This window comes from Streptomyces sp. NPDC037083, from assembly GCF_055606485.1.
Genome location: NZ_JBVJSQ010000017.1, coordinates 1 through 111,311, shown reverse-complemented (window position 1 = coordinate 111,311; position 111,311 = coordinate 1). Strand labels below are relative to the sequence as shown.

Here is a 111,311-nt window from a genome sequence, read left to right as displayed (position 1 = left end):
CGGCCGACCCGCTAGCCGGGATGCCCCCGCTCGCCGACAGCGCCAGGCGCACGCTGGCGCGGATCATCGACATGATCCTGGTCTTCATCGTGGTGACTCTGCTGGCGTGGGCCTTCGGGGTCGCGCAGTACACGGTGGACGCGGACCGGATCGAGTTCGGCAAGACCTTCGGCCGGGAGGTCGTCACCGCGATCCTGTACGTCGCGTACGACACGATCCTGATCGCCAAGTCGGGCCAGACGCTGGGCAAGAAGTGGCTCGGCATGCGGGTGGCCAACCTCGACGACGGGGCCACGCCCTCGGCGCAGACGTCGCTGGTCCGCGCCCTGGTGCTGTGGGTGCCGTTCGCGTTCTGCTGCGCCTGTGTGTGGACGGCGATCTGTGGCGGCTGGAGCTACTTCGACAAGCCCTACAAGCAGGGCCTGCACGACAAGGCGGCCAAGACGGTGGTGGTCAGCACCGCCTGACGGACCGTCAGGCGCACGCACGACGAGGGGCCCGCACGTGAGGTGCGGGCCCCTCGTCGTGGCGGTGCGGGTCAGGGGGCCGTGGGCTCCCTGACGGGCTCGGACGCCGAGGCGACCGAAGCCGCCGCGTGCGCCTTCACGGGCGCGTGCGCGGCGACGGTGACGGGAACCGTGACGGGCTGGGGCCGGCTCGCGGACTCGCTCGCGGCGGAACGGGCCACGGGAGTCCTGGAGGGCTTCGGCGTGGGCACCGTCATGGCGACGAGCACGCCGAGCGCGACCGCGGCGACGACGATGACGGCGATCCCGGGGCCCGAACTCGTCTGTGACAGCAGCAGCATGGCGAGCGTCGAGAAGATGACGGTGCAGGAACCGTATGTGAGCTGTGCGACAGTCGGACGAGGCATGGCAATCGTGTCCTCGGAAGCGGGGGCGGTCTCGACTCTATTCGCCTGCATGCCCGAGTGGAACGAACGGTAAGCGTGACCTAACCCACGGTGCCGGTGCACAGGGGGCGCACGGAGTCATGGCGTCCACCAAGTGGACTGTCCTGCGCGCCCGTCACGTTGCCGTCATATGTCCGCAATGCGAACACCGGCTCCCGATAATGCAATTGACTTGTCCAAGTCAAGGTCTGTCTTTTCTCGCAAACCAGTAGTCAAATGGCGTCACTTGACTACACGCGTATAACAGCGCGCGGACCTTCCTTGACAGGGGACCCCCCTTTCCGCGCGCACGGGCGCGTGCGTGGGAGGACATCAAGTGAGCAGTAGATCCTGGACGTATCGGACAGCCGCGACGGTCGTCGCACTCGCGGCGGCCTCGGCGACGTTCACGACGTTCGCCGTGGCGCAGGCCGCCGAGAACGGCTCGGCGAAGGCCCCGGCGGCGGACCGGCACGACCCGCAGCCGGCGAAGGCCAAGGAGCACGACTTCGACGGCCCGCTCAGCAAGACACAGGACGCCCAGCGCGAGGAGGCACTCAAGCAGGTCATATCCGGCAAGGCGTCGGTCAAGGACCGCTCGGGCTCCAAGGTCGTCCAGCTCAAGAGCCGCAAGGGCGACAGCAAGTACGTCGAACTCGGCCGGGAGAAGACCGACAAGATCTTCACGATCCTCGTCGAGTTCGGCGACCAGGTCGACTCGCGCTACGGCGGCACGGCCGGCCCGCTGCACAACCAGATAGCCGCGCCGGACCGCACCAAGGACAACTCCACGGCCTGGCAGGCGGACTACAACCAGAAGCACTTCCAGGACCTGTACTTCGGCACCGGCAACAAGACCGAGTCGCTGAAGAAGTACTACGAGAAGCAGTCCTCGGGCCGCTACTCGGTCGAGGGCAAGGTCACCGACTGGGTCAAGGTCCCCTACAACGAGGCCCGTTACGGCTCCAACAAGGCCTCCACCGGCGCCTGGTACGCGGTCCAGGACGGCGTCAACGCCTGGGTCGCTCAGCGCAAGGCGGCCGGCGCCACCCCCGCCCAGATCAAGGCGGAGCTGGCCCAGTTCGACCAGTGGGACCGCTACGACTTCGACGGCGACGGCAACTTCAACGAGCCCGACGGCTACATCGACCACTTCCAGATCGTGCACGCCGGCGAGGACGAGTCCGCGGGCGGCGGCGCGCAGGGCGAGGACGCCATCTGGGCCCACCGCTGGTACGCCTTCGGCACCGACGCCGGAGCCACCGGCCCGGACGCCAACAAGCTCGGCGGCACCCAGGTCGGCGACACCGGCATCTGGGTCGGCGACTACACCATCCAGCCGGAGAACGGCGGACTCGGCGTCTACGCGCACGAGTACGGCCACGACCTCGGCCTGCCGGACGAGTACGACACCTCCGGCGGCGGTGAGAACTCCACCGGCTTCTGGACGCTGATGTCCTCCGGTTCCTGGCTCGGCACCGGCAAGGAGGCCATCGGCGACCTGCCCGGCGACATGAACGCCTGGGACAAGCTGCAGTTGGGCTGGCTGGACTACGACGTGGCCAAGGCGGGCGTGAAGTCCACCCACACGCTCGGGGTCGCGGAGTACAACACCAAGAACGCCCAGGCCCTGGTGGTCCAGCTGCCGGACAAGAAGGTCACCACCGAGGTGGTCGCCCCGGCCGAGGGCGCCACGCAGTGGTGGAGCGGCAGCGGCGACGACCTGCGCAACACCCTCACCCGTGACGTCGACCTGACCGGCAGGACCTCCGCCGCCCTTTCCCTGGACGGCTGGTGGGACATCGAGAAGGACTACGACTACCTGTACACCGAGGTCTCCACCGACGGCGGCGCCAGCTACACGCCCGTCGACGGCACGCTGGCCGACGGCACCGCGATCCCGCGCGACGGCAGCGGCAAGCCCGCGCTCACCGGCACGGTCGCGGCCTACCAGAAGCTGACGTTCCCGCTGGACGCCTACGCCGGCAAGAAGATCAGCCTGCGCTTCCGCTACGCCACCGACGGCGGCGTGGCCCAGAAGGGCTTCGCGGCCGACGAGATCAAGGTGACGGCGGACGGCGCCACGCTCTTCTCGGACAACGCCGAGACGGCCGACGCGGCCTGGAAGGCGACCGGCTTCTCGCGCATCGGCGCGTCCATCACGGACGACTACGCGCAGTACTACATCGCCGAGAACCGCCAGTACGTCTCGTACGACAAGACCCTCAAGGTCGGCCCGTACAACTTCGGCTTCTCGACCACCCGTCCCAGCTGGGTGGAGCACTACCCGTACCAGAACGGCCTGCTGATCTGGAAGTGGGACACCTCCCAGGCGGACGACAACACCAGCGTCCACCCGGGCCAGGGCCTGATCCTTCCGATCGACTCGCACCCGACCCCGCTGAAGTGGGCCGACGGCACCGCGATGAACGCCCGTCTGCAGAGCTTCGACTCGCCGTTCAGCCGGTACCGCACGGACGCGATCACCCTCCACAAGGCGGATGTCGCGGTCAAGATCAAGTCCCGCCCGGGCGTGCCGGTCTTCGACGACGGCAAGTCGACGTACTACGACGCGTCGACCCCGCTCGCGGGCGTCAAGGTCACTGACACCAACACCTCGATCAAGATCGTCAGCGAGCCCGTCAGCGGCTCCACGATCAAGGTGAAGGTCGGTCCGTCGGCGAAGTAGCCGACGTTTTCGCAGGTCAGACAAGTATCGGCGGCAACCCCCTGGCGGGTTGCCGCCGATCGTGTTTAGGTGCCTCCTGTGCTTCCCTTATTGACACATGGACCGACGCCGGCGCGGACGCCGGCCTCGACACCGACGCGCACGGGGGTGTGACCGCATGGCCGCAGGAGGCTTCTGCAAGCTGCCCAACGGCATGGTGGTGGTGGCGCTGAACCTGCCCAGCCCCGCCGCCCGAGAGGGCCTGCCAGGCCCCGCCACGGACGTCCGCGTGCTCGTCCACGCCCACAACCGGGCGCGCGCCCTGACCAGGCTGCGCAACCTGGGCCTGCGCGCCGTCTACCTGCGCGGCAACGCGGCCCCGCCCACTCCGGACGAGATCACGGCGGTCCTGCACCACCCGGACGGCCTGATATGGCGGACCACACCTGACAACGGTGTCGCGGCGGGCGTCGTGGTGGTCCCGGAGCTGTGGCGGCCCATCAGGGCACTGCTGCGGGGGGCGGTGGCGTAGCGGGGGCCCGGCCGCGGGCGCGGCGTGGCCCCGGCCGGGCTCAGTACGCCTCGACCACCTTCACGTCCTCCTCCGTGACCACGCCGTCCACGATGCGGAACGAGCGGAACTGGAACTCGCCCAGGCCGTCGGTGTCCGCCGTGGAGACCAGGACGTAGTGCGCGCCGGGCTCGTTGGCGTAGGAGATGTCCGTGCGGGAGGGATAGGCCTCCGTCGCCGTGTGGGAGTGGTAGACGACCACCGGCTCCTCGTCCCGGTCGTCCATCTCGCGGTACAGCTTGAGCAGGTCGCCCGAGTCGAACTCGTAGAACGTGGGCGACATGGCCGCGTTCAGCATCGGGATGAAGCGCTCGGGGCGGTCCGTGCCCTCCGGGCCCGCGACCACGCCGCAGGCCTCGTCGGGGTGGTCCTGGCGCGCGTGGGCGACGATCCGGTCGTGCAGGTCCTGGGTGATGGTCAGCATGGTCGCCAGGATAAGCAAAGGGGCCGTCCCGTACCGAGGAGTGGTACGGGACGGCCCACATCGCGGACGTCCTGAGCGGCGGCCGAAGGGGGCGCCACGAGAGCTCCCTGCGACCGGACGTCCCGGGGGTGGTCGACCGGTCGGTCAGCCGACCTTCTCGAGCTCCGGCTCGCGCCGTGCCGTGATGTTCGGGTTGCGGCTCTTCAGCACCATCCAGCCGACGCCGAGGGCGGCGGCCCAGCCCGCCATCACGTACAGGCAGACGCGCGAGTCGGCGTCGTACGCGATCAGGCCGGTGACGAAGAGCAGGAACACGATGGCCACCCAGCTGAACGCCGAGCCGCCCGGGGCCGGGAAGCTGGACGCGGGCAGGCGGCCCGCGACGACCGCGCGGCGGTAGAGGACGTGGCTGATCAGGATCATCAGCCAGGTCCAGATGCCGGCCGCGGTGGCCACCGAGGTGACGTAGCCGAAGGCCTTCTCCGGGACGACGTAGTTCAGGACCACGCCGATGCCCATGAACAGGACCGACACCGTGATGCCCAGGGCGGGCGTCTTGGTCGACGACAGCTTCCTGAAGGCCGCCGGGGCCTCGCCGCTGTCGGCCAGGTTGCGCAGCATGCGGCCGGTGGAGTACATGCCCGAGTTGCAGGAGGACAGGGCCGCGGTCAGCACGACGAAGTTGACGATGCCCGCGCCGGCCGGGATGCCGATCACCGCGAAGGCCTTGACGAAGGGGCTGACGCCCTCCGCGAACTCGGTCCACTTGACCACGCAGAGGATGACGGTGAGCGCGCCGACGTAGAACAGCGCGATCCGCCACGGCAGCGTGTTGATGGCCTTCGGGAGGGTCTTCTCCGGGTTCTCCGACTCGCCGGCCGTGACGCCGACCAGCTCGACGGCCAGGTAGGCGAACATGACGCCCTGCAGGGTCATCAGGGACGAGCCGACGCCCTTGGGGAAGAAGCCGTCGAAGGCCCACAGGTTGGAGACCGCGGCCGTGTCGCCGGCGCTGCTGAAGCCGAAGGTGAGCACGCCCAGACCGATGACGATCATGCCGATGAGCGCGGTGACCTTCACCATGGAGAACCAGAACTCCAGCTCGCCGAAGAGCTTCACGGAGATCAGGTTGACCCCGAAGAGGATCACCAGGAAGACCAGTGCCGTCACCCACTGGGGGACGGCCGGGAACCAGTAGTTGACGTAGATCGCGGCGGCCGTCAGCTCGGCCATGCCGGTGACGACCCACATCAGCCAGTACGTCCAGCCGGTGAAGTAGCCGAAGAACGGGCCGAGGAACTCGCGGGAGTACTCCGCGAAGGAGCCCGAGACCGGACGGTAGAGCAGCAGTTCGCCGAGCGCTCGCATGATGAAGAAGACGATCGCGCCCGCGAGGGCGTACATCAGGATGAGACTGGGGCCGGCCTTGGCGATGTTCGCCCCGGCGCCCAGGAAGAGGCCGACGCCGATGGCGCCGCCGATCGCGATCATCTGGACCTGGCGGCTGCCGAGTCCGCGCTCGTACCCCTCTTCGGGAGTGTCAGTGACAGCGGTGTCAGTGACCTTCTCGGAGGTCATGTGTGGTGCGCCTTTCTCCATGCCGAACCGGGCCTCTCGTCGGCCGCGGATCGGGTTTCGATCCCCCCGGATTGATGGAGCGATGCCTGGCCGGCGATCAACCGGCTCGGTGGCGCACCCGGCGGAACATACGGGTGGTGTTTCGCCGGGCGGTCGTGAAGATTTATCACGCCCGCAATATTGATCACCCGGCCGCCGTGTGGCGCACGACACAAGAAGAAGCGGATGAACGCGACACAAAGAGGACACTCCCGGCCGTCGCGGTAACGCGATCGTTATCCGGATTTGAGCGTCCTCTGAGCGAACGAAAAAAGGCTGACGAACTACGGCATAAGGGTGGTGACAAGGGTTTCCTGGAGCCCGCCCAGCCACAGATACGCCATCACCATCGGCTTGCGCGGGTCGTCGTCCGGCAGCCGGTACAGGAGGTCGGTGTCGTCCTCGTCGGTGATCTCCAGCCGGGAGCCGATCGCGAGGCGCAGGTCGTTGAGCGCGCGCAGCCACTGCTGCGACTCCGGCGGCGTCAGCTTCAGCACCGCCCCGCCCTCGCCGGCCGCCTCCGAGGCGAGCGCGTCCAGCGAGCGGACCACCGTGAGGGCGTTCTCGCGCTTGCCGGCCCGCAGGTCGTTCTCCGTGTAGCGGCGGAACTCCGCGGAGTGCGCCTTCTGCTCGTCCGCGCCCTTGGGGCCCGGGGCGCCCTCCGGATCGGTGTAGGCGTCCGGGAAGAGCCTTCTGAGGACCGGGTCGGCGGGCGGCTCGCTGGGCCCGTCGGCGAAGAGCTCGGCGAGCGGGTCGTCGGGGGCGTCCTCGGCGGGGCCGGGGCCGATCAGCTCCAGGAGCTGCACGGCCAGCGACCGGATGATGGAGATCTCGACGTCGTCGAGTGCGACGGCCGCGCCGCCGCCGGGGAGCGGTTCGAAGTGTCCAGGCATTGGGGGAAGGCTACTTCCGGTCCTGCTGGAGGGTGGCCCACAGGCCGTACCCGTGCATGGCCTGCACGTCGCGTTCCATCTCCTCGCGGGAGCCGCTGGAGACGACCGCCCGCCCCTTGTGATGGACGTCGAGCATGAGCTTGGTGGCCTTGTCCTTGGAGTAGCCGAAGTACGTCTGGAAGACGTACGTCACGTAGCTCATGAGGTTGACCGGGTCGTTGTGGACGATCGTCACCCAGGGGACGTCCGGCTCGGGGACGGCGAAGGTCTCCTCCGCCGACTCGGTGCGTTCGATCTCAAGGGGAGCGGGTGACGTCACAAGGCCCATGCTGCCACGCCGCACTGAAATCGTCACACCGACGAAAAGGGGGTAGCATCTGTCGTCATGAACACAGCGGACCTTGGGCTGCCGATAGACGAAGAGCGCGAAGCGCTTCCTCGGAAGGATGGTGGTGCGCGTCGGGTGGGCGTTCCCTCCACGGCGCTCTTCACGGACCAGTACGAGCTGACGATGCTGCAGGCCGCGTTGAAGGCGGGCACCGCCGAACGGCGCAGCGTGTTCGAGGTCTTCACCCGCCGGCTGCCGGACGGCCGGCGCTACGGCGTCGTCGCGGGCACCGGGCGCGTCCTGGACGCGGTGGAGAACTTCCGCTTCGACGCGGACGTCCTCGGCTTCCTGCGCGAGCGGAACATCGTCGACGAGCAGACCCTGGACTGGCTCGCCCGATACCGCTTCTCGGGTGACGTCCGGGGCTACCCGGAGGGCGAGGTCTACTTCCCGGGCTCCCCGATCCTGCGGGTCGAGGGCTCCTTCGCCGAGTGCGTCCTGCTGGAGACCGTGATCCTCTCCATCCTCAACCACGACTCCGCCATCGCCGCCGCCGCCTCCCGCATGTCCTCCGCCGCGGGAGAGCGCCCCCTGATCGAGATGGGCGCCCGCCGCACCCACGAACTCGCCGCGGTCGCCGCCTCCCGCGCCGCCTACGTCGGCGGCTTCACCACCACCTCCGACCTGGCCGCCGGCTTCCGCTACGGCATCCCCACCGTGGGCACCAGCGCCCACGCCTTCACCCTGCTCCACGACAGCGAACGGGACGCCTTCCGGGCCCAGGTCGACTCCCTCGGCCGGGGCACCACCCTCCTCGTGGACACCTACGACGTCACCGAGGCCGTCCGCCTGGCCGTCGAGGTGGCCGGCCCCGAGCTCGGCGCCGTCCGCATCGACTCCGGCGACCTGCTCCTCGTCGCCCACCGGGTACGCCAGCAGCTCGACGAGCTCGGCGCGACGGACACCCGCATCATCGTCACCTCCGACCTCGACGAGTACGCCATCGCCTCCCTGGCCGCGGCCCCCGTGGACGCCTACGGCGTCGGCACCCAGCTGGTCACCGGCTCCGGGCACCCGACGGCCTCCATGGTCTACAAACTCGTCGCCCGCGCCGAGTCCGACGACCCGCAGGCGCCGCTGGTGTCGGTCGCGAAGAAGTCGTCCGGCGGCAAGACCTCCATCGGCGGCCGCAAGTGGGCGGCACGCCGGCCGGACGCGCACGGCGTCGCGGAGGCCGAGGTCGTCGGCACCGGCGCCGTCCCCGCCGAACTGGCCGACCGCCTCCTGCTCGTCGATCTGGTCAAGGGCGGCGAGGTCGTCGCCCGCGAACCCCTGGACGTCGTCCGCGACCGCCACATCGCCGCCCGCGCCGGCCTGCCCCTGTCCGCGACCCAGCTCTCGCGCGGCGAACCCGTCATTCCCACGGAGTATGTACACACCGGGTCGGGTAACTAGGGCGTGTGCCCGGCGACCGCCGGGCGCCGCCCCCTCCCGCACGACCGGCAAAGTCTCTAGGCTCAATTACTTCACCCTCCCCCGGGCTCGGCGGAGCCGGGGGACCCCCATCGAAGGACACCGACCATGCGCCGCGCCTTGATCGTCGTAGACGTGCAGAACGACTTCTGCGAAGGGGGCAGTCTCGCCGTGACCGGCGGCGCCGACGTGGCCGCCGCGATCACCGAGCTGATCGGTCAGGCCCCCGCCGGATACCGGCACGTCGTCGCCACGCGCGACCACCACATCGCGCCCGGCGGCCACTTCGCCGACAACCCCGACTACGTCCACTCCTGGCCCGCGCACTGCGTCGCCGGCACGGAGGGCGTCGGCTTCCACCCCAACTTCGCCCCGGCCGTCGCCTCCGGCGCCGTCGACGCCGTCTTCAGCAAGGGCGACTACGCCGCCGCCTACAGCGGCTTCGAGGGCGCCGACGAGAACGGCGTCAGCCTGGGCGACTGGCTGCGGGGCCGGCAGATCGACGAGGTCGACGTCGTGGGCATCGCCACCGACCACTGCGTCAGGGCCACCGCCCTGGACGCCGTCCGGGAAGGCTTCCGCACCCAGGTCCTGCTGGACCTGACCGCGGGCGTCGCCGAGGAGACCACCGGCCGGGCCCTGGAGGAAATGCGCGCGGCAGGCGTGGAGCTGACGGGAAAACCCGTCGTCTGAGCCACCCCCGCGCCGGTTACCGTTTCCGCAAGGTGCACGCACAACTCGCCCCCACGGAGATGGTGTTGACGCAACGCTCGCACGTACGGCGCCCCACGCTCGACGACGTCGCCCGGCAGTCGGGAGTCTCGAAGTCGACCGTCTCACGGGTGATCAACGGGGAGGACAAGGTGCGGGCGGAGGTCGCCGACCGGGTCCGCCGCGTCGTCTCCGACCTGGGATACGTCCCCAACCAGGCCGCCCGCGGACTGGTCACCCACCGCACCGACGCCGTCGCCGTGGTCGCCGCCCAGCCCGAGGACCGGCTCTTCCTCGACCCCTTCTTCGACCTCCTCCTGCGCGGCATCCGCCGCGAACTCGGCCGCCACGGAGCGCAGGCCGTCCTGCTGTTCCTGGACGAGCCCGACGACTACGCCCGCGTCGCCGACTACCTCGGCGGCGGCCACGTCGACGGCGCGATCCTGTTCTCCCTGCGCCCCGGCGACCGGCTGCACGAGATGATCGGCCGCCTCGGCCTGCCCGCCGTCTTCGGCGGCCGACCGCTGCTGCCGGCCGGCGACACCGTCCCGCGCCACGCCTACGTCGACGGCGACAACCGCGGCGGAGCCCGGCAGGCCGTGCGGCACCTGGTCTCGCTCGGACGCAGCCGGATCGCGACCGTCACCGGACCCTTCGACCAGGAGAACTCCGCCGCCGACCGCCTCGCCGGCTACCGGGACGTACTGCCCGACGCCCCCGCGGCCCTCGTCGAACGGGCCGACTACACCCGGCAGGGCGGCGCCGACGCCATGGCCGCACTGCTCGACCGCCGCCCCGACCTGGACGCCGTCTTCGTCGCCTCCGACCTCATGGCCTCCGGCGCGCTGCAGGTCCTGCGCGAGCGCGGCCGACGGGTGCCGCAGGACGTCGCCGTCGTCGGCTTCGACGACCTCGTCTCCATCGCCGGGTCGACCGACCCGCCCCTGACCACCGTCCACCAGGACGTCACCGGGATGGGCCGGCTGATGGCCCGCCTGCTCATGGAGGGCGCCGCCGCGGAACCGCCCACGGCGATCGTCCCGACCCGCCTGGTGCACCGCGCGTCGGCCTAGGCGCTCTCGTTCCGATCAGGCCGGGGTCGCGGGCCCTGGCACCTGATCCGGCCTGATCCGAACGAAAGACCCCTGGGGCCCGTCGTCCCGCAGGACCGGAAGGCGACATCCCGGTGACATCTCACTCCCCGGCCGGATCACGTCCATCATGTGGGATCACATCCCGGAGGCCGGACCGGGAATCGATACGATGAGCCCATGGTTCTGAACGACGTGAGCATGAAGACGCCGGGCGCACTGCTCGTGGCGCGGCTGCACGTCGACCTGTGCAGGCTCGCCAGCGCCATCTGTTGACGCCCGCATAGCTCCGCCGCCCCACGGCTGCGAGCCCGGCGCGCCCCGCGGGCGGAGCCGAGCGCGGGGGAGCCCCACACGACGTATCCGCGCTGCCCACACCTTCCGACAGGAGCCCACAGCCATGGCCATCGAGGTCCGCATCCCGACCATCCTCCGCCAGTACACCGACGGTCAGAAGGCGGTGGAGGGCAGCGGTGACACCCTCGCCGACCTGTTCACCGACCTCGAGACCCGGCACGCGGGCATCCACGCCCGCATCGTGGACGACGGCAAGCTGCGCCGCTTCGTCAACGTGTACCTGAACGACGAGGACGTCCGTTTCGTCGACGGCATCGACACCAAGCTGACCGACGGCGACACCGTGACGATCCTGCCGGCCGTGGCCGGCGGCATGGCCTGATCGGCCACCGGTCCCCATGCGCTACGACTCCCCGCTGGCCGCGGTGGGCAACACCCCCCTGGTGCGCCTGCCGCGGCTCTCGCCGTCCCCCGACGTCCGCATCTGGGCGAAGCTGGAGGACCGCAACCCCACCGGCTCGGTCAAGGACCGGCCCGCCCTGCACATGGTCGAGCAGGCGGAGAAGGACGGCCGCCTCACCCCCGGCTGCACCATCCTGGAGCCGACGAGCGGCAACACCGGCATCTCCCTCGCCATGGCGGCCAAGCTCAAGGGCTACCGCATCGTCTGCGTGATGCCGGAGAACACCTCGCAGGAACGCCGGGACCTGCTCGCCATGTGGGGCGCCGAGATCATCTCCTCCCCGGCCGCGGGCGGCTCCAACACCGCCGTGCGCGTCGCCAAGGAACTCGCCGCCGAGCACCCCGACTGGGTGATGCTCTACCAGTACGGCAACCCCGACAACGCGGGCGCCCACTACGCCACCACCGGCCCCGAGATCCTCGCCGACCTGCCCTCGGTCACCCACTTCGTCGCAGGCCTCGGCACCACGGGAACGCTGATGGGCGTCGGCCGCTACCTCCGCGAGAACAAGCCGGACGTGAAGATCGTCGCCGCCGAGCCGCGCTACGACGACCTGGTCTACGGCCTGCGCAACCTCGACGAGGGATTCGTGCCCGAGCTGTACGACGCCTCCGTCCTGACCACCCGCTTCTCGGTCGGCTCGGCGGACGCCGTGACCCGCACCAGGGAACTCCTCCAGCAGGAGGGCATCTTCGCGGGCGTCTCCACGGGCGCGGCCCTGCACGCCGCGATCGGCGTCGGCAGGAAGGCCCTGAAGGCGGGGGAGAGCGCCGACATCGTCTTCGTCGTGGCCGACGGCGGCTGGAAGTACCTGTCGACGGGCGTCTACACCGCAGCCACGACCGAGGAAGCGATCGAGACCCTGCAGGGCCAGCTCTGGGCCTGAGGCCACGGCCTCCGGATCACCTGGAAAGGTGCCGGACCTGGTCCCACAGGGCCGGGTCCACCACACCCACCCGGCGCCGGAAGTCCCGCACCGGGACCTGGCGCAGCTCGTCCGTCTCCAGGAAGCTCGGCCGTCCCCGCGCGTCCCCGACGGACCCCGGCGGCAGCGGGATCACCCCGGGCCGCTCGTCGCGGTACCTGCTGGTGATCTTCGCGACGGTCACCCGGTTGCCGCGCACCGTCAGCACCAGACACGGCCGGTCCTTGGCCCCCGGTCCGTCCTCGAACGGCACGTCCGCCCACCAGATCTCCGCGGGCCGGGGCCGCCCCGGCCGGGCGTCGCCCCGGGCCGGCCGGCCCGTCGAGCGTCCCGTTGGCCGCCCCGGCGGCCGGGCCCCGCGCTTCGGCGGCCGAGGACCCCGCCCCCAGCCGTCCACGAGCGTGGCCACCAGCGCCAGCAGTACGAGCGCCGCGAGCGCGAGCCACCAGGACGTGTCCATGCGACGACGTTACCGGCGCACGATCCCCCACGCGCGCCCTTCTCGCACCTCACACGCCTCTGGTCCAGCCGAACCGGTGACACCACAGGTGAGTTCGCCCACAACAGCCCCTGGTGGAGGAGCGACCCAAGGTTTTGCGCCTTACGCTCGACGGACCGCACGACCCCTGTCGCCCCATTTGACGATCATTCGTTCCACGGTCCGCCCCACGGATCCCTTCCGGTAATTCTCGGTTACCCGCCAGCGGAGGTTTCTGCTTTATGAAGCTCACCGTCGTCGGCTGCTCGGGGTCGTTCCCGTCCGCGGAATCGGCCTGCTCGAGCTACCTCGTCGAGGCCGACGGCTTCCGGCTGCTTCTCGACATGGGCAACGGCGCCCTGGGCGAGCTGCAGCGCCACTGCGGTCTCTACGACCTCGACGCGATCTTCCTGAGCCATCTGCACGCCGACCACTGCATCGACATGTGCGCGTACTTCGTCGCACGCTACTACCGGCACGACGGCGGGCGCTGCGACCCGCTCCCGGTCTACGGCCCGGAGGGCACGGAGCACCGCCTCACCACCGCCTACGCCGACACCCCGTCGGCCTCCTCGATGAGCGAGGTCTTCGACTTCCACACGGTCAAGCCGTCCACCTTCGAGGTCGGCCCCTTCACCGTGCACACCGAACGCGTCGCCCACCCGGTCGAGGCCTACGGCATCCGCGTCGAACACGGCGGCCGGTCGCTGGCCTACTCCGGGGACACCGGCGTGAGCCCCGCGCTGGAGGAACTCGCCCGCGACAGCGACCTGTTCCTGTGCGAGGCCGCCTTCACCCACGGCAAGGAGAACATCCCCGACCTGCACCTCAACGGCCGCGAAGCCGGCGAGGCGGCGAGCCGGGCGGGTGCGCGCAAGCTCGTGCTGACCCACATCCCGCCGTGGACGGACCCCCAGACCAACCTGGCCGACGCTCGCGAGGTGTTCGACGGCCCGGTGGAACTGGCCGTGCCGCGCGCGACGTACGAGATCTAGATCCAGGTCCTGCCATGCGCAAGGCCCCCGGAGCGGTTCAGGGCTCCGGGGGCCTTGCGCATGCACGCGACGCCTACGCCTTGGTGAGGTCCTCCAGCTCCTCCTCGGGCTCACGGCCCGGGGTGGGGAGGTTCCACTTGGTGATCGCGAAGCGGAAGACCGCGTAGTAGATCGCCGCGAAGACCAGTCCGATCGGGATGATCATCCACGGCTTGGTGGCGAGGTTCCAGTTGAGGAAGTAGTCGATCGCACCGGCCGAGAAACTGAACCCGTGGTGGACGCCCAGGGCCCAGGTGACCGCCATGGACAGAGCCGTCAGGACCGCGTGGATGACGTACAGCACCGGCGCGATGAACATGAACGCGAACTCGATCGGCTCGGTGATGCCGGTGACGAACGAGGTCAGCGCGAGCGACAGCATCATCCCGCCGACGGCCTTGCGGCGCTCGGGACGGGCGGTGTGCGTGATGGCGAGGGCGGCGGCCGGAAGGGCGAACATCATGATCGGGAAGAAGCCCGTCATGAACTGACCGGCGGTCGGGTCACCGTGGAAGAAGCGCGGCAGGTCACCGTGCCACACGGCGCCGGACGGGTCCTTGAAGGAGCCGATCTCCTGCCAGGCCACCGTGTTGACGAACTGGTGCATGCCCACCGGGAGCAGCGCGCGGTTGACGGCTCCGAAGATGCCCGCGCCGACCGAGCCGAGCCCGGTCATCCACTCGCCGAAGTTGGTGATGACGTCACCGATGGGCTCCCACACCAGGCCGAAGAAGACGCCGACACCCGTGCCGATGAAGGCCATCAGGATCGGGACCAGCCGACGGCCGTTGAAGAAGCCCAGCCAGTCCGGCAGCTTGGTGCGGTGGAAGCGCTGCCAGGTGACGGCGGCTATCAGACCCATGATGATGCCGCCGAAGACCTTGGGGTCGTTGTACGTGGCGGCCACGTCCGCGCCCTTGGTGATCTGCGCGTCGGTGATCGGGAACGCGGTCAGCACGTTCTTGTACACGAGGAAGCCCACGAGCGCGGCGAGGGCGGTCGAGCCGTCGGCCTTCTTGGCGAAGCCGATGGCGATGCCGACGCAGAACAGCAGCGGCAGGTTGGCGAAGACGGCGTCCCCGGCGGTCGCGAAGACCTTGGCGACCTTGTCCCAGCCGAGACCGTCCTTGCCGAACACGTCGTCCTGGCCGAGACGGAGCAGGATGCCCGCCGCCGGCAGCACGGCGATAGGCAGCTGCAGGCTGCGGCCGACCTTCTGCAGGCCCTGGAACAGGCCGGATCCCCACTTCTTCGAGGGGGCCGCCGTGGGCGCGGTGGCGGTGCTCATAGACTTCCTCCATCGGTGATGGTCTACACCACTCAGTGGTGTAGACCATGTTGTAGCACGGTGAAGGCGATATAAGGAACCCGTCAAACCTGCAACCGGAGCGCTACGCGCCGTACCGGATCACGAACGTCCGCCGGCCCCGCGCGGGCCATGCGAAAGGGCCCCCGGAACCGAGTTCCGAGAGCCCCACGCGCCATACGGCGACAGGCCGCCGCAGGCGCCCGCTCACGCCTTGGTGACGTCCTCCCGCTCCTCCTCCGGCTCCCGCCCCGGCGTCTTCAGATCGAACCGCGTGATCGCGAAACGGAAGATCACGTAGTAGACGACCGCGAAACACAGACCGATCGGGATCATCGCCCACGGCCGCGTCGCCAGATTCCAGTTGATGACGTAGTCGATCAACCCGGCCGAGAAACTGAAGCCGTCATGCACCCCCAGCCCCCACGTCACCGCCATCGACGCACCCGTCAACACCGCGTGCACCGCGTACAGCAACGGCGCCACGAACAGGAACGAGTACTCGATCGGCTCCGTGATCCCCGTGACGAACGACGTCAGCGCCACCGACAGCATCAGACCGCCGACCTCCTTGCGCCGCCCCGGCCGCGCACAGTGCGTGATCGCCAGCGCCGCCGCCGGAAGCGCGAACATCATGATCGGGAAGAACCCCGACGTGAACTGACCCGCGTCCGGATCACCCGCCAGGAACATGTTGATGTCACCATGCACCTGTGTCCCGTCCGGCTTCGTGTAACTGCCGAACTGGAACCAGATGGGCACGTTCAGGAACTGGTGCAACCCGATCACCAGCAGCGCACGGTTCGCGAGACCGAAGATGCCCGCCCCCCACGAACCCAGCCCGCTCAACCAGTCGCTGAAGCTCTCCAGACCGTCCCCGATGGGCGGCCACACCCACAGACACAACGAGGCGAACGCAATCGCCACGAACGCCATGATGATCGGCACCAGACGACGACCGTTGAAGAACCCGAGCCAGTCCACCAGCTTCGTCCGGTGATACCGCTGCCACAGATAAGCCGTCAGCAGGCCCATCACGATCCCGCCGAACACCCCCGGATTCTGATACGTGAAGGCCCCCACCGTGTTGTCCGTCGCCTGACACCCGATGTTCGGGACCACCTTCGAACCCGGCGCACAGTCCTCCGGGAACTGCCGCAGCACGTTGTAGTAGACGAGGAACCCGGCCACCGCCGCCAGCGCCGTCGAACCGTCCGCCTTCCGCGCCATCCCGATCGCCACACCGACACAGAACAGCATCGGCAACCCCAGCGAACCGTCGAGCAGCGCCCCACCCGCACCCGCCATCACCCGGGACACGTCCGTCCAGCCCAGCCCGTCGTCCCCGAACACATCAGGCTGACCAAGCCGGTTGAGAATGCCGGCAGCCGGCAGAACGGCGATCGGGAGCTGCAGACTGCGCCCCATCCTCTGCAAACCCTGGAACGCTCCCTGCCACCGCCGCCGCGCAGGGCTCACCTCGCTCTCGGCACTCATCGTTTGGCGACCGCCTGTCAGGTGGTGTAGACCAGCTACGGACGATTGGGCTGCTGTGACGACATCCTCGGCCACAGACCAAACAATCGCTCGCGAAGTTGGGCCAACTGTGGGTTACTGCGACAAAGCGGTTCACCAGCGAATTGCGGCGCGCATCAGGGAATTCAGGGAGACGGAACATGGCCACCAAGGCTGAGAAGATCGTCGCCGGACTCGGCGGCCTCGACAACATCGAAGAGATCGAAGGCTGCATCACCCGGCTCCGCACCGAGGTCAACGACCCCTCACTCGTCGACGAAGCCGCCCTGAAAGCCGCCGGCGCCCACGGCGTCGTCAAGATGGGCACCGCCATCCAGGTCGTCATCGGCACCGACGCCGACCCCATCGCAGCGGAGATCGAAGACATGATGTGAGCAAGCCCCCACGCTCACACCCAGGGGCTCCTCCCACCACGGGAGGAGCCCCTTCCGCACCTACGGCTAGGCTCAGCGCCATGTCTCGAATCGACGGCCGCACCCCCGAACAGCTCCGCCCCGTCACCATCGAACGCGGCTGGAGCAAGCACGCCGAAGGCTCCGTCCTCGTCTCCTTCGGCGACACCAAGGTCTTCTGCACCGCCTCCGTCACCGAAGGCGTCCCCCGCTGGCGCAAAGGCAGCGGCGAAGGCTGGGTCACCGCCGAATACTCCATGCTCCCCCGCGCCACCAACACCCGCGGCGACCGCGAGTCCGTCCGGGGCAAGATCGGCGGCCGCACCCACGAGATCTCCCGCCTCATCGGCCGCTCCCTGCGCGCCGTCATCGACTACAAGGCACTCGGCGAGAACACCATCGTCCTCGACTGCGACGTCCTCCAGGCCGACGGCGGCACCAGGACGGCCGCCATCACCGGCGCCTACGTCGCACTGGCCGACGCCATCACCTGGGCCCAGGGCAGGAAACTCATCAAGGCCGGCCGCCAGCCGCTCACCGGCACCGTCAGCGCCGTCTCCGTCGGCATCGTCGGCGGCGTCCCCCTCCTCGACCTCCGCTACGAGGAAGACGTGCGCGCCGAGACCGACATGAACGTCGTCTGCACCGGCGACGGCCGCTTCGTCGAGGTCCAAGGCACCGCCGAAGCCGAACCCTTCGCCCGCGAAGAGCTCAACTCCCTCCTCGACCTGGCCGTCACCGGCTGCGCGGAACTCACCGTCCTGCAGCGCACGGCACTCGATACGGTCCTGGAAAAGTAAAGGGAACACCAAGAACGGCGGCGGGACCGGGCAACCGGCCCGCCCGCCGACGCGTCTAGGCCAGTAACCGACGGGGGCCTTCCTGGGCCTGACAAGGGGAGGAACACAACTATGTCCACGGCCAGCCGACGCCCAACCCGGCGCCGCCGCACCGCCATCGCCGCCACCACGGCGGCCGTCGCCCTCACCATCGGGCTCACGGCCACCGGCTGCGACGCAGTCAACAAGGCCCTGGACTGCGTCCAGACCGCCGACTCCATCGCCGACAGCGTCACCGACCTCCAGCAGGCCGTGCAGAACGCCGCCAACGACCCCACCCAGACCGAGGAGTCGCTGACCTCCATCGAGAACAACCTCGACAAGATAGGCGACAAGACCGACAACGCCGACGTCAACAAGGCCGTCGACGACCTCCAGACAGCCGTCGCCAACGTCCGCACGGCCGTCGAGAACGGCGACAACACCCCCGACCTCAGCCCCGTCACCGACGCGGCCGGCGAACTGACCAAGGTCTGCACGCCGTAGCGGACGGACGCACACGCCTCGCGAAACCGGGAACGCGCAACTGGGGATACTGGGCCCATGACCCGCCTGATCCTCGCCACCCGCAACGCCGGAAAGATCACCGAACTCAGGTCGATCCTCGCCGACGCAGGACTGCCCCACGACCTCGTCGGCGCGGACGCCTACCCCGACATCCCCGACGTCAAGGAAACCGGCGTCACCTTCGCCGAGAACGCCCTGCTCAAGGCCCACGCCCTCGCCCGGGCCACCGGCCACCCGGCCGTCGCCGACGACTCCGGCCTCTGCGTCGACGTCCTCAACGGCGCCCCCGGCATCTTCTCGGCCCGCTGGTCCGGCAAGCACGGCGACGACCGGGCCAACCTGGACCTCCTCCTGGCCCAGCTGTCCGACATCGCGGAGGAACACCGCGGCGCCCACTTCGCCTGCGCGGCGGCCCTCGCCCTCCCGGACGGCACCGAACGCGTCGTCGAGGGCCGACTGAGGGGCATGCTGCGCTTCGCGCCCGAGGGCACGAACGGCTTCGGCTACGACCCGATCCTCCAGCCGGACGGCGAGACGCGCACCTGCGCGGAACTGACGGCCTCGGAAAAGAACGCGATCAGCCACCGCGGGCAGGCCTTCCGGGCGCTGGTCCCGGCGGTGCGGGAACTGCTGGGCTGAAGGCAGTTCGTGGACAAACATGGAAGGGCGCGGCGCCTTGGGCACCGCGCCCTGAATGTGGGGCCGACGAGACTCGAACTCGCACTGTCCACTACCTAAAAGTGGTGCCTCCTGCCAAATTGGGCTACGGCCCCACCTACACCTTACTGGTCGTCGGCGAGTGGTTGTGGCGGGATGGTGAGTCGGCGCGATCGATTGGAGAACGTGCTTGTCTGGCTGTGGCAGGACGGGCACAGATAGCGCAGGTTCCCCCGACGGTTGTCCAGACGATCCCCGTTGACGTGGTCTATCTCCAGAACGAGTTTCCTGCCCTGCCAGCTGTCTCCGATGCCGCATTCATCGCAGACATGCGGTACGCCGAGGTCGTCAAGGGCTCTCCGGAGCAACAGCGTTTTGGTACGAGGGCTTCCCTGCGCGAGTAGCACCAAGATCTCGTCCGCTGGTTTGCGATGCGGGGAACTGGCACCGCGAAAGTGGCCCTGTCCTGTGAAGTGGGCCGTCGACAACCCGTGGAACTCGATACCGCGCTTCACGAACGCCCGGGATGCCGCTGTGTTCTTCCGGCGCAGGGCGGCCACGACTCCGGCCAGGCTTGTCGCGGCCTTGACCGCAGGTGCCAGTTCGTCACGGGGAGGGACCCCGGGGCCATACCTGCGTCCTCCTGTGAAGTGCGAGGTATCGATCCCGAACTTGTCCAGCTGCTTTCGGATGTGACCGTACGGGCTGTCGCGCGGAGGGAAGCCCATGTACTCCAGCATCTCCTTGATGCTGTGTGAACGGGCGGCAGCTTCCCGCAGCAGGGTTTCCGGGTAGCTGCGGCGCTCACGTTCCGGCAGTGGTTCCTCGCGGAAATGGGAGATGTCGATGCCGTAGTGCTGGAGCCGTTGGTTCAGATAGCGGCGAGGGCCGCTGCCCATCGGCGTACCCAGCTCACGCATGAGCTCGACCATGCTCGTGGCCTTGGCGGCGGACCGTGCCAGCACGTCCCGCGTGAACTCCGGCCGGCTCATGCGACCGTCCTCCGCTTGCGCCCCCGGTACGTGTCTGTCACCGCATGGCAATTGGGGCAGAGCAGCTGCAGGTTCTCCGGTCGGTTGTCCCACCAATCGCCGTTGACGTGATCGACTTCCAGCTGAAGAGGCTTGCCGTTCCATTCGGGACCTGTGCCGCACATCGTGCAGACTTCCTCGACTCCGCTTCGCAGGAGTTGGCGCCGTAGGCGGCTGCCGGGGGTCCTCCCGGAGTCTGGTGATCCCAGGGTCAGCGGATTGCCGCGTGAACCCTTCGGTCCACCTCGTCGCACGGTGAAGTGGGACGTGTCGATGCCCAGCGTCGCGATGCGGCGGCTGATGTGGGTGTGGTTGCCGCCCACTGGGCTGATGCCCAGGCGGCGCACCACTTCCTTGACGCTGCTCGATGCGGCCACCACCTCTCGAAGCAGCGCTTCGCTGTGGCGTGCCCATCGGGTCGGAAAATGAGAGACGTCCACACACGCGTCCGCCATTTTCTGCCGCAGATAGCGTCTGCGGCCGGGAGTGGGCGTGCCTCCGCACCACCGTACGGCGTCGTCCCAGTTCGTCGTCGCCCGAGCCGCCTCTTCGAGTAGCTCGCGGGTGTATCTGACGCCCATTGTCCCTCCGTCCCCGACCACCCGTTCGTGGTCTCGTACGGAGTAACGAACCGTTTATCGGACAGTCACGCCCGGGATGTGAAGCGGCCTGCGCCGGGGGTGTCCGGTGCAGGCCGCGGAGACGGGAGGCTCAGATGTCCAGGTCCTTGATGATCTTCGCTACGTGGCCCGTGGCGCGGACGTTGTAGAGGGCTCGTTCGACCTTGCCCTCCTCGTCGACCACGATCGTGGAGCGGATGACGCCCATGTACGTCTTGCCGTAGTTCTTCTTCTCCCCGTACGCGGCGTACGCCTCGGTGACGGTCTTCTCCGGGTCGGCCAGGAGGGTGACCTTGAGGGACTCCTTCTCGCGGAACTTGCCCAGCTTCTCGGGGCTGTCCGGGGAGATGCCGATGACGTCGTAGCCGGCGCCGGCCAGCAGGTCGAGGTTGTCGGTGAAGTCGCAGGCCTGCTTCGTGCAGCCGGGGGTAAGGGCGGCCGGGTAGAAGTAGACGATGACCTTGCGGCCCTTGTGGTCCGACAGGGACACCTGGTTGCCGTCGGCGTCGGGGAGGGTGAAGGCGGGGGCCACGTCCCCGGGCTGGAGTCGCTCGCTCATCGGTCCAGCGTAACCGGGGGTCCTGACAGTGCGGCCGCGGGCGGAGCTGACAGACTGTCCAGAACAAGAATCGGCTGACTTCGGAGGCCTTACCGTGGCGGAGACGTCGGACACCAGAACCCCGGCGCAGATCGAGGCGGACATCAGGGCCCGCCGCGAGGTGCTGGCGGAGACGCTGGACGAGATCGGGGTGCGGGTGCACCCGAAGACCATCGTCGGGGACGCCAGGGCCAAGGTCGTCGCCAACGTCGATCACACCCTGGGGAGGGCCTATGTGCAGGTCAACCGGGTGGTGAGTGAGGTGCGGGCGCAGTTCGTGGACGAGGAGGGCGCGCCGCGGCTGGAGCGGGTGGTGCCGGTGGCGCTGGTCGTCGTCGGCGTCGTGGGGCTGCTGGCCCTGAGCACCCGTCGTCGCAGGGGCTGACGCGGCTCGGACCCGCCCGCTCACGGATTCGCTCCGGGCAGGTAGGTTCAGTGGTGTGAGCGCCAAGAGAGACGACCTCGATCCCCAGCACGACAAGCTGCCCATCCGGATGCTGCACGACCGTGTGCTCGTGCGGCAGGAGACCGGCGAGGGCGAGCGGCGTTCCGGTGGCGGCATCCTGATTCCCGCCACCGCGGCCGTCGGTCGCCGGCTGGCGTGGGCGGAGGTGGTCGCGGTGGGGCAGAACGTGCGGACCGTGGAGCCGGGTGATCGGGTGCTGTACGACCCGGAGGACCGGGCGGAGGTGGAGGTGCGCGGTGTGGCGTATGTGCTGATGCGTGAGCGCGATCTGCACGCCGTGGCCGCGGACCGGTTCGAGGGGTCGGAGGACTCGACGGGCCTGTACCTCTGATACGACGGTGGGGAAGGGCTGGTGACCATGGTCACCAGCCCTTTTTGCTGTGTTTTTGCTACCTTCGGAGGTGCCCGACGAGACGCGCCGTACCGGGAAGCCGCCGTATGACCGGCGGGAGCAGGCAAGGACGACGCATCGCTGTTGTTGTGTTCGCGTCTCGGAGGTGCCTGTCATGGCCTGGGTTCTGCTCGTCGTCGCCGGCCTGCTGGAGGTCGGCTGGTCGGTGGGGATGAAGTACACGGACGGGTTCACGCGGCTGGTGCCGAGTGTGTTCACCGGGGCCGGCATCGTCGCGAGCATGGTGTTGCTGTCGTATGCGGCCCGTTCTCTGCCCATCGGCACGGCGTACGGCGTGTGGGTGGGGATCGGGGCGGCCGGGGCGGCGGTGGTGGGGATGGCGGTGCTGGGGGAGCCGGTGACCGCCGCCCGGATCTTCTTCGTGTGTCTGCTGCTGGTCGCCGTGGTGGGGCTGAAGGCGACCGGTGGTCATTGAGCGGCGGTCATTGAGCGGCGGTCGTCGAGCGGGGGCGTCGGAGGGTCTCAGTCGCGGCGGGTGGCCGTGAGCTGGGGGCCGACGGTCGTGCCCTCCGAGTTGCCGGGGTCTCCGGTGGTGCCGTCGGTGGTTCCGCCGGATGTGGTGCCGTCGGTGCTGCCTGAGCTGGTGCCCGAGGTGTTTCCGCCGGTCGTCGTGGTGCCGTCGGTGGTGCCGGTGGAGGTGCCGCCGGTGGTCGTGCCGCCGTCGGTGGTGGTGCCGGAGGTGGTGTTGCCGGTGGCGCCGCCGGTGTTCGTGCCGCCGCCGGTCTGTCCCTGGGTCTGGCCCTGCGTCTGGCCCTTGGTGCCGTCGCCGGGCGGGGTGCTGCTGCCGCTCTCGTCGTCGCTGGGCTCGTCCTCGGAGGGCTCGGTCGACGGGTAGGCGGATTCGTCGCCGCCGTCCTGGATCTCCAGGTTGAACTCGGTGGCGGGGGTGCCCTTGAGGGCGTTCCTGGTGAACTGGGCCCAGATCTGGGTGGGTGCGCCGCCGCCGTTGATCCGGGGCAGGCCCATGGCGCCCTTGAGGGACTTGTGGTGGGCGGTCTCGGGGTCCTGGCCCATGACGGCGACGACGGTGGCGAGGTCGGGGGTGTAGCCGGCGAACCAGGCGGCCTGGTCCTCCTCGGCGGTGCCGGTCTTGCCGGCGGCGGGGCGGCCGGCGGCCAGGGCCTCGGTGGCGGTGCCGTTCTGGACGACGCTGCGCAGGATCGAGGTGGTGGTGTCGGCGGCTTCGCGGCTGACGACGCGGGAGGCCTTGGGCTTGGGCAGCTCCATCACGTCGGCGCCGTCCTTGGTGACCTTGTCGATCAGGGTGTAGACGCCGTGCTTGCCGTGGTTGGCGAGGGTGGCGTAGGCCTCGGCCATGTTCAGGACGCTGGCGTTGGCGGTGCCGAGGGCGATGGAGGGGTAGGGCTGGAGTTCGGGGGTCGCGGTGGGCAGGCCGAGGTCGATCGCGGTCTGCTTGACCTTGGCGGGGCCGACGTCGACGGCCATCTGCGCGTACACCGAGTTGACCGACTTGTCGGTGGCGGTGCGCACGTTGATGTTGCCGTAGTTGACGTAGTCCTCGTTCTCGGGGGCGTAGACGGGGCCGGACCAGCCCTGGACGGCGCGCTTGTTGGTGCCGTCGTAGACGGTGTTCGGGGTGATCTGGCGGCCGTCCTGGGTGGTGGAGTCGTTCTGGACGGCCGAGGTGAAGACGAACGGCTTGAAGGTGGAGCCGACCTGGAAGTCCTGGCGGGTGGCGTTGTTGGTGTACTGCTTGACGTAGTCGATGCCGCCGTACATGGCGACGATCCGGCCGGTCTTGGGGTCGACGGCGGCGCCGCCGGCGCGGACGTAGGAGTCGACCTTGCGCTTCTTCGGGTCGAGCTTGGACAGGAGCTTGTCGTTGACGGCGTCGACGAAGGCGTTCTGCTTGCGCTTGTCGAGGGTGGTGGTGATGCGGTAGCCGCCGCCGTCGAGCTCGTCCGAGGTGACGATCTTGTTGTTCTTGAGGTAGTCCTTGATCGCGTTGACGAGGTAGCCGCGCTGTCCGGACATGCCGTTGTCGGCGCCGGAGGTCTCCTTGGGGTTGGGGAACTTCATGCCGGTGCGCCGGGCCTCGGTGAGCCAGCCCTTGGTGACCATGCCGTCGAGGACGTAGTTCCAGCGGGCCTCGGCGGCGGCCTTGTTCTCGGGGTGGGCGATGACGTCGTACTCGCTGGGCGCGTTGACCAGTGCGGCGAGGTAGGCGCCCTGGGCGGCGGTGAGGTGGGCGGCGTCGATGCCGTAGTAGGCCTTGGCGGCGGCCTGCATGCCGTAGGCGTTGCGGCCGAAGTAGCTGGTGTTGAGGTAGCCCTCGAGGATGTGGTCCTTGGACTTCTCGCGGTCGAGCTTGATCGAGATGAAGAATTCCTTGACCTTGCGGGTGACGGTCTGTTCCTGCGCGAGGTAGTAGTTCTTCACGTACTGCTGGGTGATGGTGGAGCCGGACTGCTTGCCCTTGCCGGTGGCGGTGTTCCAGCCGGCGCGGAGCATCGCCTTGGGGTCGATGGCGGACTCGGTGTAGAAGTCGCGGTCCTCGGCGGCCAGGACGGCGTGCTGGGCGTCCTTGGAGATCTGGGCGAGGCTGACGTTCTCGCGGTTGACGGTGCCGTCGCGGGCGATCTCGGTGCCGTCGGCGTAGAGGTAGACGTTGGACTGCTTGGTGGCGAGGGCGTTGGCCGGCGGGATCTTGACCATCGAGTAGCCGAGGAAGAAGAGGCCGACGACGAGCAGGACGCCGATGACGAGGGTGCCGAGCACCATCCGCCAGGTGGGCAGGAGGCGTCGCCATCCGGTGCGCTTGGGTCGCTTCACCTTCTGTTCGCTCCCTCCGTCACCCGCCTCGGGCTTTCCCGGTGCCAAGCCTTCGTTCGGCTGCTGCGGCTGCGGCTCGTCACTCATGTGTTGCAGGACTCCTGTTTCGCGTCGCACGTTCCCGTACGCCTCGTAAGCCTCGTACGCCTTTTGCGCCCCCTGTTGAAGACTCTCGCACCAAGCGTTCCGTTCCCGACAATCGGCGCGTGTTGTGCCGGAAAACGCGTGGCACGCGACGGGACCGGCGCACTAGGCTCCTGCGCTTCGGTGCCGACGGGGGCACCAGGGGTGACTCGTGGGCGAGGAGGACGGTTGCCTTGGGATCGGCGCGGTTGTACGCGGCCGTCGCGGTGGGGAGTTTCCGAAGGTACGCGACCTATCGGGTGGCCACGGCCGCGGGGGTGTTCACCAACACGGTTTTCGGCCTGATCCTCGTCTACACATACCTGGCGTTGTGGGACGAGCGGCCGCACCTGGGGGGTTACGACCAGGCGCAGGCGGTCACGTACGTGTGGCTGGGGCAGGCGTTGTTCGCGACGCTGGCGATCCAGGGCGGCGGTTTCGAGACGGATCTCATGGAGCGTGTCCGCACGGGGGAGGTGGCGGTCGACCTGTACCGGCCGGCCGATCTTCAGTTGTGGTGGCTGGCGGTGGACGTGGGGCGGGCGTCGTTCCAGTTGCTGGGGCGTGGGGTGATCCCGTTCGTGTTCGGTGCGCTGTTCTTCCCGACGGCGCTGCCGGACGGTCCGGTGGTCTGGGCGGCGTTCCTGGTCACGGTCGTGCTGGCGATGGTGGTGAGTTTCGGGATCCGGTTCCTGGTGGCGTTGAGCGGGTTCTGGCTGCTGGACGGCACGGGTGCGTTGCAGGCGCTGATGGTGACGGGGATGTTCTGTTCGGGGATGGCGTTGCCGTTGAACGCGTTTCCGCAGCCGCTGGGTGACGTCGTGGCGTTGTTGCCGTGGGCGGCGCTGTTGCAGATGCCGGCCGATGTGCTGATGGGCGAGGCCGATCCGTGGTCGGCGTTCGCGTTCCAGGCGGTGTGGGCGGTGGTGCTGCTGACGGTGGGGCGGCTGGTGCAGCGGGCGGCGACGCGTCGGGTGGTGGTGCAGGGTGGGTGAGGGCGGCCGGGTGGCGGACGGGCTGCGGGCGTATCGGCTGATCGCCGGGATGTGGATCCGTTCCACGCTGGCGTACCGGGTGTCGTTCGTGATGACGGTGCTGGGCGGTCTGCTGGTGACGGGGCTGGACTTTGTCGCGATCTTGCTGATGTTCTCGCAGGTCGACGCGCTCGGCGGATACACGTTGCCGGAGATCGCGTTTCTGTACGGGGCGTCGGCGATGTCGTTCGGGTTCGCGGATCTGGCGATCGGCTCGGCGGGCCGGCTGGGCACGCGGGTGCGTGACGGGACGCTGGACACGCTGTTGGTGCGGCCCGCGCCGGTGCTGGCCCAGGTCGCCGCGGATCGTTTCGCGCTGCGTCGTGTGAGCCGGATCGTCCAGGGGACGGCGGTGCTGGGTTACGGGCTGGCGGCGACGGACGTGGTGTGGACGGTGCCGAAGATGCTGCTGGTGCCGGTGATGCTGGTGAGCGGCGGGGTGATCTTCTCGTCGGTGTTCGTGGCGGGGGCGGCGTTCCAGTTCGCGGCGCAGGACGCGGCGGAGGTGCAGGCGGCTTTCACGTACGGCGGTCAGACGTTGTTGCAGTATCCGCCGACGGTGTTCGGCAGGGAGCTGGTGCGCGGGGTGACGTTCGTGTTCCCGCTGGCGTTCGTCAACTGGGTGCCCGCGTCGTATGTGCTGGGGCGGCCCTACCCGCTGGGTCTGCCGGAGTGGGCGGCGTTCGCTCCGCCGCTGGTGGCGGCGGTGTGCTGTGCGGCGGCGGGGCTGGCGTGGCGGGTCGGGCTGAGGTCGTATCGGAGCACGGGGAGTTGAGCGTGACGGTGTCGGAGAGTGCGTTCATCGAGGTGGACCGGGTGGAGAAGGTCTTCGACGTGCGCAGGAGGACCGGTTTTCTGAAACGGGAGCTGCGGCGGGTGCGGGCGGTCGACGCGATCTCCTTCCGGGTGGCGCGCGGTGAGATGGTCGGCTACATCGGGCCGAACGGGGCCGGGAAGTCGACGACGATCAAGATGCTGACGGGGATCCTGACGCCGAGCGGGGGCCGGCTGCGGGTCGCCGGGATCGATCCGTCGCGGGAGCGGACGCGGCTGGCGCACCGGATAGGGGTGGTGTTCGGGCAGCGTACGACGCTGTGGTGGGACCTTCCGCTGATCGACTCCTACCGGCTGATGCACCGCATGTACCGCATCCCGGACGGGCGGTATCGCGAGAACCTTGACCGTCTGGTCGAACTGCTGGATCTGTCGGCTCTGTTGGACGTGCCGGTGCGGCAGCTCTCGCTCGGTCAGCGGATGCGCGGCGACATCGCGGCGGCGCTGCTGCACGAGCCCGAGGTGCTGTATCTGGACGAGCCGACGATCGGCTTGGACGTGGTCTCCAAGGCGCGGGTGCGGGAGTTCCTGCGGGAGCTGAACGCGGAGCGGGGCACGACGGTGCTGCTCACCACGCACGATCTGCAGGACATCGAGCAGTTGTGTTCCCGGGTGATGGTCATCGATCACGGGCGGCTGGTCTACGACGGTGCGCTGGCCGGGCTGCACGAGGTGGGCGAGAGCGAGCGGACGCTGGTGGTGGACCTGGAGCGGGAGCTGCCGCCGATCGCGGTGGGGGCGGCGGCGCGGGTGGTGCGGGTGGAGGGGCCGCGCCAGTGGCTGGCGTTCCCGGCGGCGGCGTCGGCGGCTCCGCTGGTGGCGCGGATCGCGGCGGAGTATCCGCTGGTGGACCTGTCGGTGCGGGAGCCGGACATCGAGGCGGTGATCGCGAAGATGCTGTACTCGACGCGGGGCGCCCCCGAGAGCCCGCCGGGGTCGGAGCCGGAGCCGGGGCCGGGGCAGGAGCCGCAGACCATAGTGCCGGGGGCCGGGAACTCGTAGTCTGCTGGCATGACCGACGACGCAGTGCCGGACCTGCCGGACCTCCGCGCCTCCGACGCCGATCGTGAGCGGGTCGCCGAGGTGCTGCGGGACGCCCTCGCCGAGGGCCGTCTCGACATGGAGGAGTTCGAGGAGCGGCTCGATCACACGTACAAGGCGCGCACGTACGGGGAGTTGGCGCCGATCACCCGGGATCTGCCGGTCGCCGGAGTCACCCCGCCGCCCGCTGTCTCGCTGAGCAAGGAGCCGTCGGCGGACGGGAGTTGGTCCGGGCGGATCGTGGGCGGTGAGGGCTCGTCGACCTGGGCCGTGGCGGTGATGTCCGGCTTCCAGCGCAAGGGCCGCTGGACGGTGCCCCGGCGCTTCAACTGCTTCGCCTTCTGGGGCGGCGGTGAGATCGACCTGCGCGAGGCCGACTTCTCGGCCCAGGAGGTCGAGATCAACTGCGTCGCGATCATGGGCGGGGTGCAGATCGTCGTGCCGCCGGGCGTCGAGGTCGTCGTCCGCGGCATCGGCGTGATGGGCGGCTTCGACCAGCGCGGGAGCGGGGAGCCGGGGGAGCCGGGCGCGCCGCGGGTGGTCGTCACCGGGTTCGCCTTCTGGGGCGGCGTCGGCGTAGAGCGGAAGAAGACGCGGGCCGCCCGGCGGCAGGAGAAGCTGGACCGCAAGGCGGCGGTGCACGAGCTGCGCTCCTCCGTCCGGGACGACGTCCACGGGGCCCACCGGCGTGTGCTGGAGGGCCACAAGGACCTCCTGCACGACCACGGCGGACGGCGCGAGCGTCAGGAGCGGGCGGAAGGCCGGGAACGGCACTACGACGACTGACGACTGGCGGCCTGACGACCCGACGCCCCCGCCGGATTGTGGTTTCGGTGGGGGCGCTCGGAGCCGGTGGGGGCGTTACAGGCGGGCGGGTGCCGTGCTGATCAGTTCGTCCAGGTCGAGGGTCTGGGCCATCTTCCGGTAGCCGCGGTCGCTGGGGTGCAGATGGTCCCCGGAGTCGTACTCGGCGCGCAGGCTGCGCGGGTCGTACGGGTCGCGCAGCGCCTTGTCGAAGTCGACGACCTCGTCGAACAGCCCGTCCGTGCGGATCGCCCGGTTGACCTGCTGCCGTACGTCCTCGCGGGCCTCGCTGTAGCCGCGGTGGCCGCGGAACGGGGTGAGGGTGGCGCCGACGACCTTGACGCCGTGGGCGTGGGCGCGGTCGGCGAGGGTGCGCAGGCCGGTCACGATGGCCTGCGGGTCGGCGAGCGTCCTGCTGCGCAGGATGTCGTTGATGCCGAGGTCGATGACGACGGCCTTCACGTTCGGGCGGTCGAGGACGTCCCGTTCGAAGCGCTTCAGGCCGGCGGCGCCGCGGCGCGGGTCGTCGGCGAGGAGCCGGTTGCCGCTGATGCCGGCGTTGACGACGGCGTAGCGGGGCGTGGAGCCGTCGGCGGCCCGCAGCCGCTCGGCGAGGACGTCGGGCCAGCGGCGGTTCGCGCAGGGTGTGGAGGTGACGCCGTCGGTGATGGAGTCGCCGAGCGCGACGACGGTGCCGTCGGCCTCGTTGCCCAGCACGTCCAGGGCGGTCAGGTAACGCCAGTACGGGCTGGTCTCGGTGAACGCGGCGCCGGTGGTGTCCGCGGTGGACTCGCCCTCGGCGACGTAGCTGGTCTGGCGGGCGCGGGGGTGGTAGGTGACGGGCCCGGCGGAGGTGGGGGAGTAGGTGCTGACCAGGACGTCGGCGTCGGCCGGGACGGGCACGGCGACGGCGTCGCTGACGGCCTGCCCGCCGGCCGGGACGACGACGGTGGTGGCGCCGCCGAAGGTGAGGCGGCGCAGGGTGCCGGGGTCGGCGGCCGCGCTGTCGTCGCGGGCGGCGACGGCGAGCGTGGCGTGGGTGACGGTGAGGGGGCCGCTGCCGTAGAGGTTGGACAGCGTGACGCGGGCGCTGCTCCCGCCGACGCTGGTGTGCACGACGTTGCGGACCGTGCGGCCCGCCATGCCGTCGGCCTCGGTGTCCCGTTCGGCGCCGGCCGGGGCCGCGGCCCAGGTGCCGACCCACACGCCGGTGGACACGGGGGCGGCGTTGTGCGGACCGGGGGCCGCGGCGACGGTGTCCCCGAAGGGGCGGCTGCCGGGGCCGTGGTCGGCGGCGGTCGTGACGTATATGGCTGCGGACAGGCCGACGATCAGGGCGGTGATCGCGGACAGCAGTGCGCCGTGCCGTGTGGGGAGCGACCCCACACGCTCGGTGTGACGCCTGGTCATGCGGGCGCGTGTCTCCTCGTGCGCGGGGAGCTCGAGGCTCCGGAACAGTGCAGGAGTTTCACCCTTGATCCCCCGGTCATACAGACGCCGGGAACTCTTGTTCCGTTCCAGGAGTCGGTCGGGAAGGGACAATGTGTGCGGGATCACCGAACGGGTGGAGCAAATGGAACGTACCGAAGCGACAGCACCGGACGCGGCCTCGTCCTATCGGGCCATGACCTCCTTCACTCCTGCGGACGAGGAGAAGCAGCGCGGGGTGCGCCAGATGAAGCTCACCGCGGCCGGGCTGCTGCTGTTCGTGGCGGTGGTGTACGTCCTCGCCGAGTGGGCCTCGCACCGGGGCGCGGGAGCCTGGGCGGGCTATGTGGCGGCGGCCGCGGAGGCGGGCATGGTCGGCGCGCTCGCCGACTGGTTCGCGGTCACGGCGCTCTTCCGTCACCCGCTCGGCCTGCCCATCCCGCACACGGCGATCATCCCGAACAAGAAGGATCAGCTGGGCGTCTCGCTGGGCGAGTTCGTGGGCGAGAACTTCCTCTCCGAGGACGTGGTGCGCCAGCGGCTGCGTTCGGTGGGCATCGGCACCCGGCTGGGGGCCTGGCTGGCGGAGCCGGAGCACGCCGACCGGGTGACGGCGGAGCTGGCGACGGCGTTGCGCGGCGCGCTGACGGTGCTGCGCGACTCGGACGTCCAGGCGGTGGTCGGGGAGGCGATCACGCGGCGGGCGGAAGCCCAGGAGATCGCACCGGGCATGGGGAAGCTGCTGGAGCGGGTCGTCGTCGACGGCGGCCACCGGCGGGCCGTCGACCTGGTGGTGTCACGGGCGCACGACTGGCTGGTGCTGCACGCCGACTCGGTGATGGACGCCGTGCAGGGCGGGGCGCCCGGCTGGACCCCGCGGTTCGTCGACAGGAAGGTCGGCGAGCGCGTCTACAAGGAGCTGTTGCGCTTCTGCGCGGAGATGCGGGACATGCCGTCCCATCCGGCCCGGGGCGCCCTGGACCGGTTCCTCACGGACTTCGCCGCCGACCTGCAGTCCGACACGGACACCCGGGCGCGGGTGGAGCGGCTCAAGGGCGAGGTGCTGGGCCGGGGCGAGGTCCAGGATCTGATCGCGTCCGCCTGGACCGCCGTCCGCTCCATGATCGTCGCGGCTGCGGAGGACGAGCGCAGCGAGCTGCGGCTGCGCGTGCGGGCCTCGCTGCTGTCCCTGGGCACCCGGATGGCCACCGAGCCGAAGGTCCAGGAGAAGGTCGACAGCTGGGTCGAGGGCGCGGCGGTGCACGTGGTGACGACGTATCGCAAGGAGATCACCTCGTTGATCACCGACACGGTGGCGAGCTGGGACGCCGAGCACACGACTCGCAAGATCGAGGCGAACATCGGCCGTGACCTGCAGTTCATCCGCATCAACGGCACGGTGGTGGGCTCGCTGGCCGGTTTGCTGATCTACACCGTGGCGCGGGCACTCGGGGCTTGAATCCACTGGTCGCGGGAACACGACCGGCGTTCCGCTCGATGAGGAGCGCGCCGAGGAGGGAGCCCATGACCAGCGCCGAAGCTGCCGTGCCGGCCGAGAGAGACCGCACGATCACCACTGACATCCCCGCCCGCCTCGACCGGCTGCCCTGGTCGCGCTGGCACTGGACCATCGTCTTCGGACTCGGCACGGTGTGGATTCTGGACGGCCTGGAGGTCACGGTCGTCGGGAACATCGCGAGCCGGTTGTCCGAGCCGGGCAGCGGCCTGCCGATCACCTCCGGTCAGGTCACCGGCATCGCGGCCGCGCTGTACGTGGCCGGCGCCTGCGTCGGCGCCCTGTTCTGGGGCCGGCTGACCGACAAGTGGGGCCGCAAGAAGCTGTTCATGATCACCCTCGCGGTGTACCTGGCGGCCACGGCCCTGACCGCCGTCTCCTTCGACACCTGGTGGTTCCTGCTCTTCCGCTTCCTCACCGGCTTCGGCATCGGCGGCGAGTACGCGGCCATCAACTCCGCGATCGACGAGCTGATCCCGGCGCAGTACCGGGGGCGCGTCGACCTGATCATCAACGGCAGCTTCTGGCTGGGCGCGGTCGGCGGTTCGCTCCTGTCGATCGTCGCGCTGAACACCGACGTCTTCGCGGCCGACGTGGGCTGGCGGCTGACGTTCGCGCTGGGCGCCGTCCTGGCCCTGGTGATCCTGCTCGTGCGCAGGCACGTCCCGGAGAGCCCGCGCTGGCTGCTGATCCACGGCCGGGACGGGGAGGCCGAGGAGATCGTCACCTCGATCGAACGGCAGATCGAGGAGGAGAGGGGGGAGCGGCTGCCGCGGGCCGAGGGCGAGCTCACCATCCACCAGCGCCGCAGCGTCTCCTTCGTCGAGATCGCCCGCACGGTGTTCTCCGACTACCGCCGCCGCTCGATCCTCGGCTTCTCCCTCTTCATCGGCCAGGCCTTCCTCTACAACGCGATCACCTTCGGCTTCGGCGCGATCCTGACGAAGTTCTTCGACGTGCCGAGCGGCAACACCGGCTACTACTTCGCCGTCATCGCGATCGGCAACTTCTGCGGCCCGCTGCTGCTGGGCAAGCTGTTCGACACGGTGGGCCGCCGGGTGATGATCTCCTCGACGTATCTGCTCTCCGGTGCGCTGCTGTTCGGCACGGCCTGGCTGTTCGACCAGGGCTCGCTGAACGCGACCACGATGACGGCCTGCTGGTGCGCGGTGCTGTTCTTCGCTTCGGCGGGCGCGTCGAGCGCCTACCTGACGGTGTCCGAGGTCTTCCCGATGGAGACCCGTGCGATGTCCATCGCCTTCTTCTACGCCCTCGGCACCGCAGCCGGCGGCATCAGCGGCCCCCTGCTGTTCGCCGACCTCACCGAGACGGGCAAGGTCGGCGACACGGTCCTCGCCTTCTGCATCGGCGCGACCCTGATGTGCGCGGCGGGACTGGTGGCGGCGTTCCTCGCGGTCAAGGCCGAGCGACGCTCCCTGGAGGACATCGCCAAGCCCCTGACGGCGGCGGCGTCGAAGGCGAAGAGCATGACCAGGTCCACCCCCCAACCACCGACGTCCACCCCGACGTCCCCCCGCCCCCCGATCAAGCCGGCGTAGCGCCCGTTGAGCTGCGGGCTGTCGGGCGGCGGGGCGGCCGGCGGCCGGGGCCGCTCAGCCCACTGAGCCGACCAGGTCCGGGCAGTCGTGCCGCTGGGGCGGCGGCACAGGCGGGAGCAGCGGCCCCCCTCGGCGGGCGGCTGCTCCCGCCCGCCCCGGCCGGCGTCGGCGAGGGGCGCCCTGTGCGGTGGGCGGAGCAGCGGCACCGCCTCGGCGGTCGGCCGATCTGCCCACCCCCGTCGGCGAGCCGCGCGTCACTCCGCCTCCGGCCTCCCCCGCCCCCGGCGCCGCAGCAGAAGCAGGCCGCCGGCCAGGGCGGTGACCCCGGTCGCGGCGGTCCAGGCGGCGAGTTCACCGGATCCGGTGGCCGCGAGATCACGATTCCCACCGGAGGCCGCCGCCGCCCCCGCGGACGACGCCCCGGCGGACGAGCCCCCACCGGCGGCCGCACCGCCCGCCCCGGCGGAGCGCGGATCGGCCCCGCCCGCGGCTCCGGACGCCCCCGACGACGAACCCGCCGCCCCCGACGACGAACCCTCAGCAGCAGCCGAGGGCACCGCAGAAGCACCGCCCGCCGAGACCTTGTCCCGCGTGAACGCCAGCGTCCCGAAGCCGAGTTGGTCGTAGCCGCCGCTGTTGGGTCCGTAGTCACCGCCGCCGCCCTCGGGCGAGGCCTTCGCGGCGGCGCGGGTGAGGTAGGGCGCGGACAGCCCCCGCCGCTTGGTGTAGTGGTTGGAGATCATCGCCCAGATCGGCCGGGTCATCGCCGGGTCGACGCCCGCCGCGCCCGAGGCGGTCTCCGTCCCCGACCAGCCCCCGATCGCCCCCTTCCTGCGGGTGTTGGCGGTGTAGGACACCTCGCCGCCGAGGCTCCACTTGGCCACGTACTGGGCGCCCTTGAGGAAACGGCTGTCGTCGTAGCCGTACAGGTCGATGCCCTGGTTCCAGGCCATTTCGCAGAAGGTGCCCATCAGGCCGACGCCGAGCAGCGCGTGCCCCTGGTCGCGGCCGGCCTCCAGCCACTCGGCGAGGCCGTCGTCGTGCACGACGGGGATGGCGTTCCTGACCGCGCCGAGCCCGGCGCCGTGTTTGAAGTACTCGACGGCCTGCTCCACCTTCGCGCCGTCGTCGCAGAAGACGCCGGTGGCGAGGACGCAGGCCATGGCGGCGAGGTCCCAGTTGGGCCAGTAGTTGGTGACGACGGCGTTGTTGTGGTGCGTGAGGAAGCCCTCGCTGAGCGGGAGGAAGACGGTCGTCAGCATCGCCCGGAAGCGTTCGAGCTCGAAACCGGGGTGGTCACGGACGAGTTCGGCGGCGTTGGCGGCCTGGTAGCCGTACAGCCCGGCCGCGAGGAACCGGTCGGCGGAGCCTGCGAGCGAAGTGAGCTTCGCGGACCAGGCGTTGAGGATCGCGACGGCGGTGTCGGCGTACGCGCTCTCCCCGCTGACGTGGAAACGCAGACCGTTCTGGTAGGCGGCGTGGATGTCGTTGTAGAGGACCGAGTAGTTCTGGGGCGATCCCGAGCCCCGGTACACGGTCGCCTGCGGGTTGGCCGTCCAGCCGCTCTGCGCGTGCCGGTTGGCGGTGAGTCTGGCGTACCCGGCCGTGTGAGGCGCGGCGCCGGCCTTCACCTTGGCGGCCATGCGGGCCAGATCGGCGCCCGTGTGCAGCAGGCCGGGGTGGGCGAAGCCGGCCGCGGTCGCCGACGGGGCAGCGGTGACGCCGACGGCGGTGGCCCCGGCGGCCACCCCCGCGGCCTTCAGCACGCTCCGGCGGCTGACGCTGATCTGTCGAGGTCGGTTCAGGTGCATGCACGGGAGACGGGCGCCGGCGCGGCCGATAACGAAAACCCGACCGCCTGCTCCGCGGCCCGGGCTCGGGCGCCCCATGCCCGGATGGCTTCCGCCCGAGTCGCTTACGCCCGGGTCGCCTACGCGCCGGTCGTCGACCCCGGCCTGACGATCATCAGGATCGTCACGGTCGCCCACAGCAGGTTGAACACCCCGGTGAACATGGCGAGTCGGACGGTCGTCTCGGGCGCGCCCCGTCCCTCGACGAGCACCTCCTGCCGCGGTAGCACGAGGACCAGAAGGACGCCCGCGGCCATCACGGTCAGCACGATCGACGCGATCAGCCAGGGGTCGCCCATGACTCCCATCGCCCCCGCGGTGGCGAACCCGAAGACTGGGACGGCGATGCCGACGACCGCGTACACCTGGCAGATGCGGTGCAGCAGCCGCACGGTCTCGGCCGCGCGCGCGTCGTCGGGCGCGGCCAGGGCCCGGCGCGCGGCGGGCGGGAACATGCTGGCGGCGACGGTCACGGGCCCGACGGCGACGATCGCGGCGAGGACGTGGACGGCGAGGAGGAACTTGGTCACGGCCCGACGCTAGAAGGCCCGTGGATCTTGCGGAAGCGGCGCGAATGCCACAGGCCAACGGATTTCCGCCAGGCCGCCGAACCTGTCACCGTGGCCCAGCAGCCACCGTCCCCCGGGCTCTGACCAGCCCGCCGGCCGCCTCACTCGGGTTGGCGGAAACCCGTCGTATGCCTAGGCTCTCGCCATGCACACCGTCGCCGTACTGGTACTGGACGGGGTCGTCCCGTTCGATCTGTCCGCCCCGATCGACGCCTTCGGCTGGGCGCGGCTGCCCGACGGCCGTCAGGCGTACCGGGTGCGGGTCTGCTCGCCGTCCGCCTCCGGGGAGGTGAGCGCGGGGGCGTTCACCGTGCGCGCGCCGTACGGGCTGGAGGCCCTGGCCGATGCGGACACGATCATCCTGCCGGGCGTCGGTAACCCGCCGCGGGAGCTGCCGCCCGGAGTCGCCGAGGCGTTGCGCGACGCGGCGGCGAACGGCACCCGCATCGCCTCCGTGTGCGTCGGCGCGTTCCTGTTCGCCGCCACGGGCCTGCTGGACGGACTGCGCGCCACCACGCACTGGTTCGCGGCACGGGAGCTGGCCGAGCGCTATCCGAAGGTGGAGGTGGACCCGAACGTCCTCTACGTCGACCACGGCCAGTTCCTCACCTCGGCGGGCGCGGCGGCGGCCCTGGACATGTGCCTGCACATGATCCGCAAGGACTACGGCTCGGCGATCGCCGCGCAGGCGGCCCGGATGTCGGTGATGCCGCTCGAACGGGAGGGCGGTCAGGCCCAGTTCATCGTCCACGACCTGTCGCCCGCCCCGGCCGGCGCCACCCTCGAACCCCTGCTGGTCTGGCTGGAGGACAACTGCGGCAGCGACCTGACGCTGGACCGGATCGCCGAACGCGCCGGCATGAGCACCCGCACCCTCAACCGCCGCTTCCGCGAGCAGACCGGCACGACGCCGCTGCGCTGGCTGCACCGGGCGCGGGTGCGACGCGCGCAGTACCTGCTGGAGGCGACGGCACATCCGGTGGAACGGATCGCCGCCCAGGCGGGTTTCGGCTCCCCGACGGCCTTCAGGGAGTGCTTCCGCAAGGTCGTCGGCACGAGCCCGCAGGGCTATCGGCGTGCGTTCCGCTCGAAGACGGGCGCCGGCCTCCCGGGCGACGGGAGCACGCCGGTCGGCGCCGAAGTCCGCGAGATGAAGGTCGTATAAGGTGATCGGCCGGACGTGACGAGGTGACGACGCGACGTCATCGTCAACAACGACGGCAGGGCAGGGATCCGAACCGTATGTTCCGCACTCTTCGCGAGTTCGCAGAGATCGGCGCCAGGGCCGCCGACCCGCGCCCGGACCAGATCCAGGACCGCGTCATCGACCGGCTCCAGTCCGGCCGTACGGTCGTCGGACTGGCGGCTACGGGATGGATGCTGGCGTCCTACCCGCTCGCCGAGGGACGCGCGGAGTTCGCCCTGGGCAAGCTGGTGGACCTGGTGGTCGGCTTCGTGGTCCTCTGCGTGGCCGGCCTGATCGCCGTGACGGTGTTCATCGCCGCCGCCCGCCCCCACCTGCGCCGTGTCTACCTCCGACGCCTCAAGGCGCCGGGGGAGACCCTGCTCGCCCTGCTGTTCGGCTCGACCATGGCGGGCGGCGGCGGCACCCTGCTGGCAGGACTGCTGCAGGGGGAGATCATCCCGTGGAGCGACATCCACTCCGCCGGCATCCTCGCCACGCTGGTCGTGGGCATCCCGTTCGTCCTCCTGGTCCTCCCCATGCTGGCCGTCCTGGTGCTCATGGGGGCCTTCTCGGTTCTCAGCTCCGTCTGGTACTCGTTCAACTCCTGCTTCCGCCTCGGAGACGTCCACGAGTCGCTGCCCGCGCTGGTCTCCCCGGTACTGGTGTGGTCCCTGTTCGTCCTGAGCTGCCTCGACGGCCCCGACGTGGCCGCCCCGCCGCTCGTCCTCTACCCGTTCCTGCTGGGCGGCCCCCTGTCGGTGACGGCCCTGTCGGTATGGGAGATACGACGACTGGACCGCCGGCACGGCGTGACGTTCAGGTCCGCCCTGGGCAGGGAGCCGGAGCCGGGGCTGGAACCGGAGCCGGGGCCGGAACCCGAGTGGGAGCCGGTGCCGGTGCCTGGGGCCGGGCATGGACACGGGCCTGCGCATGGGCATGGGCATGTGCCTGGGCCGCAATGGGGCCCGGAGCCGGCGTGGGCCCCGACGCCCTCGGTATCGGGCCGGTCGCCCCTGCCCGTGCCCGGCTACGGCACACAGCCCCCGCCGTACGCCGAGCCCGCACCGACCGGGACGCCCCCCTCGCCCTACCCCGCGCCCCCGTACCCGCCGCACTCCTCGTGAGGCGAACGGCCGCCACCCGCGGGCCTGCCCGAGCCGGCTGCCCGTCCGCCTGCCGGTCCTCCTGTCCGCCCGCCGCCTGTGGACAGCCGCTGTGGACCCCGGTCGGCGGGGGCCGGCGCGGCGCCTCAGGAACGCCGGTCGGCGACCGCCCATGAGGCCAGCGCGACGGCCCCCGCCACACCGAAGACCGACGGCCAGGCGCCCACCTTCTTGGCCAGCGGATGCGACCCCGCGAACGCGGCGACGTATGCGGCGCTCAGCGCCCCCGCGGCTTTCCCGCCGGCCTGCCGTCGCCACTGCTGCGCGGCCGCGGCCCCCGCGACGGCGAGGACGACCCCGCCCAGCGGCCGCTGCCTCGTCCACCGGGCCACGCCGTACCCGCCGACCAGCCCGCCCGCGGCGATCACCGCACTGGGAACCTTCGCCATGTCTGCCTCCTCCTGGATCTCGTCAGCCGCTACGAGGCTAACGCGCCCGATTTGCGGGCGGCGGCCCCGGGGAAGAGGAGAGCCTGGGCGGCACGACGGCCCACCCGACACCAGGACGGACGACCCGAGTTGCCCACACTCACCACCTCAGACGGCACCACCCTCGCCTACCGCGACGAGAACCCGCCCCACCCCTCGGCGGCGCCCCCCGTCCTGCTTCTGCACGGCCTCGCGGGCCACCTCGGCGAGTGGGACGACCTGACCCCTCGTCTCCTCGCCGACGGCCACCGCGTGGTGCGGTACGACGCCCGAGGCCACGGCGGGAGCGCCCGCACCCCGCCGGACATGACCAGAGCGGCGGCCGTCCGGGACGCCGTCGCGCTGATGGACGCGCTCTCCCTGCCCCCGGCGATCCTCCTGGGCCAGTCCCTGGGCGGCCTGACGGCCCTGCTGACGGCGGCCGCCCACCCCTCCCGCGTCACCGCCCTGATCCTGGTGGAGGCGGGGCCGGCGGGCCGCAGCCCGCAACTCCCCGGGCAGACAGGGACGTGGCTGGACAGCCGGCCCACCCCGTTCACCAGCTTCGACGAGGCCGCCGCCTTCCTCGGCCACGAGGCATGGGCGCGAGGCCTGGACTGGCGGGAGGACGGCAGCGGCCACGCCCGGGTGGACCGCGACACGATGGTCGCGGCGGTGGCCGAACTCGCCACGGAGGACTACTGGGAGCAGTGGTCCCGGGTGACCTGCCCCACCCTGGTGATCCGGGGCGAGCGCGGGACGATGCCGGCGGAGGAGGCGACGGAGATGGCGGCCCGGGTCCACCGCGCGGCCGGCACCCGGTTCACGGTCGTCGCGGACGCGGCCCACGACGTCCACCTGGACCGCCCGCAGGCCCTGCACGAAGCGGTGAAGGCCTTCCTGCGCGACACCGGTGCCGGAGCCGGTGCCGATGCCGAACCCCCGGAACACCGGCGATTCACGGAGCACTTGCGCGCCCTGGCGTCGGCCCCACCGGCCGAGGAGACGGCGCTGATCCGCCGCGTCCTCGCCGACGAGGACCGCCAAATGGCCCGCTCGGCGGTGATCAGGCACCTGGACCGAAGGGCGCCGGCACTGCACCGCGCCGCAGACGAAGAAGCCTGGCGGACCTGGGCGGAAGCGATGGAAGAGGCCGTGCAGGAGGACCCCTTCCTGACCACCCGCCTCAAGGAATGGACCTTGCTCCACACCCTCACCACCCCGCCCCGCCCAGGCACCCCGGCGACTCCCGCCGATGCGGCCGCCCTAACCGCCGCCTCGGACTGGCTGCAACGCAAACTCGCCGAGACCCCGGACACCCCCGCACCCGTACTCGCCTTCCTGGCCGACCACGCCCGAACGAAGAGGGTCCGCGCGGCCGCGGCAAAACACACAACCTGACTCCATCCTGGCGAGCACATTGGCCAACTCCGCCCGACGCGGCGGAGCTCGCCGGGCTCCTGGCCACGCTCGTCCACGACAGCGGGCTCTGGCACGGCAATGGTGTCGTGGACCGCCCTGGCCTTGGCCCGCGCGGTGTCCTGGTGAAGACGTAAGGAGTGATCGGACACCTTTGAGACAGTATGGGAGCGCCGTCCCGCAGGACGAATAGGGGATCCACCGACAGAAAGGCCACGGTGTCGCTGTGCGTGGCCGAGGCGAAGTGCATCAGACACGGTCATCGGCGCCCCTTGATCTGGCAGGGATGGCCCTGCATCAGGGCGACATAGCCATTGCTCGCTGCGCTACCAAAGTGGCGGGCGGGTGATCGTCCATTGAGGCGGTTCGTTGAAGCACGGAACAGCCCGTTCACCAGGTGGGGTTCACAAGCGAGAGGTTTGCGGTCAAAGCCCTGCAGGAACGGCCCAGTTGCGACAAACAGCGCGGAATTTCGATCATGGCGCGCGGAAAGCTCGTGCAGGAGCCCTCTTGGTTCGAAGCCAACACTGGCCAGCAATATGCTCTGGCCTATCTCATTGGCGAACTTGTTGCCGATTTTGTTGACGAAGAAGAGGATACGGTCGGAACGGCACGTAACTCCCTCGTATGGGAAGCCGGAAGTAACGCTGCTCTGTTGGAGTGGGGCAAACGGCAGGTCAATAGGGTGTCCCGCGACTGGTCACAGAAGCGACGCTACGACAACCTTCGTCAGCTCGAGGACGCCCCGATCTATCAAGAATTTGTTAAAGCAACCGAAGGATCCGAGCACAAGAGGGCGCGTCGTGTCGTCGACAGGCTCATCCAAGCGGCAGTCGGAAATAATTTGGTCGGACGGGACGAAGAGGCGCAAAATATCCTGAAATCGTGTATTGATTTTTTGGAGTTCGATGCCTTCTGGGAGATAGCCGAGGAAGTCGGTGAGGCCGAGTTGAAGGACCCGGCGCAGCTGATCGCGCTGTTTCGGGAATGGGAGATCGTGGAAGCAAAGGAGATGGCAAAAGTTACGAGAGGGCGGATTGCCACGATCGAGAAACTAGAAAAGATGATTGCGAACAATGCTCTCGAAGTGCCAGACCTCCATAACTTCTTCAAGGAGTTTCCCTGGGCTCTTGATCCGAGGTGGCATCTGGTCGCGGACGAGATTCGATACAGCCAGCTACTGCGCGAGCATTTTCCGGAGGCCGAGGCGCCGGAGACGGACAGGAGGATCGATTTCCTCTGTGTCGCAGAGGGAGACACGCTGGTGGTCGTCGAAATAAAGCGACCTCATTCTGTCGCGAGACGCAAAGAGTTGGAACAGATCCGGGAGTACATCGTTTACCTCCGTGGGCTCGTGCGGCGATCCACTGATGATGCGTATCGACCGAGCCATGTCATTGGCTATCTCTTCTGTGGGTCGATCAGCGATGACCCGATGGTGGCTGAAGAAATGGAGATGCTCCGTGCGACCCAAGTCTATGTCCGCCAGTATTCGGACCTTCTCGGCATGGTCAAAAAGAGCCATGGAGAGTTTCTGGAGCGATACGAAGACCTGAAGCGGGTACCACGAGCATAGCCGGCAGCCACCCGGAATCCGGAGCTGGAGGGCATTCCCTTCCGGCTCCGATGAACCCCAGCCGGTTCCTGACTCGAGTAAATCCGGCGAAATGTTCGAATCGGATCAGTCCCGCAAATAGGCGTGAATTGCCGCCGCAATGGCCTTTCCCAGGGAAATCGGTACGGCATTTCCGATCTGGGTGGCGATCTCTGTCTTCGTGCCACACCATCGAAAGTCCACGGGGAAGCCTTGGATGCGAGCCGCCTCGAAGTGTGTGATGGGGCGATCCTCTGACGGGTGAAGGTAGCGACCCTTCTCGGGCTTGAAGAATTCCGTGCGGATGGTAACCGATGGTTCGCCGAGGCGGAGCCTGCCCATGACGTCGCCGGTTCCGGAGTTGTGCTTGTCCCAACTGTCGGTCGAGAGGTATTCGACAGCAGTCCTCACGCCGGGCGGATTCTTTGTATTGAAATACTTGAATTCGCCAAATTCATCCTGGGTGTACCACCGGTTACTGAGGTGCTTGCGGTTTCCGCCGGCAGGGATGGCGCCATATCGGGCAAGGGAGAGGGGCTCCGGATTCCGGCCGAAGTGAAGATTTTCGGTGCTGAAGATACCGGGAAGCTCGGTGTTCAACTCGGGCACGAATTTCTTTATGCCTGGAAGGTCTCCCAGGGTGCGCTTGGAGGACTCGCGGAAGATGTCATCCACGGTCTCCCAGTATGAAATCCCGGCGTCGACACCGTCGATCGGCCGACTTGCTGGAGCGGATCCATTTTTCGGCCGACGGAAGTGCGACTTTGCTGGATACATCATCGTGCGGCCGTTTTCGACATCGCGCCGAACCCCGATGACGATGGCTCTGCGGCGTGCCTGTGCGGCCCCATAGTCGGCAGCGTTGAGGAGATAGCGCTTGTTCTTCTCCTCCTCCGAGTCGGTCGGCTCATGCCCGGGGGGATCGACAAGTCGGTACTCGGCGAGCTTGCCGCCCTCCTTCACCTCGTTGAGGAGGTTCCGAAATTCGTCCGATTTGAGGAAGCGGTCCACATTTTCGATGACGAAGACCTTTGGGCGGATTTCCGCCACGATGCGAACGTACTCTTCCCACAAGCGGTTGCGTTCGGTGCCCTTTTTTGCGCGGTTCAGGGCCGAGAAGCCCTGGCATGGAGGCCCGCCGACGACGACGTCCGCGTGGAGCGCATCCGGAGTCGGCTCCCAGGCCTCGATGTCTCCGACATGCACACGAGCCGCCGGCACCCTCCTGTCCTTGCGAAGCTCCCCGAAGTTCACCGCGTACGTGGCCGCCGCGGCACGGTTGTGTTCGACGGCTGCGATGCTGTGGAAGAGGGGCCCTGCACCCTGCTTCCCGGCGGGGCGGTACTCGTGGAACCCCTGGGTGAAACCCCCGCAGCCGCTGAAGAGATCGACGACGGTGATGGGTTCGGGGGTGACGGAATGGGGCGTGAGCATAGGGGGATCTTAGCTTCGGAGTGCGGTTGCGAGGGCCTGGCCGACGGCGGTTGCCAGCGGAGGCGGCATCGCGTGGCCCACTTGACGATACCTGGAGGTCTTGCCGCCGAAGAGCTTCCAATGATCGGGGAAGGCCTGGATCGTCGCCGCCTGTTCGACGGTCAGCTTGGGGGATTCATTCACGGGGAAGTCGACCCCCGGCGGCTCGTCCCCGATGCTGTTGCCGTTGACTCCGAGCGCGGCCCACGCCTTCTTGCTGCCCGTCGGGCCGAGGTCGGCTCCACCTCTGCGGTCGGAGCCACCGACGAGGGCAGGGGCGACCCGGTCGGCGTTCTTGATCCAACGTGCGGCACCGGGCCAACCCCCAGCAGACATGGAAGTGCCGAGGGCCTCTCCCACTGAGGGCGGTGGTTCGTCATTCGGTAGAGGCCACGAGAACCGCCCGAAATACGGCTCTCGTAGAGCGACCAGAAAACCGCTCTTCCGGTTTTGAGGGACACCGAAGTCCGCGGCGTTGAGGATCTTCCAACTGGTGCGGTAGCCGGTCTGGTACAGCTCGTGGTCGATCCATGCTCGATCGGCGGAAAACTCCGGGCCGTCGACGAGATCCGGGACGTTTTCCAAGAGAACGGCCTTCGGTGCCATGACGCATGCCAGGCTGATGGCGGCGCGCAGGACCCGGCGTTCTTCCGTGTCTTCCGCCCGCCCGACCGTCGCCGACGACTTTACGCGTGGCAGTCCACCACTGATGAGATCGAGGTCAGTGGCGTCGGGGCGCATGTGCGGGCTGAATTGGGCTACGTCCATGCACACGACGTCCCAAGCCGGTCGGTTGAGGTCGATCGAGAAACAGGCGTCCGCCTTGCTGTCGATGAGCAGTACCGGGTCGAATCCGGCGCGTTCGAGGCCGAGGGCCTGTCCTCCCGCTCCCGCACAGATCTCCATGGACCTGAATCGTCGAATTTCGGGGGAAGTCGGAGTTTTTCTCCGGGAGAGCGGCGATCCCTCGTTCCGGGAGACAGGTATGGGAGTGGGCTCGACTGAGTCTGCGGAAGCCGCCGGCTCTGGACCGACTCGGATTGCATCCGAGGCGGATGCGGAGCGCTGGGCGTACACCGACTCCTGGGCGACGGCACGCAACTCGCCGTCGAGAGCGTGTCCCTCGATTCCGTCGAACAGCACGAACGGCGCGAGGCGGAGCAGTCGTTTGAGGAAGTCGCGGAGGGTTTCGCGCTCGTTCAGACCGGTCAGGTCGAGTTTTTTCCAGACGCGCAGGATCGCCCTCACCAAGTGAGGACTTCCGCCCAGTGCGGCGCGGCGCGCGTAAATCTGGTCGAACGCAGCCTCACCGAGGATCTCGAGGGCGCGGTACGGCTCCGTCTCCTCGGGCGCTCGTACGAGCTGTGCCCGCCACCAGAGACGACCGAACACGTGCCGGGTGAGGTCGGTGCCGAGGACTCGGTCCTTGGGGGGTTGCGGGTAGCGCCAGAAGGCGACATCAGGAAGAACGACGAGAGCCAGGAAGGCCCAGACGTCCCGGGAAGCGGCTTCGGCGGGCACCATGCCCATCTCTGCGTGCAGCAGCGCGGCCAGTCGAAGGTCGAACTCGGCATTGCGCGCGCGGTCGGACTCGTCGGGGAAACCGGCACGCTTCGCAAGCTCCAGCACGCCTTCGCGCAGTTCACGGAGCTGACCGGAAGGGACTCGGTCTCCGCCCGTGGCCACGTACACCGCAGAGTCGTGCGTGAGGGCGACGCGTCGGGACAGTTCGGCCGGCGTGAGGTGCCGGTACTCCTCGAAGAGGGGTCGCGCCTGTTCGCCGAGAAGTCGAGGGTAGAGAAAACTCATCATGACACCTCGAAGATCTTGACGGCGGCCTGCAGATCCGACGAGAACAGGGCCGGTGACTGCCGGTGGCGGAGGCGTATGTCGGTGATCGATTGTCCTGGGAAGAGCTGGTCGAACAAACTCAGCAGGGTGGCGCCCAGCGAACCGTCGGGGAAGTCCGCGTCCTCGACGAATTCTTCATGTGCCAGCGCGTGCTCGACCATGACCCGGGCGGCATCCGCGTACACCGCCGACAGAACGATCCGATCCACGGGGCGAGGCTTGCCCGCGTTCTGAAATGCCGTGGCGGTCACCGTGTTCTGCTCGTTGACGAGGAGCAGGAGGGCACCCATGGTGGCGGTCTCCAGGCCTCCACTGATTTGCAGATGCCAGGCGGCATCCTCCGGGAACGACGTTCGGGCGAAGTCGATCACGGCCATGGGGAACTGTGGAGCGTCGCCCTGCAGACGAAGGGCCTCACGATCGCTCCACAGCACGGATCCCGCTCGCCTTGGGGAGGAAGGCCGGGCGTCGCTGATGCGCTCGGCGAGCACGAGTGCGGTGTCCAGGAGCAACAGGCCGCCGAGGTCGGCACCACGCAACCGGACATCGACTTCGACTGCCCTCGTACCGGCCTCGGACAGGCGCACATGTTTGGCGGGGCCGCTGAGGTTGGAGCCGGTGGCAGTCCAGACCACCGAGAGCATGAGTGCGGCGTGCGCCGGCAATCCCGTTTGTTGCCGGACCCGGTCCAGATCGACACGGAGAGATCTACGTACGTGCACGTCCATTTGGTAGTCCCAGTCGGGCAGGGCCTCGGGCAGGGCCACCTCGCCGTCCTCGACCACCAGGCGCCAGGGGCCCGGTGCCACGACGTCCTCGGTCGGGGCGCGGTAGGGAAGAACGCGTCGCGTCACGAAGCCCTCACCGCCTCGACCTTGATGCCGATCTCGGTCATGGTGTCCGGGGCAGGCCGTACCACGGCACGCCAGACGGACTCGCCGCCTTCGACCACCTGTGGATCTGAGGTGTGCAGCCGTCCGGTGGCGTCCTTCCAACCGATCAGTACGGGCATGCTCGCCCCGATCGGAGGATCGGTCTCTCGCCCGCCGGTGCCGGGCAGCGTGACCGCAAGGTCGATGCGAACGCGCTGAGGCCCGGGCACAGGCAGTCGGAACTCCTGGACCAGCACGGAGGTGTCTCCGCTGTCGTCGTAATAGGGGTCGCCGACGTACTGCACTCGGGGACGACGACGTGGAGCGTCGAGGCCACTGTCCGATGTTCCTGCGGCCGGCCGGTAGTCGTGGCCGAAGCTCTCGGTGGGGTGTGTGCCGCCGAGGTCCGTCCGGTCCGCGAGCCCTGCGAGGGGACGTCGAGCGCCGGCAGCCTCGTGCGTTGCGGTGTCCTCGGCATCGGACGACCTGGACGCACTCGTAAGGGTGCTGCCCGGTTTGGAGTAGGCGGTGGCTCCGCCGATGCCCCAGGCTCCCCCGACCAATCCCGAAAAAAGCGAACTGGCCGCTCCCAGCGTGACATTGCTGGCGCCGGGGCGAGCGGTGCCGCTCAGGGAGAGCAACTGCTCCAAGCTTTCGCTGATGCGCCGGAACGTCGTCTGTACGTAGGTGCTTTCGGGTCTGTCGAGGGAGTGCGGGTTCCAGGCGTCATGAGTCGGTGGCTCGGCCTTGGCGTACACCTCGTCCATGGCTTCGTCGGCCCTGAACACCCCGGCATAGCCTTGGTTTGCGCTCGGCGGCCTGGGTCCGGCGTGATACGTGACGACCAATTCCGCAGGGCGCATCAGGCAGACGTGATGGATCAGGTCCTCGATGTCCAGCATGCGGGAGGCCCGCGTGGGCTCCAGCGAGGGCATGATGCGCTTCACGAGGCCGAGACGTCCGAGGTGTTTCTTGGGCTTATGACACTCCAGGTCGCTGCCGGTCGGACCGGCCATGGCCTCGTATGCCGCGACGAACATGTTGAGAGGCCGCAGGGTGCGCGGATCGGGTACGGGTTGCTGGACTCCGTCGTAGGCGACGGAGAACCGCATGGCAGGTGGGTTGTCCTCGGTGGAGATCATTTTGGGCCACAGGTGCCAGGCGATGGTGTCGCCCAGATAGTCGGCCGCCTCCGCAGGTTCGAGGTCGTCCAGGTTCGGATCCACGACGACGACCGTCGTTCCGGTCTCGTCCGGCCCGAACGCCTTGAGGCCGAGGCGTTGTGCCACGGCCTCTGCCTCCGCGTCCACCAGTGGCTCGACCACTTTTCCCGACGTGTCGCCCCACCAGTGTCTACCGGTGTAGCGACGGCCGCCGTCGGATTCCGCCGCAACGTGGCTCTTCCAGAGGGTGCAGCCGATGAGACGTGTCTCGTGTCCGCCCGCAGCGGTTCGGCAGCGGGAATGGACGATGACGGTCCCGGGCCTGGACAACAGGTAGAAAATGCCTTTGCCGAAGCCGTAGGTGCCGCCGCCCAGCGCCGTATCGCGTGGTTCGCCGATGTTGCGTATGAAGGAGACGAAGTCACGGTCGGGGCCCACAGCATTGTCCGCTCGTGTCGGGCCGCCCAGCCCCCGGGTGCCACGATCGGATACGGACAGAACTCGGACCGGGCCCCGCTTGAGCGTATCGCGAAGGGGAAAGTGCTCGGTGTTGTTCGGGGCCCCCGCCAGCAGGAGCTCTCGCCATGCACCGGCGTGGGCCGGTCCGACGGTCCACATGTCGATGCGGTAGTCCACCGGCGCCGAGGACCGCTCGAGCCGGGCATCCCAACTGTTCTGGGCCGACTCCCGAACCAGGATGGTGAGCAGATCCAGCTCGGGCCGGCCGAGCTGATTGCGAATGCCCTCGGCGGCGCTCGCACCTTCCGGAGGGTAGGGCTGGGAGTACCAGCGGGGTTCCGTCACGCGGACTCCTGGATCATGCGGTCGATGGTCCGGGACACCGCGTCGGGCGTCATGGGGACCGGCGCCCCACCGGACAGGTCGATGGTGTACTCGACGTCGAGAACGGAAATCGGTACGCCTGCCGCGACGAGTGCCCGGCCGGTCAACGACGGGAAGTCCGCGGTGACCTCGTACCATCGCTCCTCATCGACGGCGAAGCGCACAGCGCGATACCGCTCGGCATCGACGGATCGGTAACCGGCTTGGGCGAGAAGTTCGAGGAGGGTGCTTTCGTCATCACAGGATCGAAGCGTCCGTTCGAGCAAATCCAGGAAGCCGATCCCCGAACTGCCGCCGATGGTGCGGTGCAGGCGGAACCAGGCCAGGCAGAGAGTCCCGCCCTCCGGGGCATCGAGTTGGTCGAGCCCGTGAACGCGCGGCCTTCGACCTTCTCCTTTCGCGCTCGTCTTGACCTCGACAGCGAGTTTGCCGGTGGTGAAGTCGTGGTGGTGACCTTCCGGGCCGTGCCAGAGACGATGCGCACTGGAGTCGGACTGCAGGAGTCGGTCGAGTACCAGCAGTTCCCCGAAAAGGCCCGCGAGCTGTTCGGGACCCAGCGCGGCTCCCTGCGGTTGGAACAGGGCCTTCCAGCGGTCGAGGACCCGATAGAGCGCCTTGACAGAGTTGTTCGGCAGCTCCTCTGTCGCATCCAATATGTCCGCACACAACTCTGTGAACAGGTCGTTCAGGTCCGTGCGCAAGCAGGCGAGATCGGCGTACATCTGGTACGTCTCTTCGTCTTCCAGGGGGCGCTTACGCAAGTGGAGGACGGGACCGTCGAGGCCGGAACGAATCTTCACATGAGAGTGCACAGGCACGAGCACGTGGCGGAATCCGTCGTGATCCACCGCTGCCACCAAGGCACCTTGCTCAGTCACCACCGGAAGCTGTGAGACGCGGAGACGACGCTCGCCACTGGTCGGCGCGGCTTCGAGTGCGGCCCAGTGCTCCTCGACAACGTCACGGAAGTCGTCGTCGCTCATGCGTCGTCACCCTCGAGGAGGCTGAGGTCCTCGTCCTCCAATCGCACACCCGACAGGTCCGCCGAGATGTACTTCTCCACCGTACTGTCCCCTTGTTGCGGTTCCGGAAAGACGAGTCCGACGCCGATCACGTCTTCCTCCGCGTTCAGAGGGGCACGCAGCTTCTTCCCCGGGCCGGGCTCGGACGTCTTGTCGATCGGATACAGAACCAGCAGGCCTGTGTCCGGAAACTGGACACGACGTTCGTCGATGATGCCCTTCTCGGTGAGCCTCGCCGTGTCTCCCGCCAGGTCCACGGCGGCATCACGGCGGCTCATGAGAGTCTTGATGTCGGCGAAGTCCGGATCGGGGTTGGTCGTGGCAACGCGGCTACGGAGGTTGCGCCCGACGGATATACCGGGCGCAAACTCGAACGGCTCTCCCGCGGAGCTTCCGACGATCGCGATGTTCCAACGCCGGAGCGAGCCGGCTGCGACGCGCTTCCGGACATAGCCGCTGATCAGGTCCGCATCGTTCTCGGGTGACTTCTCGTGGAACTTGTAGGAGGCCAGGAAGTCGGTCACGACGTCGTACGGCACGTCACGGAAGATGTACCGGCTCTCTGACGAGCGGTTCTCGACTCTGACGGCGTTCGAGAGTGCCGCAGTGACCAACTCACGTGCAGCGGCGGCGTTTCCACGAAGCCAGTCGGCGTTCGTGTGGAAGTAGTGGGTCTGAACCCGCTTGCCTCCGTAGGAGGAGGCAGCCGTGACGGCTCCGCGCATTTTGGCGGCTGCGGTCACACGCAGAGCAGGATGCGTGCGCAGGCGGACGGCGAAGGTGAGGGGCGTCTCGGACTCGGTTATGTAGATGTCGATGTCGCGACGCATCTCGGTCTCGACCGTGGCCAGGTGCCGGAACCACTCGGCCAGTTCGTCGGTCATCCAGATGCGGGGCAGGTCGGCGTAGCCGTTCCGGAAGCCGAACCAACGACCCATCTGCAGCAGAGTGTCGTATGCGGAGACGGCACGCACGAAATAGCTGACCGACAGGCCTTCGAGGGTGAGCCCGCGCGAGAGCGTGTTGCCTCCCACGGCGATCGCCACGACTGGACCGTTCTCGTAGTCGAGACGAGCCTCGCTACTGGAGTTGTCCATGACGATGCGGCAGCTCCGGAGAACCCCGGGCAGTTCGCCGACCAGATCGTCGAACGGCACCTTCGTCTCACCGAAATCCTCGGCTGCGACACGTGCGGTCTCCTGATCCCAGAGCTCACGCAACCGCACGAGGAAGGAAGCGTCGGCGAGCGACCGTCCGGCCCGGCTCAGCAGATGTCTCAGCGGCGCCTCGAAGCTGTTGTGCACGGAGGTGTTGACGCTTGTGTGGATCAGCATCGTGTTGTGCGGATTGCCGGTACGACGCACACGGCGAGCGGCTGTCACGAGCCAGAAGTACTCGACGGCTCTGCGGAGTGTGTCGGTGATGACGGGCTCGAAGCCTTCGACATCCGCCTTTGTCTCGGGGCGCACGCACGGTACGTCGTCCTCGGGCACGGATCGGATCATGTCGTGGCCGTCGTCGACCTGGCCGGGATCCTCGCCGTCGAGCGCATAACGCCCGAACAGCACCTCGGTACCGAAGTGTCCTTCCGGCTTGGGAAGGTTGACGACGAAGTCCCGCGGATAGAGGTCCTCGGCGCTCGGATCGATCAACAGGTTGGCGAACGGCGACGCCGTGTATCCCACGTACGCGGAACGCGGCAGGCTCTTCATCATGCTCAGGATCAGCGGATTGATGGACTTCGTCGCAACAGTGGCCTGGTCCGCCTCGTCATCAATGATCAGCGCCGGGCAGTCCTTCAGGTAGTCCGCCGCCTTGTCCAACCACACGGCCAGCTTGCGCAGTACGGTCGCGTTCTTCTTCACCACGCACAGAACATGCGTCTTGTTGCTCTTCCCGAAGTACGAGGCCGGATTCGCCGTCGGGGTGAAGTCCTTTTCAAGGTCGGTGAGTTGGGACCACAAGGAGGGGTTGGGTTCCACGAGCTGCTGAACCAGACGCGCCTGTGTCTGGCGGCGAAGGCCGTTGTGGATGCCCGCGAGGACAATGAACAGCTTGTAGCCGCGGTCTGCGGCCTTGGCCATGACCGACGTGAAGTTGGTCGTCTTGCCCGACTGGACGTAGCCGACCACGAGACCCCGGGTGGAGAACGCTCTTTCCTTCGGGTGGTTCAGCAGCGAGACGACTCGGGTGGAGGATTCGTCGAGGTTCCGGATGGCGGTGTCCTTGGGCCACCCATCCTTGAGCAGTAGGTCCTCGATCGCGGGCCAGCACTTGTCCTTGGGCTGTGGGCCTGTGTACCAGGTGTCGCGGTTGCCCAGAACGACGGCGTGCGGCTCTTCGAGCTCCTTGATGCGTATCGTCTGCTGTTCGTGACGATCACGGATCTGCTGGATGGCCTCGAAGGGGACGCCCATCTGCTCCAGCCGCTTCACGGCCTCTGATGGCGTGAAGGCGTCCAAGAGCGCCTTGAACGTCTCATACATGACATCGGATTCGCCGGTCACAGGACTGGACCGCCCCCGCTCTCGTTCGTCACGCCGACCGACCGTGGAGCCCTGCCGGCACGGCAGGCCACCTTGAGGCGCAGGTCGGCAACCCATTTGCGCAACCCCTACACATTATTGGTCGAGGGGGTTGTTGATAAGCGGAACAGAGTCACGACTGGTTGTCGGGCCCGCCACTCCCGATGAGTCGGCCTTGGGACCGGCCTCCGTGCGGGGTGGCCGCTTGGCCGCCAGCGTGGCGACGATGCGGTCGGCAACGTCTGCAGGCGACTCGTGTTCCCAGAAGCGCAGCACGGTCCACCCCTGGGCGGTCAGGTGCTCAGTCGTTTCAATATCGCGCGCCATGTTCTTGTCCAGCTTGGCTCGCCACCACTCCGCGTTCGCCTTGGGGTGCGTTGCGTGTTCGGGGCAGCCGTGCCAGAAGCAACCGTCCAGAAAGATCGCGATCCTGGCTTTGCCGAAGACGATGTCCATGGTTCGGCGGGGCATACCGGGCACGGGCACGTTGACCCGGTAGCGAAGACCCGAGCCGTGAAGCAGACGTCGCACAGCGACCTCTGGGGCCGTATCGCGGGAGCCTTGGCGGCTCATTCGGGCGGAGACGGAGGCGGAGGACGGAATTGCACCGGACACGGAAGTATTCTGCCGGCGCGCTTGAGGCACTGCGCGGGTCCTGACCCCAGGAGCCGCCTCGCCCGTCCCGACTCGCGGCTGGACGAACGCGACAAACCCGTCTCATCCATCGAAGCTGGGTTGTCCCGCACGTCGGGCGCTCGATGAGGATCAGCTCTCCTCCCTTCCCGGCAAGGTCGTAGTAACCGGCCCGGCCCCAGGCCAAGGTGCCGCCGAAGCCAGGTCCTCACCCAGTCCAAGTGATCACCACCGACACCCGCGCGGAAGGCGACCGTCGGCGTCCCGACGTCGCCGGCGAGGCGAGTGGGCCCGGCTTGCCGCTGAGCTTCGGGAGACGTACGGGCACATCCACCGCTTGGCCAACAACGCGTGCGTCATCCTCGGGCTCGGCTCGGGAGGTGCGTCCGGAGGATTTCGGGAGGGGCACGCGGTGGGCGACCGGTCCTCCTTCATCGCAGGAGCCGAGATCCCGGTCGCCGGAGTCATCAGCGCGCACGGCGGCCGCACAGGGTGTTAAAGAAGCGGGGCTATGTCGGATCGCGGTGAAGGGCCGACCTGCTACGCCCCCACCCCGTGGCACCCTTCATAAACCCGCCCCGACCCGCACCAGCACCCCGCCCCCCGCTCCGGTGGCCACCCCACCGCTCGTCCCCGGGCTGCCAGGGTCGTCGCGTACTGCGGGAGCAGGTCCGCGTCGGCCGGGGAGGCGCCCTCCGAGGCTGCGAAGGCCTCGTAGGAGGGGACCGTGCCGGTCACGATGCCGAGGTTGGCGGTCCCGGACGCCGCCAGTTCCCTCAGCGACGCCTCTATCGTCGCGAGGTGCTCCTCGTGCGAGGGGTACTCCGCCTCGAGCGTCGGGTACGCGGCGAGCAGCTCTGCCAGTTCGCCCGTCGGCCAGTGCAGGACCGCCACCGGGAACGGGCGGGACAGGGCCTCGCGGTAGGCGCCCAGTTCCGCGCGGAGGCGGGAGATCTCCGCCTCCAGTTCCGCCGGGTTGTCCGAGCCCAGGGACCAGACCCGCTTGGGGTCGTGGAGTTCGTCCAGGGAGACGGGGGAGGAGTGGAGGGTGTCCGCCAGGACGTCCCAGTCGTCGTGGGCCGCTCCGAGCATCCTGCGGACGCGGTGGCGGCCGAACAGGAGCGAGTGGGAGGCGTGCGGGGGCTCCGGGGCGTCCGCCAGGAGCAGGGTCACGCCCTCCGTGAACGTCTTCTGCGCCGCTTCGAGCTCGTCGTGGGACTCCAGTGACTCCGCGACGATCACCCAGGGGGCCGGGTCGCGCGGGGCCGCGGCGCGGATGCCGTCGATGATGGCTCGCGCCTCGGCCTCGTGACCGTACTCCCACAGGTTGGAGGCCTTGAGGGCACGGATCAGGTGGGGGTTCTCCAGGCTGTCCGAAGACGACAGGAGGCGGTCGTACAGGGTCGTCGCGGCGGGGCGGTCGCCGGCCAGTTCCAGGTGGGCCGCGGCCTGCAGCAGCAGGGCCTCCGCGTCCTCGGGATACAGGCCGGCGGTCCGCTCCAGGCGTGCCGCTTCTGCAGTGTGGTCGACGTTCTCGGCAGGCGTGTCGGGGCGCATGCACGACACCGTACTGCCCGGCGATGACAAAAAGGAGATAGCTGCAGGCCAGGGGCCGGCCTCTGGCTCGCGCTCCTCAGATCGTCACCCCGTCCACCTGGAGTGTCTGCACCGCGCCCGCCGCGAACGGCACGCTGATCGTCCTGCCGCTCAGGTAGGTGTCCGAGCGGGGTGTGTAGAGGTCGCCGGAGCCGTTCGTCACGGTGTTCCAGCGGGGGACCAGACCGGACGTCCCACCCGTCACCGTGGTGAAGCGGGACAGGTCGAAGGTCAGGGTCTGGGCCGAGGAGGAGGTGTTGGCGGCCACGATCACCAGGCGTCCGGCCGTCCTGTCGATCGCCGCCGCGGCGTAGCTCACACCCGTGTCGAGGATCGTCATGCCGGGGCGGATGTGACGGCTGAACTGGGCCATCACGTAGTACTTCGTGGTGACCGCGCCCGCCGCCAGCGTGTTCGGGTCGTAGGCGATCATCGCCCAGCCCGACGACGGGTCCATGACCTGCCAGTAGACCCACGCCGTCGGGTGCAGCCAGCGGAAGTCGTAGAGCAGGTTGCTCGCCATGGTCAGACCGGTGCCGTCCTTGTCGCCGGTCTCGGAGTTCCACAGCGCCTTGCGGGCGGTCGTCACCACGTCCGTGTACAGCAGGTCCCTGCGGCCGCCCGAGCCCTGGTAGCCGTGGACGTTGACCCGGTTCACATACCCCTTCGTCGTCGACGTGAAGGAGTTCCAGGTGGTCCGGGCGAGGTCGTAGTTCGTCTCGTCCGACGCCGAGATCTTCGTCGCCGTCAGCCCGCGCTTGTCCAACTCGCTGCGCATGTGGGGGAGTACGGCCGACTGGACGGCAGCGTCCATGTGACAGCCCTCCTGTGTGCCGGTCGCCGTCCACCAGGACGACGACGGCTCGTTGAAGGGGTCGACCGTCGCGAAGTTCACGCCCCAGTTCGACTTCGCGTAGAGCGCGACCGCCGCAAGGTGGGAGGCGTGCTGGCGGTAGTTCCAGGACTGGAGGTTGTTGCCGCCGTCCGAGGCACCGGAGGGGTTGTGGTTCAGGCACATCCACCACATGGGGGAGTTGGCGAACAGCTCCGTCGTCGCGCCCCGCGAGACCGCCTTCTGCAGCATCGCCCGCTGGTTGGCGTCCGCGGTCCAGTCCCAGGCGGATGACGTGGGGTCCTCGTTGTTCCAGTCCTGCCAGTAGCCCTCGATCTGCTTGAAGCCGGGGATGTTGGGGGAGACCGCCATCGAGGCGCCGCCCACCGTGTTCCAGCTGCATGCGCCCAGGTTGTAGCGGGCGATGTTGAGGCCGAGGCCGGGAAGCGTCCTGCCGTTGTAGGAAACCGACTTGGTCGTGAAGAAGATGTCGGCGAAGTCCTCCCGGGCGCCGAAGACGTTCGCCCACCAGGCCAGGGAGGTGCCCCAGCCCTCCCATGTGCCGTACGTCGTGGAGGGGTTGACGGCGATCGTCGCGTCGGCCCGCGCGGTGCCCGTCGTGAGGGCGCCGGTGAGGAGCGCGCCGCCGGTGGCCGCGAGCAGTGTCCTGCGTCGGATCATGGCTTCTCCACTTCATGTTCATGACAGCGAACGGCGGCCGGTCGTCCCGAGCGGCGTCGTCGGATGCGTCAGCACATCGAGCTCTGGGGCGGTGCGGAGCGGGGCGGGCCGCGGCGCGGGTCAACTGGGCATTGGGACATCGGTTCTTCGGCGGTGCGGTGATGCGGCGGTGCGGTCGGGCAGTGGTGCGGTGGTGCGGTTCGGGCGGCAGTGCCTCAGTGCCTGAATGCAGCAGTGCCCCAGTGCCCCCAGTGCAGCCCTGCCCCAGTGGCCGAGTGCCACGGTGCGGCAGTGCGTGAGTGCGTGAGTGCGTGAGTGCGTCACGAAGCATCGGGCGCGGTCCGTGGTGTTGTCGAGAGTTCTGACAGCCCTTTCTCAAACCTGTGGAGGAAGGAGGCGGACGGGTTCGGGGAGGCGAACGGTCTTCAGACCTCGTCCCCCGCCGCCTATCGTGCCCGCGTGCGGATTCCCCTCGTACAGCACAGCACCCGGCGGCGGCGCGCCCGGTACCGGCGGGTGCTCTGGACCGGCGCCGAACTGCTCGTCACCGCCGGGGTGTTGGTGCTGCTCCTCGTCGTGCACCAGCTGTGGTGGACCAACCGGGAGGCCAAGGACGGCGCCGAGCGCAGGGTGGAGGCGCTGGAGCGGGAGTGGGGGATCGCCGACGGCGAGGGCGGCGCCAGGGACGGCGGCTCCGGTCCCGACTCCGGCTCGGACTCGGACCGCGGGGCAGGCGCGGACGCGGGCTCCGGCGACGGTTCTCAGGGCGGCGGCGGTGCGGCCGCGGGGTCCGGCGGAGGCGCGGGGCAGGGGCCGTCCGCGGAATCGCCGCGGGCCTCACAGGCCTACGCCGTGCTGCGCATCCCGCGCCTCGGCCTCCGGGTCCCCGTCGCCGAGGGCACGAGCAAGCGCGACGTCCTCAACAAGGGGTACGCCGGCCACTACGCGGGCAGTCAGCAGCCGGGCCAGGCCGGCAACTTCGCGGTCGCCGGGCATCGCAACACCCACGGCGAGCCCTTCCGGTACCTGAACCGTCTGCGGAAGGGCGACAAGGTGGAGGTGGCGACCCGGAACGCGACCTACACCTACGTCGTCGACGGGATCCTCCCGCAGACCTCACCGCGCGACGCGGGCGTCATCCGGCCCGTGCCCCGGTCCCTCACCCGGCCCGCCTACGGCTACGACACCCCCGGCCGATACCTCACCCTCACCACCTGCACGCCCGAGTACACCTCCCGGTACCGACTGGTCGTGTGGGGCAAGCTGGCCGCGGCCCTTCCTCGCGGATAGGGCTCCGTCGCGTCGACGGGCCCCGCAGATGACGAACGTGACGCTGATCAGAAGGGCCCAGGAGACCCACTTGGACACCGGGACCGGTTCCCAGCCGTGGAGCTGGGACGGGTAGGCCCAGGCCCCGAGGTAGGTGGCGACGTTCTCGGCCAGCCAGAGGAAGAAGCCGATCAGCGCGAAGGCGAGCGCCAGCGGCATGCGGTGGCGCAGTCTCCCGACCGTGAAGTGGACCCACGTCCCCGCCGTCGCGGCGAGCAGCAGGGCGCCGAGGGGCAGGCGCAGGTCGGGCAGCCAGTGGTGGCTCAGGAAGTTGACGTACAGGCCGACGGCGGTCGCTGCGGTGACGCGGGCGCGGTAGCCGGTCAGGGACAGGTCGAGCAGACGCCAGGACCGGCAGACGTAGCTGCCGACGGCCGCGTACATGAACCCGCCGTACAGCGGGACCCCGGCGATCCTGGTCAGCCCGGACTCGGGGTAGCTCCACGACCCCACCCGCACCTTGACCAGCTCGAAGGCGAGCCCGAGGACATGGCAGGCGGCAACGACGGCGACCTCCCGCCGGGTCTCCCAGCCGAGCAGGTAGCCCACCGCGGTGAGCAGCACGCCGTAGACGAGCAGGAGGTCGTAGCGGGCCACCGGGAGGGACGGCGCCAGCTTGGAGGCCGCCATGCCGCCGAACAACGCGACCGCGAACGCGCAGCACCGCGCCTGCACCCAGGCGAAGCGCGTCAGCTGCCGGACGACGACGGCGAGAGCGCGGCCGACGACGGCAAGAGCGCGGCCGACGACGGCAAGAGCGCGGGCGACGGCTGCCGCGGCACGGTGTGTGATCCCGCGCTGGATGTGCGTGTGCATGGTCAGGAAGAGCCGCCGAACATGGTCGGCGGTTGCGGTCCGTCCCGCGGTTTCCGGCCGGGGGTGCGGCGGGCCGGCGTCTACGTCCCCTCCTCCAGGGCCTCCCGGACGGCGGTCAGGACGGCCTCGGTGTCGGCGCCCAGGGCACGGGCGGAGGCGGTGAAGTCGCGTGCCAGCATGGCCAGTCGACCGGGGTCGGGGTGGGCGGGTTCGGCAGGGGGCGCCGCCACCCGGGTGCCCGCGCCGCGACGGGTGCGGATGAGCTCGGCGGCCTCCAGCTCGCGGTAGGCGCGGGCCACGGTGCCCGGCGCCAGGCCCAGGTCGGCGGCGAGCTGGCGTACGGTCGGCAGCCGTTCGCCCTCGGTCAGCCGGCCGGTGACGATCAGGGCGGCGAGCTGGGCGCGGATCTGCTCGAACGGCGGCACCTGGCTGGTGGTGTCCACGCGGACGGCCGGTTCACTCATCGCCGACGGCCCGGGGCACGACGATGGTGAACAGGCACCATCCCAGGGAGAACAGGGTCACCAGGCTCAGCGGGTAGATCACCAGCGCGGTGATGTTGCCCAGCATGCCGGCGCAGGTCGTGCGGGACAGCACCCTGCCGATCATCCCGAGGACGATCAGCAGCTGGCTGGAGACCAGGAGCCCCCAGGCGGCGGTGATCGCCCACGAGCGGTCGTGGCGCTGCTGGTTGTCGCCGGGGCGGTGGGCGATGCGGCGCAGGGCCCAGACGCAGGCGGCGGTGCCGACGGCGAGGGAGGCCAGGAGGGGGGTGGCGTAGTAGAGCCCGGGCCAGGGCCCCAGGGGTCTGGTCACGCTCCGGCAGGTGACGGTGATCGCCCGGCCCGTGCGCCCGGCGGCGTCGGGGGAGGCGACGAACGTGCCGATCGCCAGGAGGACGAGGAGGCACGCCGTCTGGAAGAGCAGCAGCGGGGCCATCCGGGGCGGCACGTGGTCGCGGACGCGGCGCGGCGCGAGGCCGGCGGTGCGGACCGCCTCCTGGGGCGCCGGGGTGAGGGAGTCCCCGAGCAGGACGCCGCCGACCGCGCACAGACCGAACGCGGTGATCGCGCTGAGGAAGCGCATGGCGAGGTCGTCACTGTCCCAGGCCCCCAGCCGTTGGGCGACCACGGCGCCCAGTGCCAGCCCGGCCCAGCGGGCGCAGAGGTCGGCGCGGGCCAGCAGGCGTTCTGGCGAGACGGTGTCGAGCATTTCTGGTCCCCCGGCGAGTGCTTGTATCAAGCGGTGAGTACAAGAGGTGAGTACAAGATGCCGTGGGCGGGATCTTGTGTCAAACACTTGATACAAGCTGCTCCGGGCTGCCGAAGTGAGGTATAAACCGTGAGGTACACGCCGCGAGGCGTACGTGAGGCACAACCGAGTACCGACGACGTACGAAGGGGGAGTGGGAAGCGTGTTCCGTGACCGGTTCGGCTCGCGTTCCGCGCCGCTCCTCCTGCTGCTCGTCATGGACGTCCTCCTTCTGGACGCCGGCGGCCTCTCGGCCGTCTCGGCCGCCGTCGCGCTCGCCGCGACCGCCGCGGCCGGTTCCGCGCTCGCCGTCTGCACTCTCGTCGCCGCGCGCAGCGCCCCCGCCGTGCCGCCCACCCGGGTGCGTACGGCCATCAGGGACCGGGCCCGCCGTACGGCCTTCCTGCCGCAGCGCGATCCCGACGCCTCCGGCCGGCCCCGCCCCAGGGCCCCCGGCCACGCCCTCCCGACGACCGTCGCGTAGGGCGCACACACCGCTTGATCCCTGTGACCCCGCGCGGGTCGTCATGCCGCATTCCTGAACTGCCGGCACGACGAGACCCACGGAGGGCTCCTCACCCATGTCCGTTTTCGCCAGCCTGGTCGAGCACCTCGCCGACCTGCTCCAGCCCCTGTTCGGCACGGCCGCTGCGGCCGCCGCCATCGTCCTGTTCACCGCACTCGTGCGACTCCTCGTCCACCCCCTGTCCCGCGCGGCCGCCCGTGGGCAGAAGGCCCGCACGGCCCTGCAGCCGAAGATCGCCGAGCTGCGGAAGAAGCACGCCGCGAACCCCGAGAAGCTCCAGCGGGCGGTACTGGAACTGCACGCCGAGGAGAAGGTCTCGCCGCTCTCCGGCTGCCTGCCCAGCCTGCTCCAGCTCCCCGCGTTCTTCGTGCTCTACCACGTCTTCTCCAGCTCTTCGATCGGCGGCGCGGCCAACGGGCTGCTCGGCCACCGGCTGTTCGCCGCGCCCCTCGGTGACCGCTGGACGGACGCGCTGGCCGGGGACGGGGTGTTCGGCGGGGCTGGGCTGGTCTATCTCGGGCTGTTCGCCCTCGTGGCCGCCGTCGCCTCCTTCAACTACCGGCGCACCAAGCGGATGCCGCTGCCCGAGACCGGCGGGCAGGACGTCCCCGGAGCCGCCGCCCTCACCAGGGTCATGCCGTTCATGTCCTTCTTCACCCTGGTCACCGTGGCCGTCGTACCGCTGGCCGCCGCGCTCTACGTGATCACCTCCACGACCTGGAGCGCGGTCGAACGAGCGGTCCTGTACCGCTGAGGGTCGGGCGCGGGTGAGAGGCCGGGCCTGGTGACGGTCCAGTACGTGAACCAGGTATTGCGGAGTGGACGCCCAGTCTGGAGGATCGACCAGTCATCCGATGGCTGCACCCGTCGGCGGACGCCCAGCGATCCGAGGGAGACAGTCACCATGAAGCTGCTGCGAGTCGGTACGGCGGGATCGGAGCGACCCGCGCTGCTCGACTCCGAGGGGGTCCTGCGGGACCTCTCCGGGGTCGTCCCGGACATCGACGGGGCGCTGCTCGCCGACGACGGGGCGCTCGGCCGGGTCCGCGCCGCCGCCGAGTCCGGGGAACTGCCGGCGCTGGACGCGACCGGACTGCGGATCGGACCGCCGCTGGCCCGGATCGGCAAGATCGTGTGCATCGGGCTGAACTACCACGACCACGCCCGCGAGACGGGGGCCGAGGCACCCGCCGAGCCCGTGATCTTCTTCAAGGCGGCGGACACGGTCGTGGGGCCCTACGACACCGTCCTGGTGCCGCGCGGCTCGGCCAAGACCGACTGGGAAGTGGAGCTGGCGGTCGTCATCGGGCACACGGCCCGCTATCTGGAGTCGGCGCAGGACGGGCTCGCCCACGTCGCCGGGTACGCCGTCGCGCACGACGTGTCCGAGCGGGAGTTCCAGATCGAGCGCGGCGGCACCTGGGACAAGGGGAAGAACTGCGAGACGTTCAACCCGCTGGGGCCGTGGCTGGTGACGGCCGACGAGGTCGCCGACCCGCAGGACCTCTCCCTGCGGCTCTGGGTCAACGGGGTGCTGAAGCAGGACGGGACCACGGCCGAGCAGATCTTCCCCGTGGGAGAGGTCGTGCGGTACGTCAGCCAGTTCATGACCCTGTACCCCGGTGACGTCATCAACACCGGGACGCCGGCGGGGGTGGCCCTCGGGGAGCCCGAGCCGAAGCCGTTCCTGCGGGCCGGGGACGTCGTCGAGCTGGAGATCGAGGGGCTCGGCCGCCAGCGCCAGGAGTTCAAGGACGCATAGGCGCTCCTCAGCGGCCGGGGCCCGACCCCTGGTGCCTCGGCCCCACCCCCGGACGATGCGCCCCCGCCTCCCTCAGCCCAGCAGGGCGGCGAGGGTGCGCCAGGCCTCCCTCGGGAGGCCGTCGCGCGATCCCTCGTCGATCACCTGCAGTGCCACGTGATCCGCGCCCGCCTCCTGGAAGGCGGTGATCCGGGCGAGGACGCCGTCCTCGTCGCCCCAGGCGAACAGCGCGTCGACCAGGCGGTCGCTGCCGCCGTCGGCCAGGTCGTCCTCGGTGAAGCCGTGCCGGAGGAAGTTGCCGGTGTAGTTCGGCAGGGAGAGGTAGAGGGCGAGGAACTCGCGGGCCAGCGTGCGGGCGCGGGTCGGATCCTTCTCCAGGACGACCCCCAGCTCGGGTGCGAGGAGCGGGCCTTCGCCGAGTATCCCGCGGGCGTGCGCGGTGTGCTCCGGGGTGACCAGGTAGGGGATCGCGCCGCCGGCCCGGTCCCGGGTCAGCTCCAGCGACCGGGGGCCGAGGGCCGCCAGCACCCGGCGGTCCGCGGGCATGCCCGCCGCGTCCTGCGCGTCGAGGTAGGAGACCAGGGCCGAGTAGGGCCGGCGGTACTGCTCCGCACGCTGGGCGTGGCTCACCCCGAGTCCCAGGACGAAGCGGCCGGGGTGGGCGGCTTCCAGGTCGGCGAAAGCGGCGGCGCTGTCGGCGGGCCCGTACTGCCAGATGCTCTGGATGCTGGTGCCGACGGCCATGCGCGAGGTCGCCCCCACGAGCGGGACGGCGTGGTGGGTCGCGCTGCTGCCGCCGAGCCAGAGGGCGCCGTAACCGAGTTCCTCCAGCTCCGCGGCGGCCTCGGCGAGTTCGCCGCGCCGGGCCGGGTCCTCGGAGCGCAGGCCGACGCTCCACACGCCGTACCGCCCGACTGTCTCCTTCAACGCCTTGCTCATCGGTGACCGGTCCCTCCGGAAGGGGGCGCTGCGCCCGTGATCATCACGTGTACAGCAGGTGCCAACCGGAGGGGGCCCGACCGTCATTCCCCGAGCGGCCCCGGATTCATCAGACCTTCAGGAACTGCTCCAGGGCCGCCACCACGAACCTGTGGTCCTCGAGCTGGGGCAGGCCCGACACCGTCACCGCGCCCACCACGCCCACGCCCTCCACGTTGATCGGGAAGGAGCCGCCGTGGGCCGCGTACTCGTCCGGGTCCAGCCGGGAGGACTCCTCGAACGTCGTGCCCTTGGCGCGGCAGCGGGAGCCGACCAGGTAGGAGGAGGCGCCGAAGCGTTCCACCACCCGGCGCTTGCGGGCGATCCAGGCGTCGTTGTCGGGCGCCGAGCCGGGCAGGGCCGCGTGGAAGAGCTGCTGGCCGGCGCGATGGATGTCGACGGCGACCGGCGCCTGGCGCTCGCGGGCCAGTTCCACCAGGAGGGAGCCGAGGGCCCACGCGTCGTCGTGCGTGAACTGGCGGAAGACCAGTCGCCGTTCCTGCGCCTGCAGCTCCTCCAGGGTCGGGGTGATCTCCGGGGTGAACTTCGGGGTGATCTCGTGGGAGCCCATTACAGCGTCACCGCCACCTTGTCTCGTGCCGAGCGGCGGGCCGCCTCCAGGACGTCGAGGGCGGCGGCCGCCTCGAGGGCGGTCACCGGGTTGGGGCCGCCGTCGATCAGTGCCTTGGCCACCGCAGCGTAGTAGGCCGGGTAGTCGCCGGGGAGGGTCCGAACGGGTCGTCCGCCGCCGGTCAGCGGGGACTCGCCGGAGCCCAGTCGGCCCCACAGCTCCTCGGGCTCCGTGCCCCAGTCCGCCGTCGTGCCCGGCCGCTCGCCCTCCCGCAGGGCCGCCTCCTGCGGGTCCAGGCCGTACTTCGCATAGCCCGCCTTCGAGCCCAGCACCCGCAGACGCGGGCCGAGTTGGGCGGTCGTCGCCGAGACGTAGAGGTGGGAGCGGACGCCGTTCGCGTGGGTCAGCGCGACGAAGGTGTCGTCGTCGGTCTCCGCGCCCGGCCGGCGGACGTCCGCCTCGGCGTACACGCCGACGACGGGGCCGAAGAGGACCAGCGCCTGGTCGACGACGTGACTGCCGAGGTCGAAGAGGAGACCTCCGATCTCTGCGGGGTCACCGGACTCCCGCCAGCCGCCCTTGGGCTGCGGCCGCCACCGCTCGAACCGGGACTCGAAGCGCCACACGTCGCCCAGCTCGCCCTCGTCCAGCAGGCGGCGGAGGGTCAGGAAGTCGTTGTCCCAGCGGCGGTTCTGGAAGACCGAGAGCAGCAGCCCGCGCTCCTCGGCGAGGGCTGCCAGCTCGCGGGCCTCGGCGGCCGTGCCCGCCACCGGCTTGTCGACGACCACCGGCAGACCGGCCTCCAGGGCGGCGGTCGCGAGCGGGACGTGCGTCTTGTTCGGGGACGCGATGACGACCAGGTCCAGCTCGTCGGCGCGGGCGAGGAGGTCGTCGGCGGTGGCGGCGACGCGCACGTCCGGGAACTCGGCGCGGGCCTGCTCCTGCCGCTCGGGGTTCGAGGTGACCACCGTGTCCAGGGCGAGGCCCTCGGTGGCGGCGATCAGCGGGGCGTGGAAGACCGAGCCGGCGAGGCCGTAGCCGACCAGGCCCACGCGGAGAGGAGTACCTGTCATGGTCCCCACTTTCGCAACGCTGTTGCCAAAGTGCAAGCAGGGGGGAGAATGGGGTCGTGAACAGGACGGACGGAGGCGTCAACCTTCTGGCTCTGCGCAGCCACAACACCGCGCTCGTGCTCGACCTGCTGCGCACGGCGGGACCGGACGGCATCAGCCGGCTGGAACTCGCCGAGCGCACCGGGCTCACCCCGCAGGCGGTCAGCAAGATCACCGCCAGGCTGCGGCAGGAGGGGCTGGCGGCGGAGGCGGGGCACCGCGCGTCGACCGGCGGCAAACCGCGCACGGTGCTGCGGCTGGTGCCGGAGGCGGGCCACGCGGTCGGCGTCCACCTCGACCGGGACGAGCTGCGGGTGGTGCTGGCCGATCTCGACGGGCGGGCGGTGGGCGAGCGGTGTGTGCCGCTGTCGCTGGGGGCGGGCGCGGAGGCGGTCCTGGGGGCGGTGGTGCGGGAGGTCGCGGAGGTCCTCGGCGACGTTCCCGCCGACCACCCCCGCACTCCGGCGGGCCCCGCGGCGGCCAGCGCGCCGGCCCTGCTCGGCGTCGGCGTGGCCCTCCCCGGCCCGCTCGACCATGCCCACGGGGTGCTGCACCGGGTCACCGGCTTCCCCGAGTGGGACGGGTTCCCGCTGCGGGACGCGCTGGCGGAGCGACTCGGGGCGCCGGTGGTCGTCGACAAGGACACCAACGCGGCCGCGCTCGGTCTCGCCGTCGGCGGTGAGCGCGGCTCCTTCGCCTGCCTGTACCTGGGCACCGGCCTCGGCGCGGGCCTCGTCATCGGCGGGACCCTGCACCGGGGTGCCCGCACCGGCGCGGGCGAGTTCGGACACCAGGTCATCCAGCTGGACGGGCCGCCCTGCTCCTGCGGCAACCGGGGCTGCGTCGAGGCGCTGTGCCTGGCGGCCATCGGCCGGGGCGACGTCGGCGAGGCGGCGCGTGTCCTCGGGGAGGGCGCCGCGAACCTGGCCGGGCTGCTCGACATCGACGCCGTGCTGCTGGGCGGCCGCACGATCGCGGCCGCCCCCGAGCCCTTCCTCCAGGGGGTCAGGGCCGTCCTCGACGCCCGAGCCCGCCGCGAGGGCTCCCCGCAGGACGCCGTCCAGGTGCGCCTCGCCCCCCACGGAACCCGAGCCGTGGCGCTCGGCGCGGCCCAACTGCTCCTGGCCCCCTTGTTCGGCCGCGGATCCGGCTGACGCCACCCACCATCCAGCCCGCCACGGCCCACCACCGCCCGGAGGAGCACAGCCCGCCACCGTCCCCTGCTCGGTGCCGCCCGCTGATCGTTGGCGGCACGCCGTTCCGAGTGTCGGATGCTCGTCCGAACGAGGGGGTTCGGACGGTCGTGCGGTGTGTTGTCGGGGGGCGGGGCCGGGTGTCGGGCAGGCTCACGTGTTCATGCGACTGTGCCCGCCTGTCTCCCTCTGCCTCGCCGCGGCCGCCGCCCTCCTCCCCGCGCCCGCCCACGCGGAAGCCGGCCCGAGTTGTGCGGGCCCCGCCGCCGGTGCGTTCCCCCTGACCACCCGCCTGCACGGCGGCCCCGACTCGTACCGGGCCGGCGGCGGATTCGGCGTCTGGTACCTCGACCTCACCAACACCACCCGCCGCGCATGCGACGCGATCCACCCGGTGGTCGTCCTGGTCGACGCCGGACGCGCCCTGAAGCCGTCCCAGCCGCGGCTGGAGTTCTTCGCGGGCGGGCAGCCGCACCCCGTCCGCTTCGAGGCCACGGACGACGACGAACTCGTCGGCGTCTTCACCGGCGGCCCCGCCGACGGTCCCGGCGGCTTCCCCGGGTTCACCGTCGGCCCCGGCCGGACCCTCACCGTCAAGCTGCGCCTCGCCCTCACCTCGGACGCCGTCCCCAACGCCGTCACCGCCAACGCGGCGGTCGTCCAGCGGCACGGCGACGACGGCGACTGGATCGGGCAGTCGAACGACTACCGCTTCGCGGTCGAAGCCGGTTCCGGCCCCGACACGGACGATCCCGCGGCCGATCCCTCGGCCGGTTCCGCGGCCGATCCCACGACCGGTTCCGCGGCCGATCCCACAGCCGCCCCCACAGCCGCCCCCTCGGCCGCCCCCACCCCGCGGCCCGACGCCTCCGCCGGCGACACCGGCCGTCTCTCCCTCGCCGACGAAGCCGAGGAACTCGCCCGCACCGGACTCAGCTCGCCCGCCGTGCTCGCCGCCGCCACCGCCGTCCTCCTCGCCGCCGGGGCCGCGCTGCTGCTGGCGCGCCGACGTCGCTGAACCGTGCCGGCGTCCCAGTCAGTGGACGGTCCGGAACCGGCCATTCCCTCAAGATCGGGCCTGTGACTAGGCTGGGGCGCGCGCAGCGACCGCGTGCACGCACAGCAACCGCGTACTCGCGTACGGCAGGGAGACCCCGCACATGGCAGACCGCAGGCCCATCGAGTCGTGGCTCACCGACATGGACGGTGTGCTCATCCACGAGGGTGTACCGATCCCCGGCGCCGACGCGTTCCTGAAGAAGCTGCGCGAGTCCGGAAAGCCGTTCCTGGTCCTCACCAACAACTCGATCTACACCCCGCGCGACCTGCACGCCCGCCTGCGGCGGATGGGCCTGGACGTGCCGATCGAGAACATCTGGACCTCCGCGCTGGCCACCGCCCAGTTCCTGGACGACCAGCGGCCCGAGGGCACGGCGTACGTCATCGGCGAGGCGGGTCTGACCACCGCGCTGCACGACATCGGTTACATCCTCACCGACCACGAGCCCGACTACGTCGTCCTCGGCGAGACCCGCACCTACTCGTTCGAGGCCATGACCAAGGCCGTCCGGCTCATCAACGACGGCGCCCGTTTCATCTGCACCAACCCCGACGAGACCGGCCCCTCCGCCGAGGGCGCGCTGCCGGCCACCGGGGCCGTCGCCGCGCTGATCACCAAGGCGACCGGCAAGAGCCCGTACTTCGCGGGCAAGCCCAACCCGCTGATGATGCGCACCGGGCTGAACACGATCGGCGCCCACTCCGAGACCAGCGCGATGATCGGCGACCGCATGGACACCGATGTGCTGGCGGGCATGGAGGCCGGGATGCAGACCTTCCTGGTCCTCACCGGTCTGACCCGGCCCGAGCAGGTCGAGGACTTCCCCTACCGTCCGTCGAAGGTCGTGGACTCGATCGCGGATCTCGTCGACCGGATCTGAAACGCCTGACGACGCGCAACCCACCCGTACGGAGCAGTGACACCCCGCCAGCGGATGCGCCCCGGGGCGCGGCGGGGGAGTCTCCAGAGAGCTGGAGGTTCACGATGGGCTCACTGAAGGTCACTGTCTGTGCGGGGGTCGCGGTCGTCGCCGCGGTGCTCATTCCCACGGCGTACGCGTCGGGCGAAGGCGGCCCGGGCGGCGGCAGCGTCTCGGTCACGCCGTCCACGCCCTCGCCGGGCTCCGACGTCACGCTGAAGGTCAGCGGCTGCGGCGGCAGGACGGCCACGGCGGCTTCGGCCGCCTTCGTCGCGGACGCGCGGCTCGTCGTCGCGGGCGGCGCGCTCGTCGGCGACACCCGGGTCCGCTCCTCGATCGCGGCGGGCTCCTACGACGTGCAGATCACCTGCGTCGACTTCAAGGTGAAGGGCCGGATCCAGGTCGTCGGGCCGTCGTCCGACGACTCGTCGCGGCAGCCGTCGGACGTGGAGCCGCTGGCCTCGGACGGTTCGTCCGCCGCGGCGGTCCCCGCCTCTCCCGTCGCTCCGGTCCGCGCGGGCGGCGGCGGCACCGCGCCGCTGGCCTCGGTCGAGGAGGTTCGGGTGGACGGCCGCGGCCCCGGCACCGTGCAGGCGGTCGTCGGCCTGGTGCTGGCGGGCGTCGCCGCTGCCGCCGTCGTGTACCGCGGAACGCGCCGGAGACATGGGACGGACTGACCCATGCCGGACCGCGAACGCCTCTCGGGCCGGTTCCTCACCGGCGTGGCCTGGACGGTGCTGCTGTGCGGCCTGTGGCTGTGGGGGCGTGAGGTGACGGACGTGCGGCACGGCACGGCCGCCCCGGCCACCGGTGACATGGCCGCGGTGGGCCGTCCGCCGGACGCCGCCCTCCCGCCAGCGGCGAAGCCGTTGGGTCAGGCGCTGCCGCGGCGCGTCGACATCCCGGAACTGGGCGTGCAGGCCCCGGTCGTCGCCCGCGGCCTGGACGCCGAGGGAGCGGTCGATCCGCCGCCCTTCGACCAGCCGGGCGTCGTCGGCTGGTACGCCGAGGGCGCGAAACCCGGCGCCAGGGGCGCCGCCCTGCTGGTGGGACACGTCGACACCGAGACCCGGCCCGCGGTCTTCTACAAGCTCAGCACGCTCAAGGGCGGTGAGACGGTTCGCGTGGTCCGCGACGACGGGAAGGTAGCCGAGTTCACCGTGGACGACGTCGAGGTCGTCCGGCGCGATCGCTTCGACGCCCGGCAGGCCTACGGCTCCCGAAGGCCGGACCGCGCCGAGCTGCGCCTGATCACCTGCGGCGGCGCCTTCGACCCGGCCAGCCGCAGCTACACCGCCAACGTGATCGTGTCGGCCTACCTGACGGGCATCGCCGTCTGACGGGATGTCACCCGGGGCCTCGTCCGGGTCGCGCCGCAGGCGGCGGACCCTGGCCCGGTCGGCGGCACGCTCCCCCGAAACCGCCGACCGGACCGGTCCTCGACCGCGCGCGCTCGGGTTGCGGGAATGACCCGGCGTCGGCGCGGGAGGCTGCGAGGCGCGGAGAGTCAAGAGATGGCCAGGGCTCTGCAGTAGGCCTACCCCGTGAAGGGTGCGTTGACGACTGCTTGCCGCCGCTCTCGGGAACGGCCCCGGTCCCCTCCCGTCAAAGGCCGGCCGGAACGGACGAAGGCCCCTCGCTCTCGCGAGAGGCCTTCGGTGTCTGTGCGCCGCCAGGGACTCGAACCCCGGACCCGCTGATTAAGAGTCAGCTGCTCTAACCAACTGAGCTAGCGGCGCCTGCTGACGGGACAACTCTACAGGACCCATGAGGGTGCCCCGGACCACCCGCACCGTCCGCCCGGGGCCGACGGGCCCGCGAATGGGCCGGCCGCGCCCGGCGTACATCGTTCGGACCGTCAGCATGCGCGTCCGGAGGACAGTTGAGAAACTGCGAGCGTGCGCAGGCGCGGACATTTTCATCTGGAGTGTGAGAGGAATCGCATGGAGACTCCGGTATTCGAGGAATTCGATCCCGAGAGCGACTGCGACTGCCCCGGATGTGTGACGCGGCGACGGATGATCCGCCCCTGTCCGCCCGCCTCGTCCGGCGGTCACCCGTCCGCCCACCGCGCCCTGGTCGTCGCCACAGCGACGGCCGCAGCGCTCGGCGCCGCTCATGCGGCGCCCGCCCTCGCGGCCCCGCCTGCGCCCGACCGGCCGGGCGTTCCCGCAGGTGACGAACCCGCGACTCCGCAGGGCCGCAGGGCGCCGCTGCACGGACCGGCCGGGCAGTCGGCGCATCCCGGAAACGTGGCGGGGCCGGTCAGGACGCCCCCGACGACCCGGGCGGACATCATCAGACGGGCCAAGCAATGGGTCTCGGCGGAAGTGCCCTACAGCATGAGCGCCTACTGGTCCGACGGTTACCGGCAGGACTGCTCGGGCTTCGTCTCCATGGCCTGGAACCTGCCGGGCAACGAGTGGACGGGCAGCCTTCACCAGTACGGGACGAGGATTTCCAAGGAGGAACTCCAGCCCGGCGACATTCTGCTCTTCCATAATTCGTCCGACCCCGAGAAAGGCTCGCACGTAGTCGTTTTCGGCGGCTGGACGGACTACACGCACAGCTACTACATCGCCTACGAGCAGACCCGCCCGACCACTCGCCGTCAGTCCACCCCGTACGCCTACTGGAGCCATTCCGGCCTTTACGTCCCCTATCGCTACAAGGGGCTCACCGCGCCCGCTCCGGGCAGCACCGGGGAACAGGCCGCCGCCGCCGGCGGCGGGAGGGAATCCCTCGGCGGGAGCGCGGCGGCGACGCCGTTCCCGGGGCGGGCGGCCTTCGGACCGGGCGCGAACAACCGGTTCGTCACCCTGCTGGGCCAACTCCTCGTCGAGCGCGGCGCCGGCCGCTTCTACAGCACGGGCCCCGGCCCCCGCTGGTCGGCCGCCGACGGCAGGGCCACCCAGGCCTTCCAGCGGGCCCAGGGCTGGAGCGGCGCCGCCGCCGACGGGCTGCCCGGTCCGAGGACCTGGTCGCTGCTCGTCACCGGCCAGGGCAGGAACATCGGGGACCCGGCCGGACCGGGGGGTGGGACCGGGGCCGGAGCAGGATCAGGATCAGGCGTCTCCGGCTCGGGGAACGGGACGGGACCCGGAAGCGCGCCGGGCACCGGGAGCGGGACCGGCTCCCCGTCCGGGAACGGCCGGCCCCCCGCGCCCGGCACAGACAGCGGGACCGGCACCGGCCCCGGCACAGGTACCGGCAGTGGGACGGGCACAGGGGCCGGTGCGGCCGGGCCGCCCGTCGCTCCCTCGGCGTCGCGCGTTCCCCCGTATCCGGGCCGGGCGGCCTTCCGCCCCGGGGCGCAGAGCGCGTACGTCACGCAGTTGGGGAGGCAGCTGGTGAAGAAAGGGTTCGGCAGGTACTACACGTCGGGGCCGGGACCGCGCTGGGGCGAGGCGGACCGGCGAGGAGTCGAGGCCTTCCAGCGCGCCCAGGGCTGGCGCGGCGGCGCGGCGGACGGCTACCCGGGCCCGGAGACCTGGCGGCGGCTCTTCTCGTAGACCGGCTCCGGGAGCGGCCCGGGGGCCCGCACGCTGCCGGGGCCCACTCACTGTCATGGCGTATCTGGCGCGGAGGCTGGAGGCACGCAATGCACACGCCCACTTCACAGACACCCGAGCCCGAGGGGCCGACCAGGCCCACCCGGCTCATCCAGAACGAGGCGACCACCGAGATCCCCGTCCACCTGCTCTTCCGCGACGAGCCGGAACCGCGGTCGGTGCCGCTCGGGCCCGCCGTGGTGGGGAGCAGGGCGGGCACCGGGGAGCAGCCGCGGCTGCGCCGTCCGACGCCGGCCAAGCCCCGGCCGGCGGCGCAGGTGGACCCCGAGCTGGTGGAGCGGCCGGCCCGGGTGCTGCCCGGCGTCGCGGGCGTGTTCGCCGGGGTGTGCGGGGCGGCCGGCTGTGTGGCCGCCTCGTGGTGGGCCGGTGTGCTGCCGCCGCTGGCGGGGCAGGCGTTGCGGCTGCCGGAGCTCGCGGGCGCCGGGCTCGGTCCGGCGCAGTGGGCGGCGTACGCGGGCGCGGGCGGGCTGGGGCTGTTCGGCTTCGGCGGCCTCGCTCGGGGGCGGACCGGGCGGGCCTGGGTGCTCGGCCTGTTCGGCCGCTACCGGGGGACCGTGCGGCGCACCGGGCTGCTGTGGGTGAACCCGCTGCTGCTGCGCCGCCGGGTGGACGTGCGGCTGCGGCACTGGCGCAGCGAGCCGATGGCGGCCGCGGACGGCAGCGGGGTGGCCCTGCGGGTGGTGGCGCTGGTCGTGTGGCGGGTGCGGGACACCGCGCGGGCCACCCTCGGCGTCGAGGACCACGAGACGTACCTGCGCGAGTGCGTCGAGGCGGCGCTGGCCCGGATCCCGGTGGAGACGCCGGGGGCGGGACGCGGCTCGCTGGAGGCGACCGGGGAGGCGCTGACCAGGCTGGTGGCGCGGGAGGCGGGCGCGATCGGACTGGAGGTGTTCTCGGTGCAGCCGCTGCGGGTCGAGTACGCCCCCGAGGTGGCCGCCGCGATGCACCGCCGCCGGATCGCCGCGCTCGACGCCCAGCACCGGGCGACCGTGCTGACCTCGGTGGTCGACTCGGTGGAGGACACGGTGACCCGGTTGACCATGCGGGGGCTCGTGGAGCTCGACGACTACGAGCGCAAGGCGCTGGTGAAGGACCTGACGGTCGCCTTCTGCGCGGGCCGGCAGGAGCAGGCGTGATTGGTCTGGACATGACCAAGAAACGCCCATAGTCTCGAACTTGGTCTAGACCTGCACGGCACAGCTCACTGAACTCCTGAACTCCCCACGTTCTCCAGGAGCGCCAGCATGCGCAGAAAAGCCCACCCAGGGATCAGCGGAAAGACCAAGTGGTACGCCGCCGCGCTCGGGCTCGCCACGGCGGGAGCCTTCGTGCTCACCGCCGGGGGCGCGAGCGGTCACGGTTACACCGACCTCCCCGTCAGCCGGCAGAAGCTCTGCCAGAACGGCTCCGTCGCCAACTGCGGCGACATCCAGTGGGAGCCGCAGAGCGTCGAGGGGCCGAAGGGCTTCCCGGCCTCCGGCGCGGCGGACGGCCGGATCTGTTCCGGCAACAACACGCGCTTCGCCCAGCTCGACAGCCCGAGGACGCCCTCGGGCGGCGCGTGGCCGGCCACCAGGGTGACCGGCGGTCAGAGCTACACCTTCCGCTGGCAGTTCACCGCGATGCACGCCACGACCGACTTCACGTACTACGTCACCAGGCAGGGCTGGAACCAGAACCACAACCTGGCCCGCTCCGACCTCAACCTCACCCCGTTCCTGACCGTTCCCTACGGCGGTCAGCGGCCCCCCTCGACCCTCTCCCACAGCGGCACGCTGCCGTCCGGGCTCAGCGGACGTCACATGATCGTCGCGGTGTGGACGATCGCCGACACGGCCAACGCCTTCTACGCCTGCTCCGACGTCACGTTCTGAGCATCGCTTGAGCTCCCCCGGCCCCGTGTGGCGGTACGTTCCGTGCACGCCGGCAAGACCAGGCCGGCGCCGGGACATCGGGGGAGCTCATGGAAGCCTTGTTCTACGTCATTCCGACGATCATGATCGCCGGCGCGCTCTTCTTCCTCTACAAGGCCCTCGGCCGGAACCGGCAGCTCAGGGCGGCCTGGGACAGCGGGGTCACGGCCGAGGGCCGCTGTCTGCGCACGTACACCAGCACCAGCGGCGGGGGCGGCGACACCTCGGTGAGCACCACCCTGCACCACGTCTACGAGTTCACCGCGAGGGACGGCCGCGCCTTCCGCTTCGACGAGGGCGGCGGTCCGGGCACGACCATCGAGGGCGACATCGTCACCGTGTACTACACGCCGGAGCACCCCGAGGGGGCCACGGCCCACGCGCCGAGCCGGGGGAGGCTCGCCGCGGGCACGGGCTGTCTGGTGGCCTTCTTCGCCGTGTTCATCGTCTTCTGCGCCGGCTTCATGGTCATCGCCCACGCGGTCTTCTCCGAGACGGACGGCCTGATGCCCTGACGTCGGCTCCCCCGCCTCTCCACATCTGACGGCACGTCAACTACCGTGCGCGTCCATGGAGTCCACCAGGGGTACCGTCGCCGAACTCGTAGCGGCCCGGTGGGGCGACCACCGGCCGGGACTGTGGTGGGCGGACACCGTCCTCACCCACCACGAGGCCGCCGCCGGCGCCGCGGCCCGCGCGGCGCTGCTGGCCGACCTGCTGCCGCCGGGCGGACCGCCGCACCTCGGGGTGCTGCTGGACAACACCCCGGAGTTCCCGCTCTGGCTGTCGGCCGCCGCCCTCGCCGGGGCCGCCGTCGCCGGGATCAATCCCACCCGCCGCGGACCCGAGCTGGCCCGGGACGTCCTGCACACCGAATGCCGGCTGCTGATCACCGAGCACACCCACCTGCCCTTCCTCCGGGGTCTCGACCTGCCCGGAGTCCGTCTGCTGGTCACCGGCACGCCCGAGTACGACGACCTGCTCGCCCCGTACGCGGACGCCCGGCCCGACCCCTCCCGCGCCGCCCCCGCCGACCGGTTCCTGCTGTACTTCACCTCCGGCTCGGCCGGCGCCCCGAAGGCCGCGATCTGCACCCAGGGCCGGCTGACCGCCGCCGGACGGTCCCTGGCCGGGCAGTTCCGCGTCGGCCCGGACGACGTGCACTACGTCTGCATGCCGATGTTCCACGGCAACGCGGTGATCGCCGACTGGGCGCCCGCGCTGGCGGCCGGCGCCGGCGTCGCGCTGCGCCGTCGCTTCTCGGCCTCGGGGTTCCTGGCGGACGTGCGGCGCTACCGGGCCACGTACTTCACCTATGTGGGCCGGGCGATCCAGTACGTCCTGGCCACCGAGCCGCGTCCCGACGACCGGGAGCACGTCCTGCGGCTGGGCTTCGGCACGGAGGCGGGCGCGGTGGACGCGGCGGCCTTCGAGCGGCGGTTCGGCGTCCGGCTGGTGGAGGGCTACGGCTCGTCGGAGGGCGGGGCGGCGGTGCAGTGGTCGCCGGGGACGCCGGCGGGGGCCGTGGGACGGGCGGGGCCCGGACTCGTCGTTCTCGACCCGCGGACGCGCGCCGAGTGTCCGCCGGCCGTGTTCGACGCGGCCGGCCGGCTGCTCAACGGCGACGAGGCGATCGGGGAACTGGTCAACCGGGGGCCGAACCCCTTCGAGGGCTACTGGCGCAACCCGGCGGCGGAGGCGGAGCGGCGCCGCGCGGACGGCGAGTACTGGACCGGCGACCTCTTCTGCCGTGACGGCGACGGCTTCCTCTACTTCGCCGGCCGCACCGACGACCGGCTCCGGGTCGACGGCGAGAACCTGGCCGCAGCGATGATCGAGAACATCCTCGCCCGTTACGAGGGGGCGGCCGCCGTAGCCGTCTACGCGGTGCCGGACCCGGTGACCGGGGACCAGGTGATGGCGGCGCTGGCCGGGACCTTCGATCCGCTCGGCTTCGCCGACTTCCTGCTCGCCCAGCCCGACCTGGGGACGAAGATGGCGCCCCGGTTCGTGCGGGTGGTCGAGCGGATGCCCGTCACCGCCACGAACAAGATCCACCGGGCGCTGCTGCGGAGGGAGGGCGTGCGGTGCGCCGATCCGGTGTGGTGGCGGCCACCGGGGGAGGCGGGCTACCGGAGGCTGTCGGAACAGGAGGCGGCGGGGCAAGCGGAAGGGCCCCTCGTGTGCACGAGAGGCCCTTCGTCTGTGCGCCGCCAGGGACTCGAACCCCGGACCCGCTGATTAAGAGTCAGCTGCTCTAACCAACTGAGCTAGCGGCGCATGACTCTCGCCCTCCGCCTTCGGCGGCCTGCGACGAAGAAAATAATACCTGGTCCCCGAGGGTGCTTCGGACCACCCGACGGCACCCCCGGGACGGCGCTCAGATCGCGAGGGACAGCAGCACGGGCGCCGCGTTCCTGTTCAGGGTCTCGGCGGCCTGCCGGAGCCGGTGGGCGTGGGCTATGGGCAGGGACAGGGCCAGGCAGCCGGCCGTGGAGCCGGCGGTGATCGGGACGGCCGCGCAGACCGTGCCGATCGCGTACTCCTGGAGGTCGAGCACCGGGACCGTGGGCGGCTGCGCCTCCAGACGGGAGAGCAGCAGTTTGTCGCTGGTGATGGTGCGCGAGGTGAGCCGGGCCATCTTGTGCCGGGAGAGGTGGTCGCGCCGGCCGTTGTGGTCGAGCTGGCCCAGCAGGCTCTTGCCGAGCGCGGTGGCGTGCGCCGAGGAGCGGAAGTCGAACCACTCGTTGACGGACGGCGTGGCCGGGCCGTCGGCGTACTGGGTGATCGTGACCTCGCCGTCGACGTACCGGCTGATGTAGACCGCGGCGCCGACGGAGTCGCGGAGCCGGTCGAGGGTGTGCTGGAGTTTGTCGCGCAGGGCCTGCTCGTGGTGGTGCGCGGAGCCCAGGCGGGCCAGGGCGTCCCCGGTGACGTAGGCCCCGTCGGCGATCTGCTCGATGTAGCCCTCGCGGCGCAGCATGCGCAGGAGCGTGGTCAGTCGCTCTGCGGGAAGGCCGCTTTCGCGGGCGAGTTCGGCGTCGGTGACACCGGTGGAGTGCCGTGCCATCGTGTCCAGGACGCGTAGCGCCTCCTGGGCCGAGTGGTACGGCGCGGTCGGCTCGTGCTTCAGCGCCACGGTTCCCCCTGCGCCAGCTGTGTCTGGCTGCGCTTGCTGTAGTGGGCCGCAATCCGGTCAGTGAACCGCTTCCACCATAACGGGCAACAGGCCTGTGGGGAGGGGGTCGAGGGGATTGCACCCCCCTCAGCAGCGCGATCGTTCCGAAGGCATATGCCGGTGGCGGATCCGGGCCTCGCAGCCGAGACCCGGACCGGGCGCGCCGGGCACGGCCGAACCGGCCGCCACGGCTCGTGGCACCCGAACGCGGGCCCGACCGCGGTGCGCGGCGCCCCCCGGCGGTGGTGGGCGACGAGGGTGGGCCGAGGTGCGCGGCGGCCTCGGCCGCGTTGGGTGTCGGCGGCGGGCGCGGTGCGCGACGACCCGGGCGGTGGTGGGCGTCGAGGGTGGCCGAGGTGCGCGGCGGCCTCGGCCGCGTTGGGTGTCGGCGGCGGGCGCGGTGCGCGGCGCCCCCGGGCGGTGGTGGGCGTCGAGGGTGGGCGCGGTGTGCGGCGGCCTCGGCCGCGTTGGGTGTCGGCGGCGGGCGCGGTGCGCGACGACCCGGGCGGTGGTGGGCGTCGAGGGTGGGCGCGGTGTGCGGCGGCCTCGGCCGCGTTGGGTGTCGGCGGCGGGCGCGGTGCGCGGCGGGGCCGGCCGGGGTGCGCGGCCACGGCGGGCGCGGGGCGCGACGACCCCGGCCGTGATGGGCGACGAGGGTGGGCGCGGTGTGCGGCGCCCGCGGCCGCGTTGGGTGTCGGCGGGCGGGCGCGGGGCGCGACGACCCCGGCCGTGATGGGCGTCGACGGCGGCCGCGGTGGGCGATGGCCCCGGACGCCGTACCCGTCGACGGTGGCCGAGGGACGCCGCCCCGAGCTCACAGCACGGCGCTGAGGAACTCCCGGGTCCGCTCCTGCTCCGGGTCGCTGAAGATCTTCTCCGGCGGGCCCGACTCGATGACGCGGCCCGCGTCGAACATCAGGACCTGGTCCGAGATGTCCCGGGCGAAGCTCATCTCGTGGGTCACGCAGAGCATCGTGATGTCGGTGGTGCGGGCGATGTCCCGCAGCACGTCCAGGACGCCGACCACCAGCTCCGGGTCCAGCGCGGAGGTCACCTCGTCCAGCAGCAGGACCTGCGGCCGCATCGCCAGCGCCCGGGCGATCGCCACCCGCTGCTGCTGGCCGCCGGACAACTGGGTGGGGTACTTGTCGATGTGCTCGCTCAGGCCCACCAGTTCGAGCAGCTCGCGGGCGCGCTGCTCGGCCTCGTCCTTGGACAGGCCGAGGACGGTCACCGGAGCCTCGGTGATGTTGCGCAGCACCTTCATGTTCGGGAAGAGGTTGAACTGCTGGAAGACCATCCCGATGTTCTTGCGGACCTCGCGGACGTGCTTCTCGCCGGCCCGGACGAGCTTGCCGCCCCGCTCCTCGTGGGTCAGGTAGTCGCCGCCCACCCTGATCGTGCCCTCGTCGGGCGTGGCCAGGGTCATCAGCAGCCGCAGGATCGTCGTCTTGCCGGATCCGGACGGGCCGATCAGCGTGACGTGCTTGCCCGAGTCGACGGAGAAGTCGAGCCGGTCGAGGACGGTGTTGTCACCGAAGCGCTTGGTGACCTGGTCGAAGCGGATCAGTTCGCTGCCGTCCACCGGCGGATTGGCGAGGGCGTCGGTGGTCTGTGCGGGATTGGTGTCAGCGGACAAGGCGTCGCTCCAGGACTCGGATCAGGAGGGAGGCGGGGTAGGCGATGACGATGAAGGCCACGCCCACGACGGTGAGCGCCTCGGTGGTGAAGGTCTCGTTGCTGAAGGTCTGGGCCTCGCCGAGCATGTCGAAGGCGCCGATGGTCGCGATCATCGGGGAGTCCTTGAGCATGGCGATGACGTAGTTGCCCAGCGGCGGGACGACGCGGCGGATCGCCTGCGGCAGGATCACCACCCGCCAGGTGCGGCCCTTGGACAGGCTCAGCGCGGTGGCCGCCTCCCACTGGCCGGCCGGGACGCCGTCGATGCCCGCGCGGTAGACCTCCGCGGTGTAGGTGGAGTAGTGCAGCCCGAGGCCGACGATGCCGGTGGTCAGAGGCGACATCGACGGGCCGAAGTTCGGCACCACGTAGAAGAGGAAGAAGAGCTGCACCAGCAGCGGTGTGTTGCGGATGAACTCGGTCACGGCGACGACCGGCCAGCGCACCCAGGCCCGCGCCGACCGCTGGGCCAGCGCCCACACCAGGCCCAGCGCGAAGGCGATCAGCGTGCCGATGGCCAGGGCCTGCAGGGTGACGAGCACGCCGTCCCAGAACCGCGGCATGAAGTCGTCCACGACGTTCCAGTCCCAGTTCATCCCGTACCTCCCGCGGACTGCGTGCCGGCCCGCAGGCTCTCGCCGCGGGCGCCGGGCTTCCTGCCGATGCCGCCGGACTTCTGCGGCCGCTGCCCGATCCCGGCCTTCGCCCTGCGCTCCAGCAGCCGCATACCGCGGGTGATGAGGAAGGCGAGGACGAAGTAGAGGACCAGCAGCAGGGTGTAGACCGGGGTGGTCTCGTTGGTGCCGAGCCGCACCAGATTCCCGGCGAAGGTCATGTCGGCCACGGTGATGACCGAGACCAGGGCGGTGCCCTTCAGCAGCTCGATCAGCAGGTTGTTGAACGGCGGCACCATCTCGGGCCAGGCCTGGGGCAGTTCGATCAGCCGCAGCCGCTGCAGGCGGGTGAAGTTGAGCGCGACGCCCGCTTCCTTCTGCGCCGCGGGAACGGCCGCCAGGGAACCGCGGACGATCTCCGAGCCGTAGGCGCCGTAGGTCAGGCCCAGCGCGCTGACGCCGGCCCACATGGGCACCAGCTGCCAGCCGAAGAGGGGTAGCGCGAAGAACATCCAGAACATCAGCACCAGCGCCGACATCCCGCGGAAGACCTCGAAGTAGACGCCGGCGAGGAAGCGGACGATCCAGTACTGCGAGCCCCGGGCGAGGCCGATGCCGAACGAGATGGCGGCGCCGAGCGCCGCGGCGTACACGGTCACCTGGACGGTGACCCAGATGCCCGGAAGGAACCAGGTGGTGAAGAACTGTGAACTCATCATCAGCCGCACAGCTCCTTCGCCGTGAGGTCCGTCATGTCGGTCTTGGTGAAACCGAAGGGGCCGACGATCTCGAGGAGTTCCCTGTAGTCGTTCTGCTTGAGCTTCAGCAGTTCCCTGTTGAACGCGTCGCGGAAGTTCTTCTCGGACTGACGGAAGGCGAATCCGCCCGCGCCGTAGGCGGGCTTGCCGTCGACCACGGGCTGGAACGGCTCGGTCGCCGACACACGCCCCGAACCCTCCACCGCCGACCTGACCGTGATGCGGGTGCCCGCGAAGGCGTCCACCCGGCCCTGGGCCACCGCGTCGAGGCCGGCCACCTGGTCCGGCAGGACCAGGACGTCGCCGATGCCCGCGGCCTTGGCGTAGTCGATCTGCGCGTACGCCTTGCCGGAGGCGAGCCTGAGGCCCTTCTTCTTGACGTCCTCGTACGTCTTGATGCCGTGCGGATTGCCCTTCTTGACGATGAAGGAGTCCAGCATCAGGTAGTCCGGGTCGGCGAACAGCACCTGTTCGCAGCGGATCGGATTGATGTACATCCCGGCGGACACCACGTCGAACTGCCGGGCCTTCAGCCCGGGTATGAGGGCGCCGAAGTCCACCGGCACCGGCGTGACGTCGTCGATGCCGAGCCTCTTGAAGATCACCTTCGCGATCGCGGGCGCCTCTCCGGTGGCCTGTCCGTCGTCCCCGACGTATCCGAAGGGCGGCTCGCTGGCGATGCCGATCTTCACGGATCCCTGACGCCGCAAGGTGTCCAGGAGGCTTCCTCCCAGCACCTTTCCGCCGTCCGGGACACGGCTGCAGCCGACCGCCCCGAGACTTCCCGCCACGCCCAGCGACACCGCTCCCGCGAGCAGGGAGCGGCGGCTTGGGTCGCGGTGGGATCTGTTGTCGGTTCCTGATCGGTTTGCGTGTGGTCGAGCCATGGGCGCGCGGCTACCCGACTTCATGCGAGTCATGCGGATCGCTTTCGGCCCCGCTCGCCGCCGAGGTCCCCTTGACCGCGGGGGGACCATGGAACGCATGGCCGACCGATACATCGAAGTCTCGCTGGTCAAGCGCGGAATCACCGCCACGGCAAAGCTGCTCGACGAGCGTGCGCCGATCACCTGCGCGGCCGTCTGGGATTCCCTTCCGCTCGCCGGGGACGTCTATCACGCCAAATATGCCAGAAACGAGATCTACGCCCTTTTCCCGCCCTTCGCGGCATCGGAACCACCACTGGAGAACCCGACCGTCACCCCCATACCGGGCGATCTCTGCTATTTCTCCTTCGCCGGAACCGAGTTGGGCACCCGGGCCTACGGCTACGACCGCGACGTCCGGCCCGGCACGACGGTCGTCGACCTGGCCCTGTTCTACGAGCGCAACAACCTGCTCCTCAACGGCGACGTCGGCTGGGTCCCCGGCATCGTCTGGGGGCGGATCGTGGAGGGGCTGGAGGAGATGGCGGACGCCTGCAACGACCTGTGGCGAACGGGCGCGGCGGGCGAGACGCTCGGCTTCCGGCGCAGGGGCTCCGGTCCAAAGCGGTGAACGGCGGCCGGAATTGACCCATGAAGACGGCCCTCGAATGAACCCTTCGAGGGGTCTTTCGAACGCCTAGGTTCGGTGGTGTGCCGGTCCGGCGGTCTCCGCCGCGGACCACCGACCGACCTATGGGAGTCCTCATGAGCAGCAGCCCCCTTCTCGTCCGCGCAGACCGGTCCGAGACCCTGCAGGACGGCGCCCTCAGCCGGATCACCCTGCTCGCCGACGCGGGCGCCACCGGCGGGGCCCTCACCGCCAACAGGGCCTCCTTCGCCAAGGGTTCGCCCGGCGCGCCCGCCCACTTCCACACCCGGGCTACCGAGGTGTTCCACGTCCTCGACGGCACCATGCGCTTCCTGGTCGGCGACGAGCTGCACACCCTGGGCCGGGGCGACTTCCTGACCGTCCCGCCGACCGTCCCGCACGCCTTCGCGCCGGCCCCCGGCAGCACCGCCGAACTGCTCGTCCTCTTCACGCCCGGCCTGCACCGCTTCGACTACTACCGGCTGCTGGAGCGGGTGTACCGCGGTGAGGCGGACGTCGAGGAGATCCGCGCGAGCTCCGAGCACTTCGACAACCACTACGTCGACAGCCCGCTCTGGCGGCAGGCGCTGCGTCAGACGGCCCCGGACGAGGACGTCATGGCCGGGGCCGTCCCGGACAGCGCCTGAGCCGCCCGCAGCACCAGGGCGTCCGCGTGCCGGGCGGCCACGATCTGCAGGCCCACCGGCAGCCCGTCCCCGTCCGTGCCCACCGGGACGGTCACGGCGGGCTGCTGGGTGAGGTTGAACGGGTAGGTGAAGGGGGTCCAGCCGGTCCAGCGCCGGTGGCCGGAGCCCTTCGGCGTCTCCGCCCCCGCCTCGAACGCCGTGATCGGCAGGGTCGGGGTGACGAGGAGGTCGTGGACGTCGTGGAAGCGGCCCATGCGGCGGCCGAGTTCCATGCGGACGTCCACCGCGGCCAGATAGTCGAGGGCGGTGAAGCGCGAGCCCCGGGCGCTGATCTCGCGCAGCCCCGGGTCGAGCGACTCCCGCTGGTCCGGTCGCAGATGCTGGGTCACCCGGGCCGCCCCCGCGAACCACAGGGTGTGGAAGGCGTCCACCGGGTCGCTGAAGTCCGGGTCGGCCTCCTCGACGTACGCGCCGAGCCCGGCCAGCCGCTCCACGGCCCGCCGCACCGCCGACGCGACGTCCGCCCGTACCGCGACCTGCCCGCCCAGCGAGGGCGAGTACGCCACCCGCAGCCCGCGCACCCCCGCGTCGAGACCCGCCGTGAACGACCCGGGCGCCGGCCCCGACGCCGACCAGTCCCGCGAGTCCGGCGCGCCGATCACGTCCAGCAGCAGCGCCGCGTCCGCCGCGTCCCGGGTCATCGGGCCCACGTGCGCGAGCGTCCCGAAGGCGCTCGCCGGATACAGCGGCACCCGGCCGTACGTCGGTTTCAGGGCGAGGATCCCGCAGAACGCGGCCGGGATGCGCAGGCTGCCCCCGCCGTCCGTGCCGAGCGACAGCGGGCCCGCGCCGAGCGCCACGGCGGCCGCGCTCCCGCCGCTGGAGCCGCCCGCCGTGCGGGAGGGATCGTGCGGGTTGCGGGTGACGCCGGACAGCGGGGAGTCCGTCACGCCCTTCCAGCCGAACTCGGGGGTCGTCGTCTTGCCCAGGAAGACCGCTCCCGCCTCGCGCAGCCGGGCGACGGAGGGGGCGTCCTCGTCCCAAGAGCCTTCGGGGTCGATCGACTTGGAGCCCTTCAGCGTCGGATGGCCCTTCAGCAGCAGGATGTCCTTGACCGTCACCGGCACCCCGTCCAACGGCCCCGCCGGCGACCCGCGCCGCCATCGCTCCTCAGAGGCCCGTGCCTGCGCGAGCGCCTCGTCGGCGAGGATCCGCACGAACGCGTTCACCACGGGCTGGATCGACTCGGCCCGGTCCAGTGCCGCGCGGGTCGCCTCCACGGGGCTGAATGCGCCCTTGCGGTAGCCGTCGAGGAGTTGTACCGCGGTGAGTCGCGCGAGGTCGTCGGTCATGCACCCTCCCAGGGGCGGGGACGTCAGTGTCCGGGCACGTATCCGCGCTGTTTGTCGACCACGTTCCGCAGTGGTCGGCCCGCCGCCCACCGCTCGAACAACTCCACGAACTGCTCGCCGAGTTCGTCGCGCCAGCCGACCGTGTCGCCGCTCATGTGGGGCGAGATCAGCAGGCCCGGGACGTGCCACAGCGGGCTGTCGGGGGCCAGGGGCTCGGCGGTGAGGACGTCCACGGCGGCGCCCGCGATCCAGCGCCGTTCCAGCGCCCGCACCAGCGCCTCCTCGACGACCAGCTGGCCGCGGCCGACGTTCACGAACCGGGCGGAGGGCTGCATCACGCCGAACCGCCGGGTGTCGAACATGCCGTGCGTCTGCTCGGTGAGCGGGGCGGCCGCGATCACCCAGTCGGCGCGGGCGAGGAGCCGGTCCAGGTCCTGGGGGCCGTGGATGCCGGTGCGCGGGACCCGGCCGACGACCGCGGCGGTCATGCCGAGCGCCTTCAGCGTGCGGGCGATCGCCCGCCCGATCGGCCCGGACCCGACGACCACGGCCCGGCTCCCGGCGACCCGGCGGCTCTCCCGGTGCAGCCACTCGCCGCGCCGCTGGAGCTCCCAGGTGCGCGGCAGGTCCTTGGCCATCGCCAGGACCAGGGCGGCGACGTACTCGGCGATCGGCTCGTCGAAGATCCCGCGCGCGTTCGTCACCACGGTGTCCGACGCGGCCAGCTCCGGGCACATCAGATGGTCCACCCCGGCGCTCGCGGTGTGCACCCAGCGGGGCCGTGGTCCCTCGCCCGGCCAGGCGGCGCGCACCGCGTGCGAGGTGAAGTCCCACACCAGCAGCACGTCCGCGGACGGCAGCAGCTCGGCGAGCGAGGTCTCGTCGGCGTGCACCACCCGGGCCCGACCGGTGAGCCGCCCCAGACGGGGGAGGGGATCGGCGTCGAGGACGACAAGCGTGGGGAGAGCCGCGGGGACGACGGTCATCCGGTGCCCCCTCCCGTCCGTGACCAAGTGCCTGACGTGCGCGGATTGACCACGTTCGCACCCGAACCTACCGTCGTCAACACGACGGTCTGCGCGGTCCGTTGCCCGTCGGCTCCTCCCTGGCTCCTCTCCGGCTCCTCCCTGGCCCTTCTCCGTGAGGCGGGTGCCCGCGATGGACATCACCTTTCTCGGCGGTCCCCGAGCCCAGCGCGGCCTCGGCGTCGTCGCCCCCTTCGACTTCGCGCTCGACCGGGAGCTGTGGCGCTGGACGCCGGACGGCGTCTCGCTCCATCTGACCCGTACGCCGTACGTCCCCGTCGAGGTCAGCCTGGACCTCGCCCGGCGGGTGAGCGAGCACGAGACCCTCGGGAACGCCGTGCGCACGCTGATCGCCGTCGCCCCCGAGGCCGTCGCCTACGCCTGCGCCTCGGGCAGCTTCGTCGCCGGTCCGGCGGGGGAGCGGGCGATGTGCGAGGCCATGACGAGGGCCGGTGCGATGCCGTCCGTGACCACGTCGGGCGCCCTGGTCGAGGCGCTGGCGGAGCTGGGCGCCCGCCGGGTGGCCCTGGTGACGCCCTACACCGAGTCGGTGACGCGGGCGCTGGAGGAGTTCGTGGCCGAGGCGGGCGGCACGGTCGTCGGACGCGCCTTCATGGGCCTGACCCGGCACATCTGGCGGGTGCCGTACCGGGCCGTGGTGGAGATGGCCCGACAGGCCGTGCCTCGGCCCGGCTCCGCCGACGCGCTCTTCCTCTCCTGCACCAACCTTCCGACCTACGACGTCATCCCCCAACTGGAGGCCGAACTACGCATACCGGTCATCTCGGCCAACCAGGTGACCATGTGGGCGGCGTTGCGCCGACTGGGTACCCGGGCGGTGGGACCGTATCAAGCGCTGTTGTGGGGGCGCCCCCCACGCCGTTCGGGAAGTGGGGGAGTCTCGGCGCGGGTGTGGCCCACCGAACTGCCGGACACCCGTGTGCTGCGGGAACTCCCCGTACCGCCGGAACCCCCGGTACTGCCGGAAGAAGAGCAGCAGCAGGAAGGCTGGACATGACCGCACTCGGTTTCCTCTACCCGGGCCACTCGGCCGAGGACGACTACCCCCGCATCGAGCAGCTGCTGGGCAGCGACATCCGGGTGGACCTCGTCCACACGGACATAGGAGAGGACGCGCACCGGGTCGACGCGCTACGGCAGATGGGCGCGCCGGAGCGGCTGGCGAAGGGCGTCGAGCAGTTGCGGCTCGCCGGCGCCGAGGCGGTCGTGTGGGCCTGTACCAGCGGCGGGTTCGTGCACGGCTGGGAAGGCGCCCAGGAGCAGGTGCGCACCCTGGCCGCGACCGCCGGGATGCCGGCCTCCTCCACCTCCTTCGCCTTCGTCCACGCGGCCCGTGAGGTCGGGGCCGCGCGGGTTGCCGTCGCCGCGACCTATCCGGACGACGTGGCCGGGCTCTTCGCCGGCTTCCTGCGGACGGGCGGGTTGGAGGTGACCGGGGTGCGCAGCGCCGGGATCGTCACCGCGGCCGAGGTCGGCTCCTGGGGCGAGACGGAGGTCCTGGCCCTCGCGCGCGCGGCCGACTCGCCCGACGCGCAGGCGGTCCTGCTGCCCGACACCGCCCTGCACACGGCCGCGTGCCTGCCCGCGCTGGAGGAGGAGCTCGGCAAGCCGGTCCTGACCGCCAACCAGGTCACGGTCTGGGAGGCGCTGCGGCTCACGGACCGCCGTGTGAACGCGCCGGGGCTCGGCACGCTGTTCGTCCGGGAGCCGATCGTGCAGGTCTGACCGGCCGGCGCCCGGGAATAAGCGGGGACACCCTCCTGTTAGTGCGGCGAGGACGGACACACGGCCGAAAACAGGAGGACCCCGTGGCGCCAGACGAGACGGCGGCAGACCGGACGGCGAACGACGCCACGGCGACCGATGCGGCGGCGGACGACGTCACGGCCGGCGCGGCGACGGCGGCGGACGGGATCCGAGGGGTGGCCCGGGGCAGCGCCCCGACCCCCCTGTCCGTGCTGGACCTGGTCACCGTCGGCTCCGGCCGCACCGCCACCGACGCCCTGCGCACCAGCGTCGACCTCGCGCGGTTCACCGAGTCGCGCGGCTTCCACCGGTACTGGGTCGCCGAGCACCACTCGATGCCGGGCGTCGCCTCCTCCTCGCCCGCGGTGATCCTCGCCCACCTCGCCGCCCACACCGACCGCATCCGGCTCGGCTCGGGCGGCGTCATGCTGCCCAACCACGCGCCGCTGGTCATCGCCGAGCAGTTCGGCACCCTGGAGGCGCTGGCCCCGCACCGCGTCGACCTCGGCCTCGGCCGCGCCCCGGGCACCGACGGCGCGACGGCGGCCGCCCTGCGCCGCACCGACCGCCTGAACGAGGGCGCCGACGACTTCCCCGAGCAGCTCGCCGAGCTCACCCGCTTCCTGGACGACGACTTCCCCGACGGCCACCCCTACCGGCGGATCCACGCCATCCCCGGCCCGGTCCAGGGCACGTCCCCCGGCGGAGTGCAGTCCGCGCACCGGCCGCCGATCTGGCTTCTCGGCTCCTCCGGCTTCAGCGCCCGGCTGGCCGGACTGCTCGGTCTGCCCTTCGCGTTCGCCCACCACTTCTCCGCGCAGAACACCGTCCCGGCCCTCGACCTGTACCGGGCGTCCTTCCGCCCGTCCGAGGCGCTCGCCGAGCCCTACGCGCTGATCGGCGTGTCCGTGCTCGCCGCCGACGACGAGCGTGAAGCCCGCCGTCAGGTGCTGGCCACCGGCGTCAACATGGTCCGGCTGCGCAGCGGCCACCCCGGTCTGTTCCCCTCCCCCGAGGAGGCGGAGGCGTACCGGTTCAGCCCGCTGGAGCGGGAGTTCGTCGACTCCTGGACCGCGAACATCATCCACGGCGCCGCGGACGAGGTCCGCGCCGGCCTCGACGACCTGCACAAGCGCACCGGCGCCGACGAGCTGATGCTCACCAGCCACGCCCACCGCGGCGAACTGCGCCTGCGTTCCTACGAACTGGTCGCGGACGCCTACGGGTTGCCCACGGCGTAGGACTCGGTACCGGACTCCGTTCCGGAGGCCGTCTCGGACCCGGTCCGCAGCAGCTCGGAGATGCGGTCCGGCGACACCGGACGGGAGTACAGCCACCCCTGCCCGGTGTCGCAGCCGATGCTGCGCAGCCGGGTCGCCTGCGCGGAGGTCTCCACGCACTCGGCGGTCACGGTGAGTCCCAGCCGGTGCGCCAGGTCGATCATCGCCTCCACGACGACCTGGTCGGCCGGGTTCGGCGGGGCGCCCGCACCCTCGTACTGGAAGCCCCGTACGAAGGACCCGTCCAGCTTGAGCACCGACACCGGCAGCCGGCTCAGATAGGCGAGGTTGGAGTAGCCGGTGCCGAAGTCGTCGATGGCGATCCCCACGCCCATCTCGCTCAGCGCCTGCAGTGCCTGCAACGGCCGTCCCGCCGAGCCCATCACCGCGGACTCGGTCAGCTCCAGCTGGAGCAGGTGCGGCGCGAGCCCGGTCTCGGCGAGGATCTCCGCCACGTCCGCCACCAGGTCGGAGTCCCACACCTGACGGACCGCCACGTTGACGCTCACGAACAGCGGCGGCTCGTCCGGGTTGTCCAGCTGCCACTGCCGGGCCTGCCGGCACGCGGTGGCCAGAACCCATCGCCCGAGCGGGACGATCGAGCCGTCCTCCTCGGCCAGCGCGACGAACCGATTCGGCGGCAGCAGCCCGAACCGGGGGTGGTCCCAGCGCACCAGCGCCTCCACCCCGCGCAGCCGGCCGTCCGACATGCCGACCAGCGGCTGGTAGTCGAGGCGGAACTCGCCGCGCTCGATGGCGGGACGCAGCGTGGAGGCCAGGGCCTGCCGGGTCATCAGATGCGCGTTGCGCTCCGGGTCGAACAGCGTCCAGCGGCCCTTGCCGTCCACCTTCGCCCAGTACAGGGTCGTGTCGGCGGCCTGCATCAGACCCGTCGCGGTGGTGCCCGCCGCGTGCCGCTCCACGACGCCGATCGACGCGGAGACGTTCAGCCGGTGTCCGGCCAGGTCGAAGGGGACCTGCAGTGCCTTCAGCACGGACTCGGCCAGGTCGGCGAGCTGGTCGGTGCCCGTGGAGTCCTCGACCAGCAGGGCGAACTCGTCGCCGCCCAGGCGGGCCACCAGCGGCACGCTCGGCCGGGTCTGCCCCGCCTCGGCGGCGCACTCCGTCAGCCGCTGTGCGACGGCGGCCAGCAGCCGGTCGCCCACGCGGTGACCGAGGGTGTCGTTGACGGCCTTGAAGCCGTCCAGGTCCAGGTAGCACAGGCCGATCCGGCCGGTCCCGCTCTCCTCGTAGGCCTCCGCCTCCAACGCGGCCGACACCCGCTCGAAGAAGAGGGTGCGGTTGGCCAGCCGGGTCACCGGATCGTGCATCTGCAGATGGCGAAGTCTGGCCTGCAGGTCACGCTGCGCGCTGACGTCCGCGACGGACAGCAGCACGCCGGGCGGTCCCGCGTCGAGCGGGCAGACCGTCACCTGAGCCCACAGCGAGCGCCCGTCGGGCTGCTTGAGCCGCCGGGTGCAGCGCAGTTTCGCCCGCCGGCCGCTCAGCACCTCGCGGTAGGCGTGCCAGGTCCGGGCGTCGGAGGCCAAGTCCAGCAGGTCGGAGGCGACGCGCCCGACCAGCCCCGCGCCGCCGTGGCCGAGCAGCGCGCCGAGCGCGTCGTTGGCGTCGACGATCCGACCCTCGCGGCCGACGACGGCCATGGCGAGGGGAGCCGCCGTGAACACGGAACGGTAGGCCGCCGGCTGATAGGCCGCAGGACCGCCTTCCGTACTGTCGATGTCACTCTCTGTGACGGCTGACCGGTCGAGGTCTGCCGCAGGCGTCGGCCCTTCGGACGTTCCGCTCACCGCTCGCTCCCGCAGTGCACTCGATCTCTGTCCGTGCAGGAAAGTCTGCCGATCATAGAGGCTGCCCCCGGACCCGCGCAGCCACTGCCCAGTGTCCCGGAACAACCCGCTCTTCTGACAGATCGTTTCTGCCCGCACCTGGCCCCGTTCTGAGGGTGGACGACCGCTTGTGACGTTCCGTGAGAATTCCGGGGGTGTCGGGGTGATGCCCGCTTTCCGCCGTCTCACTCGTCTGGGGCAGGCAAACAGGGCGTAGTACGACAAATTCACACAGGCTGGATGGCGGTGTCCCGTGAACCGCCCCCCGGAGGTCTCTGTGCCGCGACTGCCGCGACCCGTGCGACTGTTCCCGCGCCCCCGACTGCGCAGTACCGGGGCCTTGTTCACCACCTTGTCGGCGCTCGCCGCCACCTCCCTGATCGGCGGCCCCTCGGTCGCCGAACCCTTCTCCCCCGCCCCCTGCACCCTGGCCCGCACCGCCGCCCACCACTCGGAGGGCCTGGACACCTGGAACGCGGCGTACCCCCGCCCGAGTCGCTCGCTCGACGCGGTCATGGTCTTCCTGTCCTTCCCCGACCGGGCCCCCCTGACCTCCCCGGCCGAGCTGGCGGCCGACCACTTCCCGGCCACCAGCCGCTTCTTCCGGCAGGCGTCCTACGGCAGGTTCACCCTGCGCCCGCATCCGCTGACACGCTGGATCCGCATGCCGAAGCCGTCCACCGCGTACGCCATACGGCGCGACTGGAGCCCGGCGGGCCGCGCCGCCTACCTGCACGACGCGCTGGCCGCGGCCGATCCCCACGTCGACTTCTCCCGCTACGACCTCGTCTACTTCGTGGCCGACCCGGACGCGCCCGGCGTCGACTCGGACGCGACGAAGGTCGTCAACCTGGAAGCCCCGCTGCACGCCGACGGCACGGACATCCGCCGGGTCGTCACCGTCTTCGAGAAGCATCCCCCGGACCGGCTCGTCCTGGCCCACGAGACCGGCCATGTCTTCGACCTGCCCGACCTCTACCACCGCCCCGTCGACGGCAAGGGCGACTGGGACACCTATGTCGGCGACTGGGACCTGATGGGCAGCCAGTTCGGTCTCGCACCCGACCTGTTCGCCTGGCACAAGTGGAAGCTGGGCTGGCTCGAGGAGCGTCAGGTGGTGTGCGTGCCGGGCCCCGGGCCGACCCGGCTGACGCTGGAACCGCTGGCCGCCGGACCCGGCGTGGCGGTCGCCCGCCCGTCCGGGGCGCCGGCCTTCGGACTCGGCGGCGGCGTCAAGCTCGCGGTGGTGCGCACCGGCCCCGACAGCGTGCTCGCCTTCGAGGCGCGCGGCCCGCTCGGCAACGACCGCGGGGCCTGCCGCGCCGGGATCCTCGTCTACCGCGTCAGCAGCGGCGCCCGCTCCGGCCGCGGGCCTGTGGAGGTGCTCGACGCCCACCCGGGCACCGAGGCCTGCTGGGAGAACTCCGTCTACCCGCCCCTCGCGGACGCGCCGGTCGGCCCCGGCGAGAGCTTCACGGTCCCCGGGAACGGCGTTCGCGTCGACGTGGAGGGGCGCACGGTCTCGGGGGAGTGGACGGTGAAGATCACGCCGGGCGTGCATCTCTGAGCCGGCGGTCGCACCGAGCGGCGCCCGGGCGGTTAGACGGACATGCGAAAGGCCCCTCGCTGCTGCGAGGGGCCTCTGCTGTCGGTGCGCCGCCAGGGACTCGAACCCCGGACCCGCTGATTAAGAGTCAGCTGCTCTAACCAACTGAGCTAGCGGCGCCTGCTGACGTCGTAGACCTTAGCATCCTGGTCGGGGGGAGGAGAAATCGATATGCGCACGGCCGAGCGGGCCGCCCGGACGGCCGCCCACAGCAGGATTTCGGGCCCCGGCAGCCAGGGGTGACGGGTGTCCGGGGCCACCACCCAGCGAGTGGTGCACCCGGTGCCGGACGGTGTGAGCGCGGGCACGGTCACCGCGTCGCCGGTGCCGTGGCACAGTAGCGGCGGCACGGTCGCGGTGCGGCCGTCACGGCGGCCTTCGGCGCTCCACTCCTCCCACTCCAGCAGTGAGGGCAGCCGCTGGGCGGTGCCCGGCGCGGCGAACAGCAGCGTCCGTCCGCGGAACGCGGCGACCGGTCCGGAGCCCGGCCCCTCGCCCCACAGGCGGTCGAGCATCAGCCGGCCGAACATCGCCGGCGCGCTCACGACGTCGAACACCGAGCCGCACGGCAGCACCACCGGGGCGTGCGGTCGCTCCTCCCAGAGGGCGAGCGTGCTGCGCGGATACGTTCCGGCGGAGGCCAGCCAGGCGGCGCCGTCCGGGGTGACACCGAGGGGTTCGTCGTATGCGCTGCTCATGCGCCCAGGTCTACCCGGGGTGAGCGTCCCATTTCACAGGGTTGCGGGAAACCGGGACGCAATGACCGCAGAGGGGGTATCTTGCCCGCCCGGCATATGCCATCCGGCGCGTGCCGGACGCACTGCCGACGCCCGGCAACTCCCGTCCTGCACTTCAGCAATCCGGCGGCCCGGCCCGCGACGGCCAGAGCGGGGGCAGGGGTGGCCCGGACGGCGTGTCCCCCCGGACGGGGCGGGCTCGGACGGTGCGTCCCCCGGACAGGGGGCGGCTCCGGACGGGGTCGGGCTCGGGATCGGGCTCGGGCGGTGCCGGCCGGTGCGGGGGGTCGGGCGTGCCGGCGGGCGCGGGGGGCGGGCGTGCCGGCGGGCGCGGGGGGCAGGGTGGCTCAGACGGGGTCGGCGTGCCCTCGTCCCTCGGAGTCCCCTCGCAGCAGATCGCGGCCGAACTCGACCATCTTCTTCGTGTAGTCCTCGGTCCACTCGGCCCGCTCGGCGATGTCCGCCGCCGTCAGCCGGTCGAATCGGCGCGGGTCGGCGAGCTGCGCCGCCGCCATGGCCTGGAACTCCACCGCCCGGTCGGCCGCCGCCCGGAACGCGAGCGTCAGCTCCGTCGCCCGCGCCAGCAGCGCCCCCGGATCGTCTATCGACTCCAGGTCGAAGAAGTGCTCCGGATCACCGGCCGCCTCGGCGGGCTCGAAGAGCAGGGGCGCGGGGCGTAGCCGCGGTTCGTTCCGACGCGGCGTGGGCTCCGCCATGTCTCGGCCTCCTCGTACGGTTCGGATGACACCACAGGTGGACGGCACCGGTGGAGTGGACCACCTTCCATTGTCCCCCGGCGACGCAAGAGCCATTCGGCCCGCAACTCTCAAGCCGCTGAAGCCCCGCGATGTTCCCGCGATGTTCCCGGGACGGGACGGGACGGGACGGGTCGGGTCGGGACGGAGGGCCGGGCTTCACGGTCTCCAGGGGACGCGGTGTTCGGCGAGGTGGGCCAGGACGGCGTGGTTGGCCTCCCAGCCGTCCGGGAACTTCACCAGCGTGCCCAGCTGGACCGGTTCCGTCGACGGGTACTCGTCCAGCAGGTCGCCCACCCCCGCCCGGCACACCACCACGCACGCGTGCCGGTGGCGGGACGCCAGGACGCACAGACGGCCCGTCTCCAGGTGGAAGGCGGTGGCGTCGGGGCGGCCGGAAAGCGGGTGCAGGATCACCGTGACGTCGAACTCCATGCCCTGCAGCCGGTTCGCCGTGTCCACGGTCACGTCCGCGACGCCCAGCTCGGCCAGCGCCGCCCGCACCGCCGCCGCCTGGTCACGGTGTGCCGTGCCGACGGCGACCCGGCCGGCCGTCAGCGGGGCCGGGTCGGGGGAGCCTTCCGAAGTGGCCGCGCCGCCCCGGTCCAGCAGGCGCCGCACGACCGTGGCGACCGCCCGCACCGCCTCCGGGTCGGTCCGCGGAGTGTGCCGGGCGGGAAGTTCCAGCAGGCCCCAGCCGGACGCCGCCGCCTCGTCGATCACCCGGTCGGCGCCGGAGCCGTCCGACGGTACGGCGAACGAGAGCCGACGGTCGCCGTGGTCCGTCCCGCTGCGGAACGGGGTGTACGGGTAGAACGCGTCCGAGACCAACGGCGCGGCGGACGCCGGGAGCCGCCAGGACACCGGCAGGCGGTGCTGCGGCAGCTGCGGGTTGTGGGCGAGGAGGGTCGACACCGCCGAGGCCGACGGGTCGTAGGACAGGCCCGCCCACTGCTCGCCGCCCACGATCGAGAACGGGTCCAGCTGCCCCGGGTCGCCCACGAACAGCGCCCGCTCGAACAGCCCGGCCACGGCGAGGAGCCCGTCCGACCGCATCTGGTACGCCTCGTCCACGATCGCGTGCCGCCACGGCTCGTCGGTCTTCACGTGCGCCCACTTGGCCGCGGTGGAGATCACCACCGGCAGCCCGGCCAGCTCCCCCGCCTTCGCCGACTTCCGCACGTTGGCCAGATCCTCAAGCGCCTTGTCGTACGGGTCGGCGTCGCTGCTGTGCAGCCGGCCCACCGGCAGCTCGGGGTTCTTCTTCGCGAGCCGCACGACCAGGTCGTCCACCTGGGCGTTGGTCTGCGCCACCACCATCAACGACCGGCCCGCCTCGGCGAGTTCGAGCGCGGCGCGGACGACGAGCGTGGACTTGCCGGCGCCGGGCGGGGAGTCGACGACCACCCCGCGCGCGGTGCCGTGCAGCGTGTCGCGCAGGATCGCGTCGGTGGCGCGGGTCGCCGCGGTACCGGGGTCGAAAGCGGCCTCGGTGGTCACAGAAGGTCCTCCTGGGTGACGGAGTCGGGGGCCTCGGGCGCCTGTTCCCCGGGCGGCCCGCCGTGTGTCCACGGCGTCTCCTCCGGGTCGGGCAGCTTGGCGCCTCCGCGCTGCTCGTGCTCGAAGAGCGTGAAGCAGAGCAGGTCGCCCTTCTCCGGCACGGACCCCGCCTCGGGCTCCTTGCCACGGCCCATCTTGTCGACGATCCGCAGCACCAGCAGGCCGTCCTCCTCCTCGCCGTCCCGCCGTACGAACTCCGCCGCCTGCGGCTTGCCGCCCAGCGACCGGTACACCTTCGTCCGCTCCCCGAGATGCGGCCGGTCCTCCGTGCGGACGGTGACCAGCGGGCGCGGGCTCGGCCGTCTGCCCTCGCCGTACGCCATGACGACGTCGACGACCTCGCCCGCGAAGGCCTCGCCGGCCAGCCGCCGCGCCGCCATCACCAGCGGATCGTCGAGCGCCTCCTGGGCCTCCAGACGGGCCTGCTCGCGCTCGCGCGTGGCCAGCTTGTTGGCGGCGGTGACCGCGTCGTCGCGACGCGGCTGCGGGGGTTCGCCGGCGACGACCCGGTCGCGGTGGCCGGTGAACGACCAGCGGTCGCGCGTCCACCGCTCCTCGACGTGCGCGCCCTCCGGCAGCGTCCGCAGCAGATCCAGGCCGCGCCACACCGCGTCCCAGGTGGGCTGAGTGCGGCTCCGCACCAGCTCGCGGATCTCCTGCTCGGCGGCGGTGAGCGCGGCCAGCCGGTCGTCGGCCTGCAGCCCGTCCTCGGCGGCGGCCAGGGCGGTGCGCGCCCGGTCGTAGCGCTCGATGGCCGGGGCGAGCAGTTTGTTGTCGAACGCCGGGTCCGTCGCCGGACCGGCCGGCGGGCACAGCAGCTGCCCGGCCGCGTCCCGCGCGAGTTCCGCCCGCAGCGCCGCCCGGGCGCCCGTCGCTTCCACCCGGACATCTCCCCGGTCGGGCGAATCCGGGACCGGGGGAGGGTCGATCCAGGCGAGCAGCGCGCCCAGGTGCTGGTCCTCCAGGCTCGACTGCCCGGTGGCCCAGTGCCGGCCCAACAGCTCGGTGAGAGCCACCAGCAGCGAGGATCCGGGCACCCGGGAGCGCTCCCCGAAGTGGGTCAGCCACCGCCCGAGCAGCGGCACGCGCGGAGGCGCGGGATGCGGCGTCTCCGGATCCTGCTCCGCCGTCCGCCGGAACCGCGTGGAGCGGCCCAGGAGGCGTACGTAGTCGACGCCCGCGCGGCTCGGGACGATCAGCTGGGGCGCGTCCGCGCACAGCTCGACCTCGACCTTGGCGCGTTTGCCGGTCTCCGGGTCGGTCTCGTTGCGTTCCGCGGCCTCCACGGCGTCGGCGTAGGAGTCGATGTAGGGCAGGACGACGTCGGCCAGTTCGGCGAGGAACGCGAACCTCAGGTCGCGGTCGCGCGGCTGCGCCACGACGAGCAGGCGCGGCGCGTCCCGGTCGGTGCCGACCAGTGCGCCCAGCGGGGCGCCGGCCTCACCGGCGGTGGTCAGCGGGACGAAGACCAGCGGCCGCTCGGACAGATGCCGGTGGCGGACGGTGGCGGTGGGCTGCGCGCGGCCGGTGGCGACGGCCTCGAGCCGGGCGAGGGTGGCGATCAGCGACACGCGGGCACCGCCCCGGCGGCAGGCGCCCACCCGTCCCGCGGCTCGGCGGCAGGCGGGAGCGCGCCGAGGGCCTCGGCCCGCAGCGCGGCCGCTCTGCGCAGCGCGGCCACCGCCGGGTCCCGTGGGTCGCCGGCCTCTCCGCGGGCGGCCGCCAGGACGTCCTCGACGGTCGTCAGACCGCCCAGTTCGGCCCGCACGGACCGGCCCAGGGACGTGACCGCGCCCGCCGCGCGGGAGCGGTCACGGCAGTGGAAGGCCAGCTCGCAGGCGGCCAGGCACTCGGGCGCGTACGTCGCCGGAACCGACTCGACGGCGGCCGTCAGCTCCTCGGCGGGCAGCTCGGGGGAGAAGCAGACGCCTTCGGGGAGCGCGTCGGCGATGTCCTGGACGCGGGTGAGGCGGGCCAGCTGGCGGCTGGTGACCGCGCGCTGTTTACGCACGTCCACCGCGGACGCGGTGGGCAGGTTGGAGAAGTCCTTGGGGCAGACCAGCAGCACCCGGTGACGCACGCGCGGGGGCGGGTCGAGCCGGGCGGCGACCTCCTCGAGGGCCAGCACGTAGACCGCGGCCTGCCGGGCGGCGGCGCCGACCTTCGCCGGGTCCGCCGAGCCGTCCAACATGGGGAAGGACTTGATCTCCACGACCGTCCAGCTGCCGTCCGGGTGCACCACCACGGCGTCCGGTTCCAGGAAGGCGGGGGAGCCCGCGACGTCGAGCGCGATCATCGGGTGGTCCAGGAGCGTCCAGGTGCCGGTCGCGCCGGTGGCCTCGCGCAGCGCCAGCGCCGTGCGCGCGGCGCGGCCCTCGGGGCCGATCGCGGCCAGGTCGGGCACGGCCGCGTCGACGGGCGGCGCGGCGGCCGGGTCCAGCCGCTCGTGCACCAGCCGCAGCAGCTCCGCGCCGCTGTCCGCCTTCACCTTCGCCTCGAAGGCGTTGCCGCGGGTGAGGGCGAACTGGGACTGGCCGAAGGCCGACGGCGATCCCAGCGCGCCCGCCAGCGCCGCCTTGTCCACCCCGGCCCCGTCGAGGATCGCGCGCCGCTTGCAGCCCGGGTTCGCGGCGAGCGCGGCGAGGGCCCGGGCGTCCAGCGCCTTGGCGGGTACGTCGGGACCGCGCAGCTCAGCGAGCCGCTGCCGGAGCGCCGTCCCCCGCGTCCGAGGGAGAGGCACCCGGGTCGGCTCCGGGCCGAGGCCGTGACTCGCGCTGCCGTGGAATTCGCTCACCCGTCGAAGTCTGGCATCCGCCACTGACAATCGAGGCCGATGTGCCGGTAGAGGTCGCCGCGGCGAGCGGGGCGCGGGCCGTGAACCACACCCGGGCGCGGTCCGCCCCGCGCATCACCAACGGGGTCAGCAGCAGTCCGACGCCCATCACGGCCGCGCCCGCGACGGCGTCGAGGAAGTAGTGGTTGGCGGTGCCCATCACCACGATCGTCGTCACCACGGGGTAGACGACCGCGGCCGTCCTCGCCGTGCGCGTGCGGCCGTGGCGCCAGAGTATGACGCCGCACCACAGGGCCCAGCCCACGTGCAGGCTCGGCATGGCCGCGTACTGGTTGGTCATGCCGCCCATGCCGCGTGGCGCGCTGGCCTCTCCGCCCCACCAGCCGTACGAGCTGTACTGGGCCATGGTGTCCACGAAGCCGTGGCTCGCCGACAGCAGCCGGGGCGGGCAGGTGGGCATCAGGGTGAAGCCGATCAGACCCATGAAGGTGGACGTCATCAGCCAGGTGCGGGCCGCCCGGTAGTGCAGGGCCCGCGACCGGAACAGCCAGACCAGGATCACGGGCGTGACGAGGTAGTGCAGCGACGCGTACCAGAAGTCGGCCGGCACGCCGATCCAGGCCTCGGTCCTGAACAGCCGGTTCAGCGGGTGCTCGGCGTTGATGTGCAGGAACTTCTCGACCCGCAGGATCGCCAGGCCGTGGTCGACGGCGGTGGTGACGTCGCCGCGCGCGAGCAGCCGGCCCCCCGAGTAGCAGGCGTACACCAGCAGGATCAGGGGCAGCTCGGTCCACCAGCGCAGCCGTGTCCGCGAGGCCGCCTCGGTGCCTGGTGTCTCGGTCTGCGGCATCCGATCGCCTCCCCCTTCGTCTCTGTGTGGTCGCTGCGGCGCCGGTGGCGCGGGACAGGCCACTTTACGGCGCGTGCGCGCCGCCGTAGTCAGGTGCCCCGGCTCTCAAAGACGCTGAGATCGCCCACCGGGTTGCCCCTGTTCAGGGTGAGCGATGATGGAGGGGATCCGCCCCCGCGTCCTCCCCTGGTTCCTCCCAGGGTTTCCCCGGAAAGGTCCCCCATGGCACCGCGCATCCTGCTGGCCCGGCACGGACAGACGGAGTGGTCGCTGTCCGGCAAGCACACCGGCAGGACCGACGTGCCGCTTCTGGAGGAGGGCCGCCGGGGCGCGAAACTGCTGGGCGAGCGGCTGCACCGGGCGCCCCACGACGGCCTCGCGGACGTGGAGATACGCACCAGCCCGCTGTCCCGCGCGCGGGAGACGTGCGAACTCGCCGGCTTCGGCGAGCGCGCGGTGACCTGGGACACCCTCGTGGAGTGGCACTACGGCTCCTACGAGGGCATGACGCCCGCCGAGATCCAGGCGGTCCGCCCCGGCTGGCTCATCTGGCGCGACGGCGTCCCCGAGGGCGAGACCCTCGCCGAGGTGACCGCCCGTGCGGACGAGGTCGTCGCCTGGGCCCGCTCGGCCGACCGGGACGTGCTGGTCTTCGCGCACGGTCACATCCTTCGCTCCATCGGGGCGCGCTGGCTGGGTCTGCCGCTGGACTTCGCGGCGCGGATCCGTCTGAACCCGACGTCGCTGTCGGTCCTGGGCTGGGCCTACGGCGAACCGGCGATCGAGAGCTGGAACGACCTCGGGCACCTCGCGTAGCGGCCCCTGCGGGCCGGCCCGGACGCCGTCCCTCACACCGTCCGCGGCGTCGAGGCGTGCCGCTCCAGGAACGCCGACACGCCTCCCGCGCGCCGGTGCGGGAGCAGCACCCGCGCCGTTCCCGCCAGCATCGTCTGGATCCGGGACGACTGGACCTGGTCCAGGAGGTCCAGGACGCGCAGCCCCGCCACCGCGGCCTCGTCGGGACGGCCCCCGCGCGCGAGGTCGTCCGCGAGCTCGGCCGTGTACAGCGCGATGTTCCGGGTGAAGTGCGGATCCTGCAGGTCCGCCGCCCGTTTCGCGTGCCGGGCCGCGCGCGGCCAGTCGCCCAGCGTGGACCAGCATTGCGCGGTGAGCCCCTCCAGCTCGGCCTCGCCGTAGAAGCTCATCCACTCGGGGTCCTGGTCGCACGGACCCCGGTCGTAGAGGGCCTGCGCGCGGACCAGTGCCTGCACGCACCCGGTGCGGTCGGCGAGCCCGGCCCAGCCGCCCGCCTCGCGCAGGGCGAGCAGCGACATCAGGCGGGGCGAGCCCAGCGGGCGGGCGACGCGCTGGGCGGCCTGGGCGGCGCGGACGGCCTCGCGGGGCCGTCCCGCGTCCCGTGCGAGGAACGCGGTGTTGCAGAAGGCGTGCGCCTCCAGCGCGTGGTCCCCGTTCATCCGGGCGGTCGCCAGGGCTTCGGCGTAGTGCGAGCGGGCGTCGTCGAACCGGCCCGAGTCGTGCGCCAGCCAGCCCACGGAGATGGCGAGCTCCCCGGCGCCCGAGTGGAGCCGGTCGGCGGCCGTCTGCCGGGTGGTTCCGGCGTCCAGCAGCGCGTAGGCGGCGCGCAGGGGAGCGGCCGCGCGCCGGTAGAGGCCGTCCGCCCCGTGCCGGTCGTCCAGCAGCCGGATTCTGCGGACCGCCTCTTCCAGCGCGCCCGCCTCGCTCGTCCCCGCGCGGCGGGGACGAGCCGCCGTGGACGCGTCGGGGGCGAGCGCCAGGGGGCCCAGGGTGGCGACGGCCATCGTGGCGCCTCCGCCGGTCATGAATGCGCGACGCAGCACGTCGCTCTCCTCGTGGTCGTGGTGCGGGTCGTACGGGTCCTGCATGTCATACGGCTCGTGCGCTCCATCCGTGTCACCCGTGTCGCGCTCGTCACTCGTCGTGCGTGCCGGGCTCATGGGGTGCGGGCAGGGCGCTTCCTCGGCGGTACGCGCCCCCCGTCCGCGCACGGCCGAGCGGGGCGCGAAGCCCAGGTCGGTGAGCGTGCGACCGGGGAACATGTGCAGGAACACCCGCTCGTACGCGTAGTTGGGGCAGCGGATCTCCCCGGCCTCGACCCGCCCGATGTAGCGCGCGTCGCAGCTGACCCGCTCGCCGATCTCGCCTCCGGCCCGCCGCACGAGCGCGGCGAACTCGGCCGGCGAGCGTGGTCCGCGCAGATGCCGGAAGGCGAGGTTGGGCCGTGGTGGCCGGTCGGGCCGAGGTGGGGTCACCGTTGACGACGCCATGGCCGGGTCCTCTCGTGCGAACCGTCGAACCATGCCGGACCAGGGGTGAGTTGTCCGTGTGGCACCCTTGTGCCCGGCGGGCAAGAACGTACCTGCTGCGGTCGGGCCGTCATGTGGTGTTTGGCTACAAAACCGGATATCTCATCCGCGATCTGCCATGAACTGCCATCCTTTGCGGCGGACTTCCGCCGTAGCCCTTGACGACGTGAGACGTTGAGCCCTGTGGACGACAGGCGGGCTGCGCGGTGGAGGCCGGGATGGAGACGACCAGCCAGAGCAACGATCGTCGTGTGCCGTCGGTGGCGGCGTGCGACCTGGTGACGGTGCCGACCCGTCAGGGGCTGGAGGCGGTCGACATCCTGCGAAGGGGGTCGCCGGCCGGCGACGGGATGGGGCCCGTCCTGCACGACGACGGCGACGACACCCTCGCCTTCGTGGTGCCGGCCGGCACGGCGGCGGCATGGGACGTACCGGGCAGCACCTGCACCCGGACCGACGGCCGGGGCCTGAGACTCGACCCCCGGCCGCCGGCCGAGGGCTCGGACTGGCTGGTGCCGCCCGGCGAGGCGGACCTCGCGACGGATCCGGCGGTGCTGCGGCGGGCGTTGGGCGAGGCGGCCCGGCTCATCGAGGCGGCCGACAGCTGCCGGTGAGGACGCCGGTCACGGCGAGAGCGGGCCTCGCCGAAGGCCGGCGCGAGCGGCGCACCGCCACCCACCCGCGTGCGTGCGCGGCCGACGTCGGCCGGGCGCGCGGAGAGCTCCCACGGCCTGCGAAAATGCTGTCATGGGAAAGTCCAGGAACACCCGGCGTGAGCGGGAGGCCGACGCCGCCGTCGTCGAGACCGTCGACGGCGGACTCGCCCAGCTCATACCCGACCGGGACCGGGCACGGGCCTGGACGCTGCTGATCGACGGAGCCCCCCAGTCGCACGTCGACCTCGACGACCCCGCCCACCTCTCGTTCGAGTACCAGCGGCGGCTGGGCCACGTCATCGACCTCGCCTCCCCGCCCGGCAGGCCGCTGCACGTCGTGCACCTAGGCGGCGGCGCCTTCACCCTCGCGCGGTACGTCGCCGCCACCCGCCCCCGCTCCACCCAGCAGGTCGTCGAACGCGACGCGGCCCTCGTCCAACTGGTCCGCCGGGCGCTGCCGTTGGACCCGGGTGCCAGGATCAGGGTCAGGTCCGTCGACGCGCGGGAGGGGCTCGCCAAGGTGCCCGACGGCTGGGCCGACCTCGTCATAGCCGACGTGTTCAGCGGCGCCCGCACACCCGCCCACCTCACCTCGACCGAGTTCCTCGACGAGGTGCGCAGGGCGCTGAAGCCCGGCGGGTGGTACGCCGCCAACCTCGCCGACGGTCCGCCGCTGGCCCACCTGCGCGGCCAGATCGCCACCGCCGCCGCCCGCTTCGGGGAACTCGCGCTGGTCGCCGACCCGACCGTGCTGCGGGGCAAACGGTTCGGCAACGCGGTGCTCGTCGCCTGCGACCTGCCCCTGCCGGTCGCCGAACTGACCCGCCGGGCCGCCTCCGATCCGCACCCCGGCCGGGTCGAGCACGGCCGCACGCTCACCGACTTCACCGGCGGGGCGGCGCCGGTCGTCGACGCGTCGGCGGTGGCCTCGCCGGCGCCCCCGCCCTCGGTGTTCCGCTAGCTGCCGCCGTCGGCCCTCAGTACGTGCCGATCTCCACCCGGGGCGGCCCGTCGTGCCAGGTGCAGAAAACCGACACGCGGTCGGCGCCGGAGCCGAACTCCACCCGGATCCACGACTCCGTCTTCCACACCTGCATCGACCAGCCCGCGCCCGGGGTGGCCGAGACGAGCGTCGCCGAGGTACGGCCGAGGTCGAAGACGACCCGCCCGCCGTCGGTGTCGTAGCTCTTGACGGTGCTCGCCGCCGAGGTGGAGGGGCCGGGGGAGGGGCTCGACGTCGCCGTCCGCGAGGGAACGGGCGTGAGCGGTGTGCGGCTCGGGCTCGGGGAGGCGCTCGCCGACGGCCCGGGCCGACTCGTGGACGGGGCCAGGGGCTTCGACTCCTGCGTGGTCGCGTCGGCCGCGGTGAGCGGCAGGGCGCGCGGCGGGTCGTAGGCCGTGCCCGCCAGCACCGTGTGGACGCCCCACCACGACAGCGTGACCGCCGCGCCGGTGGCGAGCGACCAGGCCAGTACGTGTACGAGTGCTCTGCGCATCGCGGCCATCTTGCCCCACCCGCCTCACCCGTGTCGCACGGATGTGTCCTCGTTCTCACCCGTCCGCCTCACCGGTCCTCCACAGAGGACGAGTTGTCCACAGGCCCGGATGACGCTCGCCCGCATGGCGTAGGTTGCGGCGCATGGCAAGTGTGCTCGTGGTCGAGGACGACCAGTTCGTACGCTCGGCGCTCATCCGGCAGCTGACCGACGCCTCGCACACCGTGCGCAGCGTCGGAACGGCACTGGAGGCGCTGCGCGAGGTCGCCCATTTCCGCTTCGACGTGGTCGTCCTCGACCTCGGACTGCCCGATCTGGACGGCTCCGAGGCGCTGAAGATGCTGCGCGGCATCACGGACGTGCCGGTCATCGTCGCCACCGCACGCGACGACGAGACGGAGATCGTCCGGCTGCTGAACGCGGGCGCGGACGACTACCTGACCAAGCCGTTCTCGGTGGAGCACCTGTCGGCGCGGATGGCGGCCGTGCTGCGGCGGGCCCGGTCCGGCGCCGGAGAGGCCGCGCCCTCCAGCGTCCTGCGGGTCGGCGGCCTGACCGTCGACCCGTTGCGCCGCCAGGCCGAACTGGACGGCGCACGGCTCGACCTCACCCGTCGCGAGTTCGACCTGCTGGCCTTCCTCGCGGGCCGGCCAGGAGTCGTCGTCCCCCGCCGTGAACTGCTCGCCGAGGTGTGGCAGCAGTCCTACGGGGACGACCAGACCATCGACGTCCATCTGTCCTGGCTGCGGCGGAAGCTGGGCGAGACGGCGGCGAGGCCGCGCTATCTGCACACCCTGCGGGGCGTCGGAGTGAAGCTCGAGCCACCGGGGGAAGGGGTCGCGGCGCGATGAGATGGGCCCTGGTCAAGGTCTGCCTGGCGGTCACCACCATGGTCGTGGTCGCCTTCGCCGTCCCGCTCGGTCTGGTCGTCAAGGAGATGGCCCGCGACCGCGCGTTCTCCAACGCGGAGCGCGAGGCCGCGGTCGTGGTCCCGGCCCTGTCCATCACCACCGACCGCGACCAGTTGGAGCGGGTGGTCGCCTCCGCCGGCTCCGACGACGGCATGGCCGTGCACCTGCCGGCGGGCGGCGGCCGGGCAGCCGTCGACCTCGGCCGGCAGCGGGCCGCCGCCTCGGACATCGCGGCCGTGCGGAAGCTGGGCCGCGCCTCCACGGCGGAGGTCCCGGGCGGCTCCGCGCTGCTCCAGCCCGTCGCACTGGGCCTGGGGACCGTGGTGATCGAGGTGTACGTCCCCGAGTCCGAGGTGAGCAACGGCGTCGGCACGGCCTGGGCCGTGCTGGCGGCCGTCGGGGTCGCGCTGGTCGTCGGCTCGGTCGCGGTCGCCGACCGGCTGGGCGTACGGATGGTGCAGCCGGCCAGGCGGCTGGTCGAGGGGGCGCACGAACTGGGGGAGGGCAAGCTCGGGGCGAGGGTGCCGGAGGAGGGGCCGAACGAACTGCGCCTGGCCGCGGCGGCGTTCAACTCCATGGCGGACCAGGTGGTGCAACTGCTGGCGAACGAGCGGGAGCTGGCGGCCGACCTGTCCCACCGTCTGCGCACCCCGCTCACCGTCCTGCGGCTCAACGCCGCCTCCCTCGGCGACTCCCCGGCCGCGGAGCAGACCCGGACGGCGGTGGCCCAGCTGGAGCGCGAGGTCGACACGATCATCCGCACGGCCCGGGAGGCGAAACCGCAGACGGCGGCCCTCGGCCCCGGCGCCGGTTGCGACGCGGCCGAGGTGGTGCGCGAGCGGATGGCGTTCTGGTCGGCGCTCGCGGAGGACGAGGGCCGCAAGGTGCGCACGGCCGGCGTGGACCGACCGGTCCGCATACCCGTGGCCCGCGCCGACCTGGCCGCCGCCCTCGACGCCCTCCTCGGCAACGTCTTCCGGCACACCCCGGAGGGCACGGCCTTCGCGGTCGACGTCCACAACGGCGAGGACGCCGTGATCGTCCTCGTCTCGGACGCGGGCCCCGGCATACCCGACCCCGAGGCGGCGATGGCCCGCGGCCGCGGCTCGGGCACGGCCGGCTCCACGGGCCTCGGCCTGGACATCGTCCGCCGGCTCGCGGAGTCGACGGGCGGCGACGTCCGCATCGGCTCGTCCGTGCTGGGCGGCACCGAGGTGCGCATCTGGATCCAGCTGAACAGCCACGAACCGGCGCGCAGAGGACACCGGGGGGCTGTGCGGCGGCGCCGACGCGTGACCGTCGGGCGCCGGTGAGCACCTGATTGGTCTCGACCTTTAATCGGTCCCGATGCCTTCCTTAAGCGCGTCCTAAGATCCTCCCGCTCAGTCCGGGTTAGTCGTTTTGCCCGTTTCGTGATCGCTAGCGTGCTGCCGCACCCCACCTCCGGGACTCCCGTGAACAGTGAAGGCAGGCACGTCATGAGCACGCACCGGCGCAAGGTCAGTGGCAGGAACAAGGTCATCGGGGGCGCCGTCGCCGCGGCCGCGGTGGGCGGCGCGGTCGTCCTTGTCACCGGCACCGCCCAGGCCGCCGGGGTCGCAGCCGCCTACACCAGGACCAGTGACTGGTCGACGGGTTACACCGCGCAGTACGTCGTGACCAACAACAGCGGTGGGGCGAAGGCCGGCTGGAAGCTGGAGTTCGACCTGCCGGCCGGCGCGAAGCTCGGTTCGCTCTGGAACGGGGAGGCGAGCACCGGCGGGCAGCACGTCACCGTGACGCCCCCGAAGTGGGACTCCGACGGGCTCGCCGCCGGGGAGTCGGTCACCGTCGGGTTCGTGGTGAACGGGACCGGGGATCCGGTCGGCTGTCTCGTCGACGGGGCCAGGTGCTCCGCCGACGGGGGCGCCACGCCCGAGCCGAGCGGGCGGCCGACGCAGTCCGCCGTTCCCACCGCCTCCGCCTCCCCCTCCACCGCGCCTACGGCCACCTCCGTCCCGACCGCCACCGCCCCGGCCTCCACCGCTCCCCCCTCCCCGGGTGCGAGCGGCGGCTCCGGCGCCGGCACCCCCTCCTCCGCCGGCTTCGCCCCTTACGTCGACACCTCCCTCTATCCCGCCTTCGACCTGCTCGGAAGCGTGCGCGCGACCGGCGTCAAGGACTACAACCTCGCCTTCGTGACCGACGGCGGCGGCTGTACGCCCAAGTGGGGCGGGGTGACCGACCTCGCGAGCGACGGCGTGGCCGCGCAGATCGGCGCGCTGCGCGCCGAGGGCGGCGACGTGCGGGTCTCCTTCGGCGGGGCGTCCGGCTCCGAACTGGCCACCACCTGCTCCTCGCCGGACGCGCTGGCGGACGCGTACGGGAAGGTGGTCGACGCGTACCGGCTGACCAAGGTCGACTTCGACGTCGAGGGCGGGGCGCTGCCGAACGCCGCCGCCAACACCCGCCGCGCCCGGGCCATAGCCGAACTCCAGCGCAGGCACCCGGGCCTGAACGTGTCGTTCACCCTGCCGGTCATGCCCGAGGGGCTGACTCAGGACGGTGTGAGTCTCATCGCCGACGCGAAGGCCAACGGCGTGAGCATCGCCACGGTCAACGTCATGGCGATGGACTACGGTCCGGCGTACAGCGGTGACATGGGCGACTATGCCGAGCAGGCCGCCACCGCCACCCAGGCCCAGGTCAAGAGCGTGCTCGGACTGAGCGACAGTGCCGCGTGGAAGACGGTCGCCGTCACTCCGATGATCGGTGTGAACGACGTCGCCTCCGAGATCTTCAAGGTCGAGGACGCCGCACAGCTCGTCGCCTTCGCGAAGTCGAAGGGGCTGGGATGGCTGTCGATGTGGTCGGCGACCCGGGACAAGCAGTGCCCGGGCGGCGCCAAGGGCGCCGCGGACGCGACCTGCAGCTCGATCGTCCAGGGCGAGTCCGCGTTCTCGAAGGCCTTCGCCGCCTTCAAGTGATCTTCTCGGGGCCCGTCGGGATCAAGGAAACGGGCAAAAGATGATCAAGGTGTGTCGATTACGTTTCGACAAATGAAGTCAGCGGCTCTTGACGCATGAGCGGACATACGGCTGTTATTGCGCCACCCAGTGTTCGGTCAAGTTGATTTCTGGTCGATTGCGACCGGCTTTCAGTCATACCTCATGACCGAACCTCGCGTCAGGAGCCGCTCATGCACGACCTCACCCCCTCCGGCCGCCTCTCCCTCCCCTCCCCGAGCCGACGCACACTGTTGCGCGGCATAGGCGGGGCGGCCGCCCTGGGCGCCGGAATGCCGCTGCTGTCCGCGTGCGGCAGCAGCGGCGCAGCCGCCGACCCGAAGACCGTCACCCTCGGCTCCAACGCCTCCGACGCCGTCCCGAAGAAGGCCTTCGCCGAGATCTACGCAGCCTTCAAGAAGCAGTCCGGGATCACGGTCGACGTGAACACCAAGGACCACAACACGTTCCAGGAGCAGATCAACTCCTACCTCCAGGGCACCCCGGACGACGTGTTCAACTGGTTCGCCGGCTACCGCATGCAGTTCTTCGCGGCCAAGAAGCTCGCCACCCCCATCGACGACGTGTGGCAGAAGATCGGCGGCAACTTCCCCGACGCGATGAAGGCCCTCAGCAAGGGCGAGGACGGCAAGTACTACTTCGTGCCGCTGTACACGTACCCGTGGGCGCTCTTCTACCGCAAGAGCGTGTTCCAGCAGCACGGCTACACCGTCCCCACCACCTGGGACCAGCTGGTCGCGCTGTGCAAGCAGATGAAGAAGGACGGCCTGGTCCCGATCGCCTTCGGCGACAAGGACGCCTGGCCGGCGCTGGGCACCTTCGACCAGATCAACTTCCGCGCCAACGGCTACGACTTCCACGTCGAGCTGATGGCGGGCAAGGCCTCCTGGACCGACGCGAAGGTCCGCAAGACCTTCGACCACTGGGCCGAGCTCCTCCCCTACCACCAGGACGGCGCCGTCGGCCGCACCTGGCAGGACGCCGCCCAGACCCTCGTCTCCAAGAAGGCGGGCATGTACCTGCTGGGCACCTTCGTGGCGCAGCAGTTCACCAACCCGGCCGACGCCGACGACCTCGACTTCTTCGCCTTCCCGGAGATCGACCCGGCCTACGGCCAGGACACCGTCGAGGCGCCCACCGACGGCTTCATGCTCTCCAAGGCCCCGAAGAGCAAGGCCTCCGCCGTCAAGCTCCTGGAGTACCTGGGCACCCCGGAGGCCGAGGCGATCTACCTCAAGGCCGACCCGAGCGTCGTCGCCGCCTCCTCCAAGGCCGACACCTCCTCGTACACCGCGCTGCAGAAGAAGGCGTACGAAATGATCAGCGGCGCCAAGCACCTCACGCAGTTCATGGACCGCGACAGCCGGCCCGACTTCACCTCGACGGTGATGCAGCCCGCGCTGCAGAAGTTCGTCCGCGACCCCAAGGGAGTCGACAGCCTGCTGAGCTCGATCGAGCGCCAGAAGAAGACGATCTTCGCGTCCGGCTGACCCTCCTGCTGAAGCGGATGAGCACCACACCATGACCGTGGACACCACGAAGTCCCCGGAGGCGGCCGCCGTGCCGCCTCCGGGCACCGCATCCCCCGAGAAGCGGGCCCCGCAGGGCCACCGCCGCCTGCTGACCCGCCGTGACCGGCTCACCCTCGGCCTGATGGCCGGGGTGCCGACGATCCTGCACGTGGCCCTCGTCTGGGTCACCGCCCTCGCCTCCATCGCGCTGGCCTTCACCACCTGGGACGGCATCGGCTTCGACTCCATCAAGTGGGTCGGGCTGGACAACTTCCGTGAACTGTTCAGCAACAACCCGCAGTTCTGGCCCGCCGTCGAGCACAACGTCATCTGGTTCGTCGTGCTCATCCTGATCCCGACCCCGATGGGCCTGTTCCTGGCGGTCCAGCTGGACAAGAAGATCCGGTTCAGCCGGGTCTACCAGACGGCGTTCTTCCTGCCGGTCGTGGTGTCCATGGCCGTCATCGGATTCGTCTGGCAGCTGGTCTACAACCCGGACACGGGCCTGATCAACAGCCTCATCGGGGCGAACACGCCCGGGCACTACATCGACTGGATCGGCGACCCGGACCTCAACCTGTGGGCCATCCTCATCGCCGCCTCCTGGCGCCACGCCGGCTACATGATGATCCTGTACCTGGCCGGCCTGAAGAGCGTCGACCCCGCCCTGCGCGAGGCCTCCTCGCTGGACGGCGCGAACGAGTGGCAGACGTTCAAGAACGTCATCTTCCCAACCCTGCGGCCCACCAACACGGTCGTCCTCGTGGTGACGATCATCGAGGCGTTGCGCGCCTTCGACCTGGTCTTCGTCTTCAACAAGGGCGCCCAGGGCACCGAACTGCTGTCGATCCTGGTGACCAACAACATCATCGGCGAGTCCAGCCGCATCGGATACGGCTCGGCGATCGCCGTCGTCCTGCTGGTGATCTCCCTCGCGGTGATCATCCCGTATCTGATCGCGACCTTCCGCAAGGAGCGGCGAGCATGAGCGCGACCCTCGCGACCAAGCAGCGCACCCCCGTCCGCCCCGCCCGGATCCTGCTGCACACGTTCCTCGTCGTCACCGCCCTGGCCTGGCTCGCGCCCCTGCTCTGGGCGCTGTTCGCGGCCCTGCGCCCGTACGCGGAGACCAGCGAGAAGGGCTATGTGTCCTGGCCCGACAAGCTGAGCCTGGACAACTTCACCAACGCCTTCCAGCAGTCGGACATGCTGCACTACTTCGGCAACACGCTGCTGATCGCGGTCCCGGCCGTGCTGCTGACCCTGTTCCTGTCCTCGTGCGTGGCGTTCTACGTCAGCCGCTTCGACTTCCGGGTCAACCTCTTCCTGCTGCTGGTGTTCACGGCCGGCAACCTCCTGCCCCAGCAGGTGATCATCACCCCGCTGTACCGCCTGTACCTGCTGGTGAACCTGCCGGGGATCACCGTCAGCGGCAAGCTCTACGACTCCGCGCTCGGTCTGGTCCTCATCCACGTGGCCTTCCAGTCCGGCTTCTGCGCCTTCGTGCTGAGCAACTACATGCGCTCCCTGCCGCACGAGCTGACCGAGGCCGCCCTCGTCGACGGCGCCTCCGTGTGGCGCCTGTACTGGCAGATCGTGCTGCCCCTGTGCAAGCCCGCGATGGCCGCGCTGGCGACGCTGCTGTCCATCTGGATCTACAACGACTTCTTCTGGGCCATCGTGCTGATCTCCACCGGCGAGAACATGCCGATCACCTCGGCCCTGAACAACCTCTCCGGCCAGTACTTCACCGACCCCAACCTGGTCGCCGCCGGCGCCCTGCTCACCGCGATCCCCACGCTGATCGTCTACTTCGTGCTCCAGCGCCAGTTCGTCAGCGGCCTGACCCTCGGCGCCAACAAGGGCTGAGCCCCTTCCCCCGTGAAAGAGACCCCCGTGCACGACCCCTTCACCCCGGTGGCCACCGTCCCCGTGGATCCGCGCCGCGCCCGCGTCCACGAGGAGGGCTGGCAGTCCTGGAGCCCGAGCGGCGCGTACGCCCTCGACGCGCGCCCCCACCGTCCGACGAACGCCAACTGGGCGACCGTCTGCTACCGGCCCGGGGTCACCGTCCCCGCCGGAGCCTTCCAGGGGGAGGGACTGCTGGCCCTCGACCCCGGCGACGGCTCACCGGTACGCCTGTGGGCGGCGACGGACCCGACCCGCGAGGTCCCCTCGATCCGGCTGACCGTCCGGGCTGGCCGGGCCGAGGTCACCGCCGACGGGCCCGTGAAGGAGTACGCGGGGACGGAGGGCGCCGACGTCCAGGCCGCCCTGGCCGACTGGGCCGCGGCCCTCGGCCTCGCCGCGCCCCGCCCGGCGCCCACCGTCTGGTGCTCCTGGTACGAGTACTTCACCGCCGTCACCGAGGACGACGTCCACGAGAACCTGCGTGCCATGGACACCCTCGACCTGCCCGTCGACGTCGTCCAGATCGACGACGGCTACCAGCGCGCCCTCGGCGACTGGCTCACCCTCTCCGGCCGCTTCCGCTCGCGCGCCGGCATCGCGGACGCCATCCGGGCCCGGGGCCGCCGGGCCGGCATCTGGACGGCGCCCTTCCTCGTCGACCCGAGCAGCGAGCTCGCCGCCGAGCACCCCGACTGGCTGGTCGCCTCCGCCGACGGCGGCTTCGCGCACGCCGGCCGCAACTGGGGGCACGACCTGCGGGTCCTCGACACCACCCACCCCGGGGCGGCGGCCTACCTGACGGACGTCTTCCGGACCCTGCGCGCCGAGGGCTACGACTACTTCAAGGTCGACTTCCTGTACGCGGGCGCCCTGGACGGCGTCCGGCACGAGCGGTCCACGGGTCCCCTGGCGGCCTACCGTTCGGGCATCGAACTCATCCGGTCGGCGATCGGACCGGAGTCCTACCTCCTGGGCTGCGGCGCGCCGATGCTGCCCTCCCTCGGCCTGTTCGACGCGATGCGGGTCAGCCCCGACACGGCGCCGCACCGCCGCCCCGAGGCCGACGACTACAGTCAGCCCGGTCAGGACCCGGCCGAGTTCACCGGCGTCGGCCGCCAGTGGCAGCACGGCCGTCTCTGGACCAACGACCCCGACTGTCTGATGGCCCGCCCGGCGGTGGAGACCCGGGAGCGGTGGGCCGCGCACGTGGAGGCGACGGGCGGCCTGATGGCGTCCAGCGACCGGCTGCTGTCCCTCGACGCGTGGGGCGTGAACACCACCCGCCGCCTGCTGTCGGGAGGCGAGTGATGGAGCGCGCGCTGAACGTCCCCGGCATCGCCTACGGCGGCGACTACAACCCCGAGCAGTGGCCGCAGGAGGTCTGGGCCGAGGACATGCGGCTCATGGTCGAGGCCGGCGTGAACATGGTCAGCGTCAACATCTTCTCGTGGGCGCTGCTGGAACCGTCCGAGGGCGTGTACGACTTCTCGCGCCTGGACCGCGTCCTCGACCTGCTCCACGCCCACGGCATCGCCGCCGACCTGGCCACCCCGACGGCCGCGCCGCCGGCGTGGTTCTTCCGGGCCCACCCCGAGGCGCTGCCGGTGGACCCGGACGGCCGGAGGCTGTCGTACGGCAGCCGTCAGACGTTCTGCCCGAGCAGCCCGGCCTACCGGGAGGCGGCGCTGCGGATGGCCCGCGCGCTGGGGGAGCGGTACGCCGGCCATCCCGCGGTGGTCATGTGGCACGTCCACAACGAGTACGGCTGCCACAACGCCGAGTGCTTCTGCGACACGAGCGCGGAGGCGTTCCGCGGCTGGCTGCGCGACAGATACGGCGACGACCTGGCCGCGCTCAACGACGCCTGGGGCACCGCCTTCTGGAGCCAGTGGTACTACGACTGGGACGAGATCCTGCCGCCGCGCGCGACGGGCGCGGTCCCCAACCCCACCCACCGGCTGGACTGGCGCCGCTTCTGCAGCGACGCGCTGCTGTCCCTGTGCACGGCGGAACGCGAGGCGCTGGCACAGGCCGCCCCCGACGTCCCCGCCACCACCAACTTCATGGTGATGTACAACTTCGACGCGCTGGACTACTGGCGCTGGGCGCCCGAACTGGACGTCGTCTCCAACGACCACTACCTCCGGTCCACCGACCCCGAGTCCGAGATCGACATCGCGATGAGCGGCGATCTGGTGCGTTCGCTCGGGGGCGGCCGCCCGTGGCTGCTGATGGAGCACTCGACCGGAGCCGTGAACTGGCAGCCCGTCAACAGGGCCAAGAACGCGGGGGAGTTGCGTCGCAACGCCCTCGCCCACGTGGCGCGCGGCGCCGACGGCATCGCCTACTTCCAGTGGCGGGCCGCGAAGGCGGGCGCCGAGCAGTGGCACTCGGCGATGCTGCCGCACGCGGGCACGGACAGTGCGATCTGGCGGGACGTCGTGGCGCTCGGCGCGGACCTGAAGGCGCTCGCGGAGGTGCGCGGCAGCACGGGCACGGCCGAGACGGCGATCGTCTGGGACTGGGACGCCCGCTGGGCGCTGGAACTTCCCTCGCAGCCCAGCGAGGAGGTCCGCTTCCTGGACGTGACCAGGTCCTGGTACGAGCACCTGTGGCGGGCCGGCGTCGCCGTGGACTTCGTCCGCCCCGACGCGGACCTGTCGGCGTACCGCCTGGTCCTGGCGCCGAGCCTGTACCTGGTCGACGATGCGGGCGCGGCGAACCTGACCGCCTTCGCCGAGCGCGGCGGCACCCTGGCGGTCGGCTTCCACAGCGGGGCGGTCGACGAGAACTGCCATGTGCGGCTGGGCGGTTACCCGGGCGCCTTCCGCGAGGCCCTCGGCGTGCGCACGGACGAACTGTTCCCGTTGCTGCCCGGGCAGACGGTGGGGCTGAGCGGGGGCGGCACGGCGTCCCTGTGGTCGGAGCGGGCCCGCACGGCCGGAGCGGAGACGGTGACCTCGTACACGGACGGCCCGCTGACCGGCGTCCCCGCGGTCACCCGGCACGGGTACGGCGCCGGCACGGCCTGGTACGTGGCCACGCTTCCCGACCCGGACACGCTGGCGGCGTTGCTGGCCCGGATCCGCGAGGAAGCGGGCGTGCGGCCGGTGCTGCGGGACGTGCCTGCGGGCGTGGAGGCGGTACGGCGGCGCGGCGCCACGGCCGACTACGTGTTCCTCGTCGACCACGGCGGGACGGGAGCCGAGGTGGCCGTCGCCGCCGGCGCGGTCGAACTCCTCACCGGCACGCCGGCGCCGGACGGCTCGGTGACGGTCCCGCCGGGCGGTGTCGCCGTCGTACGGGAGCCGCGCGGGACGTGACCGGGGGCTGACTCCCCGACGTTCGGCTCCGCGTCCCCCGGGCCCACGGGCCCGGGGGACGCGGAGCCGTGGGGGGGGGGGGGGGGAAAACACCCGCGCGGCTCCCCCTCCCCCCCCCCCAAAGGAAGGGGGGAGGTGGGTGG

Annotated in this window: 104 protein-coding genes, 4 tRNA genes and 1 pseudogene (1 of these 109 running past the window's edge); 58 read left to right on the top strand and 51 right to left on the bottom strand. The window is 70.9% G+C overall.

Features of this window, described 5'->3' with window-relative positions; translation table 11 throughout:
* Positions 1-467 carry the 3' portion of an RDD family protein gene (locus tag ACZ7DE_RS35785; protein WP_470768575.1) on the top strand. It extends 265 nt beyond the left edge of the window, so the window shows 467 of its 732 coding nt (coding positions 266-732); the start codon falls outside the window, past its left edge; its stop codon occupies positions 465-467.
* Positions 468-538: 71 nt separating this feature from the next.
* Here ACZ7DE_RS35785 and ACZ7DE_RS35780 read toward each other — a convergent pair whose 3' ends face one another.
* Complete coding sequence (locus ACZ7DE_RS35780) at positions 539-874, bottom strand: hypothetical protein (RefSeq protein ID WP_470768574.1); 336 nt, start codon at positions 872-874, stop codon at positions 539-541.
* 355 nt (positions 875-1,229) lie between these two features.
* On the opposite strand from ACZ7DE_RS35780, the gene ACZ7DE_RS35775 reads away from it, so the two are divergent.
* Both ACZ7DE_RS35775 and ACZ7DE_RS35770 read left to right on the top strand, forming a co-directional pair.
* A complete protein-coding gene (locus ACZ7DE_RS35775) occupies positions 1,230-3,581 on the top strand; it encodes an immune inhibitor A domain-containing protein (protein WP_470768573.1) in 2,352 nt (783 codons plus the stop codon).
* Positions 3,582-3,738: 157 nt separating this feature from the next.
* A complete protein-coding gene (locus tag ACZ7DE_RS35770) occupies positions 3,739-4,092 on the top strand; it encodes a hypothetical protein (RefSeq protein ID WP_470768572.1) in 354 nt (117 codons plus the stop codon).
* Between the two features lie 40 nt (positions 4,093-4,132).
* Here ACZ7DE_RS35770 and ACZ7DE_RS35765 read toward each other — a convergent pair whose 3' ends face one another.
* The 4 genes from ACZ7DE_RS35765 to clpS all read right to left on the bottom strand — a co-directional run bounded on the left by ACZ7DE_RS35765 (position 4,133) and on the right by clpS (position 7,393).
* On the bottom strand, positions 4,133-4,555 hold the full coding sequence (locus tag ACZ7DE_RS35765) for a M67 family metallopeptidase (protein ID WP_470768571.1): 423 nt from the start codon (positions 4,553-4,555) through the stop codon (positions 4,133-4,135).
* A gap of 144 nt (positions 4,556-4,699) precedes the next feature.
* Positions 4,700-6,133: an amino acid permease gene (locus tag ACZ7DE_RS35760; RefSeq protein ID WP_470768570.1), complete on the bottom strand. Its 1,434-nt coding sequence runs from the start codon at positions 6,131-6,133 to the stop codon at positions 4,700-4,702.
* 323 nt (positions 6,134-6,456) lie between these two features.
* The gene (locus ACZ7DE_RS35755; protein ID WP_470768569.1) at positions 6,457-7,065 is read right to left on the bottom strand and encodes a DUF2017 domain-containing protein; all 609 of its coding nucleotides are present in this window, start codon (positions 7,063-7,065) and stop codon (positions 6,457-6,459) included.
* Positions 7,066-7,075: 10 nt separating this feature from the next.
* Positions 7,076-7,393, bottom strand: coding sequence for an ATP-dependent Clp protease adapter ClpS (clpS, locus tag ACZ7DE_RS35750; protein ID WP_470768568.1), 318 nt, complete (start codon positions 7,391-7,393; stop codon positions 7,076-7,078).
* A gap of 57 nt (positions 7,394-7,450) precedes the next feature.
* On the opposite strand from clpS, the gene ACZ7DE_RS35745 reads away from it, so the two are divergent.
* The 6 genes from ACZ7DE_RS35745 (at position 7,451) to ACZ7DE_RS35720 (ending at position 12,314) form a co-directional block, all read left to right on the top strand.
* Complete coding sequence (locus ACZ7DE_RS35745) at positions 7,451-8,848, top strand: nicotinate phosphoribosyltransferase (RefSeq protein WP_470768567.1); 1,398 nt, start codon at positions 7,451-7,453, stop codon at positions 8,846-8,848.
* Positions 8,849-8,974: 126 nt separating this feature from the next.
* A complete protein-coding gene (locus ACZ7DE_RS35740; protein ID WP_470768566.1) occupies positions 8,975-9,559 on the top strand; it encodes a nicotinamidase in 585 nt (194 codons plus the stop codon).
* A 59-nt stretch (positions 9,560-9,618) separates the two neighbouring features.
* Positions 9,619-10,650: a LacI family DNA-binding transcriptional regulator gene (locus tag ACZ7DE_RS35735; RefSeq protein ID WP_470768565.1), complete on the top strand. Its 1,032-nt coding sequence runs from the start codon at positions 9,619-9,621 to the stop codon at positions 10,648-10,650.
* 198 nt (positions 10,651-10,848) lie between these two features.
* Complete coding sequence (locus ACZ7DE_RS35730) at positions 10,849-10,944, top strand: putative leader peptide (RefSeq protein ID WP_470768564.1); 96 nt, start codon at positions 10,849-10,851, stop codon at positions 10,942-10,944.
* Between the two features lie 124 nt (positions 10,945-11,068).
* A complete protein-coding gene (locus tag ACZ7DE_RS35725) occupies positions 11,069-11,347 on the top strand; it encodes a MoaD/ThiS family protein (protein ID WP_079661963.1) in 279 nt (92 codons plus the stop codon).
* 16 nt (positions 11,348-11,363) lie between these two features.
* Positions 11,364-12,314 carry a PLP-dependent cysteine synthase family protein gene (locus ACZ7DE_RS35720; RefSeq protein ID WP_470768563.1) on the top strand — a complete coding sequence of 317 codons (951 nt, stop codon included), beginning with the start codon at positions 11,364-11,366 and terminating at the stop codon, positions 12,312-12,314.
* Between the two features lie 16 nt (positions 12,315-12,330).
* Here the strand turns inward: ACZ7DE_RS35720 and ACZ7DE_RS35715 are convergent, their stop codons facing one another.
* On the bottom strand, positions 12,331-12,813 hold the full coding sequence (locus tag ACZ7DE_RS35715; protein WP_470768562.1) for a type II toxin-antitoxin system PemK/MazF family toxin: 483 nt from the start codon (positions 12,811-12,813) through the stop codon (positions 12,331-12,333).
* 260 nt (positions 12,814-13,073) lie between these two features.
* Between ACZ7DE_RS35715 and ACZ7DE_RS35710 the strand changes: the two genes are divergently transcribed.
* Positions 13,074-13,826, top strand: coding sequence for an MBL fold metallo-hydrolase (locus ACZ7DE_RS35710; RefSeq protein ID WP_470768561.1), 753 nt, complete (start codon positions 13,074-13,076; stop codon positions 13,824-13,826).
* Between the two features lie 73 nt (positions 13,827-13,899).
* Here ACZ7DE_RS35710 and ACZ7DE_RS35705 read toward each other — a convergent pair whose 3' ends face one another.
* Complete coding sequence (locus ACZ7DE_RS35705; protein ID WP_470768560.1) at positions 13,900-15,153, bottom strand: PTS transporter subunit EIIC; 1,254 nt, start codon at positions 15,151-15,153, stop codon at positions 13,900-13,902.
* 225 nt (positions 15,154-15,378) lie between these two features.
* Positions 15,379-16,668, bottom strand: coding sequence for a PTS transporter subunit EIIC (locus ACZ7DE_RS35700; RefSeq protein WP_470768559.1), 1,290 nt, complete (start codon positions 16,666-16,668; stop codon positions 15,379-15,381).
* 179 nt (positions 16,669-16,847) lie between these two features.
* Between ACZ7DE_RS35700 and ACZ7DE_RS35695 the strand changes: the two genes are divergently transcribed.
* From ACZ7DE_RS35695 to rdgB, 4 genes are all read left to right on the top strand, one after another.
* Positions 16,848-17,081, top strand: coding sequence for a PTS sugar transporter subunit IIB (locus ACZ7DE_RS35695; RefSeq protein WP_009298733.1), 234 nt, complete (start codon positions 16,848-16,850; stop codon positions 17,079-17,081).
* Between the two features lie 80 nt (positions 17,082-17,161).
* The gene (gene rph, locus ACZ7DE_RS35690; RefSeq protein WP_470768558.1) at positions 17,162-17,899 is read left to right on the top strand and encodes a ribonuclease PH; all 738 of its coding nucleotides are present in this window, start codon (positions 17,162-17,164) and stop codon (positions 17,897-17,899) included.
* Between the two features lie 111 nt (positions 17,900-18,010).
* Positions 18,011-18,424 (top strand): hypothetical protein, encoded by a 414-nt coding sequence (locus tag ACZ7DE_RS35685; protein WP_470768557.1) that lies wholly within the window; start codon positions 18,011-18,013, stop codon positions 18,422-18,424.
* 57 nt (positions 18,425-18,481) lie between these two features.
* On the top strand, positions 18,482-19,084 hold the full coding sequence (gene rdgB / locus ACZ7DE_RS35680; RefSeq protein WP_470768556.1) for an RdgB/HAM1 family non-canonical purine NTP pyrophosphatase: 603 nt from the start codon (positions 18,482-18,484) through the stop codon (positions 19,082-19,084).
* Between the two features lie 58 nt (positions 19,085-19,142).
* Here the strand turns inward: rdgB and ACZ7DE_RS35675 are convergent.
* The 4 genes from ACZ7DE_RS35675 to bcp all read right to left on the bottom strand — a co-directional run bounded on the left by ACZ7DE_RS35675 (position 19,143) and on the right by bcp (position 21,312).
* Positions 19,143-19,218 (bottom strand) — tRNA-Leu (locus tag ACZ7DE_RS35675).
* A gap of 9 nt (positions 19,219-19,227) precedes the next feature.
* Positions 19,228-20,094 (bottom strand): HNH endonuclease signature motif containing protein, encoded by an 867-nt coding sequence (locus ACZ7DE_RS35670; protein ID WP_470768555.1) that lies wholly within the window; start codon positions 20,092-20,094, stop codon positions 19,228-19,230.
* Complete coding sequence (locus tag ACZ7DE_RS35665) at positions 20,091-20,714, bottom strand: HNH endonuclease signature motif containing protein (protein WP_470768554.1); 624 nt, start codon at positions 20,712-20,714, stop codon at positions 20,091-20,093. Before ACZ7DE_RS35665 ends, ACZ7DE_RS35670 begins: the two co-directional genes overlap by 4 nt.
* A gap of 130 nt (positions 20,715-20,844) precedes the next feature.
* Positions 20,845-21,312 (bottom strand): thioredoxin-dependent thiol peroxidase, encoded by a 468-nt coding sequence (gene bcp / locus ACZ7DE_RS35660; protein ID WP_470768553.1) that lies wholly within the window; start codon positions 21,310-21,312, stop codon positions 20,845-20,847.
* A 94-nt stretch (positions 21,313-21,406) separates the two neighbouring features.
* On the opposite strand from bcp, the gene ACZ7DE_RS35655 reads away from it, so the two are divergent.
* The 3 genes from ACZ7DE_RS35655 to ACZ7DE_RS35645 all read left to right on the top strand — a co-directional run bounded on the left by ACZ7DE_RS35655 (position 21,407) and on the right by ACZ7DE_RS35645 (position 22,644).
* Entirely contained in the window at positions 21,407-21,736 is a 330-nt protein-coding gene (locus ACZ7DE_RS35655) for a DUF3618 domain-containing protein (RefSeq protein WP_470768552.1), read from the top strand.
* A gap of 109 nt (positions 21,737-21,845) precedes the next feature.
* Positions 21,846-22,148: a GroES family chaperonin gene (locus tag ACZ7DE_RS35650; RefSeq protein WP_236052880.1), complete on the top strand. Its 303-nt coding sequence runs from the start codon at positions 21,846-21,848 to the stop codon at positions 22,146-22,148.
* Positions 22,149-22,323: 175 nt separating this feature from the next.
* The gene (locus tag ACZ7DE_RS35645; RefSeq protein ID WP_470768551.1) at positions 22,324-22,644 is read left to right on the top strand and encodes a DMT family transporter; all 321 of its coding nucleotides are present in this window, start codon (positions 22,324-22,326) and stop codon (positions 22,642-22,644) included.
* A gap of 47 nt (positions 22,645-22,691) precedes the next feature.
* Here the strand turns inward: ACZ7DE_RS35645 and ACZ7DE_RS35640 are convergent, their stop codons facing one another.
* A complete protein-coding gene (locus ACZ7DE_RS35640) occupies positions 22,692-25,109 on the bottom strand; it encodes a transglycosylase domain-containing protein (protein ID WP_470768550.1) in 2,418 nt (805 codons plus the stop codon).
* Positions 25,110-25,339: 230 nt separating this feature from the next.
* On the opposite strand from ACZ7DE_RS35640, the gene ACZ7DE_RS35635 reads away from it, so the two are divergent.
* The 4 genes from ACZ7DE_RS35635 to ACZ7DE_RS35620 are packed head-to-tail and all read left to right on the top strand — an operon-like array spanning position 25,340 to position 28,840.
* Positions 25,340-26,140 carry an ABC transporter permease gene (locus ACZ7DE_RS35635; RefSeq protein WP_470768549.1) on the top strand — a complete coding sequence of 267 codons (801 nt, stop codon included), beginning with the start codon at positions 25,340-25,342 and terminating at the stop codon, positions 26,138-26,140.
* Positions 26,141-26,189: 49 nt separating this feature from the next.
* Positions 26,190-26,954, top strand: coding sequence for an ABC transporter permease (locus tag ACZ7DE_RS35630; RefSeq protein WP_470768655.1), 765 nt, complete (start codon positions 26,190-26,192; stop codon positions 26,952-26,954).
* A gap of 2 nt (positions 26,955-26,956) precedes the next feature.
* Positions 26,957-28,015, top strand: coding sequence for an ABC transporter ATP-binding protein (locus tag ACZ7DE_RS35625; RefSeq protein ID WP_470768548.1), 1,059 nt, complete (start codon positions 26,957-26,959; stop codon positions 28,013-28,015).
* Between the two features lie 9 nt (positions 28,016-28,024).
* A complete protein-coding gene (locus ACZ7DE_RS35620) occupies positions 28,025-28,840 on the top strand; it encodes a DUF1707 SHOCT-like domain-containing protein (RefSeq protein WP_470768547.1) in 816 nt (271 codons plus the stop codon).
* Positions 28,841-28,915: 75 nt separating this feature from the next.
* On the opposite strand, the gene ACZ7DE_RS35615 is transcribed toward ACZ7DE_RS35620, so the two are convergent.
* Positions 28,916-30,268: an SGNH/GDSL hydrolase family protein gene (locus ACZ7DE_RS35615; RefSeq protein ID WP_470768546.1), complete on the bottom strand. Its 1,353-nt coding sequence runs from the start codon at positions 30,266-30,268 to the stop codon at positions 28,916-28,918.
* Between the two features lie 133 nt (positions 30,269-30,401).
* Here ACZ7DE_RS35615 and ACZ7DE_RS35610 point away from each other — a divergent pair, with 133 nt between their 5' ends.
* On the top strand, positions 30,402-31,745 hold the full coding sequence (locus ACZ7DE_RS35610; protein ID WP_470768545.1) for a DUF445 domain-containing protein: 1,344 nt from the start codon (positions 30,402-30,404) through the stop codon (positions 31,743-31,745).
* 65 nt (positions 31,746-31,810) lie between these two features.
* A complete protein-coding gene (locus ACZ7DE_RS35605) occupies positions 31,811-33,361 on the top strand; it encodes an MFS transporter (RefSeq protein ID WP_470768544.1) in 1,551 nt (516 codons plus the stop codon).
* Positions 33,362-33,615: 254 nt separating this feature from the next.
* On the opposite strand, the gene ACZ7DE_RS35600 is transcribed toward ACZ7DE_RS35605, so the two are convergent.
* Together ACZ7DE_RS35600 and ACZ7DE_RS35595 are read right to left on the bottom strand one after the other, a co-directional pair.
* The gene (locus ACZ7DE_RS35600) at positions 33,616-35,172 is read right to left on the bottom strand and encodes an alginate lyase family protein (RefSeq protein ID WP_470768543.1); all 1,557 of its coding nucleotides are present in this window, start codon (positions 35,170-35,172) and stop codon (positions 33,616-33,618) included.
* Positions 35,173-35,291: 119 nt separating this feature from the next.
* Complete coding sequence (locus ACZ7DE_RS35595) at positions 35,292-35,741, bottom strand: hypothetical protein (RefSeq protein WP_470768542.1); 450 nt, start codon at positions 35,739-35,741, stop codon at positions 35,292-35,294.
* 184 nt (positions 35,742-35,925) lie between these two features.
* Here ACZ7DE_RS35595 and ACZ7DE_RS35590 point away from each other — a divergent pair, with 184 nt between their 5' ends.
* Positions 35,926-36,945 (top strand): GlxA family transcriptional regulator, encoded by a 1,020-nt coding sequence (locus ACZ7DE_RS35590; protein ID WP_470768541.1) that lies wholly within the window; start codon positions 35,926-35,928, stop codon positions 36,943-36,945.
* A gap of 77 nt (positions 36,946-37,022) precedes the next feature.
* Entirely contained in the window at positions 37,023-38,090 is a 1,068-nt protein-coding gene (locus tag ACZ7DE_RS35585) for a hypothetical protein (protein WP_470768540.1), read from the top strand.
* A 125-nt stretch (positions 38,091-38,215) separates the two neighbouring features.
* Here the strand turns inward: ACZ7DE_RS35585 and ACZ7DE_RS35580 are convergent, their stop codons facing one another.
* Positions 38,216-38,518, bottom strand: a complete 303-nt coding sequence (locus tag ACZ7DE_RS35580) for a hypothetical protein (RefSeq protein ID WP_470768539.1) — start codon at positions 38,516-38,518, stop codon at positions 38,216-38,218.
* Positions 38,519-38,647: 129 nt separating this feature from the next.
* On the opposite strand from ACZ7DE_RS35580, the gene ACZ7DE_RS35575 reads away from it, so the two are divergent.
* Together ACZ7DE_RS35575 and ACZ7DE_RS35570 are read left to right on the top strand one after the other, a co-directional pair.
* Positions 38,648-39,937: an alpha/beta fold hydrolase gene (locus ACZ7DE_RS35575; RefSeq protein ID WP_470768538.1), complete on the top strand. Its 1,290-nt coding sequence runs from the start codon at positions 38,648-38,650 to the stop codon at positions 39,935-39,937.
* A gap of 415 nt (positions 39,938-40,352) precedes the next feature.
* Positions 40,353-41,531 carry a hypothetical protein gene (locus tag ACZ7DE_RS35570; protein ID WP_470768537.1) on the top strand — a complete coding sequence of 393 codons (1,179 nt, stop codon included), beginning with the start codon at positions 40,353-40,355 and terminating at the stop codon, positions 41,529-41,531.
* 105 nt (positions 41,532-41,636) lie between these two features.
* Here the strand turns inward: ACZ7DE_RS35570 and ACZ7DE_RS35565 are convergent, their stop codons facing one another.
* The 9 genes from ACZ7DE_RS35565 to ACZ7DE_RS35525 all read right to left on the bottom strand — a co-directional run bounded on the left by ACZ7DE_RS35565 (position 41,637) and on the right by ACZ7DE_RS35525 (position 55,040).
* Positions 41,637-42,983, bottom strand: a complete 1,347-nt coding sequence (locus ACZ7DE_RS35565) for a DNA cytosine methyltransferase (RefSeq protein ID WP_470768536.1) — start codon at positions 42,981-42,983, stop codon at positions 41,637-41,639.
* Between the two features lie 9 nt (positions 42,984-42,992).
* Positions 42,993-44,831, bottom strand: a complete 1,839-nt coding sequence (locus ACZ7DE_RS35560) for a DUF6339 family protein (protein WP_470768535.1) — start codon at positions 44,829-44,831, stop codon at positions 42,993-42,995.
* A complete protein-coding gene (locus tag ACZ7DE_RS35555) occupies positions 44,831-45,727 on the bottom strand; it encodes a hypothetical protein (protein ID WP_470768534.1) in 897 nt (298 codons plus the stop codon). Before ACZ7DE_RS35555 ends, ACZ7DE_RS35560 begins: the two co-directional genes overlap by 1 nt.
* Positions 45,724-47,712: a hypothetical protein gene (locus tag ACZ7DE_RS35550; protein ID WP_470768533.1), complete on the bottom strand. Its 1,989-nt coding sequence runs from the start codon at positions 47,710-47,712 to the stop codon at positions 45,724-45,726. Before ACZ7DE_RS35550 ends, ACZ7DE_RS35555 begins: the two co-directional genes overlap by 4 nt.
* Positions 47,709-48,734 carry a PD-(D/E)XK motif protein gene (locus ACZ7DE_RS35545; protein ID WP_470768532.1) on the bottom strand — a complete coding sequence of 342 codons (1,026 nt, stop codon included), beginning with the start codon at positions 48,732-48,734 and terminating at the stop codon, positions 47,709-47,711. The genes ACZ7DE_RS35550 and ACZ7DE_RS35545 overlap by 4 nt, the downstream gene beginning before the upstream one ends.
* A complete protein-coding gene (locus ACZ7DE_RS35540; RefSeq protein WP_470768531.1) occupies positions 48,731-51,280 on the bottom strand; it encodes a Z1 domain-containing protein in 2,550 nt (849 codons plus the stop codon). The genes ACZ7DE_RS35545 and ACZ7DE_RS35540 overlap by 4 nt, the downstream gene beginning before the upstream one ends.
* A 114-nt stretch (positions 51,281-51,394) precedes the next feature.
* Positions 51,395-51,871 carry a very short patch repair endonuclease gene (locus tag ACZ7DE_RS35535; protein ID WP_470768654.1) on the bottom strand — a complete coding sequence of 159 codons (477 nt, stop codon included), beginning with the start codon at positions 51,869-51,871 and terminating at the stop codon, positions 51,395-51,397.
* 600 nt (positions 51,872-52,471) lie between these two features.
* Positions 52,472-53,488, bottom strand: coding sequence for an SEC-C domain-containing protein (locus tag ACZ7DE_RS35530; RefSeq protein ID WP_470768530.1), 1,017 nt, complete (start codon positions 53,486-53,488; stop codon positions 52,472-52,474).
* A gap of 76 nt (positions 53,489-53,564) precedes the next feature.
* Positions 53,565-55,040: a glycoside hydrolase gene (locus ACZ7DE_RS35525; protein WP_470768529.1), complete on the bottom strand. Its 1,476-nt coding sequence runs from the start codon at positions 55,038-55,040 to the stop codon at positions 53,565-53,567.
* A 459-nt stretch (positions 55,041-55,499) separates the two neighbouring features.
* Between ACZ7DE_RS35525 and ACZ7DE_RS35520 the strand changes: the two genes are divergently transcribed.
* Positions 55,500-56,330, top strand: a complete 831-nt coding sequence (locus ACZ7DE_RS35520) for a class E sortase (protein WP_470768528.1) — start codon at positions 55,500-55,502, stop codon at positions 56,328-56,330.
* Positions 56,331-56,423: 93 nt separating this feature from the next.
* Here ACZ7DE_RS35520 and ACZ7DE_RS35515 read toward each other — a convergent pair.
* From ACZ7DE_RS35515 to ACZ7DE_RS35505, 3 genes and pseudogenes are all read right to left on the bottom strand, one after another.
* A pseudogene (locus tag ACZ7DE_RS35515) lies at positions 56,424-57,185 on the bottom strand (DUF817 domain-containing protein); the annotation flags it as partial.
* An 80-nt stretch (positions 57,186-57,265) separates the two neighbouring features.
* A complete protein-coding gene (locus tag ACZ7DE_RS35510; RefSeq protein WP_470768527.1) occupies positions 57,266-57,649 on the bottom strand; it encodes a GntR family transcriptional regulator in 384 nt (127 codons plus the stop codon).
* Positions 57,642-58,397 (bottom strand): hypothetical protein, encoded by a 756-nt coding sequence (locus ACZ7DE_RS35505; protein WP_470768526.1) that lies wholly within the window; start codon positions 58,395-58,397, stop codon positions 57,642-57,644. The genes ACZ7DE_RS35510 and ACZ7DE_RS35505 overlap by 8 nt, the downstream gene beginning before the upstream one ends.
* Before the next feature lie 256 nt (positions 58,398-58,653).
* On the opposite strand from ACZ7DE_RS35505, the gene ACZ7DE_RS35500 reads away from it, so the two are divergent.
* From ACZ7DE_RS35500 to ACZ7DE_RS35490, 3 genes are all read left to right on the top strand, one after another.
* Entirely contained in the window at positions 58,654-58,920 is a 267-nt protein-coding gene (locus ACZ7DE_RS35500) for a DUF6412 domain-containing protein (protein WP_470768653.1), read from the top strand.
* Between the two features lie 97 nt (positions 58,921-59,017).
* Positions 59,018-59,716: a YidC/Oxa1 family membrane protein insertase gene (locus ACZ7DE_RS35495; protein ID WP_470768525.1), complete on the top strand. Its 699-nt coding sequence runs from the start codon at positions 59,018-59,020 to the stop codon at positions 59,714-59,716.
* A gap of 150 nt (positions 59,717-59,866) precedes the next feature.
* Positions 59,867-60,724: a fumarylacetoacetate hydrolase family protein gene (locus ACZ7DE_RS35490; protein WP_470768524.1), complete on the top strand. Its 858-nt coding sequence runs from the start codon at positions 59,867-59,869 to the stop codon at positions 60,722-60,724.
* A 72-nt stretch (positions 60,725-60,796) separates the two neighbouring features.
* On the opposite strand, the gene ACZ7DE_RS35485 is transcribed toward ACZ7DE_RS35490, so the two are convergent.
* The 3 genes from ACZ7DE_RS35485 to ACZ7DE_RS35475 form a co-directional block, all read right to left on the bottom strand.
* Positions 60,797-61,663, bottom strand: coding sequence for an LLM class F420-dependent oxidoreductase (locus tag ACZ7DE_RS35485; RefSeq protein WP_470768523.1), 867 nt, complete (start codon positions 61,661-61,663; stop codon positions 60,797-60,799).
* A 109-nt stretch (positions 61,664-61,772) separates the two neighbouring features.
* A complete protein-coding gene (locus ACZ7DE_RS35480) occupies positions 61,773-62,273 on the bottom strand; it encodes a heme-degrading domain-containing protein (RefSeq protein WP_470768522.1) in 501 nt (166 codons plus the stop codon).
* The gene (locus ACZ7DE_RS35475) at positions 62,273-63,346 is read right to left on the bottom strand and encodes a Gfo/Idh/MocA family protein (RefSeq protein WP_470768521.1); all 1,074 of its coding nucleotides are present in this window, start codon (positions 63,344-63,346) and stop codon (positions 62,273-62,275) included. The genes ACZ7DE_RS35480 and ACZ7DE_RS35475 overlap by 1 nt, the downstream gene beginning before the upstream one ends.
* A gap of 56 nt (positions 63,347-63,402) precedes the next feature.
* Between ACZ7DE_RS35475 and ACZ7DE_RS35470 the strand changes: the two genes are divergently transcribed.
* The 5 genes from ACZ7DE_RS35470 (at position 63,403) to ACZ7DE_RS35450 (ending at position 67,897) form a co-directional block, all read left to right on the top strand.
* The gene (locus ACZ7DE_RS35470) at positions 63,403-64,539 is read left to right on the top strand and encodes an ROK family transcriptional regulator (protein WP_470768520.1); all 1,137 of its coding nucleotides are present in this window, start codon (positions 63,403-63,405) and stop codon (positions 64,537-64,539) included.
* Between the two features lie 202 nt (positions 64,540-64,741).
* On the top strand, positions 64,742-65,596 hold the full coding sequence (locus ACZ7DE_RS35465) for a hypothetical protein (protein ID WP_470768652.1): 855 nt from the start codon (positions 64,742-64,744) through the stop codon (positions 65,594-65,596).
* A gap of 142 nt (positions 65,597-65,738) precedes the next feature.
* Complete coding sequence (locus ACZ7DE_RS35460) at positions 65,739-66,518, top strand: HAD-IIA family hydrolase (RefSeq protein ID WP_470768519.1); 780 nt, start codon at positions 65,739-65,741, stop codon at positions 66,516-66,518.
* A gap of 104 nt (positions 66,519-66,622) precedes the next feature.
* Positions 66,623-67,234 carry a hypothetical protein gene (locus tag ACZ7DE_RS35455; protein ID WP_470768518.1) on the top strand — a complete coding sequence of 204 codons (612 nt, stop codon included), beginning with the start codon at positions 66,623-66,625 and terminating at the stop codon, positions 67,232-67,234.
* A gap of 3 nt (positions 67,235-67,237) precedes the next feature.
* Complete coding sequence (locus ACZ7DE_RS35450) at positions 67,238-67,897, top strand: class F sortase (protein ID WP_470768517.1); 660 nt, start codon at positions 67,238-67,240, stop codon at positions 67,895-67,897.
* 325 nt (positions 67,898-68,222) lie between these two features.
* Here ACZ7DE_RS35450 and ACZ7DE_RS35445 read toward each other — a convergent pair.
* Positions 68,223-68,296 (bottom strand) — tRNA-Lys (locus ACZ7DE_RS35445).
* Between the two features lie 204 nt (positions 68,297-68,500).
* Here ACZ7DE_RS35445 and ACZ7DE_RS35440 point away from each other — a divergent pair.
* From ACZ7DE_RS35440 to ACZ7DE_RS35420, 5 genes are all read left to right on the top strand, one after another.
* Positions 68,501-70,069: a peptidoglycan-binding protein gene (locus tag ACZ7DE_RS35440; protein WP_470768516.1), complete on the top strand. Its 1,569-nt coding sequence runs from the start codon at positions 68,501-68,503 to the stop codon at positions 70,067-70,069.
* An 89-nt stretch (positions 70,070-70,158) separates the two neighbouring features.
* Positions 70,159-71,265 (top strand): SPFH domain-containing protein, encoded by a 1,107-nt coding sequence (locus ACZ7DE_RS35435; RefSeq protein WP_470768515.1) that lies wholly within the window; start codon positions 70,159-70,161, stop codon positions 71,263-71,265.
* A gap of 108 nt (positions 71,266-71,373) precedes the next feature.
* Positions 71,374-72,003, top strand: coding sequence for a lytic polysaccharide monooxygenase auxiliary activity family 9 protein (locus ACZ7DE_RS35430; RefSeq protein WP_470768514.1), 630 nt, complete (start codon positions 71,374-71,376; stop codon positions 72,001-72,003).
* An 89-nt stretch (positions 72,004-72,092) separates the two neighbouring features.
* The gene (locus ACZ7DE_RS35425) at positions 72,093-72,557 is read left to right on the top strand and encodes a DUF3592 domain-containing protein (RefSeq protein ID WP_470768513.1); all 465 of its coding nucleotides are present in this window, start codon (positions 72,093-72,095) and stop codon (positions 72,555-72,557) included.
* A 55-nt stretch (positions 72,558-72,612) separates the two neighbouring features.
* Positions 72,613-74,283, top strand: a complete 1,671-nt coding sequence (locus ACZ7DE_RS35420) for an AMP-binding protein (RefSeq protein ID WP_470768512.1) — start codon at positions 72,613-72,615, stop codon at positions 74,281-74,283.
* Here the strand turns inward: ACZ7DE_RS35420 and ACZ7DE_RS35415 are convergent.
* The 6 genes from ACZ7DE_RS35415 to ehuB all read right to left on the bottom strand — a co-directional run bounded on the left by ACZ7DE_RS35415 (position 74,249) and on the right by ehuB (position 79,159).
* Positions 74,249-74,322: transfer RNA gene (locus ACZ7DE_RS35415), tRNA-Lys, on the bottom strand. The two genes, ACZ7DE_RS35420 and ACZ7DE_RS35415, sit on opposite strands and share 35 nt — an antisense overlap.
* Before the next feature lie 100 nt (positions 74,323-74,422).
* The gene (locus ACZ7DE_RS35410) at positions 74,423-75,181 is read right to left on the bottom strand and encodes an IclR family transcriptional regulator (RefSeq protein ID WP_470768511.1); all 759 of its coding nucleotides are present in this window, start codon (positions 75,179-75,181) and stop codon (positions 74,423-74,425) included.
* Positions 75,182-76,034: 853 nt separating this feature from the next.
* Positions 76,035-76,859, bottom strand: coding sequence for an ectoine/hydroxyectoine ABC transporter ATP-binding protein EhuA (gene ehuA, locus ACZ7DE_RS35405; RefSeq protein WP_470768510.1), 825 nt, complete (start codon positions 76,857-76,859; stop codon positions 76,035-76,037).
* Positions 76,849-77,496 carry an ectoine/hydroxyectoine ABC transporter permease subunit EhuD gene (ehuD, locus tag ACZ7DE_RS35400; protein WP_470768509.1) on the bottom strand — a complete coding sequence of 216 codons (648 nt, stop codon included), beginning with the start codon at positions 77,494-77,496 and terminating at the stop codon, positions 76,849-76,851. The genes ehuA and ehuD overlap by 11 nt, the downstream gene beginning before the upstream one ends.
* Positions 77,493-78,233 (bottom strand): ectoine/hydroxyectoine ABC transporter permease subunit EhuC, encoded by a 741-nt coding sequence (gene ehuC / locus ACZ7DE_RS35395; RefSeq protein ID WP_470768508.1) that lies wholly within the window; start codon positions 78,231-78,233, stop codon positions 77,493-77,495. The genes ehuD and ehuC overlap by 4 nt, the downstream gene beginning before the upstream one ends.
* Entirely contained in the window at positions 78,233-79,159 is a 927-nt protein-coding gene (gene ehuB / locus ACZ7DE_RS35390) for an ectoine/hydroxyectoine ABC transporter substrate-binding protein EhuB (RefSeq protein WP_470768507.1), read from the bottom strand. The genes ehuC and ehuB overlap by 1 nt, the downstream gene beginning before the upstream one ends.
* Positions 79,160-79,256: 97 nt before the next feature.
* Here ehuB and ACZ7DE_RS35385 point away from each other — a divergent pair, with 97 nt between their 5' ends.
* Both ACZ7DE_RS35385 and ACZ7DE_RS35380 read left to right on the top strand, forming a co-directional pair.
* Positions 79,257-79,769: a DUF3830 family protein gene (locus ACZ7DE_RS35385; RefSeq protein WP_470768506.1), complete on the top strand. Its 513-nt coding sequence runs from the start codon at positions 79,257-79,259 to the stop codon at positions 79,767-79,769.
* 134 nt (positions 79,770-79,903) lie between these two features.
* Positions 79,904-80,434 carry a cupin domain-containing protein gene (locus ACZ7DE_RS35380; protein WP_470768505.1) on the top strand — a complete coding sequence of 177 codons (531 nt, stop codon included), beginning with the start codon at positions 79,904-79,906 and terminating at the stop codon, positions 80,432-80,434.
* On the opposite strand, the gene ACZ7DE_RS35375 is transcribed toward ACZ7DE_RS35380, so the two are convergent.
* Positions 80,380-81,786, bottom strand: coding sequence for an amidase (locus tag ACZ7DE_RS35375; RefSeq protein ID WP_470768504.1), 1,407 nt, complete (start codon positions 81,784-81,786; stop codon positions 80,380-80,382). The two genes, ACZ7DE_RS35380 and ACZ7DE_RS35375, sit on opposite strands and share 55 nt — an antisense overlap.
* A 23-nt stretch (positions 81,787-81,809) precedes the next feature.
* Positions 81,810-82,772, bottom strand: coding sequence for a D-2-hydroxyacid dehydrogenase (locus ACZ7DE_RS35370; protein WP_470768503.1), 963 nt, complete (start codon positions 82,770-82,772; stop codon positions 81,810-81,812).
* 172 nt (positions 82,773-82,944) lie between these two features.
* Here ACZ7DE_RS35370 and ACZ7DE_RS35365 point away from each other — a divergent pair, with 172 nt between their 5' ends.
* The 3 genes from ACZ7DE_RS35365 to ACZ7DE_RS35355 all read left to right on the top strand — a co-directional run bounded on the left by ACZ7DE_RS35365 (position 82,945) and on the right by ACZ7DE_RS35355 (position 85,819).
* The gene (locus ACZ7DE_RS35365) at positions 82,945-83,829 is read left to right on the top strand and encodes a maleate cis-trans isomerase family protein (RefSeq protein WP_470768502.1); all 885 of its coding nucleotides are present in this window, start codon (positions 82,945-82,947) and stop codon (positions 83,827-83,829) included.
* A complete protein-coding gene (locus tag ACZ7DE_RS35360) occupies positions 83,826-84,557 on the top strand; it encodes a maleate cis-trans isomerase family protein (RefSeq protein WP_470768501.1) in 732 nt (243 codons plus the stop codon). Before ACZ7DE_RS35365 ends, ACZ7DE_RS35360 begins: the two co-directional genes overlap by 4 nt.
* Before the next feature lie 188 nt (positions 84,558-84,745).
* Complete coding sequence (locus ACZ7DE_RS35355) at positions 84,746-85,819, top strand: LLM class flavin-dependent oxidoreductase (RefSeq protein WP_470768651.1); 1,074 nt, start codon at positions 84,746-84,748, stop codon at positions 85,817-85,819.
* On the opposite strand, the gene ACZ7DE_RS35350 is transcribed toward ACZ7DE_RS35355, so the two are convergent.
* Positions 85,798-87,669, bottom strand: a complete 1,872-nt coding sequence (locus ACZ7DE_RS35350) for a putative bifunctional diguanylate cyclase/phosphodiesterase (RefSeq protein ID WP_470768500.1) — start codon at positions 87,667-87,669, stop codon at positions 85,798-85,800. The genes ACZ7DE_RS35355 and ACZ7DE_RS35350 overlap by 22 nt on opposite strands.
* A 325-nt stretch (positions 87,670-87,994) precedes the next feature.
* Here ACZ7DE_RS35350 and ACZ7DE_RS35345 point away from each other — a divergent pair, with 325 nt between their 5' ends.
* A complete protein-coding gene (locus ACZ7DE_RS35345; RefSeq protein ID WP_470768650.1) occupies positions 87,995-89,275 on the top strand; it encodes a M6 family metalloprotease domain-containing protein in 1,281 nt (426 codons plus the stop codon).
* An 85-nt stretch (positions 89,276-89,360) separates the two neighbouring features.
* Here the strand turns inward: ACZ7DE_RS35345 and ACZ7DE_RS35340 are convergent.
* The 7 genes from ACZ7DE_RS35340 to ACZ7DE_RS35310 all read right to left on the bottom strand — a co-directional run bounded on the left by ACZ7DE_RS35340 (position 89,361) and on the right by ACZ7DE_RS35310 (position 96,010).
* Positions 89,361-89,434, bottom strand: a tRNA-Lys gene (locus ACZ7DE_RS35340).
* Entirely contained in the window at positions 89,425-90,012 is a 588-nt protein-coding gene (locus ACZ7DE_RS35335) for a bifunctional DNA primase/polymerase (RefSeq protein WP_470768499.1), read from the bottom strand. The genes ACZ7DE_RS35340 and ACZ7DE_RS35335 overlap by 10 nt, the downstream gene beginning before the upstream one ends.
* A 386-nt stretch (positions 90,013-90,398) precedes the next feature.
* Positions 90,399-90,767: a hypothetical protein gene (locus tag ACZ7DE_RS35330; RefSeq protein ID WP_470768498.1), complete on the bottom strand. Its 369-nt coding sequence runs from the start codon at positions 90,765-90,767 to the stop codon at positions 90,399-90,401.
* Between the two features lie 198 nt (positions 90,768-90,965).
* Positions 90,966-92,306, bottom strand: coding sequence for an AAA domain-containing protein (locus tag ACZ7DE_RS35325; protein WP_470768497.1), 1,341 nt, complete (start codon positions 92,304-92,306; stop codon positions 90,966-90,968).
* The gene (locus ACZ7DE_RS35320) at positions 92,303-93,937 is read right to left on the bottom strand and encodes a hypothetical protein (protein WP_470768496.1); all 1,635 of its coding nucleotides are present in this window, start codon (positions 93,935-93,937) and stop codon (positions 92,303-92,305) included. Before ACZ7DE_RS35320 ends, ACZ7DE_RS35325 begins: the two co-directional genes overlap by 4 nt.
* On the bottom strand, positions 93,928-95,106 hold the full coding sequence (locus ACZ7DE_RS35315; protein ID WP_470768495.1) for a hypothetical protein: 1,179 nt from the start codon (positions 95,104-95,106) through the stop codon (positions 93,928-93,930). Before ACZ7DE_RS35315 ends, ACZ7DE_RS35320 begins: the two co-directional genes overlap by 10 nt.
* A complete protein-coding gene (locus tag ACZ7DE_RS35310) occupies positions 95,057-96,010 on the bottom strand; it encodes a phosphatase PAP2 family protein (RefSeq protein WP_470768494.1) in 954 nt (317 codons plus the stop codon). Before ACZ7DE_RS35310 ends, ACZ7DE_RS35315 begins: the two co-directional genes overlap by 50 nt.
* A gap of 222 nt (positions 96,011-96,232) precedes the next feature.
* Here ACZ7DE_RS35310 and ACZ7DE_RS35305 point away from each other — a divergent pair, with 222 nt between their 5' ends.
* The gene (locus tag ACZ7DE_RS35305; RefSeq protein WP_470768493.1) at positions 96,233-96,826 is read left to right on the top strand and encodes a histidine phosphatase family protein; all 594 of its coding nucleotides are present in this window, start codon (positions 96,233-96,235) and stop codon (positions 96,824-96,826) included.
* Between the two features lie 32 nt (positions 96,827-96,858).
* On the opposite strand, the gene ACZ7DE_RS35300 is transcribed toward ACZ7DE_RS35305, so the two are convergent.
* The gene (locus tag ACZ7DE_RS35300) at positions 96,859-98,316 is read right to left on the bottom strand and encodes a tetratricopeptide repeat protein (RefSeq protein ID WP_470768492.1); all 1,458 of its coding nucleotides are present in this window, start codon (positions 98,314-98,316) and stop codon (positions 96,859-96,861) included.
* A gap of 257 nt (positions 98,317-98,573) precedes the next feature.
* Here ACZ7DE_RS35300 and ACZ7DE_RS35295 point away from each other — a divergent pair, with 257 nt between their 5' ends.
* Both ACZ7DE_RS35295 and ACZ7DE_RS35290 read left to right on the top strand, forming a co-directional pair.
* Complete coding sequence (locus ACZ7DE_RS35295) at positions 98,574-98,969, top strand: hypothetical protein (RefSeq protein ID WP_470768491.1); 396 nt, start codon at positions 98,574-98,576, stop codon at positions 98,967-98,969.
* Between the two features lie 133 nt (positions 98,970-99,102).
* Positions 99,103-99,972 (top strand): spermidine synthase, encoded by an 870-nt coding sequence (locus ACZ7DE_RS35290; RefSeq protein WP_470768489.1) that lies wholly within the window; start codon positions 99,103-99,105, stop codon positions 99,970-99,972.
* 16 nt (positions 99,973-99,988) lie between these two features.
* Here the strand turns inward: ACZ7DE_RS35290 and ACZ7DE_RS35285 are convergent, their stop codons facing one another.
* A complete protein-coding gene (locus tag ACZ7DE_RS35285) occupies positions 99,989-100,507 on the bottom strand; it encodes a hypothetical protein (RefSeq protein ID WP_470768487.1) in 519 nt (172 codons plus the stop codon).
* Positions 100,508-100,650: 143 nt separating this feature from the next.
* Here ACZ7DE_RS35285 and ACZ7DE_RS35280 point away from each other — a divergent pair, with 143 nt between their 5' ends.
* From ACZ7DE_RS35280 to ACZ7DE_RS35245, 8 genes are all read left to right on the top strand, one after another.
* Positions 100,651-101,358: a response regulator transcription factor gene (locus ACZ7DE_RS35280; RefSeq protein WP_470768484.1), complete on the top strand. Its 708-nt coding sequence runs from the start codon at positions 100,651-100,653 to the stop codon at positions 101,356-101,358.
* Positions 101,355-102,731, top strand: coding sequence for a HAMP domain-containing sensor histidine kinase (locus ACZ7DE_RS35275; RefSeq protein ID WP_470768482.1), 1,377 nt, complete (start codon positions 101,355-101,357; stop codon positions 102,729-102,731). The genes ACZ7DE_RS35280 and ACZ7DE_RS35275 overlap by 4 nt, the downstream gene beginning before the upstream one ends.
* 165 nt (positions 102,732-102,896) lie before the next feature.
* The gene (locus ACZ7DE_RS35270) at positions 102,897-104,384 is read left to right on the top strand and encodes a glycoside hydrolase family 18 protein (protein ID WP_470768479.1); all 1,488 of its coding nucleotides are present in this window, start codon (positions 102,897-102,899) and stop codon (positions 104,382-104,384) included.
* 212 nt (positions 104,385-104,596) lie between these two features.
* Positions 104,597-105,913 carry an ABC transporter substrate-binding protein gene (locus tag ACZ7DE_RS35265; protein ID WP_470768477.1) on the top strand — a complete coding sequence of 439 codons (1,317 nt, stop codon included), beginning with the start codon at positions 104,597-104,599 and terminating at the stop codon, positions 105,911-105,913.
* Positions 105,914-105,944: 31 nt separating this feature from the next.
* Positions 105,945-106,922: a carbohydrate ABC transporter permease gene (locus ACZ7DE_RS35260; RefSeq protein WP_470768475.1), complete on the top strand. Its 978-nt coding sequence runs from the start codon at positions 105,945-105,947 to the stop codon at positions 106,920-106,922.
* Positions 106,919-107,803, top strand: coding sequence for a carbohydrate ABC transporter permease (locus ACZ7DE_RS35255; protein WP_470768473.1), 885 nt, complete (start codon positions 106,919-106,921; stop codon positions 107,801-107,803). The genes ACZ7DE_RS35260 and ACZ7DE_RS35255 overlap by 4 nt, the downstream gene beginning before the upstream one ends.
* Positions 107,804-107,830: 27 nt before the next feature.
* Complete coding sequence (locus ACZ7DE_RS35250; RefSeq protein WP_470768649.1) at positions 107,831-109,153, top strand: glycoside hydrolase family 36 protein; 1,323 nt, start codon at positions 107,831-107,833, stop codon at positions 109,151-109,153.
* On the top strand, positions 109,153-111,168 hold the full coding sequence (locus ACZ7DE_RS35245; protein ID WP_470768471.1) for a beta-galactosidase: 2,016 nt from the start codon (positions 109,153-109,155) through the stop codon (positions 111,166-111,168). Before ACZ7DE_RS35250 ends, ACZ7DE_RS35245 begins: the two co-directional genes overlap by 1 nt.
* Positions 111,169-111,311: the final 143 nt, after the last annotated feature.

Excerpts from the sequence above, each read along its gene's own strand:
- ACZ7DE_RS35780 (WP_470768574.1), bottom strand. The coding sequence starts at position 874 with ATGCCTCGTCCGACTGTCGCACAGCTCACATACGGTTCCTGCACCGTC.
- ACZ7DE_RS35770 (WP_470768572.1), top strand. The coding sequence starts at position 3,739 with ATGGCCGCAGGAGGCTTCTGCAAGCTGCCCAACGGCATGGTGGTGGTG.
- ACZ7DE_RS35765 (WP_470768571.1), bottom strand. The coding sequence starts at position 4,555 with ATGCTGACCATCACCCAGGACCTGCACGACCGGATCGTCGCCCACGCG.
- ACZ7DE_RS35760 (WP_470768570.1), bottom strand. The coding sequence starts at position 6,133 with ATGACCTCCGAGAAGGTCACTGACACCGCTGTCACTGACACTCCCGAA.
- ACZ7DE_RS35755 (WP_470768569.1), bottom strand. The coding sequence starts at position 7,065 with ATGCCTGGACACTTCGAACCGCTCCCCGGCGGCGGCGCGGCCGTCGCA.
- clpS (WP_470768568.1), bottom strand. The coding sequence starts at position 7,393 with ATGGGCCTTGTGACGTCACCCGCTCCCCTTGAGATCGAACGCACCGAG.
- ACZ7DE_RS35745 (WP_470768567.1), top strand. The coding sequence starts at position 7,451 with ATGAACACAGCGGACCTTGGGCTGCCGATAGACGAAGAGCGCGAAGCG.
- ACZ7DE_RS35740 (WP_470768566.1), top strand. The coding sequence starts at position 8,975 with ATGCGCCGCGCCTTGATCGTCGTAGACGTGCAGAACGACTTCTGCGAA.
- ACZ7DE_RS35735 (WP_470768565.1), top strand. The coding sequence starts at position 9,619 with ATGGTGTTGACGCAACGCTCGCACGTACGGCGCCCCACGCTCGACGAC.
- ACZ7DE_RS35730 (WP_470768564.1), top strand. The coding sequence starts at position 10,849 with ATGGTTCTGAACGACGTGAGCATGAAGACGCCGGGCGCACTGCTCGTG.
- ACZ7DE_RS35725 (WP_079661963.1), top strand. The coding sequence starts at position 11,069 with ATGGCCATCGAGGTCCGCATCCCGACCATCCTCCGCCAGTACACCGAC.
- ACZ7DE_RS35720 (WP_470768563.1), top strand. The coding sequence starts at position 11,364 with ATGCGCTACGACTCCCCGCTGGCCGCGGTGGGCAACACCCCCCTGGTG.
- ACZ7DE_RS35715 (WP_470768562.1), bottom strand. The coding sequence starts at position 12,813 with ATGGACACGTCCTGGTGGCTCGCGCTCGCGGCGCTCGTACTGCTGGCG.
- ACZ7DE_RS35710 (WP_470768561.1), top strand. The coding sequence starts at position 13,074 with ATGAAGCTCACCGTCGTCGGCTGCTCGGGGTCGTTCCCGTCCGCGGAA.
- ACZ7DE_RS35705 (WP_470768560.1), bottom strand. The coding sequence starts at position 15,153 with ATGAGCACCGCCACCGCGCCCACGGCGGCCCCCTCGAAGAAGTGGGGA.
- ACZ7DE_RS35700 (WP_470768559.1), bottom strand. The coding sequence starts at position 16,668 with ATGAGTGCCGAGAGCGAGGTGAGCCCTGCGCGGCGGCGGTGGCAGGGA.
- ACZ7DE_RS35695 (WP_009298733.1), top strand. The coding sequence starts at position 16,848 with ATGGCCACCAAGGCTGAGAAGATCGTCGCCGGACTCGGCGGCCTCGAC.
- rph (WP_470768558.1), top strand. The coding sequence starts at position 17,162 with ATGTCTCGAATCGACGGCCGCACCCCCGAACAGCTCCGCCCCGTCACC.
- ACZ7DE_RS35685 (WP_470768557.1), top strand. The coding sequence starts at position 18,011 with ATGTCCACGGCCAGCCGACGCCCAACCCGGCGCCGCCGCACCGCCATC.
- rdgB (WP_470768556.1), top strand. The coding sequence starts at position 18,482 with ATGACCCGCCTGATCCTCGCCACCCGCAACGCCGGAAAGATCACCGAA.
- ACZ7DE_RS35670 (WP_470768555.1), bottom strand. The coding sequence starts at position 20,094 with ATGAGCCGGCCGGAGTTCACGCGGGACGTGCTGGCACGGTCCGCCGCC.
- ACZ7DE_RS35665 (WP_470768554.1), bottom strand. The coding sequence starts at position 20,714 with ATGGGCGTCAGATACACCCGCGAGCTACTCGAAGAGGCGGCTCGGGCG.
- bcp (WP_470768553.1), bottom strand. The coding sequence starts at position 21,312 with ATGAGCGAGCGACTCCAGCCCGGGGACGTGGCCCCCGCCTTCACCCTC.
- ACZ7DE_RS35650 (WP_236052880.1), top strand. The coding sequence starts at position 21,846 with ATGCTGCACGACCGTGTGCTCGTGCGGCAGGAGACCGGCGAGGGCGAG.
- ACZ7DE_RS35645 (WP_470768551.1), top strand. The coding sequence starts at position 22,324 with ATGGCCTGGGTTCTGCTCGTCGTCGCCGGCCTGCTGGAGGTCGGCTGG.
- ACZ7DE_RS35640 (WP_470768550.1), bottom strand. The coding sequence starts at position 25,109 with ATGAGTGACGAGCCGCAGCCGCAGCAGCCGAACGAAGGCTTGGCACCG.
- ACZ7DE_RS35630 (WP_470768655.1), top strand. The coding sequence starts at position 26,190 with ATGTGGATCCGTTCCACGCTGGCGTACCGGGTGTCGTTCGTGATGACG.
- ACZ7DE_RS35620 (WP_470768547.1), top strand. The coding sequence starts at position 28,025 with ATGACCGACGACGCAGTGCCGGACCTGCCGGACCTCCGCGCCTCCGAC.
- ACZ7DE_RS35615 (WP_470768546.1), bottom strand. The coding sequence starts at position 30,268 with ATGACCAGGCGTCACACCGAGCGTGTGGGGTCGCTCCCCACACGGCAC.
- ACZ7DE_RS35605 (WP_470768544.1), top strand. The coding sequence starts at position 31,811 with ATGACCAGCGCCGAAGCTGCCGTGCCGGCCGAGAGAGACCGCACGATC.
- ACZ7DE_RS35600 (WP_470768543.1), bottom strand. The coding sequence starts at position 35,172 with ATGCACCTGAACCGACCTCGACAGATCAGCGTCAGCCGCCGGAGCGTG.
- ACZ7DE_RS35590 (WP_470768541.1), top strand. The coding sequence starts at position 35,926 with ATGCACACCGTCGCCGTACTGGTACTGGACGGGGTCGTCCCGTTCGAT.
- ACZ7DE_RS35585 (WP_470768540.1), top strand. The coding sequence starts at position 37,023 with ATGTTCCGCACTCTTCGCGAGTTCGCAGAGATCGGCGCCAGGGCCGCC.
- ACZ7DE_RS35580 (WP_470768539.1), bottom strand. The coding sequence starts at position 38,518 with ATGGCGAAGGTTCCCAGTGCGGTGATCGCCGCGGGCGGGCTGGTCGGC.
- ACZ7DE_RS35565 (WP_470768536.1), bottom strand. The coding sequence starts at position 42,983 with ATGCTCACGCCCCATTCCGTCACCCCCGAACCCATCACCGTCGTCGAT.
- ACZ7DE_RS35560 (WP_470768535.1), bottom strand. The coding sequence starts at position 44,831 with ATGAGTTTTCTCTACCCTCGACTTCTCGGCGAACAGGCGCGACCCCTC.
- ACZ7DE_RS35545 (WP_470768532.1), bottom strand. The coding sequence starts at position 48,734 with ATGAGCGACGACGACTTCCGTGACGTTGTCGAGGAGCACTGGGCCGCA.
- ACZ7DE_RS35535 (WP_470768654.1), bottom strand. The coding sequence starts at position 51,871 with ATGAGCCGCCAAGGCTCCCGCGATACGGCCCCAGAGGTCGCTGTGCGA.
- ACZ7DE_RS35530 (WP_470768530.1), bottom strand. The coding sequence starts at position 53,488 with ATGCGCCCCGACACGCCTGCCGAGAACGTCGACCACACTGCAGAAGCG.
- ACZ7DE_RS35525 (WP_470768529.1), bottom strand. The coding sequence starts at position 55,040 with ATGATCCGACGCAGGACACTGCTCGCGGCCACCGGCGGCGCGCTCCTC.
- ACZ7DE_RS35510 (WP_470768527.1), bottom strand. The coding sequence starts at position 57,649 with ATGAGTGAACCGGCCGTCCGCGTGGACACCACCAGCCAGGTGCCGCCG.
- ACZ7DE_RS35505 (WP_470768526.1), bottom strand. The coding sequence starts at position 58,397 with ATGCTCGACACCGTCTCGCCAGAACGCCTGCTGGCCCGCGCCGACCTC.
- ACZ7DE_RS35500 (WP_470768653.1), top strand. The coding sequence starts at position 58,654 with ATGGACGTCCTCCTTCTGGACGCCGGCGGCCTCTCGGCCGTCTCGGCC.
- ACZ7DE_RS35495 (WP_470768525.1), top strand. The coding sequence starts at position 59,018 with ATGTCCGTTTTCGCCAGCCTGGTCGAGCACCTCGCCGACCTGCTCCAG.
- ACZ7DE_RS35490 (WP_470768524.1), top strand. The coding sequence starts at position 59,867 with ATGAAGCTGCTGCGAGTCGGTACGGCGGGATCGGAGCGACCCGCGCTG.
- ACZ7DE_RS35485 (WP_470768523.1), bottom strand. The coding sequence starts at position 61,663 with ATGAGCAAGGCGTTGAAGGAGACAGTCGGGCGGTACGGCGTGTGGAGC.
- ACZ7DE_RS35480 (WP_470768522.1), bottom strand. The coding sequence starts at position 62,273 with ATGGGCTCCCACGAGATCACCCCGAAGTTCACCCCGGAGATCACCCCG.
- ACZ7DE_RS35475 (WP_470768521.1), bottom strand. The coding sequence starts at position 63,346 with ATGACAGGTACTCCTCTCCGCGTGGGCCTGGTCGGCTACGGCCTCGCC.
- ACZ7DE_RS35465 (WP_470768652.1), top strand. The coding sequence starts at position 64,742 with ATGCGACTGTGCCCGCCTGTCTCCCTCTGCCTCGCCGCGGCCGCCGCC.
- ACZ7DE_RS35460 (WP_470768519.1), top strand. The coding sequence starts at position 65,739 with ATGGCAGACCGCAGGCCCATCGAGTCGTGGCTCACCGACATGGACGGT.
- ACZ7DE_RS35455 (WP_470768518.1), top strand. The coding sequence starts at position 66,623 with ATGGGCTCACTGAAGGTCACTGTCTGTGCGGGGGTCGCGGTCGTCGCC.
- ACZ7DE_RS35450 (WP_470768517.1), top strand. The coding sequence starts at position 67,238 with ATGCCGGACCGCGAACGCCTCTCGGGCCGGTTCCTCACCGGCGTGGCC.
- ACZ7DE_RS35440 (WP_470768516.1), top strand. The coding sequence starts at position 68,501 with ATGGAGACTCCGGTATTCGAGGAATTCGATCCCGAGAGCGACTGCGAC.
- ACZ7DE_RS35435 (WP_470768515.1), top strand. The coding sequence starts at position 70,159 with ATGCACACGCCCACTTCACAGACACCCGAGCCCGAGGGGCCGACCAGG.
- ACZ7DE_RS35430 (WP_470768514.1), top strand. The coding sequence starts at position 71,374 with ATGCGCAGAAAAGCCCACCCAGGGATCAGCGGAAAGACCAAGTGGTAC.
- ACZ7DE_RS35425 (WP_470768513.1), top strand. The coding sequence starts at position 72,093 with ATGGAAGCCTTGTTCTACGTCATTCCGACGATCATGATCGCCGGCGCG.
- ACZ7DE_RS35420 (WP_470768512.1), top strand. The coding sequence starts at position 72,613 with ATGGAGTCCACCAGGGGTACCGTCGCCGAACTCGTAGCGGCCCGGTGG.
- ehuD (WP_470768509.1), bottom strand. The coding sequence starts at position 77,496 with ATGAACTGGGACTGGAACGTCGTGGACGACTTCATGCCGCGGTTCTGG.
- ehuC (WP_470768508.1), bottom strand. The coding sequence starts at position 78,233 with ATGATGAGTTCACAGTTCTTCACCACCTGGTTCCTTCCGGGCATCTGG.
- ehuB (WP_470768507.1), bottom strand. The coding sequence starts at position 79,159 with ATGGCTCGACCACACGCAAACCGATCAGGAACCGACAACAGATCCCAC.
- ACZ7DE_RS35385 (WP_470768506.1), top strand. The coding sequence starts at position 79,257 with ATGGCCGACCGATACATCGAAGTCTCGCTGGTCAAGCGCGGAATCACC.
- ACZ7DE_RS35380 (WP_470768505.1), top strand. The coding sequence starts at position 79,904 with ATGAGCAGCAGCCCCCTTCTCGTCCGCGCAGACCGGTCCGAGACCCTG.
- ACZ7DE_RS35375 (WP_470768504.1), bottom strand. The coding sequence starts at position 81,786 with ATGACCGACGACCTCGCGCGACTCACCGCGGTACAACTCCTCGACGGC.
- ACZ7DE_RS35370 (WP_470768503.1), bottom strand. The coding sequence starts at position 82,772 with ATGACCGTCGTCCCCGCGGCTCTCCCCACGCTTGTCGTCCTCGACGCC.
- ACZ7DE_RS35365 (WP_470768502.1), top strand. The coding sequence starts at position 82,945 with ATGGACATCACCTTTCTCGGCGGTCCCCGAGCCCAGCGCGGCCTCGGC.
- ACZ7DE_RS35360 (WP_470768501.1), top strand. The coding sequence starts at position 83,826 with ATGACCGCACTCGGTTTCCTCTACCCGGGCCACTCGGCCGAGGACGAC.
- ACZ7DE_RS35335 (WP_470768499.1), bottom strand. The coding sequence starts at position 90,012 with ATGAGCAGCGCATACGACGAACCCCTCGGTGTCACCCCGGACGGCGCC.
- ACZ7DE_RS35330 (WP_470768498.1), bottom strand. The coding sequence starts at position 90,767 with ATGGCGGAGCCCACGCCGCGTCGGAACGAACCGCGGCTACGCCCCGCG.
- ACZ7DE_RS35310 (WP_470768494.1), bottom strand. The coding sequence starts at position 96,010 with ATGCCGCAGACCGAGACACCAGGCACCGAGGCGGCCTCGCGGACACGG.
- ACZ7DE_RS35305 (WP_470768493.1), top strand. The coding sequence starts at position 96,233 with ATGGCACCGCGCATCCTGCTGGCCCGGCACGGACAGACGGAGTGGTCG.
- ACZ7DE_RS35300 (WP_470768492.1), bottom strand. The coding sequence starts at position 98,316 with ATGGCGTCGTCAACGGTGACCCCACCTCGGCCCGACCGGCCACCACGG.
- ACZ7DE_RS35295 (WP_470768491.1), top strand. The coding sequence starts at position 98,574 with ATGGAGACGACCAGCCAGAGCAACGATCGTCGTGTGCCGTCGGTGGCG.
- ACZ7DE_RS35290 (WP_470768489.1), top strand. The coding sequence starts at position 99,103 with ATGGGAAAGTCCAGGAACACCCGGCGTGAGCGGGAGGCCGACGCCGCC.
- ACZ7DE_RS35285 (WP_470768487.1), bottom strand. The coding sequence starts at position 100,507 with ATGCGCAGAGCACTCGTACACGTACTGGCCTGGTCGCTCGCCACCGGC.
- ACZ7DE_RS35280 (WP_470768484.1), top strand. The coding sequence starts at position 100,651 with ATGGCAAGTGTGCTCGTGGTCGAGGACGACCAGTTCGTACGCTCGGCG.
- ACZ7DE_RS35275 (WP_470768482.1), top strand. The coding sequence starts at position 101,355 with ATGAGATGGGCCCTGGTCAAGGTCTGCCTGGCGGTCACCACCATGGTC.
- ACZ7DE_RS35270 (WP_470768479.1), top strand. The coding sequence starts at position 102,897 with ATGAGCACGCACCGGCGCAAGGTCAGTGGCAGGAACAAGGTCATCGGG.
- ACZ7DE_RS35265 (WP_470768477.1), top strand. The coding sequence starts at position 104,597 with ATGCACGACCTCACCCCCTCCGGCCGCCTCTCCCTCCCCTCCCCGAGC.
- ACZ7DE_RS35260 (WP_470768475.1), top strand. The coding sequence starts at position 105,945 with ATGACCGTGGACACCACGAAGTCCCCGGAGGCGGCCGCCGTGCCGCCT.
- ACZ7DE_RS35255 (WP_470768473.1), top strand. The coding sequence starts at position 106,919 with ATGAGCGCGACCCTCGCGACCAAGCAGCGCACCCCCGTCCGCCCCGCC.
- ACZ7DE_RS35245 (WP_470768471.1), top strand. The coding sequence starts at position 109,153 with ATGGAGCGCGCGCTGAACGTCCCCGGCATCGCCTACGGCGGCGACTAC.